The 115,343-nt window shown below is 55.8% G+C and carries 101 protein-coding genes and 1 tRNA gene (2 of these 102 only partly in view); 42 read left to right on the forward strand and 60 right to left on the reverse strand.

All coding sequences use genetic code 11. The features are described 5' to 3' along the window. The 6 genes from JYB84_RS15445 to JYB84_RS15470 all read left to right on the forward strand — a co-directional run. Positions 1 to 189: the final stretch of a c-type cytochrome gene (locus JYB84_RS15445; protein WP_207320905.1), read on the forward strand. Its footprint begins 885 nt before the window's first position; only the last 189 of its 1,074 coding nucleotides appear in the window; its start codon lies off the left edge, out of view; it ends in the stop codon at positions 187 to 189. A 363-nt stretch (positions 190 to 552) separates the two neighbouring features. Beyond that, positions 553 to 1,923, forward strand: coding sequence for an energy transducer TonB (locus JYB84_RS15450; RefSeq protein WP_207320906.1), 1,371 nt, complete (start codon positions 553 to 555; stop codon positions 1,921 to 1,923). 383 nt (positions 1,924 to 2,306) lie between these two features. Further along, positions 2,307 to 3,469, forward strand: a protein-coding gene (locus tag JYB84_RS15455) for an IS3 family transposase (protein ID WP_207320704.1) whose coding sequence is annotated in 2 segments (ribosomal slippage) — positions 2,307 to 2,562 and positions 2,562 to 3,469 — 1,164 coding nt in all. Because the reading frame shifts where the segments join, the coding sequence is not laid out codon by codon here. Positions 3,470 to 3,659: 190 nt separating this feature from the next. After that, positions 3,660 to 4,676 carry a hypothetical protein gene (locus tag JYB84_RS15460; RefSeq protein WP_207320907.1) on the forward strand — a complete coding sequence of 339 codons (1,017 nt, stop codon included), beginning with the start codon at positions 3,660 to 3,662 and terminating at the stop codon, positions 4,674 to 4,676. 208 nt (positions 4,677 to 4,884) lie between these two features. After that, complete coding sequence (locus tag JYB84_RS15465) at positions 4,885 to 5,886, forward strand: BsuBI/PstI family type II restriction endonuclease (protein WP_207320908.1); 1,002 nt, start codon at positions 4,885 to 4,887, stop codon at positions 5,884 to 5,886. 28 nt (positions 5,887 to 5,914) lie between these two features. Further along, positions 5,915 to 6,172 carry a hypothetical protein gene (locus JYB84_RS15470; RefSeq protein ID WP_207320909.1) on the forward strand — a complete coding sequence of 86 codons (258 nt, stop codon included), beginning with the start codon at positions 5,915 to 5,917 and terminating at the stop codon, positions 6,170 to 6,172. Positions 6,173 to 6,459: 287 nt separating this feature from the next. On the opposite strand, the gene JYB84_RS15475 is transcribed toward JYB84_RS15470, so the two are convergent. The 3 genes from JYB84_RS15475 to JYB84_RS15485 form a co-directional block, all read right to left on the reverse strand. Then, positions 6,460 to 8,007: an Eco57I restriction-modification methylase domain-containing protein gene (locus JYB84_RS15475; protein ID WP_207320910.1), complete on the reverse strand. Its 1,548-nt coding sequence runs from the start codon at positions 8,005 to 8,007 to the stop codon at positions 6,460 to 6,462. Between the two features lie 621 nt (positions 8,008 to 8,628). Continuing rightward, on the reverse strand, positions 8,629 to 10,269 hold the full coding sequence (gene groL, locus JYB84_RS15480; RefSeq protein WP_207320911.1) for a chaperonin GroEL: 1,641 nt from the start codon (positions 10,267 to 10,269) through the stop codon (positions 8,629 to 8,631). A 56-nt stretch (positions 10,270 to 10,325) separates the two neighbouring features. Beyond that, the gene (locus tag JYB84_RS15485) at positions 10,326 to 10,616 is read right to left on the reverse strand and encodes a co-chaperone GroES (RefSeq protein WP_207320912.1); all 291 of its coding nucleotides are present in this window, start codon (positions 10,614 to 10,616) and stop codon (positions 10,326 to 10,328) included. 274 nt (positions 10,617 to 10,890) lie between these two features. Here JYB84_RS15485 and JYB84_RS15490 point away from each other — a divergent pair, with 274 nt between their 5' ends. Continuing rightward, on the forward strand, positions 10,891 to 12,267 hold the full coding sequence (locus tag JYB84_RS15490; protein ID WP_207320913.1) for an MATE family efflux transporter: 1,377 nt from the start codon (positions 10,891 to 10,893) through the stop codon (positions 12,265 to 12,267). 34 nt (positions 12,268 to 12,301) lie between these two features. On the opposite strand, the gene JYB84_RS15495 is transcribed toward JYB84_RS15490, so the two are convergent. Continuing rightward, a complete protein-coding gene (locus JYB84_RS15495; RefSeq protein WP_207320914.1) occupies positions 12,302 to 13,240 on the reverse strand; it encodes a LysR family transcriptional regulator in 939 nt (312 codons plus the stop codon). A gap of 127 nt (positions 13,241 to 13,367) precedes the next feature. On the opposite strand from JYB84_RS15495, the gene JYB84_RS15500 reads away from it, so the two are divergent. Beyond that, positions 13,368 to 14,447 carry an efflux RND transporter periplasmic adaptor subunit gene (locus JYB84_RS15500; RefSeq protein ID WP_207320915.1) on the forward strand — a complete coding sequence of 360 codons (1,080 nt, stop codon included), beginning with the start codon at positions 13,368 to 13,370 and terminating at the stop codon, positions 14,445 to 14,447. Position 14,448: 1 nt separating this feature from the next. Then, complete coding sequence (locus JYB84_RS15505; protein ID WP_207320916.1) at positions 14,449 to 17,529, forward strand: efflux RND transporter permease subunit; 3,081 nt, start codon at positions 14,449 to 14,451, stop codon at positions 17,527 to 17,529. A gap of 321 nt (positions 17,530 to 17,850) precedes the next feature. Here the strand turns inward: JYB84_RS15505 and JYB84_RS15510 are convergent, their stop codons facing one another. The 4 genes from JYB84_RS15510 to JYB84_RS15525 form a co-directional block, all read right to left on the reverse strand. Beyond that, positions 17,851 to 18,396 carry a hypothetical protein gene (locus tag JYB84_RS15510; protein WP_207320917.1) on the reverse strand — a complete coding sequence of 182 codons (546 nt, stop codon included), beginning with the start codon at positions 18,394 to 18,396 and terminating at the stop codon, positions 17,851 to 17,853. Positions 18,397 to 18,577: 181 nt separating this feature from the next. Next, positions 18,578 to 20,974 (reverse strand): zinc-dependent metalloprotease, encoded by a 2,397-nt coding sequence (locus JYB84_RS15515; RefSeq protein WP_207320918.1) that lies wholly within the window; start codon positions 20,972 to 20,974, stop codon positions 18,578 to 18,580. 255 nt (positions 20,975 to 21,229) lie between these two features. Then, positions 21,230 to 24,940, reverse strand: a complete 3,711-nt coding sequence (locus JYB84_RS15520) for a response regulator (protein WP_207320919.1) — start codon at positions 24,938 to 24,940, stop codon at positions 21,230 to 21,232. Positions 24,941 to 25,111: 171 nt separating this feature from the next. Next, a complete protein-coding gene (locus JYB84_RS15525; protein WP_207320920.1) occupies positions 25,112 to 26,506 on the reverse strand; it encodes a PhoH family protein in 1,395 nt (464 codons plus the stop codon). A 305-nt stretch (positions 26,507 to 26,811) separates the two neighbouring features. On the opposite strand from JYB84_RS15525, the gene rapA reads away from it, so the two are divergent. Next, positions 26,812 to 29,721 (forward strand): RNA polymerase-associated protein RapA, encoded by a 2,910-nt coding sequence (gene rapA, locus JYB84_RS15530; RefSeq protein ID WP_207320921.1) that lies wholly within the window; start codon positions 26,812 to 26,814, stop codon positions 29,719 to 29,721. Positions 29,722 to 29,813: 92 nt separating this feature from the next. Next, the gene (locus tag JYB84_RS15535) at positions 29,814 to 30,641 is read left to right on the forward strand and encodes a DUF3530 family protein (RefSeq protein ID WP_207320922.1); all 828 of its coding nucleotides are present in this window, start codon (positions 29,814 to 29,816) and stop codon (positions 30,639 to 30,641) included. A 13-nt stretch (positions 30,642 to 30,654) separates the two neighbouring features. On the opposite strand, the gene JYB84_RS15540 is transcribed toward JYB84_RS15535, so the two are convergent. After that, a complete protein-coding gene (locus tag JYB84_RS15540; protein WP_207320923.1) occupies positions 30,655 to 31,461 on the reverse strand; it encodes a crotonase/enoyl-CoA hydratase family protein in 807 nt (268 codons plus the stop codon). 240 nt (positions 31,462 to 31,701) lie between these two features. Here JYB84_RS15540 and JYB84_RS15545 point away from each other — a divergent pair, with 240 nt between their 5' ends. After that, positions 31,702 to 32,706: a response regulator gene (locus JYB84_RS15545; protein WP_207320924.1), complete on the forward strand. Its 1,005-nt coding sequence runs from the start codon at positions 31,702 to 31,704 to the stop codon at positions 32,704 to 32,706. Between the two features lie 11 nt (positions 32,707 to 32,717). Then, a complete protein-coding gene (locus JYB84_RS15550) occupies positions 32,718 to 33,677 on the forward strand; it encodes a GGDEF domain-containing protein (RefSeq protein WP_207320925.1) in 960 nt (319 codons plus the stop codon). A 107-nt stretch (positions 33,678 to 33,784) separates the two neighbouring features. Here JYB84_RS15550 and rraB read toward each other — a convergent pair whose 3' ends face one another. The 6 genes from rraB to JYB84_RS15580 form a co-directional block, all read right to left on the reverse strand. Further along, positions 33,785 to 34,201: a ribonuclease E inhibitor RraB gene (gene rraB / locus JYB84_RS15555; RefSeq protein ID WP_207320926.1), complete on the reverse strand. Its 417-nt coding sequence runs from the start codon at positions 34,199 to 34,201 to the stop codon at positions 33,785 to 33,787. Positions 34,202 to 34,275: 74 nt separating this feature from the next. Then, on the reverse strand, positions 34,276 to 35,001 hold the full coding sequence (locus tag JYB84_RS15560; protein WP_207320927.1) for a 1-acylglycerol-3-phosphate O-acyltransferase: 726 nt from the start codon (positions 34,999 to 35,001) through the stop codon (positions 34,276 to 34,278). Positions 35,002 to 35,118: 117 nt separating this feature from the next. Next, complete coding sequence (locus JYB84_RS15565) at positions 35,119 to 35,904, reverse strand: metal ABC transporter permease (protein WP_207320928.1); 786 nt, start codon at positions 35,902 to 35,904, stop codon at positions 35,119 to 35,121. Between the two features lies 1 nt (position 35,905). Beyond that, complete coding sequence (locus JYB84_RS15570) at positions 35,906 to 36,811, reverse strand: metal ABC transporter solute-binding protein, Zn/Mn family (RefSeq protein WP_207320929.1); 906 nt, start codon at positions 36,809 to 36,811, stop codon at positions 35,906 to 35,908. Further along, the gene (locus JYB84_RS15575; RefSeq protein WP_207320930.1) at positions 36,795 to 37,925 is read right to left on the reverse strand and encodes a hypothetical protein; all 1,131 of its coding nucleotides are present in this window, start codon (positions 37,923 to 37,925) and stop codon (positions 36,795 to 36,797) included. The genes JYB84_RS15570 and JYB84_RS15575 overlap by 17 nt, the downstream gene beginning before the upstream one ends. Before the next feature lie 71 nt (positions 37,926 to 37,996). Beyond that, positions 37,997 to 38,281 (reverse strand): hypothetical protein, encoded by a 285-nt coding sequence (locus JYB84_RS15580; RefSeq protein ID WP_207320931.1) that lies wholly within the window; start codon positions 38,279 to 38,281, stop codon positions 37,997 to 37,999. A 200-nt stretch (positions 38,282 to 38,481) separates the two neighbouring features. On the opposite strand from JYB84_RS15580, the gene JYB84_RS18480 reads away from it, so the two are divergent. Beyond that, positions 38,482 to 38,607 carry a hypothetical protein gene (locus tag JYB84_RS18480; RefSeq protein WP_266097105.1) on the forward strand — a complete coding sequence of 42 codons (126 nt, stop codon included), beginning with the start codon at positions 38,482 to 38,484 and terminating at the stop codon, positions 38,605 to 38,607. A gap of 36 nt (positions 38,608 to 38,643) precedes the next feature. On the opposite strand, the gene JYB84_RS15585 is transcribed toward JYB84_RS18480, so the two are convergent. After that, on the reverse strand, positions 38,644 to 38,976 hold the full coding sequence (locus tag JYB84_RS15585; RefSeq protein WP_207320932.1) for a hypothetical protein: 333 nt from the start codon (positions 38,974 to 38,976) through the stop codon (positions 38,644 to 38,646). Between the two features lie 157 nt (positions 38,977 to 39,133). Between JYB84_RS15585 and JYB84_RS15590 the strand changes: the two genes are divergently transcribed. Beyond that, entirely contained in the window at positions 39,134 to 40,732 is a 1,599-nt protein-coding gene (locus JYB84_RS15590) for a mechanosensitive ion channel family protein (RefSeq protein ID WP_207320933.1), read from the forward strand. A gap of 109 nt (positions 40,733 to 40,841) precedes the next feature. On the opposite strand, the gene JYB84_RS15595 is transcribed toward JYB84_RS15590, so the two are convergent. Next, positions 40,842 to 42,536, reverse strand: coding sequence for a formate--tetrahydrofolate ligase (locus JYB84_RS15595; protein WP_207320934.1), 1,695 nt, complete (start codon positions 42,534 to 42,536; stop codon positions 40,842 to 40,844). A 213-nt stretch (positions 42,537 to 42,749) separates the two neighbouring features. Here JYB84_RS15595 and JYB84_RS15600 point away from each other — a divergent pair, with 213 nt between their 5' ends. Next, positions 42,750 to 43,640: an aldo/keto reductase gene (locus JYB84_RS15600; RefSeq protein ID WP_207320935.1), complete on the forward strand. Its 891-nt coding sequence runs from the start codon at positions 42,750 to 42,752 to the stop codon at positions 43,638 to 43,640. A 127-nt stretch (positions 43,641 to 43,767) separates the two neighbouring features. Here the strand turns inward: JYB84_RS15600 and JYB84_RS15605 are convergent, their stop codons facing one another. After that, positions 43,768 to 44,604, reverse strand: a complete 837-nt coding sequence (locus JYB84_RS15605; RefSeq protein ID WP_407695900.1) for a MaoC family dehydratase — start codon at positions 44,602 to 44,604, stop codon at positions 43,768 to 43,770. A 288-nt stretch (positions 44,605 to 44,892) separates the two neighbouring features. On the opposite strand from JYB84_RS15605, the gene JYB84_RS15610 reads away from it, so the two are divergent. Further along, complete coding sequence (locus JYB84_RS15610; protein ID WP_207320937.1) at positions 44,893 to 45,666, forward strand: methyltransferase domain-containing protein; 774 nt, start codon at positions 44,893 to 44,895, stop codon at positions 45,664 to 45,666. Here the strand turns inward: JYB84_RS15610 and JYB84_RS15615 are convergent. Then, the gene (locus JYB84_RS15615) at positions 45,663 to 46,301 is read right to left on the reverse strand and encodes a chemoreceptor glutamine deamidase CheD (RefSeq protein WP_207320938.1); all 639 of its coding nucleotides are present in this window, start codon (positions 46,299 to 46,301) and stop codon (positions 45,663 to 45,665) included. The two genes, JYB84_RS15610 and JYB84_RS15615, sit on opposite strands and share 4 nt — an antisense overlap. Positions 46,302 to 46,343: 42 nt before the next feature. Beyond that, complete coding sequence (locus JYB84_RS15620) at positions 46,344 to 47,258, reverse strand: TraB/GumN family protein (RefSeq protein ID WP_207320939.1); 915 nt, start codon at positions 47,256 to 47,258, stop codon at positions 46,344 to 46,346. Between the two features lie 44 nt (positions 47,259 to 47,302). Between JYB84_RS15620 and JYB84_RS15625 the strand changes: the two genes are divergently transcribed. Beyond that, entirely contained in the window at positions 47,303 to 47,608 is a 306-nt protein-coding gene (locus tag JYB84_RS15625; RefSeq protein ID WP_207320940.1) for a prephenate dehydrogenase, read from the forward strand. 60 nt (positions 47,609 to 47,668) lie between these two features. Beyond that, positions 47,669 to 49,414: a bifunctional diguanylate cyclase/phosphodiesterase gene (locus JYB84_RS15630; RefSeq protein ID WP_207320941.1), complete on the forward strand. Its 1,746-nt coding sequence runs from the start codon at positions 47,669 to 47,671 to the stop codon at positions 49,412 to 49,414. A gap of 3 nt (positions 49,415 to 49,417) precedes the next feature. On the opposite strand, the gene JYB84_RS15635 is transcribed toward JYB84_RS15630, so the two are convergent. Together JYB84_RS15635 and JYB84_RS15640 are read right to left on the reverse strand one after the other, a co-directional pair. Next, positions 49,418 to 49,942: a DUF3016 domain-containing protein gene (locus JYB84_RS15635; RefSeq protein WP_207320942.1), complete on the reverse strand. Its 525-nt coding sequence runs from the start codon at positions 49,940 to 49,942 to the stop codon at positions 49,418 to 49,420. A gap of 189 nt (positions 49,943 to 50,131) precedes the next feature. Further along, positions 50,132 to 50,641 (reverse strand): DUF4240 domain-containing protein, encoded by a 510-nt coding sequence (locus JYB84_RS15640; RefSeq protein ID WP_207320943.1) that lies wholly within the window; start codon positions 50,639 to 50,641, stop codon positions 50,132 to 50,134. A gap of 100 nt (positions 50,642 to 50,741) precedes the next feature. Between JYB84_RS15640 and JYB84_RS15645 the strand changes: the two genes are divergently transcribed. The 4 genes from JYB84_RS15645 to JYB84_RS15660 all read left to right on the forward strand — a co-directional run bounded on the left by JYB84_RS15645 (position 50,742) and on the right by JYB84_RS15660 (position 53,374). Continuing rightward, a complete protein-coding gene (locus JYB84_RS15645; RefSeq protein WP_207320944.1) occupies positions 50,742 to 51,137 on the forward strand; it encodes a hypothetical protein in 396 nt (131 codons plus the stop codon). 72 nt (positions 51,138 to 51,209) lie between these two features. Next, positions 51,210 to 52,013, forward strand: a complete 804-nt coding sequence (locus JYB84_RS15650; RefSeq protein ID WP_207320945.1) for a response regulator — start codon at positions 51,210 to 51,212, stop codon at positions 52,011 to 52,013. Positions 52,014 to 52,142: 129 nt separating this feature from the next. After that, on the forward strand, positions 52,143 to 52,415 hold the full coding sequence (locus JYB84_RS15655) for an HU family DNA-binding protein (protein WP_207320946.1): 273 nt from the start codon (positions 52,143 to 52,145) through the stop codon (positions 52,413 to 52,415). 266 nt (positions 52,416 to 52,681) lie between these two features. Next, a complete protein-coding gene (locus JYB84_RS15660) occupies positions 52,682 to 53,374 on the forward strand; it encodes a TorF family putative porin (protein WP_207320947.1) in 693 nt (230 codons plus the stop codon). 53 nt (positions 53,375 to 53,427) lie between these two features. On the opposite strand, the gene rimK is transcribed toward JYB84_RS15660, so the two are convergent. From rimK to JYB84_RS15680, 4 genes are all read right to left on the reverse strand, one after another. Next, positions 53,428 to 54,333 carry a 30S ribosomal protein S6--L-glutamate ligase gene (gene rimK, locus JYB84_RS15665; RefSeq protein ID WP_207320948.1) on the reverse strand — a complete coding sequence of 302 codons (906 nt, stop codon included), beginning with the start codon at positions 54,331 to 54,333 and terminating at the stop codon, positions 53,428 to 53,430. 94 nt (positions 54,334 to 54,427) lie between these two features. Beyond that, positions 54,428 to 56,155 carry a putative bifunctional diguanylate cyclase/phosphodiesterase gene (locus JYB84_RS15670; RefSeq protein WP_207320949.1) on the reverse strand — a complete coding sequence of 576 codons (1,728 nt, stop codon included), beginning with the start codon at positions 56,153 to 56,155 and terminating at the stop codon, positions 54,428 to 54,430. Positions 56,156 to 56,167: 12 nt separating this feature from the next. Then, entirely contained in the window at positions 56,168 to 56,599 is a 432-nt protein-coding gene (locus tag JYB84_RS15675; RefSeq protein ID WP_207320950.1) for a response regulator, read from the reverse strand. Next, entirely contained in the window at positions 56,596 to 58,719 is a 2,124-nt protein-coding gene (locus JYB84_RS15680) for a sensor histidine kinase (protein WP_228290979.1), read from the reverse strand. Before JYB84_RS15680 ends, JYB84_RS15675 begins: the two co-directional genes overlap by 4 nt. A gap of 271 nt (positions 58,720 to 58,990) precedes the next feature. Here JYB84_RS15680 and JYB84_RS15685 point away from each other — a divergent pair, with 271 nt between their 5' ends. Further along, positions 58,991 to 59,173: a PA3496 family putative envelope integrity protein gene (locus JYB84_RS15685; RefSeq protein WP_207320951.1), complete on the forward strand. Its 183-nt coding sequence runs from the start codon at positions 58,991 to 58,993 to the stop codon at positions 59,171 to 59,173. A gap of 128 nt (positions 59,174 to 59,301) precedes the next feature. Then, a complete protein-coding gene (locus tag JYB84_RS15690) occupies positions 59,302 to 60,657 on the forward strand; it encodes a flavohemoglobin expression-modulating QEGLA motif protein (RefSeq protein WP_207320952.1) in 1,356 nt (451 codons plus the stop codon). A 43-nt stretch (positions 60,658 to 60,700) separates the two neighbouring features. On the opposite strand, the gene JYB84_RS15695 is transcribed toward JYB84_RS15690, so the two are convergent. Beyond that, positions 60,701 to 62,080, reverse strand: coding sequence for an alanine/glycine:cation symporter family protein (locus JYB84_RS15695; protein ID WP_207320953.1), 1,380 nt, complete (start codon positions 62,078 to 62,080; stop codon positions 60,701 to 60,703). A gap of 630 nt (positions 62,081 to 62,710) precedes the next feature. Here JYB84_RS15695 and JYB84_RS15700 point away from each other — a divergent pair. Further along, positions 62,711 to 64,351: an endonuclease gene (locus JYB84_RS15700; protein WP_207320954.1), complete on the forward strand. Its 1,641-nt coding sequence runs from the start codon at positions 62,711 to 62,713 to the stop codon at positions 64,349 to 64,351. A 53-nt stretch (positions 64,352 to 64,404) separates the two neighbouring features. Here the strand turns inward: JYB84_RS15700 and JYB84_RS15705 are convergent, their stop codons facing one another. The 6 genes from JYB84_RS15705 to metB all read right to left on the reverse strand — a co-directional run bounded on the left by JYB84_RS15705 (position 64,405) and on the right by metB (position 70,204). Beyond that, positions 64,405 to 64,938, reverse strand: a complete 534-nt coding sequence (locus JYB84_RS15705) for an SRPBCC family protein (protein WP_207320955.1) — start codon at positions 64,936 to 64,938, stop codon at positions 64,405 to 64,407. 96 nt (positions 64,939 to 65,034) lie between these two features. Further along, complete coding sequence (locus tag JYB84_RS15710; protein WP_207320956.1) at positions 65,035 to 65,235, reverse strand: cysteine-rich CWC family protein; 201 nt, start codon at positions 65,233 to 65,235, stop codon at positions 65,035 to 65,037. Further along, positions 65,235 to 65,450, reverse strand: coding sequence for a hypothetical protein (locus JYB84_RS15715; RefSeq protein ID WP_207320957.1), 216 nt, complete (start codon positions 65,448 to 65,450; stop codon positions 65,235 to 65,237). Before JYB84_RS15715 ends, JYB84_RS15710 begins: the two co-directional genes overlap by 1 nt. Positions 65,451 to 65,579: 129 nt before the next feature. Then, a complete protein-coding gene (metF, locus tag JYB84_RS15720; protein WP_207320958.1) occupies positions 65,580 to 66,473 on the reverse strand; it encodes a methylenetetrahydrofolate reductase in 894 nt (297 codons plus the stop codon). Positions 66,474 to 66,634: 161 nt separating this feature from the next. Then, positions 66,635 to 69,028, reverse strand: a complete 2,394-nt coding sequence (locus tag JYB84_RS15725; RefSeq protein WP_207320959.1) for a bifunctional aspartate kinase/homoserine dehydrogenase II — start codon at positions 69,026 to 69,028, stop codon at positions 66,635 to 66,637. A gap of 9 nt (positions 69,029 to 69,037) precedes the next feature. Further along, complete coding sequence (gene metB, locus JYB84_RS15730) at positions 69,038 to 70,204, reverse strand: cystathionine gamma-synthase (RefSeq protein WP_207320960.1); 1,167 nt, start codon at positions 70,202 to 70,204, stop codon at positions 69,038 to 69,040. A gap of 215 nt (positions 70,205 to 70,419) precedes the next feature. On the opposite strand from metB, the gene metJ reads away from it, so the two are divergent. After that, the gene (gene metJ, locus JYB84_RS15735; RefSeq protein ID WP_207320961.1) at positions 70,420 to 70,734 is read left to right on the forward strand and encodes a met regulon transcriptional regulator MetJ; all 315 of its coding nucleotides are present in this window, start codon (positions 70,420 to 70,422) and stop codon (positions 70,732 to 70,734) included. A 75-nt stretch (positions 70,735 to 70,809) separates the two neighbouring features. Next, entirely contained in the window at positions 70,810 to 71,538 is a 729-nt protein-coding gene (locus tag JYB84_RS15740) for a sulfite exporter TauE/SafE family protein (protein WP_207320962.1), read from the forward strand. Here JYB84_RS15740 and JYB84_RS15745 read toward each other — a convergent pair. Further along, positions 71,535 to 72,737 carry a conjugal transfer protein TraF gene (locus tag JYB84_RS15745; protein WP_207320963.1) on the reverse strand — a complete coding sequence of 401 codons (1,203 nt, stop codon included), beginning with the start codon at positions 72,735 to 72,737 and terminating at the stop codon, positions 71,535 to 71,537. The genes JYB84_RS15740 and JYB84_RS15745 overlap by 4 nt on opposite strands. Before the next feature lie 89 nt (positions 72,738 to 72,826). Next, entirely contained in the window at positions 72,827 to 73,642 is an 816-nt protein-coding gene (gene tcdA / locus JYB84_RS15750; RefSeq protein ID WP_228290803.1) for a tRNA cyclic N6-threonylcarbamoyladenosine(37) synthase TcdA, read from the reverse strand. A gap of 413 nt (positions 73,643 to 74,055) precedes the next feature. On the opposite strand from tcdA, the gene JYB84_RS15755 reads away from it, so the two are divergent. Both JYB84_RS15755 and JYB84_RS15760 read left to right on the forward strand, forming a co-directional pair. Further along, complete coding sequence (locus JYB84_RS15755) at positions 74,056 to 75,087, forward strand: porin (protein ID WP_207320964.1); 1,032 nt, start codon at positions 74,056 to 74,058, stop codon at positions 75,085 to 75,087. Positions 75,088 to 75,387: 300 nt separating this feature from the next. Further along, positions 75,388 to 76,419: a porin gene (locus JYB84_RS15760; RefSeq protein WP_207320965.1), complete on the forward strand. Its 1,032-nt coding sequence runs from the start codon at positions 75,388 to 75,390 to the stop codon at positions 76,417 to 76,419. Between the two features lie 52 nt (positions 76,420 to 76,471). Here JYB84_RS15760 and JYB84_RS15765 read toward each other — a convergent pair whose 3' ends face one another. Then, a complete protein-coding gene (locus JYB84_RS15765; RefSeq protein WP_207320966.1) occupies positions 76,472 to 77,128 on the reverse strand; it encodes a thiopurine S-methyltransferase in 657 nt (218 codons plus the stop codon). 74 nt (positions 77,129 to 77,202) lie between these two features. Next, positions 77,203 to 77,568 (reverse strand): hypothetical protein, encoded by a 366-nt coding sequence (locus tag JYB84_RS15770; RefSeq protein WP_207320967.1) that lies wholly within the window; start codon positions 77,566 to 77,568, stop codon positions 77,203 to 77,205. A 194-nt stretch (positions 77,569 to 77,762) separates the two neighbouring features. Between JYB84_RS15770 and JYB84_RS15775 the strand changes: the two genes are divergently transcribed. Beyond that, positions 77,763 to 79,580, forward strand: coding sequence for a protein kinase domain-containing protein (locus tag JYB84_RS15775; RefSeq protein ID WP_207323264.1), 1,818 nt, complete (start codon positions 77,763 to 77,765; stop codon positions 79,578 to 79,580). Here JYB84_RS15775 and JYB84_RS15780 read toward each other — a convergent pair. After that, positions 79,568 to 80,080, reverse strand: coding sequence for an FxsA family protein (locus JYB84_RS15780; protein WP_207320968.1), 513 nt, complete (start codon positions 80,078 to 80,080; stop codon positions 79,568 to 79,570). The two genes, JYB84_RS15775 and JYB84_RS15780, sit on opposite strands and share 13 nt — an antisense overlap. Positions 80,081 to 80,254: 174 nt before the next feature. Here JYB84_RS15780 and cutA point away from each other — a divergent pair, with 174 nt between their 5' ends. The 5 genes from cutA to JYB84_RS15805 all read left to right on the forward strand — a co-directional run bounded on the left by cutA (position 80,255) and on the right by JYB84_RS15805 (position 86,563). Then, the gene (cutA, locus tag JYB84_RS15785) at positions 80,255 to 80,581 is read left to right on the forward strand and encodes a divalent-cation tolerance protein CutA (RefSeq protein ID WP_207320969.1); all 327 of its coding nucleotides are present in this window, start codon (positions 80,255 to 80,257) and stop codon (positions 80,579 to 80,581) included. Next, positions 80,578 to 82,410 carry a protein-disulfide reductase DsbD gene (locus tag JYB84_RS15790; RefSeq protein ID WP_207320970.1) on the forward strand — a complete coding sequence of 611 codons (1,833 nt, stop codon included), beginning with the start codon at positions 80,578 to 80,580 and terminating at the stop codon, positions 82,408 to 82,410. Before cutA ends, JYB84_RS15790 begins: the two co-directional genes overlap by 4 nt. 145 nt (positions 82,411 to 82,555) lie before the next feature. After that, positions 82,556 to 84,181, forward strand: coding sequence for a cation:proton antiporter family protein (locus JYB84_RS15795; RefSeq protein ID WP_207320971.1), 1,626 nt, complete (start codon positions 82,556 to 82,558; stop codon positions 84,179 to 84,181). A 122-nt stretch (positions 84,182 to 84,303) separates the two neighbouring features. Next, positions 84,304 to 85,449 (forward strand): galactokinase, encoded by a 1,146-nt coding sequence (galK, locus tag JYB84_RS15800; protein ID WP_207320972.1) that lies wholly within the window; start codon positions 84,304 to 84,306, stop codon positions 85,447 to 85,449. A gap of 82 nt (positions 85,450 to 85,531) precedes the next feature. Beyond that, positions 85,532 to 86,563 carry an aldose epimerase family protein gene (locus JYB84_RS15805; RefSeq protein WP_207320973.1) on the forward strand — a complete coding sequence of 344 codons (1,032 nt, stop codon included), beginning with the start codon at positions 85,532 to 85,534 and terminating at the stop codon, positions 86,561 to 86,563. Positions 86,564 to 86,761: 198 nt separating this feature from the next. Here the strand turns inward: JYB84_RS15805 and JYB84_RS15810 are convergent, their stop codons facing one another. Then, positions 86,762 to 87,172: a hypothetical protein gene (locus JYB84_RS15810; RefSeq protein WP_207320974.1), complete on the reverse strand. Its 411-nt coding sequence runs from the start codon at positions 87,170 to 87,172 to the stop codon at positions 86,762 to 86,764. 256 nt (positions 87,173 to 87,428) lie between these two features. Continuing rightward, positions 87,429 to 88,418 carry an NAD(P)H-quinone oxidoreductase gene (locus JYB84_RS15815; RefSeq protein ID WP_207320975.1) on the reverse strand — a complete coding sequence of 330 codons (990 nt, stop codon included), beginning with the start codon at positions 88,416 to 88,418 and terminating at the stop codon, positions 87,429 to 87,431. A 159-nt stretch (positions 88,419 to 88,577) separates the two neighbouring features. On the opposite strand from JYB84_RS15815, the gene JYB84_RS15820 reads away from it, so the two are divergent. After that, positions 88,578 to 88,943, forward strand: coding sequence for a hypothetical protein (locus JYB84_RS15820; protein WP_207320976.1), 366 nt, complete (start codon positions 88,578 to 88,580; stop codon positions 88,941 to 88,943). Here the strand turns inward: JYB84_RS15820 and JYB84_RS15825 are convergent. From JYB84_RS15825 to JYB84_RS15850, 6 genes are all read right to left on the reverse strand, one after another. Then, positions 88,940 to 89,581: an HAD family hydrolase gene (locus JYB84_RS15825; protein WP_228290804.1), complete on the reverse strand. Its 642-nt coding sequence runs from the start codon at positions 89,579 to 89,581 to the stop codon at positions 88,940 to 88,942. The two genes, JYB84_RS15820 and JYB84_RS15825, sit on opposite strands and share 4 nt — an antisense overlap. Before the next feature lie 18 nt (positions 89,582 to 89,599). After that, on the reverse strand, positions 89,600 to 90,529 hold the full coding sequence (locus tag JYB84_RS15830) for a DMT family transporter (RefSeq protein ID WP_207320977.1): 930 nt from the start codon (positions 90,527 to 90,529) through the stop codon (positions 89,600 to 89,602). Between the two features lie 79 nt (positions 90,530 to 90,608). Then, positions 90,609 to 92,066 carry an MBL fold metallo-hydrolase RNA specificity domain-containing protein gene (locus tag JYB84_RS15835; RefSeq protein WP_207320978.1) on the reverse strand — a complete coding sequence of 486 codons (1,458 nt, stop codon included), beginning with the start codon at positions 92,064 to 92,066 and terminating at the stop codon, positions 90,609 to 90,611. 131 nt (positions 92,067 to 92,197) lie between these two features. Next, entirely contained in the window at positions 92,198 to 93,412 is a 1,215-nt protein-coding gene (gene arsJ, locus JYB84_RS15840; protein WP_207320979.1) for an organoarsenical effux MFS transporter ArsJ, read from the reverse strand. A gap of 2 nt (positions 93,413 to 93,414) precedes the next feature. After that, positions 93,415 to 94,428, reverse strand: coding sequence for an ArsJ-associated glyceraldehyde-3-phosphate dehydrogenase (locus JYB84_RS15845; RefSeq protein WP_207320980.1), 1,014 nt, complete (start codon positions 94,426 to 94,428; stop codon positions 93,415 to 93,417). Between the two features lie 31 nt (positions 94,429 to 94,459). Continuing rightward, a complete protein-coding gene (locus tag JYB84_RS15850) occupies positions 94,460 to 94,795 on the reverse strand; it encodes a metalloregulator ArsR/SmtB family transcription factor (protein WP_207320981.1) in 336 nt (111 codons plus the stop codon). Between the two features lie 649 nt (positions 94,796 to 95,444). Here JYB84_RS15850 and putP point away from each other — a divergent pair. From putP to JYB84_RS15865, 3 genes are all read left to right on the forward strand, one after another. Further along, positions 95,445 to 96,941: a sodium/proline symporter PutP gene (putP, locus tag JYB84_RS15855; RefSeq protein ID WP_207320982.1), complete on the forward strand. Its 1,497-nt coding sequence runs from the start codon at positions 95,445 to 95,447 to the stop codon at positions 96,939 to 96,941. A gap of 379 nt (positions 96,942 to 97,320) precedes the next feature. Next, positions 97,321 to 97,725: an ExbD/TolR family protein gene (locus tag JYB84_RS15860; protein WP_207320983.1), complete on the forward strand. Its 405-nt coding sequence runs from the start codon at positions 97,321 to 97,323 to the stop codon at positions 97,723 to 97,725. A gap of 357 nt (positions 97,726 to 98,082) precedes the next feature. Continuing rightward, complete coding sequence (locus JYB84_RS15865; RefSeq protein WP_207320984.1) at positions 98,083 to 99,186, forward strand: phosphoribosylaminoimidazolesuccinocarboxamide synthase; 1,104 nt, start codon at positions 98,083 to 98,085, stop codon at positions 99,184 to 99,186. 54 nt (positions 99,187 to 99,240) lie between these two features. Here JYB84_RS15865 and JYB84_RS15870 read toward each other — a convergent pair whose 3' ends face one another. The 3 genes from JYB84_RS15870 to JYB84_RS15880 form a co-directional block, all read right to left on the reverse strand. Continuing rightward, entirely contained in the window at positions 99,241 to 100,044 is an 804-nt protein-coding gene (locus tag JYB84_RS15870; protein WP_207320985.1) for a substrate-binding periplasmic protein, read from the reverse strand. 92 nt (positions 100,045 to 100,136) lie between these two features. Further along, the gene (locus JYB84_RS15875; protein ID WP_207320986.1) at positions 100,137 to 100,373 is read right to left on the reverse strand and encodes a DUF3624 domain-containing protein; all 237 of its coding nucleotides are present in this window, start codon (positions 100,371 to 100,373) and stop codon (positions 100,137 to 100,139) included. Positions 100,374 to 100,420: 47 nt separating this feature from the next. Then, on the reverse strand, positions 100,421 to 101,080 hold the full coding sequence (locus JYB84_RS15880; RefSeq protein WP_207320987.1) for a Bax inhibitor-1 family protein: 660 nt from the start codon (positions 101,078 to 101,080) through the stop codon (positions 100,421 to 100,423). A 475-nt stretch (positions 101,081 to 101,555) separates the two neighbouring features. Here JYB84_RS15880 and JYB84_RS15885 point away from each other — a divergent pair, with 475 nt between their 5' ends. Continuing rightward, complete coding sequence (locus JYB84_RS15885; protein WP_207320988.1) at positions 101,556 to 103,499, forward strand: methyl-accepting chemotaxis protein; 1,944 nt, start codon at positions 101,556 to 101,558, stop codon at positions 103,497 to 103,499. 142 nt (positions 103,500 to 103,641) lie between these two features. Continuing rightward, positions 103,642 to 103,728: transfer RNA gene (locus JYB84_RS15890), tRNA-Leu, on the forward strand. 386 nt (positions 103,729 to 104,114) lie between these two features. Here the strand turns inward: JYB84_RS15890 and JYB84_RS15895 are convergent. The 11 genes from JYB84_RS15895 to JYB84_RS15945 all read right to left on the reverse strand — a co-directional run. Further along, the gene (locus JYB84_RS15895) at positions 104,115 to 105,110 is read right to left on the reverse strand and encodes a tetratricopeptide repeat protein (protein ID WP_228290805.1); all 996 of its coding nucleotides are present in this window, start codon (positions 105,108 to 105,110) and stop codon (positions 104,115 to 104,117) included. Positions 105,111 to 105,209: 99 nt separating this feature from the next. After that, on the reverse strand, positions 105,210 to 106,178 hold the full coding sequence (locus tag JYB84_RS15900; RefSeq protein WP_207320990.1) for a type II secretion system F family protein: 969 nt from the start codon (positions 106,176 to 106,178) through the stop codon (positions 105,210 to 105,212). Position 106,179: 1 nt separating this feature from the next. Beyond that, a complete protein-coding gene (locus JYB84_RS15905) occupies positions 106,180 to 107,157 on the reverse strand; it encodes a type II secretion system F family protein (RefSeq protein WP_207320991.1) in 978 nt (325 codons plus the stop codon). Positions 107,158 to 107,168: 11 nt separating this feature from the next. Continuing rightward, entirely contained in the window at positions 107,169 to 108,485 is a 1,317-nt protein-coding gene (locus JYB84_RS15910) for a CpaF family protein (protein WP_207320992.1), read from the reverse strand. A gap of 18 nt (positions 108,486 to 108,503) precedes the next feature. Beyond that, positions 108,504 to 109,748 (reverse strand): AAA family ATPase, encoded by a 1,245-nt coding sequence (locus tag JYB84_RS15915; RefSeq protein WP_207320994.1) that lies wholly within the window; start codon positions 109,746 to 109,748, stop codon positions 108,504 to 108,506. A gap of 64 nt (positions 109,749 to 109,812) precedes the next feature. Then, positions 109,813 to 110,256 (reverse strand): TadE/TadG family type IV pilus assembly protein, encoded by a 444-nt coding sequence (locus JYB84_RS15920; protein ID WP_207320995.1) that lies wholly within the window; start codon positions 110,254 to 110,256, stop codon positions 109,813 to 109,815. After that, positions 110,253 to 110,726, reverse strand: a complete 474-nt coding sequence (locus JYB84_RS15925; RefSeq protein ID WP_207320996.1) for a TadE/TadG family type IV pilus assembly protein — start codon at positions 110,724 to 110,726, stop codon at positions 110,253 to 110,255. Before JYB84_RS15925 ends, JYB84_RS15920 begins: the two co-directional genes overlap by 4 nt. Before the next feature lie 8 nt (positions 110,727 to 110,734). Then, complete coding sequence (locus tag JYB84_RS15930; protein ID WP_228290806.1) at positions 110,735 to 112,069, reverse strand: TadE/TadG family type IV pilus assembly protein; 1,335 nt, start codon at positions 112,067 to 112,069, stop codon at positions 110,735 to 110,737. Positions 112,070 to 112,313: 244 nt separating this feature from the next. Beyond that, entirely contained in the window at positions 112,314 to 113,738 is a 1,425-nt protein-coding gene (locus tag JYB84_RS15935) for a type II and III secretion system protein family protein (protein WP_407696003.1), read from the reverse strand. Positions 113,739 to 113,864: 126 nt separating this feature from the next. After that, the gene (gene cpaB / locus JYB84_RS15940) at positions 113,865 to 114,668 is read right to left on the reverse strand and encodes a Flp pilus assembly protein CpaB (protein ID WP_207321000.1); all 804 of its coding nucleotides are present in this window, start codon (positions 114,666 to 114,668) and stop codon (positions 113,865 to 113,867) included. 45 nt (positions 114,669 to 114,713) lie between these two features. Next, a protein-coding gene (locus JYB84_RS15945; RefSeq protein WP_228290810.1) for a P-loop NTPase family protein crosses the window boundary here: on the reverse strand, positions 114,714 to 115,343 show its end. Its footprint extends 705 nt past the window's final position; 630 of the gene's 1,335 nt are visible here — the last part of the coding sequence; its start codon lies beyond the right edge, outside the window; it ends in the stop codon at positions 114,714 to 114,716.

Genomic DNA, 115,343 nt, shown 5'->3' on the forward strand with positions numbered 1-115,343 from the left:
AGCAACCAGCAGGCCTGGGACGTTGCCGCCTTTATCACCTCCAAGGAGCGCCCCCAGGATCCCCGCTTTGAGGGTAATTTGGAGCAAACCAAGGCCAGGTACCACAAACATGACTGCTACTACGGCACCACCCAGGACGACACACAGCTTGGCAAAGACGCCTTCCCCAACCTGCCGCCCAAGCCCTGAACCAGTGCCCTGAACCAAAACCCACAGCAAAGGGGAACCTCCGCCGCCACTGCGGAGGCCCCGCCTTTGCCATATAAAGCAGGGGTTGTGGTCAACAACTTACGCACCAGTCCGGGAATTAAAAGAGTGCGGGTTAGCAGAGCGCCGGGTAAATGTCATTAATTACGCAAATTGCAGTTTATTCAGTGAGCCAAATGCCTGTCTTCAGCAGTAAATCTGCCCAATCAACGACCTCGTATTCATATAACTCCAAACTGACTTAACACACTGATTTTTGTTATTTATATCTGGCGCCATTGGTGTAGTCTGATGGAGAAATGACTACAGGGCTACCCAAAGAACATAATTACAAGGATTTTACGGATGAAACTTTTTGCCAAGTCACTTATCCCGCTGAGTTTGTTTACGGTATTTACAGCACAGGCTACGTATTTGGAGGCACTGAATGCCTACCAAACTCAGCAATACCCGCAAGCACAACAGGAATTTGAACACTTGCGCGAGCTGGGTAACGCAAACGCCGCATTCAACCTTGGAGTGATGGCGTACCAAGGACAGGGGGAACCCGCAGATGCCGTGAAAGCCCTGGGTTATTTTCGTTATGCCCAAGTCCTGCAGCATTCGCGGGCCGGTGCCGCAGTTGCTGAGGTGAGCCAAGGCCTAACGCCACAACAACTTGAGCAAGCCAACGTCATTTTAGGGCAGCTACAACAGCAACAACAGATTATTGCCCAAGATGAGCAGATGGGTTCGGAAGCGGCTGACGCAGCCATCCTGCCATTGTTTCGTGTTGAACCACAGTACCCCATTGAGGCGGCCAGGGCTGGGATAAGTGGTTTTACGCGCATGCAATTTATTGTCTCACCCGAAGGAGAGCCGATATTTGTGCAAGTGGTTGTAAGCCGTCCGAGTAAAGTCTTTGATAAGGAAAGCCTCAAAGCCATTAAAAAATGGCGATATAGCAAATCTGAGCGGCCGCAGCTGCTGTCGGTCCAATTGGACTTTAAAGTAGAGTCCAAGGGTTCAGACAGTCAAATCATCAAAAAAATGTATAAATATGCTGAGGAAAATAAGTTGTGGCTGGGCGCCAATGCCGACTACGACCAACATCAACTGGCATTGGCGGAATGGTTCTCTTTGGCACAAGGTAAACTGGCTGTTCATCTGCAAGAAGACAAACAATTGCCCTTAGCCGAGGATTTACCGAGTCAATCGCTCTTTGGCAAAGTCAGCTCCGCAACCTTATTGACGCCCTTGGGTGAATCCATGCCGCTGTTAGTGGAGTTATCTGCCGGCAAAGTGGTTAAAGCCGAATACGGTGGTAACAAACACGACTTAAATGCCAAGCCGGTTGGACAGTATGTGAAGCTTGGTGAGCCACTATTCAAACAATCCTTTGCAGACGGACAGTATCGTTTTTGGGCTATGGCCGATAAAGCTGAGGTTCGCCTTTTTCCCGTTAAATCCTTGCCGAGCAATTTGTTTGAAAAATATTGGCTCGAGCAAGCGGCACTAAACGGCAATCTTGAGGCCCAGCGTCAATTGGCTGTAGATAATCCCCAATGGCGCCAATATTTAACTTCCGTTGGTGATGACAATGCCTTGGCATGGTCGGCGTTGGAGTTTGCTGCTGCGGGTGATGCAGTGCAGGCTAAACAGCTATTGCAGCAAATTAAAAATGCCAATGCGGAATCGGTCTCCGAAGTCGTTGAATATACCAAGTCGCTGCTGTGAATTTTGGCTGCAACACCCAATGGGTCGGCACATGGGGGCAGGTAACAGTCCCCCAAGGACAAGTGCTTGTGTCGCTTTTCAAGCGACTAAAAATCGCGGCCTTCCAGCCCGCCTCCGGGCAAGGGGCTTTGCTCGTCCAAAGCCCCTTGCAACCCAAAGGACGCCCGCGACGAAGCGGAAAGCCCCTTCGGTCTTATGGTGAAAATTGGCTAACGCGCCAGACGCTCATCCATGATTCGACTGACGCGGCTTCGGCATCCATGCCTCGCCACGCCATTTTCACCAACGCCCTCGGCCGCTTCAAGCGGGTTACGGTTGTAGTGGTCTAATAATTCCGGACACCCATTAAGGTGGTAAAATTGCCACACTAAAAGAGGTGTTCAATGACCAGAAATCGTCGTACTTATTCGCCAGAGTTCAAGCATGAGGCTGCTTGCCTGGTACTCGACCAGAATTATTCAGTTCCGGAAGCCTGCCGTGCAGTTGATGTGGGTGAAACCGCCATGCGCCGCTGGGTTGAGCAGTTGAGAGCGGAGCGTGGCGGGCTGACGCCAAGTTCCAAAGCGCTGACACCGGAGCAGCAGAAAATTCAGGAATTGGAGGCCCGGATTAACCGCCTTGAGCGAGAAAAGGCAATTTTAAAAAAGGCCACAGCTCTCTTAATGTCGGACGAACTCGAACGTACGCGCTGATAGACCAGTTGAGGGAGCATGGTGCAGTCGAATTGGTCTGTTCAGTGTTCGATATCGCTCTATCCAGTTACTACGAATACAGGCAACGGCAACAAGGCCCTGACCCTGAGCGCATGGCGCTGCGCAGCGACATCAAGCGGCTGTTCCGGCTCAGCCGCGGTGCTGCCGGCAGCCGTACCCTGGTCCGGATGATGCGGGAGCTGGGGTATCGTATCGGTCGCTTCAAGATCAGAAGATTGATGCAGGAAGCCCAGTTGATAAGCAAGCAGCCCGGAGCTCACGCCTACAGACAGGCCACGGTTGAACGACTCGATATCCCAAATCGCCTGAGCCGTCAGTTCAAGGTGAGTGGCCCCAATCACGTCTGGTGTGGGGATATCACCTACATCTGGGCGGGCAGTTGCTGGTGCTATCTGGCGGTCGTGCTCGACCTGTACCGGCGTCGCGTGGTCGGCTGGGCGCTGTCGGATAAACCCGATGCGACATTGGCAACCAAAGCGCTGACCATGGCGTATGAACAACGGGGACGACCACAGGGTGTAATGTTCCACTCCGATCAGGGCAGCCAATACACCAGCCGCCAGTTTCGGCAACATCTGTGGCGTTATCGTATGACCCAAAGCATGAGTCGCCGCGGCAACTGCTGGGACAATGCACCGATGGAGCGCTTGTTCCGCAGTTTGAAAACCGAGTGGGTACCCGTGACCGGATATAGCTCCAGGGGAGAAGCAATGAAAGATATCAGTTTTTACCTGATGGACTACTACAACCGGCGACGGCCCCACAGCTACAACGCTTGGTTGCCCCCTGCGCGAGCAGAAAATCAACCTAACTTACAGTCCGGAAATTGTTGACCACTACAGGTGCACCCTGTAGGTTTGGCGCAATAGGGTAGAAAACCTCTTTTTTTGTCAGTAGGTAAAACGGCGCAAGGCCTTTTATTGTCATTAGTCTCAATAGTTTGCTAATGTTTTACCCCGCCCGGATATGGCGGGCAGGATTGCCGGGTAGGCAGATGGAATTCACAGGCTGTGGGGATTAGGGATGAGGTTAGCGGTAAAAGCATTGGTTATTTGCGGTTGTTTCCTGGTTCATGGCCTGCAACAGGCTCAAGCCGAGGAAATTGGCCAGTGGCATGAAATTCACTTCAACAGTAACCCGGCGGTCAACTTCCACCATTTCCTGTTTGAAATGGCCCGAACCGGGGAAGACCTCAAGACCCAGGGATGGAAGCGAGATCTCTCCAAAGACGAATTGGACCGGCTCAGCAGCATAGTTGCTTATTATAAAGAGCACCTGATCACCCGAGGCCGTTCGGCGATGCGAACAGATCCCGAGTCATTGGCCATCTCCCGCGAGCTGACGCAATACACCCCAGGCCGCACACTGCGATTTGAAAATCCTGATTACCAAGCGTTATTTGAGAAATCCTTCCCCATCTATGCAGACTTGCTCTGGCAACGGGATGACGCAAGTAACAAGCTGTGGCTGAGCAACCTGCTCCCCCTGCTGGAAAAATATGGCAACTCAATTCAAGCCAGGGTAGAAGCCAAGCTGGAACACCCGCTGTTTTCAGCCAAGCAACACAAGGTCGATATCGTTTACCGTCCTGGCCATAAAAATGGTGCCTTCACCCTGGAAATCCCCTATACGGCAATCAACAGTTTTCGCAGCGACTACAGCGGCCTCGCCTCCCTTGAAATGATATTTCATGAAGTGTCCCACTCATCGGCCACAGACACCCTGTTCGATAAAGTCATGGCGACCTTCAAGCAAGAGGGCGTGGAAAATTCGACCGCCATCTGGCACCCAATCATGTTTTATACCGTGGGCACCATAGTCGAGCAGACGCTGGCACAGGACCATATCCAGTACATTCAGTACGGCTCGAAACAGGGAATATTTACCGAGGGATATTTCAGCTCTTCCACTCCTTACATAGAGAAATACTGGGCCCCTCATATGGACAACAACGAGCGCATGGATGCCACTATAGCCAGCATTGCCAAAGAGATGCACTTAGCTGCTGATAAGACGGCTAAAACGACAGAACAGAACTGAAGCCGTGCTTGGCTAACGTCGTGGGATCAGGGCTTGGAGCACTGGGGCAGAATGTTGATAACCTTCGTTTTTGTCAGTAAATAAAACGGCTCTGGCCCCTTTAATTTTTCTGTTTTGGATTCATAAATACGCTAAGCCGCTAATTTATTGATAAAATTCCTACCTATGATTAACATGCTGTTACCAGAAGCTGAATAGGGAAGTGTTCATGGGTGTTGTAGATGACGCGATTAATAGACGTAATCAATGCATGAAAGCTGGTGAGCCAATTCTACCTGACAACTATAACGGCGTAACCGTCGATAGAATTAGACAAGTCCTGACTCAGATTGATAGATGTACGAACAGCATGGTAGAGGGCGTTTTTGCTCTTTTGTCCACTGAAGCCAACTGGTTCAACAAAGCAGCAACAAATGGATTGCAATTCAGACACGGAGCAACAACTGCTCATGTCGGAACTCACGTGGGTATCCTTCAGCGCGGTAACCGTGACAAACTTGATAGAGAGGGACGCGACTACTGGCTAAAGCCATTGTGGGAAATCGGTGCTATTGAAAAAGTCTATTTCGACTCAGACTCTACTGTGTTCTTACCTGGTCATCCTATAGCCAAATCACCTAATTCTGCTTATCGCCTAGAACAGAGGTTTATTGACATTCTCGAAGCCGAAGAAGGCGAATGGCAATGCATGGCTACTAATTGGATTCAGGAAGATGTTTTACGAGAAAGACTGTCTTTGCAAGCCTCGCAAGCAGAGGAAACAAGTCAATTGATAAAGAGTGGTCACAGTCGTTTAATTCGCGCCTCGCATGAGATCTATGCACCTCGCTTTCTAGAAGGCTATCACGTTGTATATATTGATGATGGTGATGGGGAAAGAACCACTGATGAGCAACGAGCCGTATTAGCAGAGGCTGGACTTACAATTGACTTGTCTGACTCGATGCCTGATGTTCTGTTGTGGAATCCTAAAATTGATATGCTTTGGGTTATTGAAGCCGTAATAAGCGATGGTGAAGTAGATACGCATAAAAAGAATAGTTTAACTGAGTTTGCTAATCGACACGGGAAAGCAGGTATCGGATTTACTACTACGTACCCTACGTGGAAGAAAGCTGCTGAGCGTCAGTCTCAGTTCAAGAACTTGGCTGATGATACTTACATGTGGATTCAGGAAGATGCATCGCGAAGCATTCACATCAAACAATGAGTAATAATTAAATCACAAGGTCGTATTAATGGATAAAGAAGCGTGGAAAAAAGCTGCCTTTGAAACGGTAGTTAAAGTCGCGGAGTCGAAAGAGGAATTTACGCCAGACGACATTTGGGATGCTGGATTGCCAAAGCCTCTGGAAGCGCGTTGGTTGGGACCTGTTATGAATGCTGTAAAGCGTGAGGGCATTATCGAAAAGACTGGGCGTGTCCAACCAACGAGGCAAAAAGAAAGCCACGGTTGTGACGTAACCATCTGGAAATCTAACATCTATACAGCTTAAAACAAAAGGAAATGACTCTAACCAACTGATCCTAATGGTTCTACATTTTGCCGCAAGCCTTGCCGTTTAAGACATTTCAACCATTAATGGCAAAGTCTGCTGTGACAATGCCCAGATCAAGATGCGTGCTCAATATCTCATGTAGAGGTAACGATAGCGCAGCGACCTAAAATACGGAATTACTATTTAGACTTTGAACATCCTCCTATGTACTGTTTCAAACCAGACTTGGCAGTTACTCAATTTGGTAGGCGCCTGCCAGATTGGGGCCAATTAAGCCTCTTAAGCTAGCTCGCATAGTGGTCATCAATTAGCACCTGAATAAGCTCATCAATGTGTTTTTGGTCATAGCTTTGAACAGCTTGCCCTAACCTCACAAGCGTCAAGGTATTTGGATAACGTAAGACTCTTAAATCTGCCGCATTAACTTGAGTATGTCCGTTGAACTGACGGAAATACTGGTCAACTAAAGTACTATTAAGATAAGCGCATAACCCTTTAGCAAAATAAGGCTCTAAAGGTCCGCCGTTAGCATGAAAATAGTTGGTCTTATTCTCAAAGCCAACCATTTCTACGTCAGCAATATCGGGGGTATACATGGAAGCGACAATACGACGATTCTCTTCTTTAGCTGATAAACGCTTCGTTAGGACATAATGGCCGTTTGGCACTAGCTGTTTTTCAGTATCTCTATTCCTAGCTAAAGCGTTTGGCTTCTTGATACCTTTTTGCGGCCAATCAATTGAGCCATTGTCAAAATGAACCGGAAATATTAGAGGGACAGAATTTTCATCAGGATCCTGACGTAGATTTTCACGTGTTCTGAAATCAACAACCTTGCCTGTGCTCGTGTTAATACCTAAATCGTCCAATGAACAAGGCAAACCACCAATACGCTTTGCTATCTGCGCTTCAAAGTCATTAGTCACTACATGAATGAATCTGTCAGGGTTGCTAGGACTAACTACCTCATTGAACGGCGCAATTCTAATCTGTGGTTCAGGGTCATCCGCACATGTACTAGAAGTAATTTCGACATCACCTTGAGATCTCCCTTTAACTACATGAAAAATTATATTTTCTTGTAGTACTTTATCCCCCTTGAAAGCGCGGGTTCGACTTTCGAATACATGGAGCTTACACAAAGCGTTTTGATCAAGCAGAACTCTTCTGAAATCGTTAAAGTAAGGACCGTTACAGAAACTTCTTGGTGTGATTGCAACCAGCTCCCCTCCATCTTCCAACAGCATTAGAGCCAGCGCAACAAAACACGAATAAAGATTTCCGGTTTCAACCCCAACATTACGCAATAGATTACGCTCTCTCCCTGATGCCGCAATTTTCAGATAAGGAGGATTCAAAATCGCTTTGTTGAAAATGACCGTTTGCTCACCTCGTTGTCTTGCTTGTAACAGCTCCACTGCTGAGGAAATAAAGTCTTCGGGATGTACATTTGATTCAAACTGGATCTGTTCTTGCTCGCACAATGTTTGATTCAAGGCTAAAGATTGACCAAGATAATCAAGTAGAACAGGCTCAAGCTCCCAAGTGTTAGCGGTAACACTGATTGGACTAAATTCGGCAATACTTCTAGCAATCAAAGCAGTGGTGAGGGAGCCAATGCCAGCACCAGCATCAAGTATCGATAGTTCCCCAGAGAGATTATCAAACTGACCAGCCAATAACTTAGCTACTGAGCTAGGAGTCATAAATTGTCCCTTGCTACCTCTAGTACTTTCATCAAGTAGAGTGTTAGCGTGTTCTCTGATTGCATCTACTTGCTGCTGAAGCTGTTCGGATGCACTCGGTATGATTTCTTGTGCTGTGCTGGTCATAACAATAACTGGTTTTTTGTACAGTATATAGATTGTGGCACAATTTGGCAGATTCTCAAAGAGTTCACTCCTAATGAATACGCGCACAACTTAAGACTTTATAAAATTCATTAGTAACAAAAACATGAATAAAACCCCCTTTGGATTCAAGGCGTATTTAACCCTATGAACAACAGAGAACAGAGCATTTTAAATGCTCTCCATAAGTATCTGGATACTCAATAAAGACCTGCACACAGCACCCCAAGGCCAAAGAGGGACACCCACTCCCAGCACAGGCGCACCAGTGACCATCGGCGACAGGACGTCGCCGTTGAGCGTACAGGGACGTATTCACAGCGTGTCACTGGGGTGCCTGTGCGAAGGCCTGCGGCAGGCAATTAGCCACACCATCCCCCGGCAGCCATGCCAATCACATTTAACAACTCCCGCCCCCGGCAGATACCCCTTAAATGGAAAAGGCCCGCGTTCGATGCGCGGGCCTTTTCCTACACGGTAAATAAACTCCCCCTCAATTACCATCCATGGCAATCGGGGATAATTACATCCATGTAAAGAAAAACCCAGCCGAAGCTGGGTTTTTCTTTGAGCCGTTAGGCGTCGGTCAAATGATGTGAGTTATCACATCATTCCTCCCATACCACCCATACCACCCATGCCGCCCATATCTGGACCGGCTTCAGGCTTTGGCAGCTCGGCTACCATGGCTTCTGTGGTGATCATCAGACCGGCCACGGAAGAAGCGAACTGCAGTGCAGAGCGGGTTACCTTGGTTGGGTCCAGGATACCCATTTCCAGCATGTCGCCGTAGGTGTCGTTACCGGCGTTGTAACCGTAGTTACCAGAGCCGTTCTTGACGTTGTTGGCAACCACAGAGGCCTCTTCGCCGGCGTTGGTAGCGATTTGACGCAGTGGCGCTTCCATGGCGCGCAGGGCGATAACCACACCGTGCTTCTGATCTTCGTTGGCCACTTCAACGTTGGCAATCTTGGAAGCAACGCGCACCAGGGCCACACCGCCGCCTGGTACCACACCTTCCTCAACGGCGGCGCGGGTAGCGTGCAGGGCGTCTTCAACGCGGGCTTTCTTCTCTTTCATTTCCACTTCGGTGGCAGCGCCAACCTTGATCACGGCAACACCGCCGGCCAGCTTGGCCATACGCTCTTGCAGTTTTTCCTTGTCGTAGTCGGAAGTGGTTTCTTCGATCTGTTGCTTGATCTGACCCACGCGAGCCTTGATCTGCTCTTGCTCGCCGTTACCATCTATGATGGTGGTGTTGTCCTTGGTGATGACCACACGCTTGGCGGTACCCAGGTCTTCCAGGGTGGCTTTTTCCAGTTCCAGACCGATTTCCTCGGCGATCACAGTACCACCGGTGAGGATAGCGATATCCTGCAGCATGGCCTTGCGACGGTCACCGAAGCCAGGGGCCTTAACGGCGGCAACTTTCACTATACCGCGCATGTTGTTCACAACCAGAGTCGCCAGGGCTTCGCCTTCCACGTCTTCGGCCACGATCAGCAGCGGCTTGCCGGTTTTGGCCAGACCTTCGAGGATAGGCAGCAGTTCGCGGATGTTGGAGATCTTCTTGTCCACCAGCAGCACGAAGGGGTGGTCCAGTTCCACTGAGCCGGTTTCTGGCTTGTTGATGAAGTAAGGAGACAGGTAGCCACGGTCGAACTGCATACCTTCAACCACGTCCAGTTCGTTTTCCAGCGCCTGACCTTCTTCAACGGTAATCACGCCTTCCTTGCCCACTTTTTCCATGGCGGTGGCGATGATCTGACCGATGGACTCGTCAGAGTTGGCGGAGATGGTACCTACCTGGGCAATGGCCTTGGAGTCGGCACATTCCTGGGACAGGGCTTTGAGTTCTTCCACGGCGGCGATAACGGCTTTGTCGATACCGCGCTTCAGATCCATTGGGTTCATGCCGGCGGCAACGGCCTTCAGACCTTCGTTAACAATGGCTTGAGCCAGTACGGTCGCAGTGGTGGTACCGTCACCGGCGGCGTCGTTGGCCTTGGAAGCCACTTCCTTCACCATCTGGGCGCCCATGTTCTCGAACTTGTCTTCCAGTTCGATTTCCTTGGCCACGGATACACCGTCTTTGGTGATCAGCGGCGCGCCGAAGCTCTTTTCCAGCACCACGTTGCGGCCCTTGGGACCCAGGGTCACTTTTACCGCGTTGGCCAGTACGTTCACACCGGCGAGCATTTTCACGCGAGCGTCATTGCCAAATTTAACTTCTTTAGCTGCCATGTTTAATTTCCTTTAAATTCTTTGCGTTAAACTGAAATGTCACTATGGAGAGGGGATTATTCCACCACAGCCATCAGGTCAGATTCGGAGAGGATCAACACTTCCTGACCGTCGATTTTTTCTTTCTTGACGCCGTAACCTTCGTTGAAGATCACCTTGTCACCGACCTTCACGTCCAGCGGACGTACTGTGCCGTTTTCCAGGATCCGACCATTGCCCACGGCCAGAACCTCACCACGGGTAGATTTTTCGGCCGCGCTGCCGGTCAGGACGATGCCACCGGCAGAAGTGGATTCCACTTCGAGACGTTTAACTATGACGCGGTCATGTAATGGACGAATATTCATCTATGGAGTCTCCTAATGATTTTTGCCCAATATCAAGGCGGTTATGTTTACATGTGCAGCCAGGCTGCAGGATGGAAACTATATGGGGATGGCTGCTTTGGGATACAAGTCCGGGGACCAAAAAATTTTTGGATTTTTTTGCGGTGAATTTTTTATTGCCTGCCATTCCTGTTAAGATCGGCGCGCGAATTGCGCTGCCACGCGATGAAAGCGCCAAGTCGCGCCAGCCACACCATGCCAGACACTTCCAGGTGATAAGAGACACATCCAGGCCATGAGAGACAAGCACGGGCTGCTGCACGCACCCATTGCCGCAGTATTGTTGAAAATGACCCTGCCGAACCTGGTGGGGATTTTGACGATTCTGGGATTCAGCCTGGTGGATACCTTCTTTGTCAGCCAGCTCGGCACCGAGGCGCTGGCGGCCATCAGTTTTACCTTTCCCGTCACCCTGGTGGTGTCCAGCATAGCCGTCGGCATAGGCGCCGGGGTCTCGACCCTGCTGGGGCGCCTGATTGGCGGCGGCCACAGCGGCGAGGCCAAGGTATTCCTGCACGACACCCTGCTGCTGACCTTTGCCCTGGTGAGCCTGATCTGCGCCCTCGGCAGCCTGTTTACTGGCCCGCTGTTCAGCCTGCTCGGCGCCCGTGGCGAAAGCCTGAGCCTGGTGCACGACTATATGTTTGTCTGGTTTCTCGGCGCACCGCTCTTGGTGATGGTGATGGTGGGCAACCAGGGGCTGCGCTCCACCGGTGATACCCACTCACCGGCCAAGATCATGGCCCTGGCGGCGGTGATTAATCTGATTTTGGATCCCTTGCTGATCTTCGGCATAGGTCCCTTCCCGCGGCTGGAAATCCAGGGGGCAGCAATCGCCTCGCTGCTGTCCTGGTTGCTGGCGGCATTTCTGTCGGGCTACCTGCTGATAGTCAAACGCAACATGATAGTGTTCGCCGACGCCGATTGGTCCAGGCTCAAAGACAACTGGCGCCGCCTGGCGCGCATCGCCCAACCGGCGGCGCTGATGAATCTGATGAATCCCATTGCCAATGCGGTGATCATGGCCATGCTGGCCCGGGTCGATCACGGCGCCGTGGCGGCCTTTGGCGCCGGTACCCGCATCGAATCCGTGCTCTTGATGGTGGTGATGGCGCTCTCTTCCAGCCTTATGCCCTTTATCGCCCAGAACCTGGGGGCGGGTCAGCCGGCGCGGGCCCGCGAAGCCTTGATGCTGGCGCTCAAGTTTGTGTTATTTTTCCAGACCCTGCTGTACCTGCCGCTGTTGCTGCTGGCGGACCCCATTGCCGCCCTGTTCAGCAGCGATCCCAAGGTGGTGGACTGGCTCAGCTTTTACCTTATCGCCCTGCCCGCCGCCTACGGCCCACTTGGGGTGGTGATTATCGTCGCCACCTCGCTCAACGCCTACCACAGGTCCATGGCGTCCTTGGTGATCAACGTCTGCCGCCTGTTCCTGCTGATGCTGCCGCTGGCGGCGCTGGGCTCCTACCTTTACGGGGTGCAGGGCCTGATGCTGGCGCTGCCGCTGACCAATGCCCTGATGGGCCTGGCCTGCTTTATTTTGGCCGGCAGGGTGAGCGAGCCCGGCGCGGCCATAAGTGCGGGACAACTGAGCGGCAGTGCCCAGGACTAGGGCTGCTCAGCCCTGGATGCTCTTAGGCACAGGTTTAAATCGGCTCGGCACCTGTGGCCACTCGCATTGGCAGGGGTTTGCCGTCCGGGGTCAGTTCCTGCAGGATAAAGTCGACGAAGCGGCGACAGGCCAGACTGACGAACCGCCGGGACGGGTACACCAGAAAACACTCGCCCTTATGGGACTGGTAACCGGTTAACAGCTGCCGCAACTGGCCACTGACCAGATAGGTATCGCACATCTCCGTCGGCAGATAGGTTATGCCCTTGCCCTGCAGAGCAAACTCCCGCGCCATGATCAGGTTGTTGGTACAGAAGTTACCCTGGACCCTGACCTTGAGGGTATCGGGCCCTGTGCCCACCTCCACCTCGTTGAATACCTTGCCGTTGATAAGGCGATACAGGGCGACATTGTGAGCGGCGATATCCTCCAGGGTGCGGGGCTCGTCGTGGTGTGCCAGGTAGTCCGGGCTGGCGAAAAAACCCAGCTCTGTGGTCAGCACCGGCTTGGCCACCACGTCCTGCCCCTCTATGGATTGCTCGATCAGAAAGGCCACGTCGAGATTATGTTTCACCATGTCGACCACTTCGGTGCTGTCTATCACCTCCACGGTCAATTTGGGATGCAGGGCCATAAAGCGGAAGATCAAGCGGTTCAGCACCACGGTTTCCGGCAGCGGAAACATCTGGATCCTTAAGTGACCGCTGAGCTCGGCATCGTCCCCTGTCATCTCAATCAGGGTCTCATCCAGCTGTGACAATATTCCCAGTGACCGCTGGTAGAACAGGCTGCCGGCCGCGGTCAGGCTGATGGCCCGGCTCTGGCGGTGGAACAGCTTGACGTTCAGCTCCTCCTCCAGGCTTTGCAGGCGGCGGCTCACGGTTGACTTGGGCAGGTTGAGCAAGTCTGCGGCTGTCACCAGACTGCCGCTCTCAACTATGCGGTGGAACAGGGCCAGATCTTCGGTTTTCATTATCCATGTCAGCGATAGTCTCAAATTATGAAACCTATAGTTCCAAACAATCCCGTTTAGTGCAACCTCCTAAACTGCTATCTTCGCGCCTGTTGAATTTTCCCGCCACAACCCAGGAACAGCGCCGATGAAATCTGCCTTGATACTGCCACTCGCACTCACAGTGCCCCTGCTCATCTCCGGCTGCACGCCGGCCGAGAGCGCCATGCAAGCACCTGTGATCCGCCCGGTGAAACTCTTCACCATTGAGGATCTCGCCGCCCAAAGCCAACGCAGCTTTCCCGCCCGGGTGACGGCCAACAGCCGTGCCGATCTGTCGTTTCGGATCTCCGGCCAGCTGACCGAGCTGGCCCTGGTGGAAGGCCAAAGCGTCACCGAGGGTAGCCTGCTGGCCAGGCTCGATGACAGGGATGCCCGCAATAACCTGATGACCCGCGAGGCCGAGCACGAGCTGCTGTCCGCCGACCATCAGCGCAAGGCGGCGCTGCTGGAACAAAAGCTGATTTCCCAGGCCGACTTTGATGCCACCCAGGCCCAGTTGAAATCCGCCACCGCGGCGCTGGCGGCGGCCAAAGATCAGCTGAGCTACACCCGCCTGACCGCACCCTTTTCAGGCACTGTCGCCAAGCGCCTGGTGGACAACCACCAGCAAGTGCAGCCCAACCAGACTGTGCTGACGCTGCAGAACAACCGCCTGCTGGATGTGAGCATTCAGGTGCCCGAATCCCTGCTGGCGACGCTGAAACAGGCGAGCGGGCTCAAGGAGCTCGATGCCAGCGTCAGCTTCAGCGCCTTCCCCGGCCACAGCTTCAAGGCCAGGTTCAAGGAGTATTCCACCCAGATAACCCCGGGCACCCAGGCCTATGAGCTGGTGTTCTCCCTGCCCCAGCCCGAGGCCGTGCAATTGCTGCCGGGCATGAGCGCCGAACTGAGCCTGCGCTTGGGTGATGGCAAGACCCAACCTCTGGCCATAGTGCCCGTGTCGGCTCTGGACAAGAGTGACAGCGATGGTTTGGTGCAGGTGTGGCGCTATCAGGCCAATTCCGGCCTGGTGGCCCCGGTACCCGTCACCCTGGGGCGGGTCAGCAGCCAGGGCATAGAGATCCTCGCCGGCCTGAAGCCCGGGGATCAAATCGTCAGCGCCGGCGTGGCCCAACTCAGCGTCGGCATGAAGGTCAAGCCATTGCACTGGCAGCGTGGGGTTTAAGATGAATCTTGCTGAATATTCGATTCGCCACAGGGTCATCAGCTGGATGTTTGCCCTGCTGTTGCTGCTCGGCGGCAGCCTGGCCTTCTTTGGCCTGGGCCAGCTGGAGTTTCCCGAGTTCACCATCAAGGAAGCCCTGGTGATCACCGCCTACCCCGGTGCCTCACCGGAGCAGGTGGAAGAGGAAGTGACACTGCCGCTGGAAGATGCCTTGCAGCAGCTCGACGGCATCAAGCACATCACCTCGATCAACAGCGCCGGTCTGTCGCAGATCCGCATAGAGATCAAAGACAAGTACGACAAACACAGCCTGCCCCAGGTGTGGGACGAGGTGCGCCGCAAGGTCAATGACACAGCCGGGCAATTGCCGCCGGGCACAGGCACCCCCAAGGTGATGGACGACTTCGGCGACGTCTTCGGCATACTGCTGAACCTGTCCGGGGCGGACTACAGCAGCCGTGAACTGAACAACTATGCCGATCTGCTGCGCCGGGAACTGGTGCTGGTTCCCGGGGTGAAAAAGGTCTCAGTGGCCGGTGCCGTGACCGAGCAGGTGGTAATTGAGATCTCCCAGCAAAAGCTGTCGGCCCTGGGACTGGACCAGAGCTATATCTATGGCCTTATCAAGAATCAAAACGTGGTGTCCAACGCCGGCAGCCTGCTGCTGGGCGATAACCGCATCCGCATCCATCCCACCGGCGAGTTCGCCAGCGTGCAGGATCTGGCGCGGTTGATTGTCAGCCCGCCGGGCAGCACTGAGCTTATTCATCTGGGGGACATAGCCACAATTGACAGGGTCTTTGACGAGACACCCACCCTGCTGTACCACAACCAGGGGCAAACGGCGCTGTCACTGGGCATTGCCTTCTCCAGTGGCGTCAACGTGGTGGAAGTGGGCAGCAGGATAACCCGGCGACTGGCGGAGCTGGAGTCCGAGCAGCCCCTGGGCATGACGTTGGACACAGTCTACAACCAAAGCCTGGCGGTCGACGACACTGTCAGCGGCTTCCTGCTCAACGTGCTCGAGTCCATCGCCATAGTCATAGCCGTATTGCTGCTGTTCATGGGACTGAGATCCGGCCTGCTGATGGGGCTTATACTGCTGCTGACCATTTTGGGCACCTTTATCGTGATGAAGCTGCTCAACATCGACCTGCAGCTGATTTCCCTTGGGGCGCTGATCATCGCCCTCGGCATGCTGGTGGATAACGCCATTGTGGTCACCGAGGGCATCATCATAGGCCTGCGCCGCGGCAAGAGCCGGCTTGAGGCCGCCAGCCAGATAGTGACCCAGACCCAGTGGCCGCTGCTGGGGGCGACCGTTATCGCCATTATCGCCTTTGCCCCCATAGGCCTGTCCCAAAACGCCGCCGGCGAGTTCTGCCGCTCCCTGTTCCAGGTGCTGCTGATCTCCCTGTTTATCAGCTGGATAACGGCCATCACCCTCACGCCCTTCTTCTGCCATCTGCTGTTCAGGGATGGGACAAGCCTGGAGGATGAGGCCGCCGATCCCTACCGGGGCTGGTTCTTTACCCTGTACCGCGCCGCGCTGAACTTCACCCTGCGCTTTCGCCTGCCGAGCCTCTTGTTGGTGTTCGCCATGCTGGTGTCGGCCGTGATGGGCTTTGGCCACATCAAGAATGTGTTCTTCCCGGCCTCGAACACGCCTATCTTCTTCGTCGATGTCTGGCTGCCGGAGGGCACGGATATCAAGGCCACCGAGCGCTTTACCGCCGACATAGAGGCGGCGCTGCTGAGCGGCGGCGACAGTCGGGACATGGGCCTTGAGCGGATCACCACGGTAATAGGCCAGGGGGCACAGCGCTTCGTGCTGCCCTACCAGCCGGAGGAGGCCTATCCTGCCTATGCCCAACTGATAGTGGAGATGCGGGATCTGGAGTCGCTCGAGGCCTATATGCCCAAGCTGCAGCAATGGCTGAACCAGGAGTTTCCCCAGGCCAGGTACAGGCTCAAGAACCTGGAAAACGGCCCCTCACCCGCCGCCAAGATAGAGGCCCGCTTCTACGGTGACGACCCCGGGGTGCTGCGCAACCTGGCGGCCCAGGCGCAAGCCATCTTTGCCGCCGAACCGACCATGGATGATGTACACCACAACTGGCGCAACCAGGTGACGCTGATCCGGCCCCAGCTGCAAAACGCCCGGGCGCGGGAGAGCGGCCTCAGCAAGCAGGATCTCGACGATGCCCTGCTGCTGAACTTCAGCGGCAAGCAGATAGGCCTGTACCGGGAGGCGAGCCACTCGCTGCCCATCATAGCCAGGGCACCGGCGGACGAACGGCTGCAGGCCGACAACCTGTGGAAGCTGCAGATCTGGAGCTCTGAGTACAACAGCTTTGTGCCCGTGTCCCAGCTGGTGAGCGAGTTTGCGACCGAGTGGGAAAATCCGCTGGTGATGCGCCGCGACCGCAAGCGGGTGCTGACAGTTATGGCCGATCCTAAATTGGGCTCGAACGAAACAGCAGACTCGGTGCTGCGCAAGGTCAAGGCCAAGGTGGAGGCCATACCCTTGCCGGCGGGCTACAGCCTGGAATGGGGCGGCGAGTTCGAGGCCTCGGGCGAGGCCCAGGCCGCGGTGTTCAGCTCCATCCCCATGGGCTATTTGGTGATGTTCCTGATCACTGTGTTCCTGTTCAACTCGGTGCGCCAGCCGCTGGTGATCTGGCTGACAGTGCCGCTGGCCCTGATTGGGGTCACCGCGGGCCTGTTGCTGTTCGATGCGCCCTTCAGCTTTATGGCGCTGCTGGGGCTGCTGAGCCTGTCGGGTATGGTGATTAAGAACGGTATAGTGCTGGTGGATCAGATAAACCTGGAACTGAGCCAAGGCAAGCCCGCCTACGCCGCCCTGGTGGACTCCTGTGTCAGCCGGGTCAGGCCGGTCATGATGGCGGCCATCACCACAATGCTGGGGATGCTGCCGCTGATTTCCGACGCCTTCTTCGGCTCCATGGCGATCACCATCATCTTTGGTCTGGGGTTCGCCTCACTGCTGACCCTGATAGTGCTGCCGTTGATCTACAGCCTGTTCTTCAGGGTCGTCCCGGGAGGTGAACCACAGACATAACCCGGCTTTAAGGTCGCGGGCCTTGGTCCGCGGCATGAAAAAACGCTTCCCGGCGCGACCGAACGGACACAAGCGTTCGGTCATTTCTTTTTTGGGCCGCTAAAGCGCTCGGCGATAAAGAGTATTAGAGGAATTCCAGCGAAGCAAAGAAGTTTTCCACCCTGGCTTCCTGTTCGGGTTGAAAGAGTGCCGAGGGCTCATGAACCCATTGAGTGGTTCAAAGGAATTCCAGCGAGGCAAAGAAGTTTTCTACCCTGGCTTCCTGTTCGGGTTGAAACAGTGCCGAGGGCTCATGGCTCCCAAAGGGAGCGTTCGAATAAGTTAGAGGAATTCCAACGAAGCAAAGAAGTTTTCCACCGTGGCTTCGCGCTGGGCCGAGGGCTCATAGCTGGCGATCAGCATCAACATATGGTTGTCGTGGGTAAAGACCCGCTGGATCATCTGCTCCTTGCCACTGTCCTTATTCAGTTCATACACCACCTCATAGCCCTTGTGGCCCTGATAGTCGATAAAACCACGACGCACCACGCGGGCTTTATTGCGGCTGGCCTGGCCAATGATGGCGCCCAACTTGTCCATGTCTTCCAGCGCCAGTTCCAGGATATCCTGCTCATCATAGGTATCGAAGGCGGTGCTGAGGCTGATGGCGGTGAGCACCAGGGGGTCCTTGCTGTTTTTCTGGGTGGTCACTTCTTCCAGGCTGATTTGATCCGAGCCTTCGGATCTGACCTTGGGGTCCGGCAGCAGCTTGAGCTTGACCGGCACAGTGGCCATAAAGTGGCTTTGCAGCGGCAGGGGTGAGTAATAATGGCGGTAGCCGAAGATGGCCCCGGCGAGGGCGCCGAGCAGCACTATTATCCTTAACATAGCAGTCCCTTTTATCCTTTTATGTGTTGGCCATTGCTGTCCTGCAATGTCTGTTTCAGTCATGGCTGTGGTGTTGCATAAGCTACTGGTCACAGGCTATTGCGAACAGCAGTCGAAAGACTGACTTTGGCCGCTGAAGTGAATCAAAAAGGCGCCCGTAGGCGCCTTTTAATTCAAATGCTTAAATGGGCGAACCCGGCGGCATGGCCATGGGATTGGGGATCAGACGATACTGGCTGTCGTCCATGCCCTTGCCAATCGCGCCAGCGAGGAAGTTGTAATGGGCGGCGAGATCCGCGCTGCCCCTACTGGCGCGGCGCTTGAGCTGCTGTTGCAGATCATCAAGACGTGCCGCCAACTGCGCCCGAACCTCTGTGCTGCAATCGGGGCTGTGCAGTGCCTGCAACAGTTCATCCACCACCACGGCATTGACCCTGAGCCAGGGGCCGCGCTCCGGCCCTGTGGGGTTATCCAGATACAGGGTCTTGGCCAGCAGGCTGTCCACCAGCTCGGCTATACCCAACTGCTCGCGATCATTAAGCGCCGCCTCCGCCACCCGGTTCAGGCGCCTTGGCCACAGCAGGCTGTGGACGCTGTGGCGCCCCAGCACCTCGGCCATGGCCAGAGGGTCGCTGATGACCCCGGTACCACGGGCGAAGCTTTCCCTGGTATCGCCGTAACTGCCGGCCTTGGGCACCAGCAGTTCGGTCAGTTCCCGTGGCAGGGTCAAAGACTCGGGTGCCAGGGTGGCCAGTACGGCACTGAGGGCCTGGCGTTGCAGCTCGGGGGCTATGTATTGCCAACTGCCATTGCGGTCCTGGTAGCTGTAGTCTGTGCCGCCGATAAACTTGGCCGCGGCCTCTATCTGATAGCGGCTAAGCAGGTACAAAGGCACCAGGGCATCAGCCAGCTCGCCCTGGGGGTCGCCGGGCAGCAGGGCCTCGGGGCCGAACTTGTCCAGCGCCAAACGGCGCACCTGTTGCAGGCGGTTGAGTTCGGCCACGGGATCGCTGCCGTTATCCCACAAACTGGCGTAGGCGTGGCTGGCATCGGCACGACGGGAGTCGGCCTCACCTATGTATCTGAGTCCCTGGCTTTGGGCCTGACGCACCAGTTCGGCCAGGGCCTGACGCCCGGCCTCACCCTTGCCGAAATCGCCGTAACCGTAGGCGATGGCAAACTTGTCCCAGGCGCCGACACCCGTGCCATAGGCCTGGCTTATGTCTATCTGTCCCGCCTGGATGCCGATTTGCGGATGGGGATAGTCCATCACAGAGCTGTTGTCATTGCTGGAGGCGGCAAAGTTGTGCTCCAGCCCCAGGGTATGGCCTATCTCGTGGGCCGCCAGCTGGCGGATACGGGCGAGGGACAAGCCCATGGCCGCATCGGCGGCGGCCTGTCTGTCATCCCAGCCGGCGGTGAGGCCGCGGGCTATCAGATGATCCTGCCTGACCCTCAGGCTGCCCAGAGTCACATGGCCCTTGATGATCTCGCCGGTGCGCGGATCGGCCACCGCCGAGCCATAGGACCAGCCGCGGCTGGCCCTGTGCACCCACTGGACCACGTTGTAGCGCACATCCTGGGGATCGGCGTCCTCCGGCAGCAGTTCCATTTTGAAGCCGCCGATAAAACCTGCGGCATCAAAGGCTTCACTCCACCAGCGGCCACCGTCCAGCAGTGCGCTGCGGATAGGCTCGGGCACACCGGGATCCAGATAATAGACTATGGGCTTGACCACCTCAGAGGGGGCGGGGCCCGGAACCTTTTTCTGCAGCCGGTGACGCAATATGTGGCGGCGCACCACGCTCTGGTCCACGGCGGTGCCATAGTCCAGGTATTCATCCATCAGGTAACCGCTGTAGGCCAGATAGTCCCTGGGTTCATAACCCGCCTCAGGCAGGGCGATAAAGGACACCCGGGTACGGATTGACACGGACTTGGGATCCGGCGTCACCTGGGCCACATAGGCGCCGGGCTTGGCGGAGGAAAAGGTCAGCAGCACATCCACATCGCTGTTGCGCTCAAAGGATTTAACCCCTTCAGGGATAATCAGCGAGCGCTGTTTATCGAGCTGGAATTCGCCCTGACCTGCGGCCTTGAGGCTGTCGGCCACCCCGTGCAAGTCCTGGATCAAGAGTTCGTTCAGTGGCACCAGCGGCTGTTTGCCGGGCACCAGGGCGGCACGCCAGAGCACGGATTCGGCAAAGGCCTCCCGCACGGCGCGGCGTTCGGGGGCCGAATCGCTGTCGGCGCGGTAACGGCTGTTGAGTTCCCGCAATATGATGTCGGGCCCCAGGCGTTCAAACTGCACCAGACGGGTGCGGCCCAGCTGGCCACGGTCGAGACCTATGTCATTGGAGCCCACACCCTGGGGCAGGCTGGTCAGCAGCAGAAAGGGTTTCTTGAGCCGGGTCGGACTCAGGTATAGCTGGCCGTCGTTGTGGTAATAGAAATCGAGGAAACCGGCGGCCTTTTTGCTTTGTTGGCTGATAACAGTGGCATCTGGGGCGGCCTGGGATTGGGGCGCGGCGGCGCCGAGGGCCAGCAACAACGCCAGGGCGAGGCTGTAGGGACGCATGCAAACTCCTTGTTATGCTTGTTCTGGTTGCAGTTTGCCATCCAGACTACCCCATCCCCGGCCACAGGCAAGCGCAAATAGCTCAAGTTATTCCCATACTTGACTGATTTTGCGCTTTTACCACTTTCTGCTGCCCCGTCAGGCTTTACTGTGCTTTTCCTTGTAGCCAATCCAGTGGCTCAGGATGTTGATCAAGGTGTCGGCCATAATGCCGGTCAGCACCCATGTTAAAACCTGATTCAGTTAAAACCTGACTCAAGCTTTGTTGTGCTTTTCCTTGTAGCCAATCCAGTGACTTAAGGTATCGAACAGCTCAGTCAAGACTATGGGCTTGGTGATATGGGCGTTCATGCCCGCCGCCAGGCTCTTTTCCCGGTCGCCGGACATGGCGTGGGCCGTCATGGCGATGATCGGCAGCGCTTCGCTGCTGTATCGCTTGCGCAGCTCACCGGCGGCGGTGAGCCCGTCCATCACCGGCATCTGAATGTCCATCAGCACGGCGTCGTAGGCACGCTTGTCCACCATGTCCAGCGCCACCTGGCCGTTGTCGGCCACGTCCACCTCGTAACCTGCGCTCTTGAGCAGCTCGGTGGCCACCTGCTGGTTGATAAAGTTGTCTTCCACCAGCAGCACCAGGCCCTTGTGTTCACCCTCTTCCTCGGCCTTTTCTTCCGGCGGCAACACCGCCGGCTTGGGACCGGCGAAGGCGGCGATGATCTGATCGAACAGCGCCGAGGCCTTGAAGGGCTTCTGCAACAGGGCAAACACCCGCTCGCCGTCGATGTCGCTTTGCAGCGGCTCGGCGGCATAGGCCGTCATCATGATGATCACCGGCCGCACCGCGAGGCGTCCGTCTGCGACCATTTCATCTATGGCATCGAGCACGTGCTGGCCGTCCATCTCAGGCATCATCCAGTCCAGCAGCAAGAGATCCACAGGATTCTGCTCCAGCTTGAACAGGGCCTCGGCACCCGTGGTGGCCGTGTCCACCACAAAGTGGAAGTCCTTGAGCAGGGAGGAATAAATCTGCAGCGCCGTGGGGTTATCGTCCACCACCAGGGTGCGCAGGCTGTTGAGCCGCTCCGGCACCACCAGGGGCGTGACCTTGGCCTCGGCGGCAATCTCGAAGCTCAGGGTAAAGCTGAAGGTACTGCCGACACCGGGCTCGCTGTGGACCTGCATCTTGCCGCCCATCATGGACACCAGATGTTTGCTGATGGACAGCCCCAGGCCGGTACCGCCGTACTTGCGGGTGGTGGAACCATCGGCCTGGGCGAAGGCGTCGAACAGCTTGTCCTGCTGATCGCGGCTGATACCTATGCCGGTGTCGCGGACCCAGAATTTGAGGGTGATGCGGTGATCGCGCTCGCCCACGTCCTCGCAGCCCAGCTCGATTTCACCGCTCTGGGTAAACTTGACCGCGTTCGACAGCAGGTTGATCAGCACCTGTCCCAGACGCAGGGGGTCGCCCTGCAACATCAAGCCGGCGGTGACCGGCGCATACAGCAGCAACTCGACGCCCTTCTCCTGGGCCTTGAGGGCGTTGAGGTCAAGGGCATGGTCGAGCACCTTGTCCAGCGGGAAGGCAACCCGTTCCAGCTCCAGCTTACCGGCCTCAATCTTGGAGAAGTCGAGGATGTCATTGATGATCCGCAGCAGCGACTGGGCCGAGAAACCGGCCTTGTCGAGGTAGTCCCGCTGCTGCTCGGTCAGGGCGGTGCGGCCCGCCAGCTGCAACATACCGATAATGGCGTTCATCGGGGTGCGGATTTCATGGCTCATGTTGGCCAGGAATTCACTCTTGTACAGGTTGGCCAGTTCCGCGTCCTGCTTGGCTTCCAACAGCGCCACTTCGTTGCTCTTGGAGCGGGTGATGTCCTTGTGGGTACCCACCATACGCTTGGGTTGGCCGTCCTGGGTAAATTCCACCAGCCGGCCCCGGCTCAGCACCCAGAGGTAGTCGCCGCCGGCAGCGCGCATACGGAATTCAATTTCATAGGTGCTGACGGGATCCTTGAGGTATTGCTCGCGGTATTCCTGCACCCGGATACGATCGTCAGGGTGAATAAGCTCGTCTATGGTGCTCAGCAGCGCCGGGAATTCATCGGCCTTGTAGCCCAGCATGGAGAAGTAAGCGGCGTTGCAGATGATCTGCTCCGAATCCAGATACCAGTCCCACAGGCCGTCTTCCACCGCGTCCATGGCCAGGTGATAGCGTTCCTCCGACAGCCGCAGCTGCTCGGCGGACTCGAATTCGCGGGTCACGTCACGCCACACGGCAATCAGGCCCTGCAGTTCGCCGCGGCGGTTATAGAAGGGCAACTTGAGGGTGTCCAGCAGCACGGGCTTGCCGGCCAGCTCCACCTTTTCCTGATAGCGCAGCGGCGCGCGCTCGCTCAGCACCCGCTCGTCCTCGGCGCGGATACGGCGGCCCTGCTCCGGACTGGTGAGTTCCTCCGGCGACAGGCCTATCATCTCGCTTTCGGTGTAACCCAACATGCGCTCGGCCGCCTTGTTACAGCCCAGGTAGTGGCCTTCCTTGTCCTTGAACACAATGGCCTCGGGGATGGAGTCCAAAAGCGATCGCAGCAGGGCGTATTCCCGCTCGCGCCGCTCTGTAGCTTCCCGCAGACGTTCGGTACGGCGGCCCACCAGTTTGTCGAGGCGCTTGTTCTGCTCCGCCAGGTGACGGGTATATTGCTGGTTTTCTTCAAAAATACGGCTGACAAGTTGGAACCATGGCTCCCAGCCGGGGGTGATCTTCTGCGGCACCTTGCGCGGCTGCACCGAGCAGCCTTCCAGGTGCGACAGCAGCCGCGAGGCTGGATTCACGAAGGAGCGGCGGGTCTGCCAGTGCACTATGGTCACCAGCACAGACAGGGCCAGCACCACCAAAATAAAGGTCATCTGCAGCTTTTCCCAGGAGTCCTGGAACAGCTCGTCCACATCCTGGATATACAGCAACCGCCAGGGGGCGTTGTGCAGCGCCACCGAGTGGATGTAGTAGCCGTTGCGGATCATGCCGTCGTGGGCATCGAACAGCTCGGATTCCGGCAGGGAATGCAGCTCAGAGGGAATACGCTGGCTGATGTGGTACACCCGGTTGATGTCATCGCCCTCTATATCCGAGTGCGACAGGATATTGTTGGTCTGGTCCAGCAGGATAACAGTGCCCGGCATCTTGAAATAAAGGCGGATTTGCTTGGCCAGGGACGCCAGGGTCATGTCCAGGTTGATGGAGCCGATGAACTCATCCCCAAGGTAGATGGGCACACCGAGCGTGGTCAGCAGGCCCTTGTCGCTGGAGTCCACATAGGCTTCACTCCAGAACACGCTGCGCTGGGGGTTCATGGCCGGGGTGGCGTACTGGAACTGTTTTTTGTTCAGCAATTCATCGCGGAATCGCTGCTCGTCGGAGGGCCATGGATAATAGGACATCATCCGCCGCTTGGAGACGTAGTAGATGGCCGAGGCCTTGGGCGCCGCCTCCTTGGCCACCGGGAAGGCCAGAGACAGCTCAAACAGCATCTCCAGCTCCTGGTAAAACTTGTCGCTGCGGCCTTCCAGTGAACCTGTGCCCGTGATCCGCCCCATGTTGGTGAAGGGTTTGCCGTTCTCGGCATATGTGGGTTCCAGCGTAAAGTACTGGCCGCTTTCATTGAATTTGCCGTACCTGGGCAGGCGCTGCTTGAGCACGGACTCCCCCAGACGCAAATGGTCCACGGCCACGTCGCGCATACTCTTGACCGCACGGATGCTGGATTCCAGCAGCAGGTCGATTTGCAGCACATGGCGGGCAATCTGCTCTTCGCGCTGTTCCATCAGCTGGGTCTTCTGCCTGTCGAAGAATACCCAGGCGGTCAGGCAGGCGAGCACTATCACCCCTATGTAGGTGTAGAACACAGCCCTGTTGTAGTTGCGCTGGATGGGTGATTTCAGCTGGAGATCCGGCTCGCTCGATTTCATGGGGTACCTTTGCAGCGACCCTGGGCCGCCCGGGTCTTGTCCGATGGGATATAGTAGCAGGAAGCAGGCCACTGTCCCAAAATTTTATTCGGCGGGCAGCCTTTTCATTAGCGCTTTAAATACATGCACTTGGCAATAAAAAACGGCCCCACGGGGCCGTTTTCTCAGGGGTCAGAGGTGTTCCTCGGCGAACTCCGCCAGGCGCGAACGCACCACGCCGTTGAGGTAAACGTTGGCACTGCCCTCGAAGTTTTTGAAGCGCTCCACTATGTAGGTCAGGCCCGAGGTCACGGCCGTCAGGTAGTTGGAGTCTATCTGCGACAGGTTGCCGCTGCAGATAAGCTTGGTGCCCTCGCCCATGCGGGTGATCATGGTTTTGATCTGCGAGGCGGTGAGGTTTTGACATTCATCCAGCAGCACCACGGCATTCTGGATGGAACGGCCACGCATAAAGTTGATGGATTTGAACTGGATATTGGCCTTTTCCATGATGTAATTCATGGAGCCGTGTGGGTTGACGTCATTCTTGTGCAGCACCTCCAGAGTATCGGTAACCGCAGCCAACCAGGGTGCCATCTTTTCTTCCTCTGTGCCGGGCAAAAAGCCGATGGATTCGGCAATTTCCGGGGTGTTGCGGGTGACGATAATCTTGTCGTACTGGTTGCGCTCCACCACCAGCTCCAGCGCCGCCGCCATCGCCAGCAGGGTCTTACCGCAACCGGCTGGGCCGGTCAGTATCACCATGTCGATTTCCGGATCCAGCAGCGCCTGCAGCGCCATGCCCTGGTAGATGTTCTTCGGCCTGATGCCCCAGGCCTCCTGGTTCAGCAGCCGGGCACGGCCGAGGTCGAGGATATGCAGGTGGGAATCGTCCCGGGCCGATACCCGGCCACAGAAGTCCGACTCTTCGTCTATCAGGTATTGGTTGATGTACAAGTGGTCGCTTTCCAGATCCTTGAGCGGCACTTCGTGCACAGTATTGCGACCGTGGCGGGTGGTGGACACCTTGTTCAGGTGTTCCCAGAAGTTGCCGTCAAACTGATGGAATCCCTTGGTCAAAAAGCGAATATCGTCGATCAGCTGGTCGGTGCGATAGTCCTCCACTATCTTGATGCCTGCGCCCTTGGCCTTGAGACGCATATTGATGTCCTTGGTAACCAGCACCACGGTTCTGGGGGCATGGAGTTTTTGCAGGTGCAGCGCGGTATTGATAATGCGGTTGTCGTTGTGATCGCCGGGCAGGTTCTCCGTGCTGAATTCCAGCTGGTGGTCGGGGAATATGGCCAGGGTGCCTGTGGCATCGCCGTGACCTTCGCGGGCCGGGAGGGGTACGCCCTTGACTATCTCTTCCGGGGTGGTCTTGCCACCGAGGGTGTCTTCCAGGGCGCGGATGGCGACTCTGGCGTCGCGGCTGACATCGCGTTTTCTGTCCTTAATCTGGTCCAGTTCTTCCAGTACCGTCATAGGTACTACGACATCGTGTTCTTTAAAGGAATATATGGCTAAGGGTTCGTGCAATAAGACATTGGTATCCAATACAAACAACTTTCTGTCGTCTTGTTCCATGGCGCCTCCGGGGTTGCGTGACATAGGGTGTATGGTTACGTCTGAGGGCTCCTTTTCAGTGGCGGGTGAGGGACATGAAAGTTATTTCAAGCCCTGTCTTTAACTTAATACAGGCCACAGGCGGAAGTAAATAACCCCAAGCCAGTGTAATGCGCCTTTTATGACGCCCGGGTGACAGCGCCTCCCCCCTGGTCAATTTGTATTCTATCCCGGCTCAGACTAGGCTCAGGGATGATTTAAATCTCCCGGCGCTTGGTATAACATACGCGCCCTTTGAGCATACCCCCATAGTTGAGAGTGTTAAGATGTCGTTCGCATTAGGGCAACGCTGGATCAGTGACAGCGAGTCGGAATTAGGTTTGGGAACCGTTGTACAGGTGGAAGGTCGCATGGTGGGCCTGCTGTTTCCTGCCACCGGCGAAAACCGTATGTTTGCCCAGGCCGATGCGCCCCTTACCCGGGTGATCTTCAATCCCGGAGACGTCATCACCAGTGCCGATGGCTGGAGCCTCAAGGTCAGCCATGTGGAAGAAAAAAATGGCCTGGTGATCTACCACGGCGAGCACTGCGACACAGGGGAAATCACCAGCCTGCGGGAAACCCTGCTGGAGCACAATATTCGCTTCAACAAGCCCCAGGACAGGCTGTTTGCCGGCCAAATCGACAGGCTCGACCGCTTCGGGGTGCGCTATAAGAGCCAACTGCTGCGCCACCAACTGGCCAGCTCGGATCTGCTGGGCCTGCAGGGCCCCAGGGTGGGCCTGATTGCCCATCAGTTGTGGATTGCCCACGAGGTGGGTCGCCGTCACGCGCCGAGGGTATTGCTGGCGGACGAGGTGGGCCTGGGTAAAACCATTGAGGCCGGTCTGATTATCCATCAACAGCTGCAAACCGGCCGCGCCGAGCGGGTACTGGTGATAGTGCCCGACACCCTGAGGCACCAATGGCTGGTGGAAATGCTGCGCCGCTTTAACCTGCGCTTCTCTGTCTTTGACGAGGACCGCTGTGTTGAGGCCTTTGCCGATCACGATAACCCCTTCTACACGGAACAGCTGGTGATCTGCTCCCTGGAGCTGCTGCGCAAGAAGCGCCGCCTCGACCAGGCCCTCGACGCCGACTGGGATCTGCTGGTGGTGGACGAAGCCCATCACCTGGAGTGGAGCGAAGACGAACCGAGCCGCGCCTACCAGGTGGTTGAAGCCCTGGCGGCCGTGGTGCCCGGTGTGCTGCTGCTGACCGCTACCCCAGACCAGCTGGGTCACCAGAGCCACTTCGCCCGTCTGCGCCTGCTGGATCCCGACCGTTTCTTTGATTACGACGCCTTCATCCAGGAAGAGGCCGGCTACCGCGCCGTGGCCGAGGCTGCCGAGGCCCTGGCCGGTGACAAGCCATTAAGCGATGCCGCCATCAACAGCCTGACCGAACTGCTGTCGGAGAAAGACATAGCGCCGGCCATACGCCAGATCCAGGCCCCCAACCTGGACGATGAACTGCACGTCGCCGCCCGCGAAGAACTGCTGCAGGAGCTGCTGGACCGCCACGGCACCGGCCGGGTGTTGTTCCGCAACAGCCGCGCCTCGGTCAAGGGCTTCCCCAAGCGTATCTTCCACAGCTACGGCTACCCCATGCCGGAGCAATACGCCACCGCCAGCCGGGTCAACGCCATGATGGGCGGCGCCCGCACCCTGGAGGCCAAGGCGGCCCAGGCCCTGAGCCCGGAAAAGCTGTACCAGGAATTCGATGACAACAACGCCAGCTGGTGGAAGTTTGACCCCAGGGTCAACTGGTTGCTGGATTTCCTCAAGAACCACCGCAGCAAGAAGGTGCTGGTGATCGCCAGCCGTGCCGAAACGGCGCTGGCATTGGAAGAAGCGCTGCGCACCCGCGAAGGTATAGCCGCCACGGTGTTCCACGAGGGCATGTCTATCATTGAACGGGACAAGGCCGGGGCTTACTTTGCCCAGGAAGAGGGCGGTGCCCAGGCGCTGATCTGCTCCGAAATCGGCTCAGAGGGCCGTAACTTCCAGTTCGCCAGCCATCTGGTGCTGTTCGATCTGCCGCTGAACCCGGACCTGCTGGAACAGCGCATCGGCCGTCTCGACCGTATCGGCCAGAAGCACGATGTACAAATTCACCTACCCTTCCTTGAGGACACGGCCCAGGAAAAACTGCTGCACTGGTACCATGAGGGCCTGAACGCCTTCGAACTCACCTGCCCCGGCGGCCACATACTGTTCGGTGAATTCCGCGAAGCCCTGCTGCAGGTGCTGGCCGGCGATGCCGACGAGGACGATGCGGCGCACCTGCTGTCGGCCACCCGTGCCCGTTACAAGGAACTCAAGGATGCCATGGAGCACGGCCGCGACAAGCTGCTGGAGCTCAACAGCCATGGCGGCAGCAAGGCCAATGCCCTGGTGGCGCGCCTGGCGGCCGCAGACGGTGACACTGCGCTGATTGCCGCCGTGATCCGCCTGTGGGACATCATAGGTCTCGATCAGGAAGACAGGGGCGAGAACTGCATAGTGCTGCGCCCCAGCGAGCACATGATGTTCCCCACCTATCCAGGTCTCAGCGAAGATGGGGTGACCGTCACTTTCGACCGGGATACCGCCCTGTCACGGGACGATATTGCCCTGATCACCCTGGAGCACCCCTTGGTGCAGACGGGCCTGGATCTGATCACAGGTTCTGACACCGGCAGCACCAGCGTGGCCGTGCTCAAGAACAAGGCTCTGCCGGCGGGCACCCTGTTCCTGGAGCTGATCTATATGGCCGAAACCACGGCGCCCAAGTCGAGCCAGCTATACCGCTATCTGCCCCCGACACCTATCCGGGTGCTGATGGACAAGGGCGGCAACAACCTGTCGGCCAAGGTGGATTACGAGAGCTTCGACAAGCAGTTGAGTGCGGTGAACCGCCATATCGCCAGCAAGCTGGTGAACGCTTCCCAAACCCTGCTGCATCCGCTGTTTGCCAAGGGCGAGGCCATGGCCGCCGAGGCTCTGGCCGACCTGGTAAAGCAGGCAGGACAGAGGATGGATCAGCAACTGGGCGGCGAACTGGCCCGTCTGGAAGCCCTCAAGGCGGTCAACCCCAATATCCGTGACGAGGAACTGAGCTTTATCCGCAACCAGATGCAGGAGTTGTCCGGCTACCTCGGCGACACCCAGTTGCAGCTCGATGCCATTCGTCTGGTGCTGGTGAGTCACGCCTGAGCCGTTAATTGAACCTGATCCGGGTTTTGAGCGACAAGCCCAGGGTGGCCGTGCATTGGCAGCCACCCTGGGTTAAGCTTGGGCCATAGCCCATGACTCCCGTGCCATCCATGCGCCCCCTACTGCCGATACTCCTTACCTCGCTGCTGTCACCGCTCGCTTTGGCGGAAACCGACCAACAGGTGCTGAACAACCCCGCCCCCAAACCGCCCCTGGTGCAAGCCTGGGAAGGCAAACAGCGCCACGGCGCTGTGATCCTGGTGGCCGACACCGGGCAGCAGGCGGACAGCCAGGGACTGATAGCCTACCTGCACAGTGAGTTGGCCCCCTTGGGCTGGGCCAGCATCAGCGTCACTCCGCCGGGCAATCCCCCCTACCCCAACTTTGCCACGGATCCGGCCGAGATAGCCCAGGCCGGTGACGGTGAAACCCGGCTGCCAAGGGACAAGGCCACGGAAAAATACACCGAGCAGCAGCTTGAGGCCCAGCTCGGGGCGCAGCTGAGCTGGCTTGAGGGAGAACTGACCGCCCTCGACGGTATAGGCAGTGATTTTCCCGGCAAGCGGGTGTTGCTGGCTCAAAACAGGAGTGCGGCATTGGTGATCAAACTGCTGGCGGACAACAAGCTGTCACCGCCGGATCTGCTGGTGGTGATCAATCCCTACAGCGATGCGGCGCCGCTGCATGTGCAGCTGCCGCCCATGCTGGCGGGCCTGAGTGTGCCTGTGCTGGATCTGGTGTCACCGGACGCCCATGCTGCGGCCCAGAAGGCCGCCGAGGCCAGGCGTTCGGCTTCGGCAGCCAAGTCGGGGCTGGAATATCGCCAGCAATTACTGGCACTGGATCTGCACAGCCCCAGCGCCTGGGCCGATGCCTTGCAGGAGATCAGGGGTTTTGCCTGGCGCCTGAGCCAGCCCTAGCTTTTCATCCGGGCTACCAAAACCTCTGCCTTGGCCGGTAGGGCGCATCGGCATCCTTGAGCTGGCGCTTGGCGGCGATTTTGGCATTGGCACCGAGCAGCAATCTTATCTGATAGCGACTTTCCCGCGACAACAGGGATCTTAAGCCCGCGCTCCAGCTGCGATTGGTGCTGAGCTTGATGGCCGCCAATGCGTCCGGCGACCGCTCACACAGGCGCTCTGCCAGGGCCAGGGCCGCCGCCAAGGGTTCGGCCTCCACCCGGGTCACCAACCCCAATTCAGCCGCTTTGGCCGCAGGCAGGCATTCTGCGGTCATGGTCAATTCCATGGCCTTGTCCTTGGGCAGAATTTGCCGCAGGGCCACCAATCCGGCCATGTCCGGTACCAGACCCCATTTGGCCTCCATAATGGACAGTTCCGCATCCGGTGCCGCCAGGCGGAAATCCGCCCCCAGGGCTATCTGCATGCCGGCACCGTAACAACGCCCCTCAAGCACGGCAATCACAGGGACGGGCAAGCGCTGCCAGCCCAATGACACCCGCTGTGCCAGGTTGGCATTGCCGGGTAAGCCCTTGAACAGCAAGCGCACAGCCTGCCAGGGCGAGGCCATCACGCTTTTGACGTCGAGACCGGAACTGAAGCTGCCACCGGCCCCCTTCAGCACCACGGCCCTCAGGCTGCTGTCGCGGCCAAGCTGCTTGATTAACTTATCAAGCTCTTGAAACATTTGAAAATTAACTGCGTTTAGCTTCTCCGGTCTATTGAGGCTGACCAGGGCCAGGGGGCCGCGGCGCTCTACGCTGAGGGTATGCCAATCCATGAAATCATTCCTTACTGGTCTGTCCAGATTAAATGTTAACACATTTGGCATATTCACCTAATAGGGCTAACATACGCGGAAGTTTTGACGTCCGACATTTTATTGACGCCAAACACCTTTGACCTTGGCCCCATGCCACGACATTACCGGGCTAAACCGCTGACCAACACCATTTTTCCGCGCCCCAGAATTTTTGGTGTTATCTTCAATAATAAGAATAAGTGAGGATCCCGACCCCCTATGGCGCTTCCGGTACTGATTTGCGACGATTCGGCCATGGCCAGAAAGCAGATGGCCCGCACCCTGCCCAAGGACTGGGATGTGGAGATAACCTATGCTGCCAACGGCGCCGAGGGCCTGGAAGCGATCCGTGCCGGCAAGGGCGAGGTGGTGTTTCTCGACCTCAATATGCCGGTAATGGACGGTTATGAGGTGCTGCAAACCATACAGCAGCAGGATCTGCCGGCACTGGTAATAGTGGTGTCGGGCGATATTCAGATTAAGGCACACGAGCGGGTTAAGGCCCTGGGGGCGCTGGACTTTATCCAAAAGCCCGTCAGTGCCGATGCCATTGCCGCCATTTTGCAGGACTACGGTATTCTCAGCGAATTGGGCACACAGGATCCTGCCTTGCAAAGTGACATGGTCAAGGTGGACCTGCGCGATGCCTGCCAGGAAATCGCCAACGTGGCCATGGGCCGAGCGGCGGATCTGCTGGCCAAGCTGCTGGATGTGTTCGTGTTGTTGCCAATCCCCAACGTCAATGTGCTGGAAGTCAGCGAGCTGACCATGGCCCTCAAGGCCACCGAGTCGTCGAAGAAGATCTCCGCTCTGTGCCAGGGCTTTATCGGCGCCGGGATTGCCGGCGAGGCCCTGCTGCTGTTCCATGACTCCAGCTTCGCCGACATGGCCAAGCTCATGGGGCTCAACAACCCCGACGATGCCAATACCGAGGTCGAAATGTTAATCGACACAGGCAATGTGCTGATTGGCGCCTTCCTCAACGGTATTTCCGAGCAGCTGGACATGCAGTTCAGCCAGGGCCACCCAGTGGTGCTCGGGCGCCACTGCACTGTCAATGATCTGATCCACGACAATGCCGAAAAATGGCAACGCACCCTGGCGATGGAGATCAACTATCGCATCGAAGATCACAACATTGAGTGCGATCTGCTGCTGTTGTTTACCGAAGACTCGCTGCCCACCCTGAGCTATAAGCTCGGTTACCTTCTGGATCCGGAGTAGAAATCCCAGCCATGGCGCAAAATGCAGATGCAATGAACGAACTTCACTGGCTCATCGATATGGTGCAAACCATAGAGGTGGGGCTGGTGGTGCTGGACAGAAATTTCAATATCCAGCTGTGGAACGGTTTTATGGAAAACCACAGTGGCATCTCCCCCAATGCCATCAAGGGTTGCAACCTGTTCGAACAATTTCCCAATCTGCCCGCCAACTGGCTGAAGCAGAAGATGGAGTCTGTGTTCCTGCTGAAAAACCGCGCCTTTATCAGCTGGGAGCAAAGGCCCTTTGTGTTCAAGTTCAAAAACTATCGCCCCATCACAGGTCGGGCCGAGTTCATGTACCAGAACGTTACCCTGTTGCCGCTGGCATCGCTGACGGGTCAAGTGACTCACCTGAGCATGATTGTTTATGACGTGACCGACATCGCCATCAACAAGCTGCAACTCAAGGCCGCCAACACCCAACTGGAACACCTGAGTCAGACCGACGGCCTGACCCAGCTGTTTAACCGGCGCCACTGGCAGCAGTGCATGAACCACGAGTATGAGCGCTTCTCCCGCTACGGCGATTCCGCCAGTCTGGTGATGTTCGACATAGATCATTTCAAGCGGGTCAATGACACCTATGGCCATATGGCCGGTGACAAGGTCATCCAGCACATAGCCCATATCCTCAGCCAGTCGCTGCGGGAAACCGATTGCGCCGGCCGTTATGGCGGCGAAGAATTTGCGGTGGTGATGTCCAACACCCGCGCCCGGGATGCCTGGCATTTCACCGAGCGGCTGCGGACCCGCATCGCCGCCAGCCCCATCCAGTTCGAAGGCCAGAGCATACAGGTCACCATCAGCCTGGGCATAGCCGAGGTGGGGGATCCCGTGGAGAGTGCCTCCATGTGGCTGTCCAATGCCGACCATGCCCTGTACCAGGCCAAGCAGGAAGGGCGTAACCGCTCTATCATCTTTGAGGAATAGCAGCTTTGAGGAATAGCAGCTTTGAGGAATAGCCGGCTGACGGCCAGCTGCGAAGAACCATAAAAAAAGCCCATCAAAGATGGGCTTTTTTTATTGAATTTTGTCTATCAGTCGCGGGGGAAACCGTCGTCGTCCAGATCATCCTCGTCTTCTTCATCGAGGTCATCTTCGTCACCCATAAAATAGGTGCCCCAACCATCGTATTCCACCTTTTGCTTATCGGCCAACTGCAGCAATTGCTCGCTGGCCTTGTCCAGCAGCGCCAGGTCCAGCTTGTGGCTGGCGATGGCATCGAAGCAGAAGATGGTCATGCCGTCATCCAGCTCCATTTCTTCGGCATCGTTCACCTCGAAGCCCAGTTTGAAGGCATCCACGGCGGCCTTTTCCAGGCGGTCAAAATTGGTGCTGGAAAAATGATGTTCAATCACATACTCGGCGTCTGGATCGGAACCATCATCGAGCAGCGCTTTGACTATCTCGCGATTCTCTTCCAACTGCTCCTTTAACTGACGTTCAATCGACATTGGCTGTCTCCACCTTGGCTGGGCTTACGGGCACAGTGCTGCCCCTGATAGTGCGCGAGTATAACATGCCCTTTTCAGGCGCGCTGCATCAGGCTGGCCGCCTCCTGATTGAGTGCTTCCAGTTTGGCCGCCATGGCCGCATGGATGCGCTCCGACAGCGCCTTCACATGGGAACGGTCGAGTCCCTGGGTCTCAATGGGGTCCATCATTTCGATGATGACCACGCCATTATCCCAACGATTGAGATTTATATGGCACTGATTGGAGGCCAGCACCGGCACCATGGGCACACCGGCGGCGATGGCCGTGTGGAAAGCGCCGGCCTTGAAGGGCAGCAAACCGCGGCCGCGGGAGCGGGTACCCTCGGGGAAAATCCACACCGACAGGCATTTGTCTTTTATCTTGCGTACCGTGTTGGCCATGGTCTCGAAAGCCCGGCTACGGTTGTTGCGCTCAATCAGAATATTGCCGGACAGCCAATAGATTTGGCCAAACAGCGGCATCCAGGCCAGGCTCTTCTTGCCCAGACTCACAGTGCCACGGGGCACGGCGGCGGTATGGGTAAAAATATCGTAATTATTCTGATGGTTGGCGAGATAGATGCAGGGTTCGCTGCCAGCAGCCGTTGAACGGCGAACAATAAGTTTCACCCCCAATATCGGCGCCGCGGCGGAGAACCACCTGGCGAACATATGTACATTGTCACGGTGACGGGGGCGCAGTAAACAGGCGAGGCTGCCGACCACAAAAACCAACAGCAACAACAGGGCCAACAACAGGGATCTGGCGATTAACAGCACGACGCACTCCGGTGAAAATAACGGCGACAGTATAGCTACAGCGCTGCTGCAGCTCAAACACTATGTTTACACTTGTACGCCGTAATTTTTAATCCATCTATCTATCAACAACTTGTCCTAGTCGATGATATTTTCAGTGCCGGGGGAGCCCCGCCTGCCATGGCTGGCGATGCGGAAAACGAAGGCACACAGGGCCAAGGTCGCCACTATGGCAGCACCGCTGGGCAGATCCAAACTGGCAGACAACACCAGCCCCAACAGGTAACCCGCCAGGCCGACACCATAGGCCAGCGCCAGGGCATAGCGCCCCTGGTAACGGTTAAGGGCCAGGGCCGGCAGTATCAGGGTGCTGAACACCAGATATACCCCCACCAGCTCCACCGACAGGGTAATCACCAGGGCAAACAGCAGGTAGAAGGCTGCGCCATCGAGCACCCTGGGTTTGGCAGCAATCAGCGCCAGCACCAGCACAGACACCAGCGCCGGCAGCAACAACTGCTCCCAGCTGACCCAGAGAATTTGCCCGGACATCAGCTGCTTGAGCAACTCGGCGCCGTGGGGATCGTTGGACAGCAGCAACATGGCCGCCACCGCCGCCAACACGTAAAAGCAACCTATCATGGCCTCAAGCTCACCCACCAGGCGTTTCGACAGCCAGGCTATCAGCCCGGCGCCGGCCAGGGCAAACAGCGCCGGCATCCACATGTGGACAAAGGGTAAGTGTTCCAGATCTTCATTGAGATGGGCCACTATGGCGCCAAGGGCCGCCACCTGGGCTATGGCCAGATCGATAAAGATGATGCCGCGCTTGAGCACCTGCTTGCCGAGCACCACGTGGGTGGAGATAACCAACACCCCCGCCGCCAGTGCCGGCAACAATATGCCGAGCAATTCCATATCCATGTCACTTGCCTCCCAGCAGTTGCGCCAGGACGTTGTCGTAGAGACCGAAAAGGTCCTGACTCTGGTCGTTGGCGCCCACAGACGCGGGCAAGATCAACACAGGCACACCTGTTTTGTCGGACAACCAGCGGGCACCGCGCTCGTCCTGATAGGAAGCCACCACTATGGCCAGGATGTCACCGGCCTTGGCCCGCTCCACCAGGCTTGCCAGGTGACCACTTGTGGGAGGCAATCCGGGCTTGGGCTCCAGATCGGCCTCCTGGCTTATACCCAGCCAGTTGAACAGGTAGCGAAAGGTGGTGTGGTAGGCGATCACCTTCTTGCCCTTGAGCGGCTCGGCCTGGGCCTGCCAGCGCGTGGTGGCGGCCTGCCAGCGGGCGGCGAAGTCGGCATGGGCGGCCTCGTAGTCGGCGGCCGCTTCCGGGTCGAGCTGCTTGAGCCTGTCACTGAAGGCACGCGCCACCCTCAACATACGCTCGGGATCGAATTGCAGGTGAGGATTGCCCTTGGCATGGACGTCGCCCATGCTGCGGTCGACACTGGCCAGCTTGTCCAGGGGCTCCACCTGATCGGCACCGAAGAACAGACCATCGCTACCTTCGCGCACCGCGGCATTGGCGGATTTCATCTGCAACATGGGCAGCCAGCCAATTTCCAGATCGGCACCGGCACAGGCAACCAGATCCGCCTGGCGCATCTTGGCAATCAGGCTGGGACGTGCCTGCACCTGATGGGGATCCTGCATCGCTGTGGTGGCGGTATAGATCTTGGCGCCGGGCGCCAGCTCCTTGGCCAGGGCTCCATACTCGGGTTCACAGGCAAAGATATTCAGGGCGGCCATCGCCATTGAGCTGTGGCCGAATGACAGGGCCAGCAGGGCCCCAAGCAGTTTAGAATTGATGCGCACCGTGGGCCCCCAGAGACATAACATATTGCAAAGTGAGAATATTATCGTCGCTTAACGCGTCGAAGTGGGTTCCTTGCTGATGGGTGTATTGCAACCTCACAGTGGAGAAATGGCTGTGGTGCCAGGCCAGGCTCAGCTCGGTTTCCTTGAGCTTTTGCAACTGCTCCGCCTCCAGATCCACCGCATCCAGCTCGCCATAACGGGCCGCCACTGACCAGCTTGGACTCAACTGGTAGGCACCGCTCAGATACCAGCCCTGATGGTAGTCCCTGAGATCCGGCTCTGCATCCTGAATACCGCTGACGCGGAAGTATTCACCGCTCAGGGTCAGATGGCGGTACTTGTAGTTCCCTTGGGGAGCCCACTTGTAAACAAAGGCGGCACTCAGGGTATTTTCCCCTGTGTAACCGGCATTGTGCTGATGGCCGCCATGGTCATCTTCGGCGACGGCCTCTTCTTGGTGTGGTCCGGCGCTGCCATTGCGGTTATGCAGATAGCTCAGCCCCAGCAGCCAGGAGCTGGATTCGTCAAAGTCGCCCCCCAGCTTGGTGAACGCGGTCAACACCCCCAGCTCATCAAATTCCCGCAGACCGGTTTCATCTTCCGCCCTCAGGCTCTCACCCTTGAAGGCCTCCAGGCCCATGCTCCAGTAAAGTTCGGTTGGCGCCAGATAATCCAGACGCACACCGTCATCAAAATAGTGACCGCCGAGGAAGGCACGATAGGCCACGGGTCTGTCGCTGAAGCTGTCCGTGTGCAGATGCTGGTTGTTCAGATAGCCAATGTCCGACATGAAACGACCGGCACGGACCGAAAAGCCCTCGGGCAGTGCCAGGGTCTGGATAAAGGCTTCTTCCAGGTTAACCTCACCGTCTTCAAACACGGCGGTGGCCTTGCCATAGAACATGTCATCTATGCTGGCACTTATTGCCAACTCGGTTTCGCCCAGACCAAAACCCTCAGCGCGCTCGGCCATGGGGCGCTCGGCGGTCTGATAATAGCCGTCGAGTACCAGGCTCAGTGCCGGGTTGGATAAAGAAGGATCCGCCGCCAATGCGGCCGAAGAGATAACACCTGTGGTTAACAGCCCCGCGTGGGCAATAGCAAAACGCATACAAACTCCTGAATGCTGTCGCGCCGGCTGCAAAAGTGCATCCGGCAGAAAATCATGATGAATTCAAGCTTTCAGGCGTGTCGCGGTGGCCCCTGGCCAAAGTTGAAGTAACCTGGGACGGCATGCAATCCCGGGGTAAGGCAGCTGTGGCGCACGGGAACAAAATGGCTTACCGGCAGTTCGGGGAACTTGCCAGGCAAGAGTTTATTCAGCTGCTGCTGGTGAACACACAAGGTACAGTGGTTGTTGATACCACCGTCCATATGTTGCAGGCTGTGAACGGCGGCAAAAACGGACAACAGCGCCAATGTGACTGCCAGCCACAACGCTATTAATCTGTTGTTTTTAAGTGCCATGTTCACCCAAGGAACTCCCGTAATCCGTCCCGTACTGCGGAAAATCGCCTAGAGTGTAAGGCAGCATGGCGTCGCAGACAACCGGGCAATTACCTCGGCTTTGGTTACAGAATGTGATTAGCGGGGTTAATCTTGCCTTAAGGCCTTCGACTTAGGATAGGGTCATAACCAAGGGGCACTTTGCCATAGGAGCATCAAGAATGGGGCAATTTATTAAAAACAATCTGGGGCTGATCCTGGTGACCGCGCTGATTTTCGGCGGGATCTGCGGTGGCATCTGGTATGTGGAGCACAGCCTGGAGTCCCAGGAAAGGGTGCTGGATTAAAGCGCCCTTCCCTCTGCCGCGCCCCGGCCGTTGGCCCTAGCGGTATTTTTGCCGTTCGTGGCTGTCATCGGGCTTGGCGGGCGGCGCCTCCACCACCTTGAGTTGATCCATCAGGTGAACGCACAGCAGGGCTATCAGACACATTATCGCCAGCAATGTCCCCCCCTGACGCCAGGACTCCTGCCACCAGGCCACGGAGGCCGACAACAAGCCCAGATAGAAACTGCCCAGCTTCAGGCTGGCCATCACAGGACTGCGTCCCAGCCAGGCACCGCAGTGTGGGCATTGGATCTGGGCCTTGAGTCCCTTTCCGCGCTGATGACTGATGGCGCTGATGCGCAGGGCTTTATGGCAATGACTGCAGATCATTGAATCACTCTTGGGGCCGTAACGATAAAAGAGTGCCGATTCTAGGCCCATTCCCCTTTGGGCGCAAAAATTCCGCCCGATTTCTACCGCAAGTTTTACACAAGAGCAGATTGCGGCTTATGATCTGCTGACTACTTCATGGAGAAGATTATTGAAAATGAAGCGCATTTTGTCCTCTTTACTCCTGCTTGGCTTGAGCCTTGGCGCATTGGCCGACACCGCGGATAGCCAACAACAACTGCAAATCCTGCAAAGCGGCATAGAAACCGAACTGCAGGAGCTGAAACAGGCCAAAGGTGAGTTACTGGCCATAGGCGAATACCGGATATCCACCAAGACCCAGGCGCTGTTTGCCCAACTGGCCAGGGAGATGGAACAGGGTGCCGAAGAAAAGCCCTGGCTGTTGCCCCTTATCCGTCAACAGCTGGTATTGGCCAAGCGCAGCCAGGATTATTTGGACAGCCAAATAAAACAGCTGGGGCAAAACCTGGGAAAGGAACAGGGGGCTCAGGCCTTGCTGGCTATCGCCCGGCGTGAAAGCCAACGGGATGAACTGCTGCAGCGTGAGTGGCAGCTGCTGGGCTGGGGCAAACAGTTGGGCATGGACACCTCATCTCAAGTGGCGGAGCTGGGACAAAGGCTCAGCGATCGCGGCGACCGCTTGGACAGCCTGCTGAAATACACTCAGGAAGCCCTGCAGCAAGCCACGGCGGAAGCCCGGGCCGCCGGCAAGGATGTCAGTGCCGAACAAACGGCCAGACTGGCAGAATTGCGCCAGCGTCTGGCCGAAAACAGCGCCAGTCTCAATGCCACTGTGGCCCTGATTGATGAGTTGGGCATGGACAGTGCGGAGCTGAAGAAGACCCTGTTCAGTGTCTCCGGCGACATCACCCAGGATGTGCTCAATCTCGACGTGGCCTCGGGACTGGCCCGACAATGGCTTGGCAATGCCGAATCCCAACTGTTGGAAAACGGCCCCAGGCTGATGTTTAAGCTGTTTATCTTCGTGCTTATCCTGGCCATTGCCAGCCTCGCCGGCAAGCTGGTAAAACAGGCGGTGCGCCGCACCGTCAGTAATTCCAAGCTCAACTTCAGCCGCCTGTTGCAGGACTTCTTTACCTCCCTGTCGTCCAAGGCGGTATTTACCCTGGGTCTGCTGATCGCCCTGTCGCAGCTGGGTTTCGAACTGGGCCCCTTGCTGGCGGGTTTCGGGATCGCCGGTGTCATCATAGGTTTTGCACTGCAGGACACCCTGTCCAACTTCGCCTCGGGGATGATGATCCTGATTTACCGTCCCTATGATGTGGGCGACCTCATCACGGCCGCCGGTGTCACGGGCCGGGTCAGCCATATGAGCCTGGTGTCCACCACGGTCAAAACCCTCGACAACCAGCGACTGATCATCCCCAATAACAAGATTTGGGGTGACACCATCAACAACATCACCGCCGAGCAGCACCGCCGTATCGACATGACCTTTGGTATCAGCTACAGCGACAACATTGAACACGCCGAAACCATACTCAGCGACATAGTGCAGCACCATCCCAAGGTGCTGGACACCCCGGGACCCACGGTGCGGCTGCATCTGTTGGGTGAATCTTCTGTGGATTTCGTGGTGCGGCCATGGGTAAAACCGGACGATTACTGGGAGGTCTACTGGGACATTACCAAGGCGGTGAAGATGCGCTTCGACGCCGAGGGCATTACCATCCCCTTCCCCCAGCGCGATGTGCATTTTTACAGAAATAAATAGCATCGCAACAAATAGCATCGCAGCAAATAGCATCGCAGCGAAAAAACAGCAGCAAACAAGCTCGACGCTATTAAGCAACAAGGCACCCACAGGGTGCCTTGTTTTTTCCTCAGGCCAGACCCACTATCTGGCCGTCATCATCTATGTCTATGGCCAGGTAGCCGGGCTTGGGCCCCAGTCCCGGCATGGTCATGACGTTGCCGGTCAGCACAGTGATAAAGCCGGCACCGGCACTGACACGCAGCCTTCTCACCGGCAGCTCAAAACCGCGGGGAGCGCCCTTGAGCGCCGGGTCGTGGCTGATGGACAGGGGGGTCTTCGCCATGCACAGGGGTAATTTATCGAGTCCCAGACGAGTCAACTCGGCAAGATCCGCATCAGCCTCGGGAGACATGAGTACCCCGGCGGCCCCGTAGCGCTCGGCCAGGGTCATCAGCTTGGCACCGAAACTGTCATCGACGCTGTAAAGTTGCTTGAATTCAGACTGTTGCGCTGTGGCCTTGAGCACCACGGTAGCCAGGGCCGCGGCCCCTTCGGCGCCGAGGCTGAAGGCATCGCTGATTTCACAGCCGAAGGCGCCGGCCGCCAGGGCTTGCTCCTTGAGCCACAGCAGTTCTTGCTGGGCATCCTCGGCAAAATGGTTGATGGCCACCACAGCAGGAATGCCATAGCCCTGCACGTTACTGATGTGCCAAGCCAGATTGGCAAAACCGGCCTCAAGTTTTTCCTGGGATGAGGCCTCATCCCCCAGACCCGAGTTGGCCTTGAGCGCCCTCAAGGTCACCACCAGCACGGCAGCAGCGGGACGTTCGCCGGACTGGCGACACTTGATGTTGCAGAATTTTTCGAATCCCATGTCCGAGCCAAAGCCCCCCTCTGTAACCACAAAATCGGCGTGGGCCAGGGCGATGCGGTCGGCAATGATGGAGGAGTTACCATGGGCTATGTTGGCGAAGGGACCGGCATGGACCAGGCAGGGCGCGCCGCTGAGGGTTTGCATCAGGGTAGGTTCAATGGCATCACGCATGATGGCAGTCATGGCACCGGCGACGCCCAAATCCTCGGCGTTGACGGGCTTGCCGTCGACATCGAGCGACAGCAGCACCTGACCTATGCGCTTACGCATATCCTTGAGATCCCGGCACAGGGCCAGAATCGCCATCAGTTCGGAGGCCGCCGTGATATCAAAGCCGTTCTCGTGCTCCGGGCCGTTACCCTGCCCCAGGCCCACCTGAATTTGTCTGAGCGCCCTGTCGTTGTGATCCACCACCCGGCGCCACAGGATCCGCTCGGGGTCTATGTTCAGGCGCTTCAAACCGGTCTGACGTTCAAAGCGCTCGCCCATGCGGGTCTCGTGGTGCAGGCGGGCATCGATGGCCGCAGCCGCCAGGTTGTGGGCGCTGGTGACGGCATGGATATCCCCTGTCATGTGCAGGTTCAAATCCTCCATGGGCACCACCTGGGAGAAACCGCCACCGGCGGCACCGCCCTTGACCCCGAATACGGGCCCCAAGCTCGGCTGGCGGATGCAGGCGCACACTTTCTGTCCCAGGTGTTGCAGCCCCTGGGTCACACCTATGGTGGTGACCGTCTTGCCCTCACCAAAGGGCGTTGGCGTGACGGCGGTAACCACCACCAATTTGCCACGGGGGCGATCAGTCTGTTCTGGGATTGCGGATAGGGAAACTTTGGCTTTATGGCTACCATAGAGGCGCCACTGGTTTGGTGTCAGCCCCAGGCGGGCGGCAATATCGGCCAGGGGTTGCAGGCTTGCTGAGCGCGAAATATCCATGTCTGAGCGCATATCGGGATCTCCGGATTATTATTTTTTTGTATTGGGGTACAGCGATGCCTCATCCTAGGGGATCTCGGGAACCTGTGGCAGAGGGGGAAATGGCTTAAACAGCGTTTCCTGAATCCAGGTCAATTTCTCAGCAATTATTCTTGATAATTAAGTTCGGTGCTTGCACTTGGTCAGCAAGGGCAAAACCATGCCATCAACCAACAGGAGTCATCTATGTCACACACCTCTCTGAGCATGTCCGACTTTGCCGCCGGCTTTTGGCGCCTCGCCGATTGGGGCCTGGACAGGCAAGCCCGTCTGACCCTGATTGAGCAGTACCTGGAGCTGGGGGTGGTGACCATGGATCACGCCGACATCTATGGCAACTACAGCTGCGAGCGCCTGTTCGGTGAGGCCCTGGCCCTGGCACCGGGCCTGAGGAGCAAGCTGCAGCTGGTAAGCAAGTGTGGCATCAAACCGGCGCTGGCCGGCGACAGCAACCGCTATGTCAATCACTATGACACCTCAAAGGCACACATCATCGCCAGCGCCGAGCGCTCGCTGCAGTTGCTGGGAACCGATTGGCTGGATCTGTTGCTGATCCACAGACCCGATCCCCTGATGGATGCCGACGAGATGGCCGAGGCCTTTGTGCAGCTCAGGGACAGTGGCAAGGTGCGCCATTTCGGGGTATCCAACTTCACCCCGGCCCAGTTTGAGTTATTGCAATCGCGGCTGGCGTTCCCACTGCAGACCAACCAGGTGGAACTGTCGCCGCTGATGATGCATACCCTCTCCGACGGCACCCTGGATTTATGCCAGCAAAGACGCATTCGCCCCATGGCCTGGTCCTGCCTGGGTGGCGGCGCCCTGTTCAGCGGTGACAGCCCCAAGGCCGGACGCTTGCGGGTGGAGCTGCAGCGCCTGATGCAGGAAACCGGCGCCAGGGACATGGCCCAGCTCATCTATGCCTGGGTGCGCATGCACCCCAGCCGCCCCATCCCCATCATAGGCAGCGGCAATATTGAGCGGATCCGCTCGGCCCTGGCCTCAACGGCGATTCAGCTGGACCGCCAGCAGTGGTTCAGCATCTGGCAGGCGGCCATGGGCCACAAGGTACCTTAGAGCAAGAGCGCCTTAGGCCAAGTAAGATTGCCTTGGGTTAAATAAGAGTGCCTCAATGCCAATTTAGGCAAGGCATAAAAAAGCCGGCAATGATGCCGGCTTTTTTAATGCGGTCGCTAACTCCGGATTAATCGAGAAAGTGCAGCTCACCGCTCAGATGTGGCCTGCGGCCCTTCTGATCCCTGAGTTCAAACCTAACCCCTTCGGCCATGGGCTCGGCGGCAAAACTGACCTCGGCGGGCATAAACAGCGGCAGCTTGAAGCTCACATCCAATGTGCAGGGGCGCTGACCTATCTTGTCCATCAGGGCAGCGGTGCAGCGTGCCTTGGACCACATGCCGTGTGCCAGCACGCGATCGAAGCCGAAGCGCTTGGACAACAGCGGATGCAGGTGGATCAAGTTGTAATCGCCGGAAGCCTTGGCATAGCGACGACCGAGATCTTCGCCGAGCTGCCAGTGCTGGGGCTGATCCCAGGCCATGTCATTGCCCTTGGGCGGACGGGCGCGGCGACCGGCTGACTCCATGCGGTACAGGTATACCGAATGGGCTTCCCACACCAGCTCATCACCCACATAGGCCTTGGACACCAGCTCAAACTCCAGACCGGCATCGGTCAGCTCGCTGTGGGTCAGGGCACAGTCGAGACGATAGGCCTCGCTGATCTTCAAGGGGCGATAACGGCTGATGCGGTTTTTCAGGTGGATCATTCCCAGCAGCGGGAAGGTAATGGCCTGGTGGGTAAAGATCACCGCATGCAGACGGAAGGCCATCACATACAGGTAGGTGAGCGGCAGATGTTCACCATCAAATTCGAAACCGCAAACCTCGGCATACTGGGCCACCTTGTCGGCGGACAGGGTTTGGGGCGCACAGCTCACCTCAATCTGTGGCAGGCTTTGACCATCCCAGCCCGGCTTGCGGCCGAAAAAAATCTTGCGGTACAGAGAAAACAGCGATGGCATCGCTTTCAATTCCACACTGTGTTTCATAGCTTACCCATAGTTAAATAACACCTGTTAAACAGCATCCAAAAGTCACAAAGGCCCCGAAGGAAGCCGGGAATTATACCCTGATTCATGCGGCTTTGTATCCCCAGCCATTTTCATGTTGCACATGCTTGTTATCAAATGAATTTTTTAAATGCCTGCAGCCAATTACCCGCTCCCAATAGCCACTGATATCAGAGGCAGATGCCAAATTCGGGTACTTATGCCACACTAGCGCCCCAAACCTGGCTTTGCGTACTTTCAATGCAGGATAAAAACTTCGACTCACTGGCGGGCAAGTTCGCCAAAAACATTTACGGCACCCCCAAGGGGGAGATCCGCGCCGCCGTGTTGTGGCGTGACTTGCAAGCGGTGCTGACGCCCTATGGCGACCGCAAATTGCGGATACTCGATGCCGGCGGCGGCTTTGGCTTTTTCAGCCAAAAGCTGGCGGCTCAGGGCCATGAAGTGGTGCTGTGCGACATTTCCGCCGAGATGCTGGCAAGTGCCGAGGCGCAGATAGCCGCGAGTTCGGTGCCGCTCAACATACGTCTGGTTCACGGCCCATTGCAGGCCCTCAACCTGACGGATCACGGCCAGTTTGACCTCATTTTGTGCCACGCAGTGGTGGAGTGGTTGGCGGATGCCAAGAGCGCCCTTGAAGGCCTGCTGCAATTGCTGAAGCCGGCCGGGTTGCTGTCGCTGATGTTTTTCAATCTCGATGCCATGCGTTTCCATGCCCTGGTGTCCGGCAATTTCGATTATGTGCGGGCCGACTTCAAGATTAAGAAAAAAGTGCGCCTGACCCCCACCCATCCCCTGCCTGTGGCCCAAGTACGGGACTGGTTCAGCGAATGGCAGCTGCAAACCCAAAGCGAATCCGGGGTGCGGGTGATACATGATTATCTGAAGAAAAGCCTGCCGCCGGAGTTCAGCCAGCAGGACTTGCTGGAAATGGAACTGCGCTATTCCACCGAGCCACTCTATGTGCCACTCGGCCGTTACGTGCATTTCATCGGCCAAAAACCACAGGACTAATCGAACAGCTCCACGCTGTCCGGCGCCGGTTCGGCCGCCTTGCGGGTCACGCCGCGCAGGTATCTGGCTTCTTCGGTCTCGATTTGGCGGATACCTTCTATGGCCAAACGCTTGATCCTGACCTTGCCGCTTTGGGGATGCAGCAGCACCTTGCGCGGCCAGGGACCACCGAGATCTTCGGCCTGCACCTCGATTCCCTCCATGGCCAGATAATTGCGAACAAAATCGATGTTGGACTGGCCCACATTGAGCACTGACATGCGCCCCAGGCTGGCGCCACCGAAAATTTTGGCCTGCAAGCGACTCTTGAGGCCACCGACACTGAGTATGCTGTTGATCAGCTGCTCCATGGCCCAGTTGCCATAGCGACAGGAGTAACTGGTCAGCTGGTGCCAATCCTCATGCAGGGCGCGCTCGGGTAACAAAAAATGATTGAGGCCGCCTATGCCCATCAGCGGATCCCAGATACAGGCCGCCACACAGGAACCCAGGCGGGTATAGATGAGTTCATCCTGATTGCTGATGTAGTACTCCCCGGGATCGACCCGCGCCACCCAGGACTGCTGCTCATTGTCCCAATATCTGGGGGTGCGTTCAAAGCCGGGGTATGCCTGCTGTCGAGAATCCAGCACCATCCCGCCTCCTTGGCTGACTTGCTTCCCCCAGTATAGCCGGACCTATTGCAGCTGCATGGTACCCGGCATTATGCGGCAGGGGTTGGCGGCGCAGATATCGAAATGCCCCTCAAGTGCTATGCCCTGTCTGGCCAGCCAATAGGGCAGGCTCTCATCCCCCAACAAATGCGCGGCACCCACCACCACAAACAAATGCTCCGGGGTATCCTCCGCAGCTAGCATCCCCATCAGGGTGTCGGCCATGTTGCGATTGCGGTCGGTCAGCAGCAGCTGATGCAGCCTGGCGTCATCCGCGCCCATGCCCTCATCCAGCAGGGCTTGCAGGGTTTGGGTATCCCCCCGGCGCCAACTGGCAATCATGGTGCTGATTTGCTCATCCCCCATGGCCAGGGCCTCATCGACCATGGACCACTGGGTCTCCGGCGGCAGGCCATGCATCAGTTTGAACTGGAAGTCGATGCTTTCCAGCTCGAGGATTTGCTTGTCGCCGTGGCGCTCAAGCAGATACTGGTCGACACCATACTGGGCTTCCAGCCCCGCCGCCGCAAAACGCATCAGGGTGATCTGGGTTGCCTGCAACCAGGGACTCATGGCCGCCAGCTGACTGCACACCTGGGCCTTGTCCCGGCAGAATAACGCCAAGGCGGCATCGGTTGCCTTATCTGGAGGCGTCGGGTGCATGGCGTATTGACGCAGCAGCGCCGCCATTTCTGTCCGTGGATTGGTGATATCGGCTTCCACCACCAGGGCCCCGGCCTGCTCAAAGGCCAGCGACACAGCCTTGGGTAAGGGATAAAAATCCGCCTGGCCCACATGGATGGATCCGAGCAGGTGTACCGTCTTGCCCTGAAAGCTGAAACTGAAAAACGGCGGTTTGTCGTCGACGGCTGCCCACGCTGTGTGCCCCGTCAGCAACATCAAGACAAAACCCCAGACCAAGCGACTTGTTGCCATCATCCTTGCCTCTTATAATCCTGAAAAATTTTCATTGGATAGCCCTTATGCCATACACCAAGGTGATTGAGCAACTGACCGATAATCTGCAACTGGCTTATCGCCAGGCCATAGATGCAGACAATACTCTGGATGAGTTAAAGAAGGCCGGCCACGGCAAATTCTCCTATGTGTTTACCGCAGAGGAAGGCTTCAGCACCCGCAGCAACCGTTTTCAGCCCTATATCCAGGAACTGGCGGAAGAGCTGAATACCCTCAAGCAGGCCCCCACCCCGGAGCGACTGGAATCCATGGTGCGCAAGCTGGGACTGCTGCTGCAAACCCTGCAGGCCCTCAAAAGCCACAATAAGTAAGCGTCATATTAGTGTCATCGTTTCGCCATAGACTGCCCCAAACTTTCGTAGGAGCATTCCATGGCCGCAGCGGCACAACAGACAGCACTGGCGCAGATTGTCGAGCAACGCACTATCAATGCCTTGTTTCAGCCAATTTTCGATATTGCCGCCAACAAGGTGCACGGGTATGAAGCACTGACCCGCGGTCCCAGGGACTCCTGTCTGCACTCCCCGGTAGAGCTGTTTCGCACCGCAGAGCTGTGCGGTCGCCTCAGTGAACTGGAAACCCTGTGCCGGCAAATTTCGGTGGAACAGTTTGCCCGGCGCCAGTTGCCCGGCAAGCTGTTTATCAATATCTCACCCAAGGCGCTGCTGGATCCCGATCATCCCAAGGGCAAAACCCTGGCGCTGCTGCAGCAGCTGGGGATCCCGCCCTCAGAGGTGGTGATTGAATTATCGGAGCAACACCCAGCAGACGACATAGATCTGCTTAAGGCCTGCCTGCACAGGTACAGGGATCAGGGATTTCTGACCGCCATCGACGACCTGGGTGCCGGCTATTCCGGCCTCAGGCTCTGGTCCGAACTGGCGCCCGACTATGTCAAAATCGACCGCCACTTTATCCACGAAATAGATAAGTACCCGGTCAAACAGGAGTTTGTCCGCTCCATAGTCGAGCTGTGCCAGAGTCTGACCTGCAAGGTGATCGCCGAAGGCATAGAGACAGAGCAGGAACTGCTGATCCTCAAGCAACTGGGGATCATTTATTGCCAGGGCTTCCTGCTGGGCAAACCTGAACTGCACCCCAATCGCAGTTTGCAAAGCCGGCTGCTCCCCTCCCATCAACCTGCACCCCACAGGTACAGTGAAACCGCCGAGAGTTTGTGCTGCAACGCGGTCACTGTGAGCGCCGAAACCCGCCTCAAGCTTGTGGGTGAGCGTTTCAGCGCCGAACCGACACTGCAGGCCGTGGTGGTGCAGGCGCAGGATAAACCCGTAGGTATTATCAGCCGCGCCAGCCTGCTGGAGCTGTTCAGCACACCCTATGGCCGGGCGCTGCACGAAAACCACAGGGTGTCCGAAGTCATGGATACCCAGGTGCCGCGCATTGAAGCCGGCGCGCCACTGTCAATGGTCAGTCAATTGCTGACCGCCGACAGCGAATCCCAGATGGCCCAGCAATTTATCATCATGCGCCAGGGTGAGTTATTGGGTATAGGCCATACCAAGGATCTGCTGGCGAGGATCACCGAGTACCGCATCAAGATGGCCCGTCATGCCAACCCCCTGACCGATTTGCCCGGCAATGTACCCATTCAGGAGGAGTTGCAGCGCTTGCAACGGCAGCGCAGGCCTTTTTATCTGGGTTATTTCGACCTGAACCATTTCAAGCCCTACAACGATGTCTATGGTTTTTGCCGCGGCGATGAGGTGATTTGTGAGGTGGCCAGTCTGTTATCTCGTTTCCAGGGACCGGATTGTTTTATTGGCCATATTGGCGGCGATGACTTTGTGATGATAGCCACAGACCCGCGCATGCTCGACTGGTCGAGGGAAGTATTACTGGCGTTTAATGGCAGGCGGGAATCCTTCTACCAGGCGGAGCACTGGCATTCCCAGGCCATGCCAGGACAAGACAGGGATGGCACGCCGGGGCAACTGCCTTTGATCAGTCTCAGCGTTGGCATTCTCAGCCCCAGGCACAGCTTCAATGCCAGCGAGCACGAACTGTCGCTGCTGAGTGCCAGGGCAAAAAAACAGGCAAAACTCGCCAGGGACGGGTTTTGCCTGCTGGATGACAGACCGGCGCTGCTGAGTGCCTAACAGTTACTCGGGCAGAACCAGATCCTTGGAGACCCACTGGGTCAACAGCCGCACCTCATGCATGAAAGGCCGGTCGTTGTAATTGCGGATGTCATTCATGAAATTCATATTGGTGAGCTTTTCATCGCCGGCGGCGATCACCTGGTCCTTATCCAGCAAGCGGTAACTGAAGCTGATCCGCGGTGGATACACCTCTTTGACTATGCGCAAATCCGTGGTGGTGGCACCAAAGGTCGGGCGCATATCACCGGCCATGTCCACGTCAGTCACCGTCAGCTCCAGCTTCTGTTCCGGTTTGAAACGCTTCTGGGCACTCTTGTCCAATTCCTTGGTCAAGGTCTCGAACAGCCGCTGTTCAAAGCGGGACTGCAACTCACCACTGGACTCTATATCCCTGAATTTTTTGGGTTCCTGCCAGGTAATCTTGACCATTCCCTGTTCGGTGACCGGATTTTCCATCGCCTCATCGGCCGCCACAGCCGCGCCCGCAAGCATGCATCCAGCCACGAGTGTCATTAATTTACGCATCTCAGCCTCCTTGGGTACCAATATCTGCCTTCAACCCGGGTTATCCGGCAGTTCCCCTGCTTAACACCGGTTCAGCAATCATTCGCCACAGCAATTGCAACTTACTATTTTAGTTGATATTGAACGAAAATAGTTCAGCCGCCAATGGTGACAATTTGTATCACCCATCGCATTCGACGGGGGCGCCGGCTAGAAAGGAAACATGGCCGCCAGACGTGGATATTGCCGCCGCAAATCCTTGGGCCTGTTACTGAACTGCTTACCGGCGGGCTTGGCCTGGCCCGAGGGCACAAAGGGCAGCTCGTGACCGGTCCGCTCCTCATAGAGTTGACCGGCAATCAGATCATAATCTTCCACAAAGGGATAAGCGTATTCGTCCATCAAGGGCCAGGCCTCAAGCGCCGCCAGGGAGTCAGGATCGGCCAGGGCCGCCTCGAAACGCGCCTGCCCCAGGGAAATCAGAAAACAACGGAACTCGGCAAAGCCGTAGTCTGTGTCACAGCCGGTGATCACATAGGCGGCCCCCCACAGATCCCAGTGGTAGCAGCGCCGCATCTGCTGGCCGAACCATTTATCAAAGGCCGCCAACTCTTCATTACCCAAATCCTGCAATCGGGTCCGCAACTGTGCCGCCAGCGAGCCCTGGTCCTGCCCGGGCGTGGTCCGGGTTACCCACTGCCAATAAAGCTCTTCAGTCATACTTGTCACCTGTTATTAAACCGCGCCATTTTACACCGCTCTGGACTCAGCCCCAGGCTTTTTCTACACTTGGCCATCGCAAATTGACCGGAAGTGTCCCATGTTCAAGGCCCCGCTGCCATTACGCCTGTTAATCCTGTTGTATTTATTACTGAGCATAGCGGCCCTGGCCCGCAGCATCAGCACGGGAGCGCTGGACCTCTTCACCCTGGGGGTCATACCCGTAGTGGTCGGCTTATTGCTGCGCACCGCCTGGTCTGAGGTGGTGCTGAAGCTTTACATTGCCATCCAAACCCTGGGCTTTGCCGCCTTCGGCGTCACCGCCATCCTGGCACTGCAAATCACGCCACAGGATGTAAAAGTGGAGCTGCTGGGGTATCAACCGCCATTTGCCGCCGTCGTTCTCTGCGTTATCGGCTTGCTGGCCTACCAATATTGGGTCGCATTTTCGGCCTCAACCAAAGCCTATTTGCGCCGCGTTCCACAACAGGAATAGGCAGATTCTGTTGTCAAATTGTTATCTCTGGGGTAGTTTGCTGCCAGATACAGCAGACACAGAAGCAGTAGTATGAGCCACCTGTCCCCCAGTGAATTGTCCATCCTTTTGGTGGAACCTTCAGATACCCAACGTAAAATCATCATTTCCCGCCTGCAGCAGGAAGGGGTGCACGCCATCAGCACAGCGGCATCCCTGGCCGAAGCCAGGGAATCCCTGTTGCGCCACAAGCCGGATCTCGTTGCCAGTGCCATGCATTATGCCGATGGCGATGCTCTGGAACTGCTCGACTGGGTCAAGGGCAATCGTGAATATCAGGATGTGCAGTTTATGCTGGTGTCCAGCGAGTGGCGGCAGGAACAGCTGGAGATTTTCCGCCAGTCCGGTGTGGTCGCCATCCTGCCCAAGCCCTTCAGCAAGGACCACTTGGGCAAGGCCCTCAATGCCACCATAGATTTGCTCAGCCACGATGAACTGGACCTCAGCCACTATGACGTGCAGGACTTGCGGGTACTGGTGGTGGATGACAGCCGCATGGCCCGTAATCATATCCGTCGCACCATCAGCAATCTGGGCATGCGCCAGATAGTCGAAGCCGCAGACGGTGCCGAAGCCATAGCCCTGATGCAGGAGCAGATGTTTGATCTGGTGATTACCGACTACAACATGCCCAGCGTCGATGGTTTGGCCCTGACCCAATTTATCCGCAACCAGAGCCAACAGTCGCACATTCCCATCCTCATGGTGTCTTCCGAGGCCAACGAAGCCCATTTGAGCAACGTGGCCCAGGCCGGCGTCAACGCCCTGTGCGATAAGCCGTTTGAGCCCCAATGGGTGAAGAAAATCCTCTATACCCTGCTCGAAGATCAGCATTGAGGTCAAAAAAGTAAAAAATTTGCACCAATACCGGATTTTGACCGGTTTGAAAACTTCCCAAAAGCCAATCCCTGTGGCATGTTAGGCGGGTTTTACAACAATAAATCACGGAAAGAAGAGAACTGTCATATGAACAAAGCTGAACTGATCGCCAAGATTGCCGAGCAAGCAGAATTGAGCAAGGCCGACGCGGCACGTGCGCTGAAATCCTTTGAAGAAGCGGTAACCGAAGCCATGAAGAATGGCGACAAAATCTCCATCGTGGGTTTTGGTTCATTTGAAACCTCCACCCGCGCCGCCCGCACCGGTCGCAATCCTCAAACCGGCAAAGAGATCCAGATCCCAGCGGCAACCATTCCCAAGTTCAAGGCCGGCAAGGCTCTGCGCGACAGCGTGAACTAAGACTGAGTTCAGTTAAAAAAGCCTCCAACCGGAGGCTTTTTTATTGCTGCGACATCCAGTCTGGCTGCACAAAAAGCGTGCATCAGCTGCGTCATACTGGGGCAATATCCACAACCAGATCCAAAGCCAATATTGTAACATTCTGTATTAATGAGCTTTATTTAAATGGCACAAGATTGGCAATCGTAACTAAAGTAATAAACACCAAGTGCCGTCACCCAAAGAGGTGTGCAGTCCGGCCGCCAAAACAATTGAAGGGGATGAGAATGAAGAAACTGTTGAGCCAATTTGCCTTGCTGGGTCTGACCTCACTCGCCGTGGCACCAGCCATGGCCACATTTGAGGGCAACATAGGCGTCAGTTCCAATTACCTGTGGCGCGGCGTCACCCAAACCCAGGACGGCGTCGCCGTCGACGGTGGCGTGGATTACAGTCATGAGTCCGGCTTCTATGTTGGCTCTTGGGCTTCCAGTGTCGACTTTGGTGATGACACCAGCTTTGAGCTGGACCTTTATGGTGGCTATGCCGGCAGCTTTGCCGAGGACTTCAGCTACGATGTGGGCTACCTGCTGTACGCCTATCCCGATGCCGAGGGTGACATAGACTTCGGTGAACTCTACGCCTCTTTGGGTTGGAAGTGGTTCACCCTGAAATACGCCCAGTTTATCCACGCCGGTGACGATGTAACTCCCGATGAACTCGACAACACCGACATGAAATACCTGACCGCCGATGTCAGCATTCCCCTGAGCGACAGCCTGGCAGTGGGTGCCCATTACGGCTATGCGGATGGAGAAGTCAATCAGGCCTGGTACGCCGTATCCCACTACAGTGAGTATTCCCTGTCATTGAGCAAGGAAACCAACATAGGCACAGTGAGCTTTATCCTGGCGGACACAGATCTGCCCGGCGATGATGCCAAGCTGGTATTGAAATACTCTTACGGCTTCGAGCTGTAACGCCCCAGGACTCAAGCCGCCTGACCTACATAACCAAAAACCAGGCGGCAACCTCAGGCAACGTAACTTCGGCCGCCTTTACGGGCGGCCAACATTTTTTCTATGTATTCAACTATGGGCTCGGCCACCTGAATACCCGTTGTCTGCTCTATGCCCTCAATACCCGGTGCCGAGTTCACCTCCAGCACCAGGGGCCCACGGCTGGAACGCAGTATATCCACCCCGGCCACACACAGGCCCATGGCTTTTACCGCGGCCACTGCAGTCTTGCGCTCCAGTGGGGTAATCTTCACTTTCTGGGCACTGCCGCCCAGGTGCAGGTTGGAGCGAAAATCTCCCTCGGGGCCGGTGCGTTGCATGGCCGCCACCACCTTGTCGCCGACCACAAAGCAGCGGATATCGCTGCCATTGGCCTCCTTGATAAACTCCTGCACCATGATGTTGGCCTTGAGCCCCAAAAAGGCCTCGATCACGCTTTCGGCCGCCTTGCGGGTCTCGGCCAGCACCACCCCAATGCCCTGAGTGCCTTCGAGCAATTTAATCACCAGCGGCGTACCGCCCACCATGTTGATCAAGTCGGGAATATCATCGGGTTTGTTGGCAAAACCGGTCACAGGCATGCCTATGCCCTTGCGCGACAGCAACTGCAACGCCCTGAGTTTGTCGCGGGAGCGGGCGATGGAGATGGAGTCATTGGCGGCGAAGACCCCCATCATCTCAAACTGGCGCACCACGGCGCAGCCATAGAAGGTCACGCTGGCATGAATTCTGGGAATAATGGCATCCAGCCCCAGCACTTCCTGGCCTTCCAGGTGAATGCTGGGCTTGATTGAATTGATGTTCATGTAACAGTTGAGGGGATTGATCACCAGGGCCTCGTGGCCCCGGTTGTGACAGGCTTCCAGCAAGCGACGGGTGGAATACAACTCGGGAAACTGCGACAGCACGCCTATTTTCATCGTTTGGAGTACCAATAAAGGTTTGAAAAGCCTGACCCATTACGGGCACCAAACGCAAATTCTTGTCCATCGGCCCGAGTTTGGCAAGTGAAGTTCAGTGACGCGACTGTGACAGCAGGGGACGGATCAGATTTTGCTCAAACTCTTCCACCGTCAGCGGCTTGCTGTACAGATAGCCCTGCAACAGATCGCAGCCCCTGTCACGGCAGAATTTTGCCTGCTCTTCGGTTTCTATGCCTTCGGCCACGGCAATGACGTCAAAACCACGGGCAAAGTTGATAAGGGCCGACAATAAGCGACAGCCCTTGTCGTCCTTGCCGACTGTGGCAACGAAACTCTTGTCAATTTTAAGCACCTGAATCGGAAAATGCCGCAGATGCTCCAACGAAGAGAAGCCGGTGCCAAAGTCATCCAGGGCCAGAGTCACTCCCAGGGCGACCACCTGCTCCAGCTCCCTGGCCAATTGCTTGGGCTCTTCTATCAGGGCATTTTCGGTGATTTCCAACTCAAGCAGTTGTGGTGGCAGGCCACTTAAGTCCAAAGCCCCCTTGATTTTGTCACTCAGGGACTCACCGCCTATCTGGGATGCCGACAGGTTAATGGCCACGGGCAAGGCCTGGCCTGAATCAGCGAGCAACAACTGCCAGGTTCGGGTCTGTTTCAGCGCCGTGTACAGCACCCAGTTGCCTATGTCCTCCATCATGCCGATTTCCTCGGCAACCGGCAGAAAAGCATCGGGGCCCAGGAGGCCATCTTCGGGATGCATCCAGCGCAGCAGCGCCTCCATCCCCATCAAACGCCCGCTGACGGCATCAAACTTACCTTGGTAATACAGGCGCAATTCATTATTTTTTATTGCTTTTTTAAGCCCTTGCTCAATGCGGTTGCGCTGGCGCACCTCCCTGTCCAGCTCTTCAGAGTAAAATTGCGCCTGGTTGCGGCCCAGCTTTTTCGCTCTATACATGGCAATATCGGCGCACTTGAGCAGCTCAGATGCCGAATCTGCGGACTCCCCGTACATGGCGATCCCCAGGCTGGCGCTGATCATGATTTCGGTTTCGCCAATGTGGAAGGAATCTTCAAAAGCTTTCAGCAGGCGCTTGGCCAGACTGAGGGGAAAATAACGCCCCTCCTGCTCGGTTACCAGTACCACAAACTCATCACCACCAATGCGGGCAATAAGATCGCTTTCCCGTACCACCTTGCTGAGACGGCTGGCCACTTCCACCAACAATATGTCGCCCATCTGATGCCCCAGGGTGTCATTGATACCCTTAAAATCATCAAGATCGAGCAGGATTACCGCCAGCATATCTCTCTGACGTTTAACCTGGCTCAAGGCCCGGTTAAGACAAAGCTCAAAACCATAGCGGTTAACCAGCTTGGTCAGGGAGTCGTGCTCGGCCAGTTCCTTCAATTTTTCATGGCTGATGCGCAGCGCCTGGGCCATGGCACTGCGCTGTTTGGCATTGCGGATGGAGCGGGTAAGGCGGCCGGACGTCACTTCATCCTTGAGCAAAAAATCCTGGGCCCCCAATTCGATGCAACGCTCGGCCAGACGTTCGTCCTCATAACGGCTGATCATCACCACAGCGGTCTGATCGAGGGAGGTACGGTTAAGATGGGTCAACACCTCCAGACCATTGGCATCCGGCAGCAGGTAGTCCAGCAAAATCCCGTCGAAGTGACGTCGCGCGGCCATGTCCAGTCCTTCCTTGGCACAATTGGCCTCGGTCACGTGAAAACGATGCACAGATTGGCCCAGCGCCCTCACTATGGCTTCTCTATCGACCTCATCATCATCGATCAGCAAGAGTCTCATGGTCCTGCTCCTTCATAGCTCCGGCAATTCCACAATCCGCCAGTAACCATCCAGCATATTGAGAATATTCAGAAACCCATCCTTAATGTCACTTTTGACCATATAACCGGCTACGTTGTAACTGTAGGCCGCGACCTTATCCTCATCGGCACGGGAAGTGGTCAGCACAAATACCACGGCAGAGGCCAAATCTGGGGCATGACGCAGCTCCCGGAGAAATTCCAGGCCATTCATTCTCGGCATATTGAGATCCAGTAAAATGATAAACGCACCGGCAATCTCACCCCTGCGCAGCATCTCCAGGGCAGCAACACCATCCCTGGCCCGAACCAGGGGGTTAAGCAGTTTCAGCTGCCGCATCGCCCGCTCAACCGCCATATAGTCAACATCGTCATCATCAATCAGAAAGATAGTCACCTCGCGGTAACGTTTGGTTGGACTCATTCCGCCTCCTTAATCACCAGTGGCCAGGTGAAGAAAAAGCTTGAGCCTCGGCCTTCGGATTCGACCCACACCCGACCACCGTAATGTTCAACGGCTTTCTTCACCAGGGAGAGCCCCAGGCCACTGCCTTCCACTTCATCCCTGGGTTTAAGAGTTTGGAATATCGCAAAGACCTTGTCATGGTATTGCGGCTGGATCCCGGGGCCATCATCGGTCACACAAAAACGGATCATCTCGCCGTCCAGCGCCCAAGTCACATTGATGTGTCCCTGGGGCAAATCATGGTGTTTGATGGCATTGGCAAACAGGTTACGGAACACCATTTCCAGCGGCACCCGGGCGGTGATGAAATTCGGCACCATGCCCTCCAGTGTCAGAGAAAAGCCCTCCGGGGGCGCCACCAAATTGAAGGTTTCACTGATAAGGTCGGCGCAATTGACCTGATTAAGCTCAGCCTCTATCCGGCCAATGCGGGAAAAAGCCAGCAAACCATCAAGCAACATGGCCATGCGCTGGATGCGGCTCTTGATCAGCTTCAGGTACTTGCGGGCGTTTTCGCTGGCATTGTCCGCCAGGTCTTCATTCAACCATTCGGCCAGTTGTTCTATGCCCCGCAGGGGGGATTTGAGATCGTGTGAGGCTATGTAAGCGAAACTGTCGAGCTCCTTGTTTATCCGCTCCAACTCTCTGGTATGCTTGGCTTTTTGCTCTTCAATACGACGGCGTTCCGACACGTCATTGATGGTGGCCAGCACAGAAATGCCATTGGCAAAGTGGACAGGAGTCAAGCCAACTTCTATGGGCACCCGCCGACCATCCTTGGAACGGCCGAAGAGCTCATCCCGCAAAGACATCTTCTTCGCAATGGGATTGGCCAGGTAGCCACACATGTGCTCTTCATGTTGCTGCTGCAACACGTCCGGCAGCAGCACATTGACACTGCGCCCCAAAAGCTCATCCCGGGCATAACCGAACAACTGTTCCGTATGGGCATTCACCAGGGTGATCAGGCCGCGGGTATCGGTCATGATTAGTGCGCAGGGCGAGGCTTCAATCACCAGGCGAAAGCGTTTTTCATTGGACAAGATTTCGGTGGCAAACAGCGATTCCTGGTGCCGGGCCTTGGCGTTATTAAGCAGGAAATAGAGCAGCAAAAGTAAAAATATTGCCACTAAAAAGAGCATCAGCAGACTTTGGACATATTCCTGCTCGGACACAAAATCGGTACGACTACCGACCTGCAACAACCAGTTGTGCCCCCCAACGTTAATGGTTCTGAGCTGCCTGTAACTCAGAGGGTTATCCGGGTCGGGATCATTGGTAAACATCAGATTGGCTGCCGTCTGCTCTTCACCATCATAAATACTCAGCACCAGGCGTTCAAAATCCTCCCCTATGATGCCATTGATCAGATCCTGCATCCGAAACGCCGCATAAATCACGCCCTTGGCGCGACGTTCAACACTTGCCACATTGTCGTACAAAGGCAGATACATCAAAAAACCAGCCTGGGTATCCCGGGCGGTTTCCTGCACCAACACTATCTTGGCCGACACAGCGGAATTGCCCGTCAAAATGGCCCTGTCTATGGCTTCTTTACGTCTGGCCTCAGAATACATGTCATAACCAAAGGCCCTTTGATTACGCCAATCGAAGGGCTCAAGGTAAAGAATGGAATGGTAAATGGGCCTGTCACCCTCGGGGTACACCTTGAAATCGGGGAAACCTTCGGCCCGTACCGACTCAATAAAGTTAGTTAATTGGTCTTTGGTTAGAATAACGCTGTATCCCAGGCCCTGGATGCCGGGGTAATACTGCTGCAATCTGGCGTTCTGGACATAAATTCGCCATTCGTCCCTGGACACCTCATGGGATGACATAAACAAGCCTATGCCACTACGCAGAACCTGCTCATACACCAACATCCGACTGTCGATGGATCTGGCCAGGGATGCGACCTGGGCATGGAAACGTTCTTCGCCGCGTTCGTTGATATAACGATGAAACAGGTACCAGGCCGACACACAAAACAGCGCAGAGCCCAGCATGATTAACCACACCGAAGCGGGAGCCCGAAACGGGGTGAACTGGAGTCGTTGCGCTTGCCTGACATCATCCATAATGGCCAATCGCGTTTCCCTGCCCAAAGGTGAGAGTGCTGACAATAAGTTTTGGCAAGGGCAGAGGAAATTACAAGTTATAACCAAGCAAAATACTCAACTATGATGCTTTAGGAGGAGTCACAGCTCTGTCCGACATATTGCCTTCGTTCAGGATGCAAAGTTCTTGGAGCGTATTCAGAATTTTTTACTGCTAAAGGCAAAATTTTTTGCTTTTCCACGTTCAATTTATTGGCTAGAAATGCCATTAGGACAGCATGAGGAATTCGTTATGGCTCATATAGTAGAAGTCGTGCCCAACGATACTGAAATTGAAGAACTGACCTCCCCCAGAAATGCCCAGGCGGCCAAGGCACTCAAGCACAAACGCGAAGTGAAACGGCGCCTGGAGGATTACCTGGAGCGTGCCGAGTTGCGCAAAGCGCTGGGCACGGATGACGAGGATGATTTCTAACCCCTCGGAGCCGCTATTGCGGCTCCAATCCTATTCGCGTTAGCCCATTCCATTTCAGTGACTTAATAGCTTAGGTCCTGGTGACAGGCTATCATAAGCCTTCAGATGTTAAGACTTTCGGTGATCCCATGTCTGCCGCCAGACAACTCTACTGTCAGCAGTTACGCCAGTTTTCAGATACCCTGGTGCAATTGCAGACCCCCATTAAAATTCTCGATGCCATCAAATGGCCGAGGGAAATGGAGCAACGATTCCTTGCCACCGGTGGCAGCCAGCTGCCGGCCATAGACAAGGGATTTTACGACGCACTGCCCTTGCCTTTTGCCCCCCACCAGGTGCAACAGGAGCTAAAGCAGCTCAAGCAAAACATCCACAAGACCCTCGGCAAGCAGGATCCCTTGGGACGTCTGTTGGTGGCCAACGTCGAGCAATACCGCCAGGTCATAGACATGCTGACCCACAGGGGAACTCCAACCTTCGGTCGCCTGAGCCAGCAACTATACGGCAGCGCAGACAATAAACTGCATGGGGATCGCCATACCCTGAGGCAGCTGGGCGACCGGCTGTCCTACATTTTTTCCCTGCCCGCGGCATCCCACATGAACAAGCAGCATCCCAAAAATCTGGATGCGGCAACCGCAGTGACAGACTTAAGCCAAAGGCTTGGCCGCTATTTCCACAGCGACGAGATGCGGGTACGGTTGAGCGACGGCATAGTGTCCGATGCTGCTGTGGGTGGCGATACGGTCAAGATCAACAGCAAGGCCATGTTCAGCCAGGCCGATTTGAATGTGTACGAGGTCCACGAAGGTTGGGTACACGTGGGCACCACGCTCAATGGTCGGGCCCAACCCCATGCCACCTGGCTCAGCGTTGGCTCGCCCCGGGTGGCCGCCGCCCAGGAAGGACTGGCCGTGCTGTTGGAAATGTTGACCCTGAGCTCGACCCCGGGCCGTGCCAGGCGCATCAGCGACAGGGTCACTGCCGTCGATATGGCGGAAAAAGGGGCCGACTTTATCGAGGTGTTCCGTTATTTTCGCGAGCAGGATTTGAGCGAGAAAGACAGCTACCGGGTGACCCAAAGGGTGTTTCGCGGCGGTATGGTGGCCGGCGGCAGCTGCTTCACCAAGGACATCTCCTATGTACGCGGTTACGTGGAAAACGTTAACTTTATCCGCAGTGCCATCGCCTCCGGCTTACCGGAACTGATCCCCATGCTGTTCCTCGGCAAGCTGGCCATCGAGGACATACCCACCCTGTACCTGGCCTACCGGGACGGTATACTCACGGCGCCGCGCTACCTGCCGCCCATGTTCGAAGACTACAGTGGCCTCTATGCCTGGTTTGGCTTCGCCTCCGGACTTGGCAACATCAACCTCAAGGGGGTACAGCGTCACTTCCAGCGCCAGTTCAGGATCCTGCCCAATGTCGAGCCTCTGTATGCAGGGCAGGAAGAGACGGAATTCGACAGTACGGTCGAATAATAAAAAAGGATGCCATGGCATCCTTTTTTATTGGCAAACCGGCTTATTTGGCCGCTTGCGCCTGGGCCGCCAGTTGACGCTTCTGCACGAAGTACTCCCGGGTCAGTCCGAATACGACTGGGCTGAGCAGTGTCAGGGCAATCAGGTTGGGGATAGCCATCATGGCATTGAGCGTGTCCGCCAGCAACCAGATGAAGTCCAGAGAGCTGATGGCGCCCAGTGGCACCACCAGGGTCCAGAGCAGCCGGAATGGCTTGATGGCTTTCACGCCCAGCAGGTACTGGACACACTTCTCACTGTAAAAACTCCAACCAAGGATGGTGGTGAAGGCGAAGATAGCCAGCGCCACCGCCACTATGTAGTCACCAAATGGCAGTGCATGGGAGAAGGCGTAGGAAGTCAGCGCCGAACCGTTCTCGCCTGAGGTCCAGCTACCGGATACCACAATCGCCAGGCCGGTAATGGAGCAGACGATAATGGTATCGATAAAGGTCCCCAGCATGGCCACCAGGCCCTGAGCCACGGGATTCTTGGTTTGGGCCGCCGCATGGGCTATGGGGGCGCTGCCAAGACCAGCCTCATTGGAGAACACGCCACGTGCTACCCCAAAGCGGATCGCCGCCCATACAGCTGAACCGGCAAAGCCGCCCTGAGCCGCCACCGGGGTGAAGGCACTCTTGACTATCAACAGCAAGGCCGCAGGCAGTTGGTCTATGTACACAATCAGCACGGCCGCACCGGCAGTGATATAGAAAATGGTCATCAGGGGCACCAGCTTGCCCGCCACTTCGGCGATACGCTTGATCCCCCCCATCAGCACCAGGCCAACCAGGATCATCATCACCACGCCCGTTACCCAGGGCTGAACCCCAAAGTTAGTTTCCAAGGCGGCAGCGACCGAGTTGGCCTGCACAGTATTGCCGATCCCGAAACCGGCGAACGAGCCAAACAGGGCAAAGGCGGTACCGAGCCAGGCCCACTTACTGCCCAGACCGTTCTTGATGTAGTACATGGGGCCGCCAACGTGGTTGCCGTTATCGTCCACCTCGCGGTATTTGACCGCCAATACCGCCTCGGAAAACTTGGTGGCCATACCCACCAGCGCGGTACACCACATCCAGAACAGGGCGCCGGGGCCGCCGACAAAAATAGCGGTGGCCACACCGGCAATGTTCCCTGTACCTATGGTGGCCGAAAGAGAAGTCATCAGGGCGTTGAAGGGACTTATCTCACCTTGGGTTTCCCCCTCTTTGGAGGAAGTGCGACCGGACCAAAGCAGACGAAACCCTGTGCCCAGTTTAAGTATCGGCATTAGCCGCAGGCCAAGGGAGAGAAACAGACCAACGCCCAGGATCATGACCAGCATGGGTGTGCCCCACACCACACCATTGATCATATTTACAAATGCAGTTAAGGCTTCCATTCGCACCTCATGGTAATTATCGAATTTATTGTTATTGGCAAAGGCCATGTCTCTGGGAACAAGGCCATAAAGAGCCCCAGAGTACAACGAAAAGTTAACAATTGAAAACCAACTCTGCTCATGCAGATCCCTGGATAGTAAGTGAACACCCTGGCAGTTCAAAAAAGCAGCAATCGAATCGTGGCGCCACAGACGTATTTTTTCCACAGCCGCCCCTTGGCAGCCGAGACAGGATCAAGGGTGGGATTTTGCTTGTCTACGACCCAAAGCGCGGAATTTAAAACCAAAATAAATAGATTTTTATGCAGATAATGGATTACTGAATATCAGATGCGCCAATGAAAACATCAACCTTTATTTGGCTACCATGCTGTTTATGCAATCAAAAAGTCCGCAAGACTCGCCGCTGGAGCAAATAGAGACTCAAGTTGCATTCAATGGCTGAAAAATCGCCCATCCGATAATGAAAAACTCCGTTCTCATGGCAAATTTGAAATAAAAGTTTCAAATAAACAATGCATTAACACGTAATTTAATTGTGGCATACTCGCCGCCGCGAAAGCACCTCAAATGGACTTGCAGGAATTCAATACGCAGGATGCCAAAACTATAAGTGCGAGACCTACTAGGATGATTACAAAACCAACCCTGACCGCAGCCCTGTTGCTGGCCGGTCTCAGCGCCCATGCCCATGGTGCGCTGCTCATCAGCGAAGTCCTTTACGATGCGCCCAACAACGACAGCGTCGAGGAATTCATTGAACTCTATAATTCGGGCTGCGACCCTGTGGATCTGAGCCAATATCAGCTCAGTGACAACAGCAGCAGCCTCAACCTCAGTGGTACCCTGGCGCCGGGCAAGTATTACAGCCTGGCCATCAATGCCGCCGGTTTCAACAATCTGTTCGGCAAAGATCCCGACTTCGCTCCCCTGCCCTTCAGCCTCGGCAACTCGGGCGACTTCGTCAAACTCAGCCTCAATGGCCAACAGGTGGATCTGGTTGCCTGGGAAGGGGGCGTCAGCGGCTGGAACCTGAACGTGCGTGACGTGGCGCTGGAGCGCACCACCATAGTCAACACCCAAACGGAAGCCGACTGGACCGCGGCAGCCAGTGCCGGTACGCCGGGCACTGGCACACTCGCCGGTTGCAGCGCGCCGTTGCCGACCGAAAACCTCTTGTCCAAGGGCGAAGTCAGGACCAATCTCAGCGCGGCCCAGGGGCAGGCGCTGGACTTTGTCGCCGATATTCCGGCCGGCAGCAGCAATCTGGCTGTGACTCTGTCCGGTGGCAGTGGCGATGCCGACCTTTATGTGCGCTTTGGTAGCGAACCCAGTACCAGCCAATACGATTGCGCCCCCTATCTGAGCGGCAACAACGAGCAATGCCAGATTGCCACGGCCCAGGAAGGTCGTTGGTACATCAAACTGCAGGCCTATGAGGCCTTCAGCGGCGCCTCGCTGCAGCTCGACTATGACACGGATGCGGGCAGCGGCACTGGAACAGGCACTGGCACTGGAACAGGCGGTGGCACAGAACCGGATCCCGCCGGTTACAGCTATGACACCTACTACGCCCAGGCCATAGGCAAGAGCGGTATTGAACTCAAGACCAGCCTGAACCTTATCATCCGCGACCACACCCGCTACACCTACACCCAGGTGTGGGATGGTCTCAACTACACGGATGAAGATCCCGCCAATCCTGACAATGTGATCCTGCTGTACACCGGCCGCTCCGAACCCAAGACCAATCGTGCCGGCCTCAGCAGTTCACTGGATGCCTGGAACCGGGAGCACGTGTGGGCCAAGAGCCATGGCTTCCCCGACAGCAGCCAGTACGCCTATACGGATCTCAATCACCTGCGCCCGGCGGACGTAACGGTCAACAGCACCCGTGGCAACAAGGACTTCGCCATGGGAGGGACACCTCTGTCTGAAGCACCGGAAAATAAAACCGACGCCGACAGCTTCGAACCTGCGGATGCGGTCAAGGGCGATGTGGCGCGTATGGTGCTGTACATGGATGTCCGCTATCAGGGCGGCGACAGCAGCAACACGCCGGATCTGATCGCGGTCCAAGGCACCACTGGTACCAACGAGCCAAAACTCGGTGACCTCTGCACCCTGCTCAGCTGGCACAACCAGGATCCCGTCAGCGATTGGGAGCGGCGCCGCAATAACCGGGTTTATGAGTGGCAGCACAACCGCAACCCCTTTATCGACAATCCGGCCTGGGCCAATGCCATCTTCGGCAGCGGCTGCGGTCAGTAACTGCAGTTGACAATAAAAAAGGCCCCGACCGGGGCCTTTTTCATGGAAAGCGCCTATTGCTCCAGCAGGGTTTTGAGGTTGCCAAGTCCTGTGTTGAGATCGTCGGCAATCATGGTTTCAAAATCCATCAGCACCAACATCAGGTTCATCGGATAATCCATGTGGCCGCGAAAGCCCCAACTCACCAGAGTCTTGCCTTCGGCCGTTGCATCAGTGGTCATAAAGGCCAGATCTGTGGCTTCAAAGGGGGTTAAGAATCTCAGCTCATAGTCGATGCGTTTGTTCGGCACCATGGCCGTAATTTCCTGCTCACCGCGGCCCACATCCGGGTTGTCGCTGTCCCAGGCCGAGACAAAGCCCACAGTGCCATCCGTGCCGCGAAAACTCAGTCTCGCCTTGGGATCCATCTTGGCCCACTTGCTATAGTTGTTCTGATTTTTCAGATACTTGACATAGTCATAAACTTCGGCAACCGGCTTGTCTATGACGATGGACGTGGTCACTGCATACTCTTTTCTGACAAAGAGGGCCGCCACCAGGGGGATGGCGCACAGCAGCAGTAAAAACAGCAGGATTTTTTTCAGCATAGGATCTCCATGATCGGTTGCCGATTGCCAAGGTGGTTGCGGCCACGGAATTGGATTTTGCTGAAAAAGTATAGCCAGTTTTCAAGCAGTTACCAATTAAGCATCCAGGCGTTTGATCCCCAGGGTCTCTTCCTCGGCCAGGCGTTGCAGGCAGGCCTGGCACAAACAGGCATCCCGGCGCTTTGGCAGCGCCCTGGGCACCTTGGCGTTCAGGCACCAACATTGGTCAATGCTTTGGCCTTGGGTCAGGGCACAGAGGTTGGATTGACCACACAAGGGGCAAAGGGTTTCGCGCATCAGGATCGGCCCATGCACCAGAGGCGCCACAACAGGCCGAACAGCGACAGCAGGCCATAACAGCCGCAACTGATCCAGAGGAACAGGCCCGTCAGGGTTTCTGTGGTGAAAGACATCAGATAGAGGCTGGACATTAACATCAGCGACAGGAGTAACTTACTGATGTCCAGCGGTAATTTTTCCATATGAAATTCGTGTATGCTTTGCTCATCCATGGCTTGGCTTCCTTTTTGATCCGGCATTCCCCCCACGGTCGGAATCAAACCTGACTGTCGGGGGCCGTTACACAGCCTAGCCCATGGTCGCCAAAAACAAAAGGCCCCAGTATCGGAGCCTTACCGCTGTTACTCGCTCTGGGGCCTGACCCCCAGGGTATGGCAGATGGCGTAGGTGAGTTCGGCACGGTTAAGGGTGTAAAAGTGGAAGTCCTTAACCCCTTCCCGTGACAGCACCTTGACCATGTCGATGGCCACGTTGGCCCCCACCAGCTGGCGGGTACCGGCGTCATCCTCCAGCCCCTCGAACTGCTTGTGCAACCAGGCGGGGATCGACACATTGGTCATGGCGGCGAAGCGTTTGAGCTGCACGAAGTTGGTCACCGGCAGTATTCCGGGCACTATTTCCACATCTATGCCGGCGGCGACGCAGCGGTCGCGGAATCTCAGGTAAGACTCCACATCGAAAAAGAATTGGGTGATGGCCCGGCTGGCACCGGCATCGATTTTGCGCTTGAGGTTGATCAGGTCCGCCTGGGCATTGGCGGCCTCGGGATGCACCTCGGGATAGGCGGCCACGGAAATATCGAAGTCGGCGACACTGCGCAGCAAACGCACCAGATCCGCGGCAAAGCGGGTTGGCCTGGGGCTGCCGGCGGGCAGATCGCCCCGCAGCGCCACTATGTTACGGATACCGCTGTTCCAATAGGTCTTGGCCAGCCCCAGCAGCTCCTCATCGCTGGCATCCACCAGGGTCAGGTGTGGTGCCGCCACCAGGTCCGTCTCACGCTGGATGCGCTCAATCACACCATGGGTGCGGTCACGGACCCCGGAATTGGCGCCATAGGTCACGGAAACAAACTTGGGCTTGAGCGGTTCCAAACGGCGAATGGAGCTCCACAGCAGCTTTTCCATTTCGGGGGTGGCAGGAGGAAAGAATTCGAATGACACATTAATCCCGCCATTGAGCTCAGCCAGACTCTGATTCAGGGAGTGAGAATGTTGTGCGTGATGAAAAGCCATTAAATATTCCTCGACTGCTAAAATGGACGTTCGGGCGTTTGGACGTCTATACGTCCACATACTAGAGCAATCTCAATTCAAGTCAAGCGTAAAAAACGCCAATTTGCCCATCCTAAAAACAAAAGGGACGCCAATGCGTCCCTTATCACCCACAGCCAAGCTTATTCCTGTAACAGCTCGTGGCAGATCTGCGCCAGATCGGACTGCACCGCGGCCGCTGTTACCTCACGGCCGGCGCCTGGGCCACGGATGATCAGCGGATTGCCCTGATAGAAGGCGCTGCGGATCACAAACACATTGTCACCCGGTGTCAGGTTGGCCCAGGGATGCTCCGGCTCAACCCAGCTCAGCCCCACCTTGGCACTCACGCGCCCGCCGGCCCTATCCAGCGCCGCCACATAGCGCAGCACCTTGCCATTGTCCCGGGCAGCGTTGAGGGCCGCCAACATGGGGGCATCCAGCTCGCTGATCCGCCCGAGGAAGTCGGACAGCGGCAGGGCGGCCAGCGCCTCTGGCACCGGCGATTCCACCTCTATATCGTCCAGCTCCAGCTCCAGGCCTATCTCGCGGGCCAGGATCAACAGCTTGCGCTGCATATCGCGGCCGGAGAGATCGTCCCTGGGATCGGGCTCGGTGATCCCGAGCGTCTTGGCCTCCAGTACCAATTCGGAGAAGGGTCGGCTGCCGTCATAATGTTCGAACAACCAGCACAGGGTGCCGGAGAACACACCGCCGACCGCCTCCACTGTGTCGCCACTGTTGTGCAGATCGTTGAGCGCATGCTGCACCGGCAATCCCGCACCACAGCTGGCGTTATAGCGCCAATACAACCTGCGGTTGCCGAGCTGTTGTTTCAGCTCGCGGTAGAAAGGCAGCGGGCCTGAGCCGGCCAGCTTGTTGGCGCTGACCAGATGAATGCCACGGGCAAACAGCTCGGGGTATTGCAGTGTCAGCGTGGCGCTGGCGCTGATATCCAGGGCCACCAGCTCGTCGCACTCCAGGGCCTCCAGCTGTTGGAACAGGCTTGGATAGTCCCAGTCGTGCGCTTCTACCGCGAAACGATCGCGCCAGTTGCCGGCATCTATGCCCTGACTATCAAGCAACGCCTTGCCGGAACTGACCAAACCCAGCAGCTCAATACTGGCCTCCAATTCCCGCCCCAAAGAAGTGGCGGCGCGGCGAAACAGATCCAGCCAGGCTTCGCCTATGTTGCCAACCCCAAGCAGCACCACGCCGATGCGTTTGCGCGGCCCGGCGCAGCGTCTGTGCACCTTCTGGGTCAACAGGGTCACCTGATTCTTGGGCACCAGGGTCACCAGGCTGAGACCGTCCTGATACAGGGGCCTGGCCTCACGACTGAGCAAACGGGCAAAGCCGCGGCGATATAAGTGGGCATCGGCGCTGACCAGGGCCACCAGTCCGAGATCCGTGGCGACGCTGATGTCACTGATCTCCAGCTCCGGCGCCAGGGCATTGAGCTGGTTCAGGGCCTGGCGTTGCAGCTCGGGCATATAGGCCAGTTCCAATCGGCCATTGGCTGCGGGCCACCAGGCCAGCGGAGCCACACCGGCTTCTGCCAGCTGGCTCAGCAGGGTGTCGCAGTCACCGCCCAGGGTCAGGCTGAAACAGGCCACCTCGTTAAGGTTGGTCACCACGGGGGCGCTGGCGCGGGAGCTTGAGGGCGCCACCAGGGTAAAGGCGGTGTGTGGCGCATAGCTGGAGCGCACCGCCATGCTGACCCGGGTGTCAAACAGGGGTTGCAGGGTACGGGAATGGAGCACGGGCGAACCCAGACGCGCCAGGCGGTCGGCCTCGGCCAGTGACATGCTGGCCAGCAACTTGGCGTCATTGATCTTGTTGGGATCGGCGTTAAACACCCCTTCCACATCGGTCCAGATAGTGACCCGGTCGATATCGGCCAGGCTGGCAATCAAGGTCGCGCTGAAATCCGATCCGTTGCGGCCCAGCAGCAGGGTATCGCCGCGGCTGTTGGCGCAGATAAAGCCGGTGATCACCAACCGCTCGTCCGGATGTTCGGCCAGCAGCGCCTGCACCTTGGCACGGGACTCGGCGGTGCGGATCTGCGGCACAGCGCCTTCATCGGCCACCAGTATGCTGCAGGCATCCACGTGGCTTGCCGCCACGCCGGATTCACGCAGCAGTGCAGCCATCAAACGAGCCGACCAGCGCTCACCGAAACTGACCACCTGATTCACCTGATAGTCGTTGCGTTCACCAAGGGCCAGCAGGGTCTGCAACTGGGCCTTGTCCGTGGCCAGGCGCTCACGCAGGTGGCGGGCCTGTTCGGCACTGAGCAACTGCTCAATCAGTTGTTGCTGATAAGCCATCAGCTGCTGCAACTCTTCCTGCCACAGGGCACCTTTGTCGCTCAGCTCCAGCAGACGATAGAGAAAATTGGTGCTCTTGCCGGCGGCCGACACCACCACCAGATCGTCGCTACGCCCCTGGGTCAGCAGTATATGGGCCACCCGGCGATAACAGTCCGCATCCGCCAGGCTGGAGCCACCGAATTTATGTAAATGACATCGTGCCACATCAGGCTCCTATTGCTTGCAGGCCGCAACGGCGGCGAGTCCGGCCTCTATGTCGGCCAGCAAATCTTCCACATCTTCAATCCCCACCGACAGACGCAGCAGAGTGTCACTGATCCCGGCCTCGGCGCGGGCATCGCTGTCCATGGCCCTGTGGGTCATGGTGGCGGGCACTGCCACCAGGCTCTCTACCCCACCGAGACTTTCGGCGATGCTGAAAAACTGCAGCGCCCCGAGAAAGGCCACCAGCTCTTCCTGGCCACCTTCAAGCTCAAAACTCAGCATAGCGCCAAAGCCCTGTTGTTGCCGGGCGGCAATCTCGTGCCCAGGGTGATCCTTGAGCCCGGGGTAATACACCTTGCGCACCAGCTCGCTGGCAGCCAAACGGGCCACTATACGCTCGGCGTTTGCCTGGTGCTGCCGCACCCGCACCGCCAGGGTGCGCACCCCGCGCAGGGTCAGGTAGCTGTCAAAGGCGCCGCCTGTGAGTCCCAGGGTATTGGACCACCAGTGCAGGCGTTCCCCCAGCTCGACATCACGGCACACCACGGCGCCACCGACCACATCGCTGTGGCCATTGATGTACTTGGTGGTGGAGTGCACCACTATGTCGGCCCCCAGCAACAGGGGTTGCTGCAATATGGGCGACAGGAAGGTGTTGTCCACCACCACCTTGGCGCCTACCTTGTGGGCGGCATAGGCAATGGCGGCTATGTCCACCACCCGCAGCAGGGGATTGGAGGGAGTCTCCAGCCATACCATGGCCGGTCCTTGAGCCAGGGCCGCATCCAGCGCCGCCGTATCAGATTGATCGACCACCAGCAGGCGGAACTGGCCTTTCTTCGCCAGGTTGGTGAACAGGCGATAGCTGCCGCCGTAACAATCGTGCGGCACCACCAATAAATCATCGGGTCCGAGCAGACTGGTCACCAGGGTGATGGCAGCCATACCGGTGCAGGTAATGATACCGCTGCAACCGTGTTCCAACTGGGCCAGGGCCTCGCCAAGTTGCGAGCGGGTGGGATTACCGGAACGGCTGTAGTCGAATGCCCGTGGCTGGGTGTGACCGTCAAAACTGTAATTGGTCGACAGGTAGATGGGCGGTACCACGGCACCATGCTGGCTGTCACTCTCAATGCCCTGACGTACTGCTATGGTTGCGGCTCGACGCTCTGTCATACTCGGATCCTCAAAATACGCTTGCGCATCACAATGGATGTCTGGACGTCTAAATTAACTCAGCAAATGTACCGAGGTCAATAGGCATCCAGACTTTTAGACGTCTATACTTGCTGGCAAGAGCCCACAGATGGGGCGTTTTAGCAGCAATTATTTGACTGTAGTTTGTAAGGGTTTAAAATCGGCACCGAATTTCGGATATCACAGGTGAGTCAATGACTGAATGGAATGGCGAATACATCAGCCCCTATGCTGAGCACGGAAAGAAGAATGAGCAGGTTAAAAAGATTACCGTTTCCATTCCTTTGAAAGTGTTGAAAGTATTGACCGATGAGCGCACCCGTCGCCAGGTCGGCAACCTGCGTCATGCAACCAACAGTGAATTGCTGTGTGAGGCCTTTTTGCACGCCTACACGGGCCAACCGCTGCCCAATGATGACGACCTGTCAAAAGACAAACCCGACAGCATCCCCGCCGAAGCCAAGCGCCTGATGGATGAGATGGGAATCGAATGGGAAGACATGGAGTAAACTCCTGTCAATGGAAGATAAACAGACAAGGATCGCTCGGCGATCCTTGTCTGTTTTTGGCCCCGGAGTACTTTGATGGATCCTGTTACCTGGTTGTTGGCCCTGCTGATCATCTTCAGTGGCGCCCTGATCCAAAGTCTGATTGGCTTTGGTCTGGCTGTAGTAGCCAGTCCGCTGTTGTATCTGCTGGAGCCGCGACTGGTGCCGGCCCCTGTGATAGTCATGGGCTTCTCCATTGCCCTGCTGACCTTGGTGCGGGAGCGCGGTCAACTGGAGTTCAAGGGTCTGCAATATGCCTTGCTGGGACGGGTTCCCGGCGGCCTGCTGGGTGCCACCCTGTTACTCCTGGCTCCACAGGATGTACTGGGGCTGGCCATAGCCGCTATTGTGGCCATCGCCGTATTGCTCAGCCTTAAACGCTTCGAACTGCCGGTGAACCGCCTGACCCTGTTCGCGGCCGGTACCCTGTCCGGGGTATTCGGCACCATAGCCGCCATTGGCGGCCCGCCGATGGCGTTGTTGCTGGCAGGCAAGGATCCCGGTAAATTCCGGGCGGCACTGTCGGCCTTTTTTATCTTCAGCTCCCTGATTGCTTTGGTGATTCTGGCCTTGGCGGGCTTGCTGAGCACTGAACACTTGTGGTGGTCGCTGCAACTGCTGCCCGGTGTCATTTTGGCCTACCTGCTGGCCGGGAAAATGATCCACAGGGTAGATAAAAATAAAACCAGGATCATGACCCTGGTTTTATGTTCCTTAAGCGCCCTGCTGCTGACCTTTAAGTCGCTGGCCAGCCTGCTTGGCTAAAAGTGATAGGAGGTTTGCAGTGCCGCGCCATAGGCATTGTCATTGCCGAACATACCGCTGAGATCCAGCTTAAAACTCTTGCCTATGACAAAGCCGGTGCCGAGGGAATAAAGGTTGGCGGTCACATCATTCAGATCATGGCGGTAGCCCAGCCGCAGCGCCAACCAGTCCATGGCCTGGTATTCACCGCCCACACGCCAATACTGGGTGCCCTCCAGGCCGACAAACTTTTCATTTTCAAGCAGATCCAAATCAGTGGTGACGGTAAAACCATCCCACTGATAGGCCACGCCGACGGTCACTGTTGGCCCCACTCTGTAGGTGGCCTGAATACCTTCTGACTCAACTGTGTCCAGCTCCCGCTTTATCAGGTTGCGGCCGGCAAGACCTATGACCATGCCATGCATGGGCTCAATGGCGATCCCCACATCCAGGTTAAAACCGGTTTCATCGTTGCTGTAGTCACTGCCATCGAAATCCCCTTCATCGAAATTGTTGGCACTGACGCCATAGTTGAAGCTGTCGAGGCGTTGGATTTTTGGGGTAACCCCCACTGTCACCGGCATATTGACAATCGACAGCGGCATACTGACCGCCACCCCGATATCGGAGATGGCGCCGGCGATAACCCGTCCCTGAGAAGTCAAATCCCCAATTTCCGGAGGATTGACGGGATCCAGGGTGCTGAGCAGCACTATATCCTCATCACTGATGTCGGCAATACCGAAACCGTCGATATAGGTCTTGTACAACAGGCCCCAACTCATACCCTTGGAGGGCATACTGATGCTTAAGCCAATACCGCCACTGAGATAGGCGTTGTTGTCCTGCAGTGAGACCAGATCACTCACCAGGGCATTACGATAGGTATCAACTGCGGTGGGATTGGCATTATCAATGGCCGTCTGCAAGGCATCGTAGTCATCCTGCAACAGATCTATCTTGTCTATCATGTCGTCCTTGTCAGCCGCATCAAGCCCCAGGGTCGGCAGTAACAAGGTGACCCCTTGATCACGCATGGATGGCAGGGACAACAGGGCCGGGTTGGCAAAGGCGGCCCCTTCTATATTGGAAGCAGCCACTCCTGTGCCCCCCATTGCATCGCTGCGTGCCTCGAAATAATCCTGGCCGGCGAACGCAAATTGACTGAGGAACACGGCACTTATGGCCGTAAAAAGCGCGGTCTTGTTCATCATCATTCATCCTCGGTTTTGTTATAAAAACAAGGATAGTTCAATCACCCGCTTGTCGATGAACAAAGCGTTATTTTTTATCCAGGCCCAACCATTCAGCCCTGGGCCTGCGCCTTTTGTTGCAACTTATAGAGGACCCGGCTGGCGGCCATAAAACCGAAGGTGCCCGTTACCATGGTCACGGCACCAAACCCGGAGGAACAGTCCATACGCATACTGCCGGGGGCCGCATCGGCCTTGATGGCACAAGCCTCCCCGTCGCTGCCGGGATAGGTCAGCGCCTCGGTGGAGAACACCGCCTCAATGGCAAATTTGCGTTCCAGATTACGGCTGAAGTTGTAATCCTTGCGCAGAATACCGCGCACCTTGGCCAGCAAGGGATCCTGTATGGTGCGCGACAAATCGCTTACCTGGATCTTTTGCGGATCGAGCTGACCACCGGCGCCGCCAACCGTCACTATTGGCAACTTATGGCGCTTGCACCAGGCAATGAGGGCGGCTTTGGGTTTAACCGCGTCAATGCAATCAACCACATAGTCTATGGCTGCATCCGGACCGAAATGCTGCCCCAGGTTATCAGGAGTAATAAAGTCTTCTATCTCGTTGACCCGGCATTCGGGATTGATGGCACGGATACGCTCGGCCATTACGGCCACCTTGGACTGACCTATGGCACCGGCGAGCGCGTGGATCTGTCTGTTGGTATTGGTGACGCAGATATCGTCCAGATCAATCAGGCTGATATTACCTATACCGCTGCGGGCCAAAGACTCGGCCACCCAGGTTCCAACTCCTCCAATCCCCACTATGACCACATGGGCGCGGCTGAAACTCAGCAGCGCCTTTTGGCCATAGAGTCTGCCTATGCCGGCGAAACGGTTCAGATAGGCTTCAGATAAGAGGTGAGTCACAACAGGGATCCTTAATATGAGGCAAAGAGCTGCATTTTACCCCAAAGGTCGATTCGCCGCAGCATTGCACAGCTGTCATCACGCTGTCATTGAGCCGCAATCTTGCCACTGCATTCGCATCTGCTAAATTTAATGCGGCTAAGTTAGGGTGCAACTACCTAAAATCAGGTAAAAATACCCGATCCTCAGCGATTCTTTTGCCACCGGGCGCCCAATTTGGGCTTAAGAGGCAGTAAAAATGTCGCTATTACCCGGCGGGGAAAGAAAAAACATGATCAATACCTCAATTCCAATGACATAAAACTGTAAGAATCAGCGACATCTCAATTGCCGGTCTCGCGCCGTCATTGACAAGGACATTGGTACATAAGCATAAAAATGGAATGAACTTCGGTTCACGGGAGCATGAAAACATGAAAAAGACCCTTATCTCTGCATCTGTTGCCTCAGTGCTGACCCTGGCCTCATTCGGCGCGCTGGCCGATGGACCTGATTTTTACGGTCGCCTGGAACTGGCGGTAACCAACACGGACGCCAGCTCAACCCTGCAAAGTGGCACCCACAACGCCACCGCCGGTGAAAGCGGCACCTTCCTGGAAAACAACTTCTCCAACGTCGGTGTCAAAGGCAGCGAAAAGATCGCTGACGGTATTGAAGCCCTGTACCAAATGGAGTTTCAGGTAGAAAACACCTCATCCAGCGGCGACACCTTCAAGGCCCGCAACACCTACCTGGGTTTCAAAACCGCCGCAGGTACGGTTCTGGTCGGCCGCAATGACACAGTCTTCAAGCAGTCCGAAGGTGGCGTCGATCTGTTCGGTAACACCAATGCGGATATCGACCGTCTGCTGGGCGGCCAAACCCGCAGTGCCGATGGTGTCTGGTATTACTCTCCCAAGATCGCCGATCTGTTCACCATCAACGCCACCTATCTGTTTGAAGACAACAATGGTGCCGATGACAATCAGTATGCCCTGAGTGTGACCGTCGGTGACAAGGCGCTGAAAAAAGACAACTTCTATGCCGCTGCGGCCTACAACAAGGGCATTTCCGGCTTAGACGCCTACCGGGGTGTAGCCCAGGTGAAGTTGGGTGAATTCAAACTCGGTGGTTTATATCAGCACACTGAAAAGGCAACCGACAGCAGCGTTGATGGCGACAGCTTCTTCATTAACCTGGTCTATGACCTCAACGGGGTTAACCTGAAAGCCGAATACGGTCAGGATGATGCCGGTTTTGGTAAGTACTTCAAGAGCCTGGGTGGTGTATCCGGTGCTGATGTCGACGTACAAAACATAGTTCTGGGTGCCGACTATCGCGTCTCCAAATCAACCCTGCTGTTTGGCCACTATGCCATGTATGAAGGCGAGTATGAGGTTGATGGCGCCAAGGTGGATCTGAAGGACGACAACGTCTTTACCGTCGGTGTACGCTACGACTTCTAATCTATGCTATTCATTCCAGGCGACCCCAGGGTCGCCTTTTTTATGGGCGACATGCCCCCAAACGCCCCGGGCGGATTCCCACCCAAACAATCTGCCCCTTTGGGTGGATATCCACCCGCCATCCTCCGGGCCAATTAAACATATTCTTAAATAACCAATAACTTAGTTAACACATACTTTGTGGCCCGCTAATTGCCTTAGCCTTAGCGTTCACCTGGCAAACATGTTCCCAACCCAAGCCATGAAGTGGGGTGAACACCAATAACAATGATCAATGGAACCCACTGCTAAGGAAAAAACATGAACAAGACCCTTACCTCTGCATCCGTCACCGCCGTGCTGGCTCTAGCCTCCTTCGGTGCGCTGGCCGATGGCCCCAACTTTTATGGCCGCCTGGAACTGGCCGTGACCAATACGGATGCCAGCTCAACGGTGCAGAGTGGCACCAATAACGCCAGCGTCGGAGACAGCGGCACCTATCTGGAGAATAACTTCTCCAACGTGGGCGTAAAAGGCAGCGAGAAACTCAGCGACGGCATCGAAGCCGTGTACCAAATGGAATTTCAGGTGGAAAACACCTCATCCAAGGGTGACACCTTTAAGCCCCGCAACACCTACCTGGGCCTGAAGTCAGCCGCAGGCACAGTCCTGGTGGGCCGTAATGACACGGTCTTCAAGCAGTCCGAAGGCGGTGTGGATCTGTTTGGCAACACTAACGGCGATATGGACAGGTTGCTCACCGGCCAAACCCGCAGCGCTGACGGTATCTGGTATTACTCACCCAAGATTGCCGATCTGCTTGCCATCAATGCCACTTACCTGTTTGACGACAACAATGGTACCGATGACAACCAATACGCCATCAGCATTACCATGGGTGACAAAGCGTTGAAACAACAGGCTTTCTATGCAGCGGCGGCCTATAACAAGGGTATTTCCGGCGTCGATGCCTACCGCGGTGTGGCCCAGGTGAAGCTGGGCGAGTTCAAACTTGGTGGCCTGTATCAGCACACAGAAAAGGCCACCGACAGCAGCGTCGACGGCGACAGCTTTATTGTCAACCTGGCTTACAATCTCAATGGGGTTAACCTCAAGGCCGAATACGGGCAGGATGACGCCGGTTTCGGTAAGTACTTCAAAAGCCTGGGTGGCGTTGCCGGGGCTGATGCCGAGGTGCAAAACATTATTTTGGGCGCCGACTACCGGGTATCCAAGTCCACCATGGTATTTGGTCACTACGCCATGTACGAAGGCGAATATCAGGTCGAAGGCGTCAAGGTCGATCTCAAGGACGAAAACGTCTTCACCGTTGGCGTGCGTTACGACTTTTAAGCCGTCATGCAATAAAAAAGGCGCCTGTGGCGCCTTTTTTATTGGGATATCTTTATTTACGTACCAGCAAATAGGCAGCTTCATTGAGCCAGGGCACCTGCTTTTTGACAAAGCGAGGGTTGTCCGCCAGCACGTCTTGGCATTCCAGGGGTTCAATGTCGAAGAAAGGTGACAGATAATCATTCACCCAGTCCGGTGACACGGCAAACGGTGGGCCAACCAGAGCCTCCTGAGGATAATCCAGGGTGATCAACAAACCGCGGGCGCCGGGGGCCAACAAAGCGGCCAACTGCTTGGCATAGTCATGGCGCATCTGCTCGGGCCAGGCAATCAGCGCAGCCCTGTCATAGAAGCCCTCACAGGCCTGACTCAGCTGAGCCGGGAAGGTGAAAAAATCCCCTTGCAACAAGCTGAAGGGACCACAGACATATTGCCTGTGCTCGGCGACGGTCTCTGTCGCTGCATCCATGCCATTCTCAGAAAAAAACTGCTCCACCGCCAGGCTGTTCAGCTCCGATCCCAGAACCTGCAGACCTTGCTCGGCCAAATACAGCATATCCAGCGACTTGCCGCAAAGGGGGACAAAGACCTTGCTGCCCTCGGTCAATCCCACACGGGACCAATACTTGACCAGCAGCGGATTAATCTCGCTCTGATGAAAACCAATTTGTTGTGAATGCCATTTATCGTGCCAAAATCCCGGTTCCATGCGCCGCCCTGAAGTCTTGTTCGGTGAAAAGTGGCCCTACTCTAGCGCCAAACGCCGGGCTATGCAAAATGCCACTAGAGGGCGCCATCGCTGGAGTTCAGATGGTCCAGCACCTCTATGACCTGTCTTTGCCAAACGCAATTTTCGCACTGGCACTGACGGCGGGACAGATGATGTGGTGTCAGACTGGACTCAACAAAGTCCAGCGCCACCAGCAGTTGTTGCTTGAGCTCGGCAATGGATTTTTGCTCCAGCGCCACCAGTTCATCATTGCGGTTCATCCACAAACATTCCATATCCTGATGGCAATACAGACAACGCTCATCGGTTGGATTGTAAAATCCTGCGTGGGGGCAATGACGCAATTCCATGGAAAGTATCACCCGCTTGCGGGCAAAGTTATATAACTCAATAAGTTGCTCTTTAATTGGGTCAGACATACCCCGCCTCCGGAACCGCCTGTGGCGGTACCATTCACTCTTGTCCGACAGCATAACGTCTAGCGATTGAACTTCACTTGATGCAGGTCAAAATGAATTAGGAAAAACTTGGGTAGGCAGACGCTGGTGACTTGCGCGGGAAGGCCCGGATGGATTTAAATGGGTACCTGTGCCGCCGTCAGGAACACAACAGAGTGCAAGTCCCCCAGCTGCAACATTTTTATATCTCGGAAGAGCAATCCATTTATCTGCTGAAAGCAGATGATGCCCGCAAGCACAAGGCCTGGGTGCGGCTGTGTAAACAGCAATTGAGCAAACTGGGCTACCGCGACATCGAATTTATCGGTAAGGGCGCCTATGGATTCGTGTTCGCCGGCATCAATAGCCAGGGGGATGCCCATGTGTTCAAGTTCTCCCGCATCACCCTGCCCCAGCATGTGCAGGACAGGCTGGAGGAAGAGGCCTTCATGCTGTCCAATGTCAACCATCCCAATGTGCCACCGGTGATCAAGTTTGACAGGGTCGGCAAGCAGGGCATATTGGTGATGGAGCGCGCCAAGGGCGAAGATCTGGAGCAGCTCTGTCGCCGCCTGGGCGCCCTGCCGGTATCCATGGTGATGAGCATTGCCAGGCAACTGGCGGATATACTCCTGTACCTGCGCCGGGGAAGACCACTGGTTCACGGCGATATCAAACCTTCCAATCTGGTCTATGACCTGGACAGTGGCCATTTGTCACTGATTGATTGGGGCTCCGCCGTGTTTGCCCAGCGCGATGAGCGGGGGCGTCCGGTGGAAGAACATGTGATGAGCCTGCTGTCGAGCGATCAACAGCTTACCAATGCCCGCATGGGCGATGTGTACTTTATCGGTGAGGAGCAACTGGGCGGCGCCCTGTCCAACCCCAGATTCGATGAACAGGGGGTGGCCGCAACCCTCTATACCCTGGCTTCGGGCCAGGCCAGCCGTTTTGGTCACAAGGTGATCCCCGCCACCAGCGTCGGCCTGCCGGTGGAACTGGCCCGCACCCTGGACGCCATGCTCAGTGACGATCCCGAGCTGCGCAACCGCGGCGGCGACTACTTCCTGCGCACCATGAGCCAAAGCCACAGATTGAAACTGGTGGATTTGCCAAGGCCGGAGCCCATTGCGGAGATCCCGGTCTGGCTCCAGAGTCGCGGCAAGGATGTGGAAACTGTGAGCTACAGTTCACGCAAGTCGTTTCTCAAGGAACACAACTACCACGAACCCATAGCCCATATGGACGATATCCAGCTGGATAAGTACTACCGTAACTTTCTGGCAGGCATGGGGGATACCGAAAAGGGCTTTATTGCCGCGGTCGGTCGTCTGGGTCACTATCCCATAGTGGGCGGCTTGGCGATCCACTGGCAGGAAGAGGGGGTTTTTATCGACTCCAACCTGGCTTTGCACGACCCCGGGCTCAAGTCGGCGCTAATCCAGGCGGTCAACAATATGGTGACCCTGGCCAGGGGCATACGCAAGGTGGGGGTGTTCAAGGCCTGTTTCTTCAATGCCCGCGACACCCTGCACATAGAGCGCAGCGGCCCGGGGGCCGCCTTTATCGCCGGGGCCGATCAACAGCTGCCTTTTGAAGTCGGGGATGTCCCCACATTGGAAGACAAATCCCGGCTGCATTCCTATTTTGAGGACGGCAAGGATCCCGATGAAAACCTGGAGCTGCCGGCCGAAATCATGACCGAACTGGGTTGGCTGAACCAAATTCACCACACGGGGTGCATTATTTTCGAAGCGGTGGACGACCACCTCAAGATCCACAGTTATTTAAAACTGCTCAATCCACGCAAACAGGCGGCCTTCCGGGCCAGCCTCGACCGGATTTTGCATCACGTGGACAAGATTTCCGGCAATGGGGTGTCGGGTTTTATGAAACTGCCCTACAAGAACACCCGTAGATTCAGCACGCTGGAAACCAGGGCCGATAACTTTTACCCCAAAGATCCGCGCCCGGCCGATTTTCAGTCATCCTGATCCTTGCGCTTGCTGTCATCGCCCAGGTGCCCCCTGGGCTCATCATGACGCTCAAAGTCGCCATCAAAGGTTTGGCCACCCTGATGATCTTTATGCTGGAAAGGCGGTTCACCGAAGTGAGGACCGGGGCCACCGTTGACCACGGTTAACTGAATGCGTTTCAGCAGCAGGGCCGCCAGGGGTTTACGGGTCAAAGGAGTCAACAACAGCAGACCGATAAAGTCGGTGATAAAGCCAGGAATGAGCAGCAGGACTCCGGCCATGGCGAGCATCATGCCCTGAACCAGTTCGCTGCCGGGCATTTCTCCCCGGGCCAGCTTTTGCTGTGCCGACATCAGGGTGCTGAGCCCCTGACTGCGCACCAGGGATACCCCCACCACGGCTGTCAGCAGCACCAGAGCCACGGTATTCCAGCTTCCAAGCACCTCACCCACGCGGATCAGCACGGACAGTTCCAGTACCGGCACCACAATGAACACAAGCAACAACAATAAAAACATACCGGCCTCTTTTTTCTCGCGCGTTGAACATTAAATGGGGTTGCGCGGGTCTGATTTCAAGGATGTGGGCTCATAAGCCGTACCTGCATCACTGTTTAACATCAATTATGGTGCACTGTGCGGGCAAAAAACGCTAAAGTGTGACCCCGGACACCGGAGCCGAATGAGACCCAGATGCAAGACCAATACGCTTTGCTGGTACTGACCACCTGCCCCGATAACGACACCGCAGTTAGCATTGCAGATGCGCTGGTGCAGGAGGGGTTGGCAGCCTGCGTTCAAATCAGCGCCCCGGTGCAATCTGTCTATCGCTGGCAGGGAAAGGTGTGCGTTGAGACCGAGGTGCAGTTGTTTATCAAATGCCATACCGAGGGCTATGACGCGTTACAACAACGGCTGTTGTCATTGCATCCTTATGAGTTGCCTGAGATTATTGCACTGAAATTGGATCGGGGCCTGCCCGGTTATTTGGATTGGATAAAAGAAACCACACACCCATGAACAAATTCACCACCCTGCTGTCTTCCCTGCTGCTGGTCTTGCTCAGTCATACAAGCCTCGCGGCAAATGGTTTTGACTTCCTCAAGGACGAACCCGAACTTATGCCCGTGGATCAGGCCTTTGTGTTCGATTTTGAACAACAGGGCTCGGTTCTGAAAATCTCCTGGGTCATAGCCGACGGCTACTACCTGTATCGGGACAAGCTCAAATTCAGCGCCGATCAAGCCACGCTCGGCGAGATAGGCCTGCCGACCGGCAAGCCCCATGTCGATGATTATTTTGGTGAGCAGCAGGTCTACTACAGCTATGTCGAAGTGCCCGTGGCCCTCAAGTCGGCTCTGGACACAGGCTCGGTTTCGGTGACCTTTATGGGTTGTGCCGAGGACAAGCTCTGTTACCCCCCCACCACCCGTACCGCGCTGCTGAGTGCAGTGGCAGATAACGACGGTCAGCTGCCAAAGTCCGACGTTCAGGGCAATGCCCAGGACAGCGGCACTACTGAAGCTGCAGTAACCAAGGCTCCCGTGACCGAGCAGGACAGACTCAGCCGCATGCTGGCGGGCAGCAATCTGCTGTGGACCCTGTTGATATTCTTTGGCCTTGGTGTTGGCCTGGCGCTGACTCCCTGCGTATTCCCCATGTACCCCATACTGTCCGGCATCATAGTGGGGCAGGGAAAACAACTTTCCACCGCCCGCGCCTTTAGCCTGTCGATGGTCTATGTCCAGGGTATGGCCATCACCTATTCCCTGCTTGGACTGGTGGTCGCCTCTGCCGGCATGAAGTATCAGGCAGCCTTGCAGCATCCCGCGGTATTGGTGGTTCTGGCGCTGCTGTTTGCCGTGCTCAGCCTGTCCATGTTTGGCCTGTATGAATTGCGCCTCCCCTCTGCCTGGCAACAGAAGCTCAACAGCGCCTCCAGCTCCCAGAAAGGTGGCAAGCTGACGGGTGTTTTCCTGATGGGGGTGATTTCCGGTCTGGTGGCGTCCCCCTGCACCACGGCCCCCCTGTCCGGTGCGCTGATTTACGTGGCCCAAAGTGGCGATTTACTGCTGGGTTTCCTGGCCCTCTATGTACTGAGCATGGGCATGGGCTTGCCACTGCTGCTGATTGGCACTTCCGGCGGCAAACTGCTGCCCAAGGCCGGCGCCTGGATGGATCTGATCAAGACCCTGTTTGGCTTCCTGCTGCTGGCAGTGTCCATCATTATGCTGGGCCGGATCTGGACCGGACTCCTGTCTGATTTGCTGTGGTCCATCTGGGGCATCAGCATGATCGCCTACCTGATGCACCAGAACAAACAGACCCAATTCAATTGGAAGCAAACGGTGCGCTCGGTGATCTTGCTGCTGGCGCTGCTGACCAGCTTTTCCTACGGTTTCCATGCGGTGATGGGCGCTCTGGGATTCAGCATGCCCAGAGCCGTCAGTCCGGTAAACGGCATATTGAACCAAGGCGAAGCCCATGAATTCAAACGCTTCAAGACCTTGGCGGAGCTCAATACCGAACTCGCCGCGGCCAAGGCAGCCGGCAAGCCTGTGATGGTGGATCTGTACGCCGACTGGTGTGTGGCCTGCAAGGAATTCGAGGCCATTACCTTCAAGGATGGGGCGGTCAAAGAGCGCATGAATACCATGGTGCTGTTGCAGGCCGATGTGACCCGCTCCGATGACGAAGATGTGGCCCTGTTGGAGGCCTATGACGTGCTGGGCCTGCCGACCCTGCTGATGTTTGACGCCAAGGGCGTGAGCCGGGATGACCTGCGGGTCACGGGTTTTATGGCGCCGGCGGAGTTTGCCGATCACCTGGACCTGCTGCTAAAGCAATAATCAGAGCAAGTCTCTCAATAAAAAGGCAAACTTTTGCAAGAAAGTTTGCCTTTTCCGTTTTCTGTTCCTTAAAGTTTTATACAATGGTCCCAATCAGCAGAGTCCCTACTGCGAAGCAATAGAAGCAATAACAGCAAGGAGTCCCATGGAGCCCGCCATACTTGTCATCACCTTAGTCTGTGGTTTATTGGTCAGCCGGGTGGGATTGCCACCGCTGATCGGCTATCTGGCGGCCGGATTTGTACTGTTTATGTTTGGCATCGAAGAAGACAGCCTGCCACTGCTCAGGCAACTGGCGGATCTCGGGGTCACCCTGCTGCTGTTCGCCATCGGCCTCAAGCTGGATATCCGCAGCCTGTTCAAGGCCGAGGTCTGGGCCGGGGCCAGCCTGCATCTGATGGGCTCAATGCTGTTTTTTGTGCCGGTACTCAAGTTGCTCGGACTCATAGGCCTGTCACAACTGTTACCCCTGGATTGGGGGCAACTGGCGCTGCTGGCCTTCGCCCTTAGCTTTTCCAGCACGGTATTTGCGGTCAAGGTGCTGGAAGACAAGGGGGACATTCAATCCCTCTATGGCCGGGTGGCCATTGGTATCCTCATTATGCAGGATATCTTTGCTGTCGCCTTCCTCACCATTTCCAAGGGTGAAATGCCCAGCATCTGGGCCCTGGCGCTGCTGTTGCTGCCTTTGGCGCGGCCATTGATTTACCGCGCCTTCGACCGGGTCGGTCACGGTGAATTGCTGGTGCTCTTTGGTCTGGTAATGGTGCTGGTGCTGGGCGCCTGGCTGTTCGAGGCCGTGGGCCTGAAGCCGGATCTCGGTGCCCTGGTGGTAGGTCTGTTGCTGGCGGGACACCGCAAGGCCAACGAACTCGCCAAGTCACTGTTTTACTTTAAAGAACTTTTCCTGGTGGCCTTCTTCCTCACCATAGGGCTCAATGGGCTGCCCGCCTGGGAAGACCTGACGCTGGCCGCCGTGCTGTTGCTGTTTATCCCGCTCAAGGTGGCGCTGTTCCTGCTGCTGCTGACCCGCTTCAGGCTAAGATCCCGCACCTCGCTGCTGGCGTCATTCAACCTGGCTAACTACAGCGAGTTCGGCCTGATTGTCGCCGCCGTGGCCGCCGCCAAGGGCTGGCTGCCCTCCCAATGGCTGGTGATCACCGCCATGGCCCTGAGCTTCAGTTTCCTGTTGGCGGCGCCGCTGAACAAGTTGGTAGGCAGTGTCTACCAAAGGCACCAAACCCGACTCAGACGTATGGAGCGCCACCCGCTGCATCCCGAAGACAGGCAAATCCCCCTTGGCAATCCCCGCTTCCTGATCCTGGGTATGGGCCGTATCGGCAGCGGGGCCTACGACGAGCTGAAACATAAGTTCGGTGGCGAGATCCTCGGCATTGAACACAAACAGGAGTTGGTGGACAAACACCGTCGCCTGGGGCGCAACGTGGTTCAGGGCGACGCCACCGACAGCGATTTCTGGGAAAAGGTGGAGCGCGCCCCTAACCTGGAGCTGGTATTGCTGGCCATGCCCCACCACGCAGGTAATCTGTTTGCGGTCAAACAGCTGAAAAAAATGGATTATCAGGGCAAGATCAGCGCCATAGTACAGTTCGGCGAAGATATTCAGTCACTGCGGGACAGCGGTGTTCACAGCGTCTACAACATGTATGAGGCCGCCGGGGCCGGTTTTGTCGACCATGTGAGTCAGGAGTTGCTCAGGCGTCAGCCGACAGCAACTGAAACCGCGGCCCCTGTGGCCCAGGCACGCTAAAAAATCTCAGTTTCCGCCCTTTCGCAGACATGGTATAACTCAAGGAAAACGCCCAGCGGCTGCCAGTTGGCGCCCGCTGGGACACAAGGCTGTTCCCTTGGCCACGGGAGAGTTTCCAGAGCATGTCCAACCCAGCGCAGCGCGCCACCAAGCTGTTTGTCAAAACCTTCGGCACCAAGGCCGACGCCTTGTTTCAAGCGCCCGGCAGGGTGATCCTGGTGGGCGAACACACTGACTATAACGAAGGTTTTGTACTGGCTGCTGCCATCAACAGCCACACTGTCATTGCCGCCAAGCGCCGGGACGATCTGCGCTTCCGGGCGGTATCCGAACGTTTTCCCGGGCAAATTATGGAGTGGCAATTCGGCACCGAGGGCGATCTCAATGCCGATGAGTGGGTTAACTATCTCAAGGGATTCACCCAGGCCATGGCGTTCTCAGGACTGCAAGCCAAGGGCCTGGATCTGGCCGTGGTCAGCAATGTGCCCATGGGGGCCGGTCTGTCCTCCTCGGCAGCGCTGGAAATTGCCTTTGGCACCGCGCTCAATGATACCAGCCAGTTGCACCTGTCCCCCATGGCCATAGCCCAGCTGGCCCAACGGGGCGAAAGCCGCATGCTTGGCTATCCCTGTGGCATCATGGACCAGATGGTGAGCGCCATGGGCGAAACCGATTGCGCTCTGGTGATAGATTGCCTGGATCTCGACAGCGAAGCCTTGCAAATCCCGGACTCCCTCAGTCTGATGATCATCTCCTCCCCCCTGGACCCCGGGGCAATGGCGACTGCCTACCGGCAGCGGCGGGAAGAATGCCAACAGGCCGCCGACTTCTTTGGTCTGGATTCACTCAGGCACCTGGAGCAGGCAGAGCTGGAATCGGCCAAGGCCAAACTCGATCCCACACTCCTGCGCCGCGCCCGCCATGTGGTAAGTGAAAACCAGCGCACCCAGAGTGCCGGCCGGGCGCTGGAGCGCGGTGACATCCGGCGCCTGGGCATGCTGATGAATCAATCCCATGCATCACTGCGGGACGACTTTGAACTGAGTCAGCCGGAGATTGAGTCCCTGGTGCAGGTGATGAGCGAGGTGATTGGCGAACGTGGCGGCGTCAGAATGACAGATGGTTGTTGCATAGTCGCCCTGGTGGAACATGAATTGACGGACGCCGTAGTGCAGGCGGTGGAGCAGCAATACCGGGCGCTGACAGGTGGCGAACCCCATATCTATATGTGTGCCGCGGCGACGGGCGCCGGCCGGATTGACGCCTGATCCATACGAATGCAAGGCCTTATCCTGGCGTGCGGCTTAGTTTATATTGCTTTGATTTTAATTTGGAAAAGGACAGCTTCCCATGGTGCGTTTTACCGTACTCGACCCCTGGCAGGATCCCCGCGGTGGGGAAATTGAACGCGTAAGACTGGACAATGGCATACTGGCCCTGGAAGTTCTGAGTCTGGGCGGGATCATTCGCTCCCTGTGGGCGCCGGACCGGCATGGCGAACGCGCCAACATAGTGCTGGGCGCCGAAGATGCCACAGCCTATCTGGAACAGCAGGCACATCTGGGTGCCATTGCAGGCCGCTATGCCAACCGCATCGCCGGTGGAAAACTGTCCCTCCAGGGTAAAAATATCCAACTGGACACCAACCTGGCGGGCAATTGTCTGCACGGCGGCTTTGAGGGCTTCAATCGCCGCCGCTGGCAGCTGGGTATGCTCAGCGATGGGGTGCGCCTGACCCTGGTGAGCCCAGATGGTGACGGCGGATTCCCCGGCGAGTGTCGGGTGCAACTGGATTATCGCCTCGCGGGCCACAACCTCTACGTGGAAATGCAGGCGGTGACCGACAGCGCTTGCCCAGTCAGCCTGACCCAGCACAGCTATTTCAACCTCGAAGGCAGCAAGGCGACCAATGCCGATCACAGGATCCAGATCCTGGCGGACAAGGTGCTAACCCTGGATGAGACCGGCATTCCCAATGGTATCCGGGATGTGACAGAGTCAGTATTCGATCTGCGCCAACCACAGCGGCTCGGCGACCATTTGTCCCACGAGGCCCTCGCTGCCACCAAGGGCTATGATCACCCCTTCTGGCTCGACAATGACGCCGCAGATCTGAAAAAGTGCGCCGTCCTCAGCAGCCCTGTCAGTGGAAGGCGCATGACCCTTTACAGCAACCAACCCACGGTACAGCTCTATTGCGCCAACTTCCTGGGCGGCACCCCAGGCCGTGCCGGGCAAAGTTACCGGGATTACCAGGCCGTATGCCTGGAACCGCAGCTGGCGCCGGATGCCCCCAACCAACCGGATCTGGGTCGGGGCTGGCTGCAAGCGGGTGAGGTATACCACCATATCAGCCGTTATCGATTCGACTGCACGGATTAAGGTGCCGGGTCCGGCAATCAATGAGAAAGTCACTTCGCCACGACGGCAACAAAGAGGGCTGATGTCACTGTCTGCATCGGCCTGATATCAGAATGGTTTGGGGAATGAATTAAAACGGCTTAAATGTGGGAAAATCGGCCCAGCCCCGAGAAATCAGGGCTGATGCTGAATTGGCTGAGTGGACTTGGTTCGAGCGGATTAATCGTCGAAATCGTCGCCCCAATCATCACTGAAGTCGTCGTCACCACCGCTGCCAACGGCTTCTTCTTCAGGCTCCACCTCAACCTTGGACTTACGTGCCGGGGCACTGTCCTTAACGTTGCTCAAATTGATCCTGGCCTGGTGCTTTTCCATAAAGTCAGCACGGGCCGCCTTCCAGGCACCGCCAAACTGAGCCTCGGCAGCCTTGACCGCGGCGTCATCCAGATCGTACAGATTGACTTTTACTATATCCTCAACGTATTCCACTATGGCTTTACGTTCTGTGTTGTACAGATAGATACGTCCTGGGGAGGCTTCGGGTAACTGATTGTCATGGACGACGATAGTGTTGCCCCGAGAAGTTCTCAGCTCGCCGTACCAAACCTGTTTCTTCGCCGTGTTATACATATATGCCAATACCCTTAAATCAACACATACACTAGGAGTTTGTCTTTACAACACAGCCGGAGGAGCAGTACTGATCCCCGCGGCTGCCCGTCTGATTATCTCGGACGTTTCACGATGGGTATTCTTGCAGAATCTTTCCCAGAATCAATGCCAAAAACCATGAATTTTTACCTCTTATGCCATTAATTCATCGTCTTTGGCAGCAAATTTCCATTTCACATGGACTGTAGCCCAAATTTCGCCCAGTGCAAACCTGTCATTCCAGTAACAAAATCACCTTGCCCCTGTGCTCCCCCACCTCCATCAGTCTGTGGGCCTCGGCGGCCTCGGCCAGCGGAAAACGGGCCGAAATCGGTGGTATGCAGTGTCCCTTGGCGAGCAGGGGCCAGACGTTTTGCTCCAGTTCGGAGGCGATAGCCGCCTTCGCCGCTATGCTCTGGGGTCTTAAGGTCGAACCGGTCCAGACAATGCGCTTGGCCATCAGGCGGAAAATATCCACTTCGGCCCTGGGCCCAGACTGCATGGCTACCGACACCATACGACCGTCCTCCGCCAGCAGCTTGAGGTTTTCGTTGATCATCTTGCCACCGGCCATGTCCAGCACCAGATTGACGCCGGCGGGGCACAGCGCCAACACCTGGGCCACCAACTCGGGATCCCGGTAATCAAACGCAGCATCGGCCCCCAGGGTCAGGCAATAGTGACGCTTCTCTTCGCTGCCACTGGTAACCAATACCCTGGCACCAAAGGCCTTGGCCAGCAGGATAGCGGTGGAACCTATGCCGCCCGAGCCCCCCTGGATAAGCACTGTCTCGCCGGCTTTCAGGCCGCCACGCATAAACAGATTACCCCAGACGGTGAAAAAGGTTTCCGGCAGTGCCGCCGTATCCGCCAGCGCCATGCCATTGGGGACGGGTAAGCAGTGACTGCCGTGGGTAAGCACATACTCACCATAGCCGCCGCCCGGCACCAGGGCGCAGACCTGATCCCCCAATTGCCAGCGCGGCGTGTCTTCCCCGAGGGCGCAGATCTCCCCCGCCACTTCCAGCCCCAGGATGGGTGACGCGCCCGCTGGTGGCGGATAGGCGCCTCGGCGCTGGGCCAGATCCGGACCATTGACGCCCGCGGCGCACACCCGGATCAACACCTGTCCGGCGCCGGGTTGCGGCAACGGCGACTGGCTCAGGCACAGAACCTCGGGTCCGCCGCTGTGTTCGAAGGCTATATGGCGATAAGACTGAGACATGGGAAAGGTCCTCAACTGAAATAATCCCTTAAAAATCAGGTTCCAGCATAACAGCTTGAAAAAATGCTGCCACAGCGCCGGACCTGGATTGTGCTTGGCGTTGACATTGGCCGCTCCCGGCCTCAGCCTGTAACCTGGATGCACAGTCACGAGAACAGCATGACACCAGCAATCAAGGCCGCCCTGATAGCCACCTTTGTGTTCCCCGGTGGCGGTCACCTGTACCTGAAGAAGACCTTGCGGGGAGCCTTACTGGCGGCCGTGGCATGCGCCTGCCTTTTGTTTCTGATGACCCTGGTCTATGACTCGGCCCAGACCATAGCAAGCGGGATCCTTGATGGCAGCATAGCCCCAAACACCACAGAGATTGCACAGGCCATGGATGCCAGTCAGGTGGAGCTGGAAGCAAAGGGTGGCAGCGTCAGCTGGATACTGCTGTGCACCTGGTTGCTGGGTATCATTGATGGCTACCGACTGGGCCGCAAAGCGCCTTCGCAAACCACAGACGGCACACGCCAGGCCTAATTACCGGGCCAGCAGGCTTTCAATCCGTGATAACAGGGCACCAGCATATCGGCCTGCGTCGCATAGCCGGGTAAAGGTGCCTCTCCCGGCCAATACAGCCCGGAGCGACAACCGGCATTGGTGGCGGTTTGCACATCAAACAGGTAATCCCCCAGGTACAGCACCCGGGCAGGCGCCAGCTGCCAGGCCTGGCAAATATGCCTTAATCCGGCGGGATCCGGTTTGGCCGGGGCATCTTCGCGGGTAAGTACCCACTCCAGGGATAACTCCAGTCGGCTCAGGGTTAACTGCGCCGCTTCGCGGATATTGCGGGTCAGGATCCCCAGCGGCAATCCCTGATGTTGCAGATGCAGCACCAGCTCCCTTGCGCCATCTATCCAACAGGCCTTGGCCGAGCTGTCCATTTCGTAACGATGCACTATGGCGCTCGCCGCCTCAAATTCGGGTTTCCCTTGCAGACTATGGAGGTGGGCCAGGATATCCGTGCCGGGCGGGATCCCGAGCTCGGCCCTCAATCCGGCAAAATCGGGATTCGAATGGGCCAGGGTGCCATCGAGATCGAACACCACGGCATCTATATCCGTCAGGGAAAAACCGCTTTGCAGTTCGGGAAATCGCATCTTGCTTGCCTCGCGCATTCAGCACTCACGCAGTCATCAGGCCGTGACCTGGCGCCGCTTCTGCCACAGGGGCAATAGCTGCAGTGTCATCACTGAGAGAATGATCAGCAGCATTCCCATCAGACTCAAGCCATCTATGCTGTCGCCCTTTATCACCTCGGGCCACCAGCCAAGGGCGACCACCAGGGCCGTCAGGCTGAAACTGACCACAGGGGTCAGGGCCAACATGGCGCTGACCTGGGCCGTGGGCCAGTATTTCATCGATTGCCCGAAACAACCGTAGGCCACCAGAGTATTGATGGCACAGAATCCGGCCACCAGCCAGTCACCCTTATCCATGGTATTGAAATGGCCGAAGTCACAAAAGGGGGCCATCAGTACAACACCAAGGCCGTAAATAAACAGCAGCACATTGGCCGGGCTCAGTCGACCGATAAGCGCTTTTTGCAGCAGGGCGTAACTGGTCCAACTGGCAGCAGAAAACTGCACCACCAAGACGCCCAGCATCACCTGTTTGTCGGCATGCCCACTGAAATCCAGTTGTGGATGGAAAAACAGCAACATACCCATGGCCAACCCGGCAAAACAGGCCAATTGTACCGGCTTCAGACGCTCGCCAAAAAAGAGCACACCACCGAAGGCCAGGAAGAAGGGGGCGGTTTGGAAATTCAGCTGGGCCACACCTGGGGCGAGAAAATCGAGCGAGAACACAAAGGAGACATAGTTAGCCATCAGCAGTACGCCTGCCGCCAACAAGCGCCACCAATCGCCGCCGCGCAGTGCCGCAAACTGCCGCAGACTGCCGGCAAGCCATTGCACCAGCACACTGACAATCAGGGCCACCAGGAAACGAAACCAGGTAAGGGTCACGGGATCGATAAAATCACCGGACAGCTTGAGGGCGATGGGCAACATGCCCCAGAAAAATACCGCAACGGCGACAAACAGCAAACCCAGGCGCAACATGACAAGGCCCACAAGGGAAACAGGCGTCTATCTTGCTATAAGGCGACTGCCGGCACCAGCACCCGGCAATAAAATAGCATCACTGGGCCTGCTTGCCCTGGTATAGCCAACGTAACTCGGGCAAAGCGGCAAGGTCCAGGCAATCCCCCAACTTGGCTGCGGCCATGGTCTGGGGCCGGAAATTGGGGTCTTCCTGCAGGCACTGCAGCAGTTCCTCCTGGGACTCGGTCTCACCATGGACCAGCACCAGGGGCGGATTATCGACAAAATGTCCGTACCAGCGCATCAGCTCGGCCTGATCTGCATGGGCAGACAAGCCCCCGACGGTATGGATGGTCGCCGCCACCTTGAGGGATTTGCCGTTGACCGTGAGTTCTTCAACCCCATCCACCAAGGCCCGCCCCGGCGTGCCCAGAGCCTGGAAGCCACAAATAATAATGTCGCATTCACTGCGCCACAAATTGTGCTCCAGATGGCTGCGAATGCGGCCGCCGGTACACATGCCGCTGCCGGCTATGATGATCAGTCCCTGATGTATGTCATTGAGGGCAATGGACTCATCTGTGCTCTGAATAAACTGCACATTGGCCATCAAGGGATGATTACCCGGATGCATACGGACAAAGCGCTTGAAATCCTCGTCCATCAGTGGGTAGTGGTGTATGTATACCTTGGTGGCTTCTATGGCCATGGGGCTGTCGAGACACACGGTCCAACGGGACAGATCCCAATCCTTGGCATACAGGTGAAACAGGTACAACAGCTCCTGGGCTCTTCCTACGGAAAAGGCCGGGATCAGAATATTGCCGCGGCTCTCACTGATGGCGCGGCCAAAAATCGCCTTGAGCTCCGCCAGGGTGTCCTCCCAACTGCGGTGCAAACGGTTGCCATAGGTGGACTCCATCAGCACCAGATCGGCCCGGTCGACAAATTCGGGATCCTTAAGGATCGGCATACCGGCACGCCCCAAGTCACCGGAAAACACCATTTTTTTGCGATGCTTGCCGTCATCGATGTCCAGCTCCAGCAGTGCCGATCCCAGAATATGGCCTGCATCCCGAAAGCGGACGTTAACCCCCTCCATGACCTGCAAATCGGTGCCGTACTCCAAAGGCACAAACAACTCCAACACCCGGTCAACATCTTCCTCGGTAAACAGCGGCTCTATGGGATCCAGCCCCTTGCGGGCGAGTTTGACATTTTGCCGCTCTGCGTCCCGCTGCTGCAGCATGGCCGCATCCCTGAGCATAATGGCGCACAGATCAGCCGTGGCCCTGTGGGTATATATGGGCCCCTTGAATCCCTGTTTGGCCAGCAGGGGTAAGCGCCCGGAATGATCTATATGGGCATGACTGAGCACCACAGCCACAATGGCCGGCGGCTCAAAGGCAAAGGGCAAGCGGTTGCGGGCCTCGTCCTGCTTGCCACCCTGGATCATGCCGCAATCGAGCAGCAGCTGTTTGCCGTTGACCTCCAGAAGGTGACAGGACCCCGTCACCTCACCTGTGGCTCCCCAAAAAGTGAGGGTCATGCTCATCTGTTGTGCCTCCTGCCCGGCTTTGTCTTTAGCCTGAGTGTAGGCCCAATTTCCCGCCCCTGCCTGTGACAAAGAGCACTAAACAGCGTGCGGGAACACTTGATGCAGCTTTTTGTCTTACAAGGCTTTTATCAAACCTGAACCCCATGTTCCCTGGGCAGGAACAGGGAAATTGCCGTGGTCAGCAGCAACAGCGCACTCGACAGCAACAGACAGGCGGCAAGGCCGTAGACCTGAAAGATCCAACCGGACAGCACGGTTCCCAGCAGGCGTCCCATGGCATTGGCCATGTAATAGAAGCCCACATCGAGAGACACCCCATCTTCCTTGGCATAACTGACAATCAGGAAACTGTGCAGCGATGAATTCACGGCAAACACCAGCCCAAACAGCAACAGGCCGCCAAGCAACCACAGAGATTGATGTGCCTGGTCCTGCAAGCCAAAGGCGATAGCGGCAGGCAGCAAGGCCAGCAATCCGGCCCACAGCAGCGCACTGCCGCGACCTGGGGTGCTGCCCATCAGCCTTGGCGCCAGGGTTTGCACCAGACCGTAACCTATGATCCAGCTGGCGAGAAAACCGCCCACCTGCCAATGATCCCAGCCAAACTGGCTCGCCAGGTACACTGGCAGGGCCACCACAAACCAGACATCGCGGGCGGCAAACAGGCACAGGCGCGCGGCCGAGAGAATATTGACCGCCCGGCTCTTGGAGAATATGTCTTTAAACTTGGGTTTGTTCTTGGCCTTGCCGAGCTCCCGGTTCAAGCCCTTGAGCGAATCGAGCCACACCAGCGCCAGCATTAACAACAGGATAAACACGGCGCCACGAAAGTCCGCCAGTGTCAGCAGGGCGCCACCGATGAAAAAGCCCACACCCTTAAGCGCGTTCTTGGAGCCGGTCAACAGCGCCACATACTTGAACAGACCCGCCTGCCCCGCTTCCTGCGGCACCAAGGTCTTGATGGCACTTTTGGCGCTCATCTTATTGAGATCTTTGGCTATCCCTGAAAGTGCCTGGGCGGCCATCACCCAGGGCACGGTCAGCCAGGCCACGGGCACCAGCAACATGCCCAAGGCCAAAATCTGCATGCCCATACCCAGGTTCATGGTGCGGTTGAGACCAATGCGGGCCCCGAGCCAGCCACCCACCAAATTGGTGACCACGCCGAAGAACTCATAGAAAAGGAACAGCATGGCAATGGCCAGCGCCCCATATCCCAGGCGATGAAAGTAAAGCACCACCAGCATCCGCAGGGCGCCGTCCGTGAGGGTAAAGGCCCAGTAATTGGCGGTGATCAGCAGGTACTGACGCTGGGCAGGGCTGAGCTGCCTGAGCCTGTCCATAATCAAAGTCCCAAATCGCGCCGGCCTACCATACGCGCCAGTTCGGCGGTGCGGTTGGCATAGCCCCATTCATTGTCATACCAGCAGTACAGCTTGAGCTGGGTGCCGTTAATCACCATGGTGGACAGGGCATCGATAACACTGGAGCGTGGATCGGTGCGATAGTCCACCGACACCAGGGGTCTTTCCTCAAAGCCGAGAATGCCCTTGAGTTCACCTTCGGCCGCCTGCTTCAGCAGGGCATTGACCTCGGCCTCGGTGACCGGACGCGCCAACTCAAACACACAGTCGGTGAGCGAGGCGTTGGCCAGGGGCACACGCACCGCATGACCATTAAGCTTGCCCTTGAGTTCCGGGAAGATATGGGTGATGGCGGTGGCACTGCCGGTGGTGGTGGGGATCAGACTCTGGCCGCAAGCCCGGGCCCGACGCAGATCGCTGTGGGGCGCATCCAGAATGGTCTGGGTATTGGTGATGTCATGAATTGTGGTCATTGAGCCGTGCTTGATGCCTATGGCCTCATGGATCACCTTGACCACGGGGGCCAGGCAGTTGGTGGTACAGGAGGCAGCGGTCACTATGGGATGCAGTGTGGGCTCGTACAGCTGTTGGTTGACGCCCATGACTATGTTGAGCACCCCCTCTTCCTTAACCGGCGCCGTGACCACCACCCGCTTCACCCCTTGATCCAGATAAGACTGCAGCAAGGCCTTGGTCTTCATCTTGCCCGACGCCTCGATCACCAGATCGCATCCGGACCAGTCGGTGGCGGCTATGGTGCTGTTGCGACTGGTACTGATGGCCTTGCCATCTATCAGTATCTGTTCGCCGTCAGTGGCAACCCCATGGCCCCAGCGGCCGTGGACAGAATCGAACTCCAACAGGTGTGCCAGGGTGGCGGCATCGCCCGCCGGGTCATTGATATGAACAAATTCCACATCGTCCCAGTCCCAGGCCGCCCGCAGCGCCAAACGTCCCATGCGACCAAATCCGTTGATACCTATCTTGATTTTCATTGTTGTCTCCAAAGACTTGTCTAACCTGCCATCAGCAACAGCGACCGGGGCGACAGCCCATGGTTGCCAGCTGCTGTGCATTGGCGTGGATAAAGTCGGGGGTGGCCTGCAGTTGTGCCTGCAGCTGCGCTTTGGCCCAGTCAGGCAGGGCTTCGTTGATGCGATAGAAGACCCATTGCCCCTGACGTCGATCGCTGAGCAAACCGGCCTCGCGCAATAATTTCAGGTGGCGGGATATTTTCGGCTGACTCAGGCCCAAGGCTTCGGTCAGCTCACAGACACACAGCTCACCCTCCTGACCTATCAGCATCAGGGTCCGCAGCCGGGTGTCATCGGCGAGCGACTTGTAAAAAACGACGGGATCCATGACTCCCTCATAGGATCAGCAGCACATATGCCAAAAAGCATATATGAAAAATCAGATATGTAAATGCCGTCCTGGGTCGCATCTTGCTCCCCAAACGGCCCGGTGGGATTCCAACATATCGGACCGTAGCAGCAGATTTTGCAGCTGAAATAATTCAGCCATAGCACCAGCCTTCAGATAAAAATATTCCTGCACGTCAGAAAAAATCCCAAAAAATATTATTTACCCATAAGCTACTGCTGTATGGGAAATTTCCATTAAACAGCAACAACAAAATAGCAGGTAATTTCGCAGCAGATATTCATCCAGCCTTGATATTCAAGGTTAAATTGACAATAATGGCCGGGTAAAAAGTCATTCGAACGCTAATTGAGCCTAGAAACAACCTATTGTTTCAGTTAGCTTTCAAATGATTTTAAGCCAAGTTTCAAGTCAATAACGACACAATTTGGAAAGGAAATCATTATGCCATCCTCCAGCTCTCAGGATCCGGATACGGGAACGTTTCTGGATGTCGAACTTATTAAAAATCGTCTTGTTTACGCTATGCAATTAGCCTGTTTCTGGCTGATTCTATCAACATATATATTCCCTTGGTGCTCATCCCGCATCCGAAATATGATTCCATCCACCAACAGGTAATTATTTCATGGAACATTCCAGCTATATTTCGCTGGCAATCTACTTTATTGCCATGCTGGCGATAGGCTTGTTTGCCTACCGCAATTCCACCGATGACTTGTCCGGCTACATGCTCGGCGGCCGTCAGGTCAGCCCCCAGGTGACCGCCCTTTCGGCCGGAGCGTCGGATATGAGTGGCTGGATGTTGATGGGCCTGCCCGGCGCCATGTTCACCATGGGTTTTGATGCCCTGTGGATTGCCCTGGGGTTGCTGCTGGGTGCCTTGCTGAATTACCTGTTGGTCGCCCCCAGGCTCAGGGTCTTTACCGAAGAAGCCGACGATGCCCTGACCCTGCCCGACTTTTTCAGCAAGCGCTTCAACAAGCAAAACGGTTCGGTACGCATGATTTCTGCGGCGGTGATTATCCTTTTCTTCACCCTGTACACCTCCGCCGGTCTGGTGGCCGGTGGCAAATTCTTTGAATCCGCCTTTGGTTTGGGCTATGAGACGGGTCTGTTGCTCACGGTTTCGGTGGTGGTGGCTTATACCCTGCTCGGTGGCTTCCTGGCGGTCAGCCTGACCGACTTCGTCCAGGGCTGCATCATGTTTATCGCCTTGGTGTTGGTGCCCGTGGTGGCCTTGCAACAGTTCAGCAGCGGTGAAGAGATGCTGGAACAGGCCGGCCGCAGCATAGCGCCCCTATCGGAGTCCTTCGAACACATGGGCTTGCTGGCCATTATCTCCAGTATGGCCTGGGGACTGGGTTACTTTGGCCAGCCCCACATCATAGTGCGCTTTATGGCCATACGTTCGGTGAAGGACATTAAGGTAGCGCGCCATATCGGCATGAGCTGGATGTTGGTCACCATCATTGGTGCGCTTGCGACCGGCCTTATCGGCGTGGCCTATGTGAATAAATTCGCCCCTGGTCTCAGCGACCCCGAGACCATCTTTATTCTGTTTGCCGAGATCCTGTTTCATCCCCTGATAAGCGGCTTTTTGCTGGCGGCCATTCTCGCGGCCATCATGAGCACCATATCCTCACAGCTGCTGGTGTCGTCCAGTTCACTGTCGGAGGATGTGTACCGCGCGGTATTCCACAAGGAGATGGCTCAGAAAACCATGGTCACGGCCGGCCGTATCGGCGTGCTGGCGGTGGCCACAGTGGCCACCCTGCTGGCGCTGGACAATAACGCCAGCATACTGTCCCTGGTAAGTAATGCCTGGGCGGGATTCGGCGCAGCCTTTGGCCCCTTGGTATTGCTGAGTTTGTTCTGGCCCAGAATGACTCATGCCGGGGCCGTGGCGGGTATCCTCAGCGGTGCCGTGACCGTACTGGTGTGGAGCCAACTGCCACTGCTGCCAAACGGCCAAACCTTATCCAGCCTGATGTATGAAATCGTCCCCGGCTTTATTGTCAGTACCATTGCCATAGTGCTGGTCAGTTATCTTGGAAAGGCCCCCTGCCAGATAACACAAGCCGCCTTCCTGGCCACAAAAGCAAAACTACAGCAAGCCAGCTGAACCTCGGGGCCCGAAGCTAAAATCGGGCCCCATGCTTTAAGCCGGTCAATTCACGGTTCAACTCACTCCGATATACCGGTTAGTCGCTATCAGCAGGCACATGGCGCTGTAGTCGCACAGGCTTTCGCATTAGCCACCAAAGCCGATATCAGCAAACGCCGCCAGGTACGCTCGAAGCCAACTGAAAGGCCTGAAAATCAATCACTCATGCAATCTATTCTGTGGACAGAACAGGAAACCGGTGTCAATAATGGAGCGTCACTGTGCATGGCCGCAGCAATCAAGAATCTCCAAGAACGATTATGACGGCTTGCGCCATAAAAGAACCAACCTTAAACAGTAGCGGGACAATTAATGCATCAATAGAGAGGGAATGACTATGACAGTTACCAAGCATGCAATGCCACACGATGAGGCACAGGTCGATATGACGCCCATGCTGGACATCGTTTTTATCATGTTGATTTTCTTTATTGTTACCACGTCTTTTGTCAAACCGTCCGGCTTGGACTACAACAAGCCTGCGTCCACAGTTAACACCACAGTCCAAAGCAACAACATTGCCATATTTGTCAGTAAAACAGGCCTGGTCACCATAGATAATCGTCAGGTCGATATTGAACGTGTCACTGCCAATATCGAACGCCTGCTTGCCGAGTCCCCCGAGGCAGCGGTACTGATCCAGGCGGACAAAGAAGTTCTGCATGGTTTGGTGGTCACGGTCATGGACAAAGTGAAAGTTGCCGGAGTTTCAAAGATCTCAGTTTCTGAATTGAAAGAGTGAGTTGAGAGAGTGACTTGAGGCCTGGAGAGCTAAAAACTCTCACTTGAGTGCGTAGCCGCCAGCCGTCCACATCGAGGGCCCCGACAGGGCCCTCTGTTTAAGACAACGAACAGTCTGTTGGCATTGGGATATGTTGCCGCAATGGCAAATTTTCCCAATCGTTGTAAAATAGCCCATCTTTTGCCAGCGGGCAGACACCAGTGAACCACTCCAGTCAGCTTCAGAACGCCAAGCGCGCTTCCCCGGAAGCCGACTGGTTCAGCCCGCAGCAACATCCTATTCCCCGGGAAACAGGCAAGTACCAAAATAAGCCTGCCGGACTTAACCTTGACCCCTACATTCAGAGGAATACTCGTCATGAGTCTTGCCGATTCCGTATTAGCCGTTAACAACGATCTGCCGATCCGTACCGACAAACCGGTGCACAGCGGCAAGGTACGCAGCGTTTACTGGCTGACCGAAGCCGACAGCGCCCGCCTGATCCGCGAAAAAGGCTACAATGTGCCCGCCGACACGCCACTGGCCATCATGGTCATCAGCGATCGCATTTCGGCCTTCGACTGCATCTTCCACGGTGAAGGCGATCTGCATGGCATTCCCGGCAAGGGCGCGGCCCTGAACGCCATCTCCAATCACTGGTTTGGTTTGTTCAAGGAAAATGGTCTGGCCGACAGCCACATTCTCGACATTCCCCATCCCTTCGTGTGGATAGTGCAAAAGGCCCGCCCCATCAAGGTTGAAGCCATTATTCGTCAGTACATCACAGGCTCCATGTGGCGCGCTTATCAAAAGGGCGAGCGGGTATTCTGTGGCATCACCCTGCCCGAGGGGCTGCAAAAGGATCAGAAGCTGCCGGAACTGCTACTCACCCCATCCACCAAGGGCATACTCACGGGCATTCCAGGTGTACCTGAGCAGGATGACGTCAATATCAGCCGTGCCGATATCGAAGCCAATTTCGAGGCCTTCGGCTTTGAAAAGCCGTCCGATATCGATCTGTATGAAAAGCTGCTCAAGGACGGATTCAAGGTCATATCCGACGCCCTCGCCAAACTGGATCAGGTGTTCGTCGATACCAAATTTGAGTTTGGCTATGTCAATGACAAGGATGGCAATTCCAAACTGATCTACATGGATGAAGTGGGCACCCCAGATTCATCCCGCATCTGGGACGGCGCCGCCTACCGCGACGGCAAAATTGTCGAAAACTCCAAGGAAGGCTTCCGTCAGTTCCTGCTGAATCACTTCCCGGATCCGGATATTCTGCTGAACAAGGACCGGATGCCCGAGCGTGAGGCCCTGGCCCGCGACAACGCCCTGCCGCTGGAGGCCATGATGAACGTGTCACGCACCTATACCGGAGTGGCTGAAAAGGTGACCGGCAAGAAGATAGAACTGTCCGGCAATCCCAAGGCGGAAATCATCGCCATACTGCGCGAGCAATACGATCTGATTGACTGAGCCTTGATGGATTAGATCATTGACTGCATTATCCCCGGTCCAGGCCGGGGATAATTATTTCTGGGAAGTGGATTCCTGAGGCGGCTGCTGTAGATATAGGTCGCGAATATTCTGCCATTCACTGTGCCCCAGGTCGTCCGTTTGCTTGAGAGCATCCAGTCCGGATTGCAATGACTGCAGCAGTGGCTGTGGCACATCCTTGCTGAAGGCATAATAGAGCTCCGATTGCTGAAGCAGGTAAACCACCTCAAAATCATCGAAATTCAATCCCTCACGCCGGGTAAACCAGCGGGCCACTGTGTCTTCATAGGCCCAGAGCTCCACCCTGCCCCGCTGCAGCATCCGCACCATGGAGGCCGTGCTGGTAATACGGTACAAATTGGACTCCATACCCATGGACTTGAGCAACACCTCACCAATGGCATCACGCATTACCCCTATGCTGTACTGCGCCAGCTCCCCGGGCTGGTTGATGACTATGGCATCCTTTTTTCTGGCCAGCAGCACCACCCGCACGGGAGAGATGGGGCCAACCCAATTAAACAGCTCCTCCCGCTCCGGAGTGCGCACTGTGGAAAACAGCACTGTATCCGGCCCTTGCATGGCCTGGTGATAGGCCCGGGTCCAGGGCATGATTTTAATCTGCCCCGGTGTAATGATGTAACCGCTCTTAGCCGCTGCGGCGATCAACATGTCGACACTGATCCCTTTCAGCTGACCATCTTCGGAATAATTAAACGGCGGATAATCTTCGGTCAGGTAGTTGAGACGCGCCAGATCTGCCTCAGCCATAGCGCAATGCATCTGCAGCAAGACTGCCATCAGCAGGGATATGCAGCGCAGCAGGAATGATTGCATTCCGGATCCTGATGAAAAAAGAGGGGATGACTGAAGTGTAGTTACTCTGATTGGCGCTGTAAAAACAGCAAGGCTTTTGGCTAACTTGCCGCTTATTCACCCCGCAGGAAACGATACCCCGCCACCAAAAGATGCAGCACCAACAGGCCACTGCAAGCGCCGGCAAAAAACAGCAGGGCAATGGCCGAAACAGTTGTGGGTTGATCCCGGAATCCTAAATACCACAGGGGCCAGGCGATCAGGCTCATGGCCGCCAGCATCAAGATACAGCGGCGACAGCGCCCCAGTTTTTGGCGCCAAATTGAATTATCACAATCACGGCAGCTCATGAGTATGCCCAATGATGCCCCTGGGATGAGCAGGGGCAGTTACAAAGCTAGTCACGGCGTCCCAGAATACGCAACAGGCGCAGGAACAGGTTGATGATATCCATGTAGAGTGCAGCGGCACTGTCGATGGCATTGTCCACGGTTTTGGGGATCTGATTGGCCCTGCCCCAGTCATAGCCAATGTAGCCGCAGAAGATGACCACAACCACCCAATCCAGGATGTCGTGGTGGATGCCGAAAATGAACAGCTCCACCAACTCAACAACAATCACCAGCAGTAATGCCATGGTCAGTGCACGGCCGATACCGGCAAAAAAGGCCGGGAACAGGGCTCCAAGGCACATCATGCCTACGGTAACCAAACCGGTCAGACGAATGGCTTCCAACACCAGAGTGGGATCATAACGGCTGACCACCAGATTGATAATCAAACCAAAGGGTACCACCACCAGGTTGTAGCCTATAAAGCTCACAATGGGTTTGTTTGAACTGCTGAACAGGTACACACCCAAAAAACAGGATGCAAAATAGCCGATGAAAAAGATCCAGGGATTCACACTGGCTATGGCTTGGGGGTCAATGTTTTCGACCATCAGCCAGTTAACGGCAAAACCCCAAATCAGGGTCAAACCAATAATCAAATTATACGCCGTAGCGCTGATGATGGGGTCGTCCGTGGTGACCCGGTCAAATACTTTCACTTCCATTGATAGCTCCCGCATTCTGATATCGCCCTTGGCGATTGATGGTGATTTTCCAAGTCCCAGCCTTAGCCGACAGGCATACCAACTTGAAAGATAACCAATTGTATTGAAATATATTTTAATTGAATACTAAAAAAACACCGGCCGACCAATCCGCCTGTACAATTTCGTACAGACAAGTGCTACAGAAAAGCCTGCGAGCGCTATAAGCTGAAAAATGTCGACTGCCTAAGCGCCTGTTAAATAAAGGTACTCCCATGCAAGGAAAAGTCTTTGTGCAGCCTTCTGCATCAATCTAACCCAACCGTTCCGTGTTCCTGGACAGGGAGTGGCTTGCTGCAGCTCGGCGCCACCAGCACGAGCCTAGACTTTCACTATACTTGACAGTGTCCCTGACAAAGGACTGGGGACATCGCGGCTAAAACATAATTAATCCAGCCACAGGGGACGAGATGGCACGGATTGCCCGGAGCTCCCCATGTTGCACCTGAACAGATTGAAGATTAAGACCGTAGTCGCGGCTGGTATGGCTGGAGCCCTGTTCCTAGCCATGTTGTTTTCAACCCTGATCTACATAGGGCAATTCTCCGGCATGTTTTATCGCGCCACCGAAGAAGGGCTGTTGCCGGCCCAGCTCGGCAAGGCCACCGCAGAGATAGATACCGAGCTCACCAAGTACCTCACCATGTCGGAAGACCTGGCCAAGGATCACTTTGTCCGCCAGTGGCAATTACAAGGGGAAGATGAGGCGCAACAGGCTGAAATAATCACCTTCCTCAAGGGCTTTATGGATCAACAGGGGGTGTTGGCCGCCTTCTGGATTTCGGTTAGCAGCGGTAAGTATTACACCAACGAAGGCGTAATAAAGACTCTGTCACGGCAGAACGAACGCGATAAGTGGTTCTACGACTTCCTTGCCCGCAACAATGACAGGGAGGCAGCCCTGGACACAGATGAATCCATTGGCAAGCTCACCGTCTATATCAATATCTCGGTTCGTGACAGCGCAGGACGGATCATCGCCATTGCAGGCCTCGGGGTGGATGCCACCAAGGTATCGGCAATAGTCAATCAGGCTAATATGGGCGAATTCGGTTACATGTTTATGCTTGATGAACAAGGAAAATTCGCCGCCCACAAGGATAGAACGCTGCTCAATCGTCCCATAGATAACATGGCCGATTTCAAGCCTGTACAAGCACTGTTGGCCAAGGGTCAGGGCGGGCAGAAAATCGTCTCTTCCGAACTGTTTGGCGACCCCGTCTATTTGGGTTCGGTCCAGTTGCCGCAGATGAATTGGACCCTGGTGGGTGTCATGCCCAAAGAGGAAATCAGCAGCCAGATTAACCGAGTGATATTCATCTCGGTCGGTGTCAGCCTGCTCATCGCCCTGTTCTTCATAGGCCTGTCTTTCCTGCTGGCAGGCAATGTCAGCAAAAGTATCCTCGCCGTCAGCAACAGCCTGCTGACCATGTCCAGCAAGGGGGGCAACCTGCAGCTCAGACTCGATGACAGCCTGAATAATGAAGTCGGGATGCTGGCCAAGGGGTTTAACGCCATCATGGGCAAGATAGCCAGCCTGGTGGATGAAATCAGGCAAGGGGGCCAAGCCATCAATACAAGCGTTGGCCTGCTTAACGACCTGTCACAACAGACGGTAGCCCATGCCACCACCCAAAGAGAACAAACAGAGCAGGTGGCCACCGCCATCAATCAAATGGGTCAGACCATAGCCGAGGTGTCCTCCGTGGCTCACCGGATTGCTGCCGACACAAGTTCCGCAGTAGGTGATGTTCACCGCACCAGTGATGTGATGTTGAATCTGGCCGGCACCATGGAGCAGCTGTCCACTTCGATGAATGGCACCCAGGAAACGGTAAACGAGCTGGCAATGCAGGCCGAAGCCATCAACTCTGTGGTGGAGGTCATCAGCAGTATTTCGGAGCAAACCAACCTGTTGGCCCTCAATGCGGCCATCGAAGCTGCCCGGGCAGGAGAAATGGGGCGTGGATTTGCTGTCGTCGCCGATGAGGTCAGGACCCTGGCCAGCCGAACCCAGGATTCCACCTCGGAAATCCGGGGGCAAATAGAAAAACTGCAACAGGCTGTGGGTCAGACACGTCGTGCCATTGGCGATGCCGCCCAACAAAGCGCTGTGCTGGCGGGAGAAGCCATTACCGCCACCAACTCGCTGAAGTCCGTCCAGGAAAAATTTGACGACATCAACCAGGGCAATCATCAGGTTGCCGCTGCTACCGAAGAACAGGCCAGCGTGGTGGAACATGTCAATGAATCGGCCCATGTCATTGCCGACACCGCCGGACAGATCAATGACAGCGCCCAGCAATGCTTCGAGGAAATCAACCATCTGCAAAAACAAGCCGACCGCATGTCTGGCCTGGTGAAACAATTTGAGCGTTGATACAGGACCACTGTTGGAGTGATTTTTGCGCAGTCGCACTCACGCCACGCTATTCGCTGGTTAAAAGGCTTGCCAAGGCTCAAGCTGTGGGTATAATCCATCGTCATTGTCGGGCTAAAAGCATGACAATCGGAAAATTTGTGCCAGAGTGGTGAAATTGGTAGACACAGGGGATTCAAAATCCCCCGCCCTTAAAAGCGTGTCGGTTCGAGTCCGACCTCTGGTACCAACTTAAAAGTCAGCCTTGAGCTGGCTTTTTTGTTTTGGGATCTCAGACAAACGAACCAACACGCCGCGTGTCGGCTGGATGGCCAGCCCCGTCGGTCCGAATTCTGGTATCAACTTAAGGTACCAACTTAAAAGTCAGCCTTGAGCTGGCTTTTTTGTTTTTGGCCCTTAGGTAAACGCACACACACCCCGCGTGTCGGCTGGATTGCCAGCCCCGTCGGTCCGAATTCTGGTAGCAACTTAAAAGTCATCCTTGAGCTGGCTTTTTTGTTTTTGGCCCTTAGGTAAACGCACACACACCCCGCGTGTCGGCTGGATTGCCAGCCCCATCGGTCCGACCGCTGGTATCAATTAACTCAGTCAGGCTGGGGTCAATTCGTTTTTTTGCTACTGTATTGTATGGCTGGCCAGCGGTGCTGAATGCAGTTGCAGCTCAGACTCGGCGATTTTCAGGTTTTTCTGAGCCTGCTCAAAGTAACTTGGTGAGGCATCTATAGCCTGTTTGAACAGGGTGATGGCGCGGTCGTATTTGCCGTCCAACATTAAAAAGTAGCCCAGGTCATTGAGCGCGTCGGCCTTACTCATATTCTGCTCAAAGGTGGAAAGCGCCTTGGAATATTGTCCAGTTCTGATATATACCAATCCCAAATTGGACCAGGCCCGCTCATAACTGGAATCATACTGAATGGCTTGTTTCAAATAGCGCTCAGCCATGCTCAGTTCACCGCCCAGGTAATAGGAATAGCCCAGATTAGTGGCTATCACTGCGGAATAGGGCTGATAGTCCAATGCCAGCCAAAAATAACTCCTGGCCTTGTCATGGTGATTTTCCAGATCTTCCAATATGCCAAGCGCATTGTAGACCCGCAGTGGTGACTGTTGGTCCAGCGGCATCATGGTTTGATTGTCCGCCAGTCCCCGCTGCTCTTTCAGTCTTTGTTGATCCAGGCTAACGGCTTTTTCCAGATGCAATCGCGCCTGGCTATATTCGCGCTGGCCCATTTTGATAATACCGAATTCGGCTTGGGCAGGCATGTAGTTGGGGTCCACTGTCAGCGCCTCATTATAGGCACGATAAGCTATATCATCCCGACCTCTGAGGGTATGAATATGGGCTATTTTGTAAAAAGTTTCGGCATTGACGGGATTGAAATCCAAGGCTTGAATATACAGATACAGCGCCTTGTCCAAACGCCCTGCCTGCTCTTCCTTGACCGCCAGCTCCAATGCCTGCTGCTCACTTGGGGGGCGGGTTTGCGACTGTCCGACCAAGAGTGACTGGCCATCAAACAGATCTTGCCGCTGAGGTAACTGAGCCTTGTCCCCGGGCTCGGGCTTACTCGCACAACCCGAAAACACCAGGACACAGCTGAGGATAAGCACTCCCTTCAGCTTAATCTTAAATTTGCGTGAGGAAAGTTTCGGCCCACATCCCATAGTGTTCGCTCCATGCCATTGACGCAGTATACAAGTACCCCAGGATTAAAATGCCTGTCCCCACACCTTCATCACCTTGAGCACCGCAGGTCCAACCGCCACGATGAAAAATGAAGGCCAGATACAGAACATCATGGGAAAGATCATTTTGACCGCCAGTTTGGCTGCCTTTTCTTCGGCTTCCTGCAGTCGCTTATTACGGTACTCATCGGAAAATACCCGCAGCGTTTCCGCAATGCCGGTCCCCAATCTGATGCTCTGGGAAATGGCCGAGTTCAAGCCTTTAATGTCTTCAAGCCCGGTGCGATCGGTAAATTCCTGCAGCGCCACCTTGATGGTCAAACCGGCCCGGACCTTGGAACACACCAACTCCAATTCGCCGGCCAGGCTGGGATGACTGAATTCAAGTTCCGTCGCTACCCGTCGCAATGCCGCGAGCAGCCCCAGCCCCGCCTCGCAGCAAACCACCAGCAAATCCAGGGCGTCGGGGAAACCGACCCTCAATGCCCGCATCCGCCGCTTGGCCAAAGTTTCCAACACCAGAGAAGGCGCCAGATAAGCCACACCAACAATCAGACACACCACATAAAAAGCCACTACGCCCGAAAGCTCCGGAAACAACTTTAAAGTGATAATAGACACAGCCGCACTGAGCAACAGCAATAGCAGGCGGATAGCATTGAATACCGCCAAAGCGCTCTCGGAATGCAAACCGGCATGGATTAACAGGCGTCTGGTTTCATTATTGCTGACGTTGAGAAAAGGCCTGCTGCCCAGCTTGCTGATCCCATGCTCCAGTGTGCCGGTCACTTCCTGAGAGTCCTTGATATCCAGGGAGGTGTCTTGGGATAAGCCCTGCATTCTTTTTCGGACAGGAGAATAAATACCGGTAATTAATAAGGAGATGGACATTGCCAAGGTCACCCCGGCAATGGCGGCGAGCCCGTAAATAGCCCATTCCACATACAGGGGATTGTCGAATATCGCACTGAATAAACCTTTTAAGTAGTCCATATCACATGTCTATCCGAATGAGTTTCCCAATCCACAGGCCACCAATTGTCATACCTATGGCCCCCCATATCAGCAGCTTCCTGCCATCCTCGGTACCGGTCAACTCGGCAACATATCCGGGTGTCTGCAGATAGATGACCGCAAAAAGCACAAAGGGCAACAAAATCAATATCCATGCCGATAAGCGGCCTTCCGCAGACAAGGTCCTGACCCTGCGCCTGAAGGTAAATCTCTGCCGTATTACCCGGGACAAGTTATCAATATTTTCTGCCAGGTTGCCGCCGGTGACTTTTTGCACCTTCACTGCGCTGACAAAGGCCATGGCAGAGACGCTCGGCACCCGTTCGATAAAGTTCAGCAAGGCACGGTTGGTATCCTTGCTGTAGTTGATATTGGCAAACATCAAGCTGAATTCTTTTGCCAAGGGTCCTTCCATCTCCTCGGTGACCAATTTCACGGCATCCGAGAATGAATAGCCTGCTTGCAGGGCTCGGCGCAGCACATCGAGCGCATCGGGAAAACTCGCCTCTATGGCATCCATGCGCTTGGTGGTGTCCCGGTTGAGCTTGAAGCGAAATAACAGCAAGGTCATCAGCAAAATAAACACGCCCAGCAAGGGTTCGCGGGACCAGAGCCAACTGCCAACGCCGAGCACAAGCGCGGTACTGACGGATAAAAGCAGGTACTGATGTCCCAGCATCCGGTAGTCGGCCAACTCAAGCCGGTCGCTGAGGCTTTCGATATAACCGATGTTTTCTAAGGCCCGCCCCAAGGCACCGATTTTACTGAGGCGATTTTTGCGTAACAGTGATGTTTCAAAGGTGCTTTCGCCGGACTCCTGTGACAGTTTTTTTAACCGCTTTCGCACCAGTGCCGTATTCGCCCGCTGTGGACTGTAAACAGGCAAAAACAGCGCTTGAGACAGGAAAATTACCGCGACAAATATCAATCCCAGAAAAATCACCTCGTTGGAAAACATAGGGAATACTCCTAGAAATTCGCAAACTGGTCATCACAGTTAAACAGGTGATAAGGCAAGTCTATGCCGTATTGCTTGAGTCTCCGATGGAAACCGGGAATAACCCCAGTGGCCTCAAATGAACCCTTAATCATGCCATCTGCATCGACGCCATTGCGAACAAAGTGAAACAGCTCCGACATGGTAATGACATCACCTTCCATGCCGTTGATCTCCTGAATACTGGTCACCCTGCGGCGACCATCTTCCTGGCGTTCCAACTGCACGACCAAGTCAATTGCCGAAGCAATTTGAGTGCGTATATTGCTGACCGGCATTTCAAATCCTGCCATGCACACCATGTACTCCAGTCTTCCGAGCGCGTCTCTGGGACTGTTGGCGTGTAGTGTGGTCAATGACCCCTCGTGGCCCGTGTTCATGGCGGTAAGCATGTCCAGCGCCTCACCGCCGCGGACCTCACCTATGACAATGCGGTCAGGCCGCATACGCAGGCAGTTTTTAACCAGATCTCTTTGGGTAACCTCACCACGTCCCTCAATGTTCTGCGGCCGGGTCTCCAGGCGCACTGTATGGGGTTGCTGCAATTGCAACTCGGCGGAGTCTTCTATGGTGACAATACGTTCATCGGCCGGAATATAGCCGGATAGCATGTTCAGCAGGGTCGTTTTTCCGCTGCCGGTCCCGCCCGACACCAGGACATTGAGCTTTCCTTTCACCGCGCCCCGCAGTAATTCGACCATGGGCTCGGTAATTGAGCCGTAATCTATCAACTCCTTGGCGGTCAGCTTACTGACTGCAAACCGCCGGATTGACAGTGCCGGGCCATCCAGGGCCAACGGCGGGATGATGGCATTGACCCTGGAACCATCGGCCAATCTGGCATCAACCATAGGTGAGGATTCATCGATGCGGCGACCGACACTGGAAACAATGCGATCAATAATATTGAGCAGGTGAGCATTGCTGTGAAACTTGATATTCACCTCTTCGAGCTTACCGCGGCGCTCAACGTAAACCCGGTCGAAGGAGTTAACCAGAATGTCTGAAATGGTGGGATCCGCCAGCAAGGTTTCCAAGGGCCCCAGCCCCAATACCTCATCGATAATCAGCTTTATTAACCGCTGTCTCGACACCATGTTGATGGGCAGGTGCATGTCATTGATAAGACGTTCGCATATATCGCTGATTTGCTGTCTTGCCTGGGTTTTGGAAATGGTTTCAATCAAAGACAGGTCCATGACATTGAGCAGTCTGTCGTAAAGCTGAACCTTAATTTCCTGCTCCTCATCACTGAGGGGTTGATATGGCGCAGTTGTAGTTGTTTCCATCGTTGGCGTCCCTGTGGCTTAATTCCATAAACGGGCCCAGAAGCTCACCTTGTGATCTTGCTGTGCATCTTTTGTCGGGATCAGCTTATTGGTCAAAGCCTGCAAATCGCCGAGTATCCGTTGGCGACGGGCAACCTGGGTAATGGGTCTGCCGAGATCGACACACTCACTGGCAACCTTGAAGTCGTTCGCCACCACAGACATGGAGTCAATGCCCAAGGCATTCTTGATGTCCGCCAACTTAATGATGGTATTGGATTTGTCATAGCGATTAACCAACAGGTGGATCCTGTCTTTGCTGATCCCCATGTTATTGACCAGTTGCTGTATCAATGCCTTGGTTTCGCGGATAATCATCAGGTTCTGCTGAGTGACCACCAGCAATTCGGCGTTATGCAGCAAATCTCCGTTCCAACCTTCCAAGCCGCGGGAAAAATCTATGATGACCTGGGAATAGTGCTGCCGACATTTCCAGATCAGGTCGTGGATCTTGTTCAATTTGATCTCTTCATGGGTGTTCAGCAGGGTAAAGGGGGCGGCGGCCAGAAGATGTAAACGCTCTCTGCTGGTCATGGCGCTTTTCAAGGCAACCTCGTCCATTTCATCCAGTGCCTGCAGCGCATCGGAAAGAAAATAGCTGGGTTCAACCCCCAGTATGTGTGCCAGGGAGCCGTAATGCAGATCCGTGTCCAACAACGCCAGGTCACAGCGCTCCCTTTGGGCTGCAATCACCGCAAGACACGCTGCCACAAAACTGGCGCCAGAGCCTCCTTTGCCGTTGATAACCGCCAGCACAGGAGCTAACTCAGCGGCATCACTTAACTGCACCGATATCTTTTTCAGTGCCAGGTACAACTCGTCAGGACTGGCGTCGAGGGGAATGAAATCGCTGACACCATGTTGAAATGCCACCCTCAATACCGATTGAGGCGTATCCTGCCCAAGTATGATGATATCGGCGTTATAAGCGGCGGCACACTGGAGTGCCGATTTGGCTTGTTGAGTATCATCGGGCAATACTAAAAGGATGAGATTGAAGGCTTTTCCAGACTCGCCTTTGTTCTTGATATGGTTAAAATCAGAGGTCTTTTCCCAGGTGAGGTTGATACAGCGATCCAGATTCCGTTCCAATTGGAGTAAAAGCTTTTTTTGGCTATCCAACAACAGGGCATTAATAGGATAAGGCATGGTAAATGTAGCCCTGTCCATGGGAGACTTAGCCTCGTTGGCATCCGAAATCAGTAATTCCAACGGCTTATCCATTATGACCCTCTTCGCTTAGACACCCTATGTTTAATATAGTAGGAAATCCGCAGTTAATTGGTTTTTATTGGCAGTCGGTGATCCCTCCGGGATAGACCCCCAAACTCTCCCTTGGCAGGGTGGAGGAAAAGACGGGAGAGTTCAGCGTTCGATATAAGCCCGGTACTAAAAATTGATGCCGATAGTCGCGAATTTCTGCCTTCACCAAATCAATGTCTGATCCATCCGGTGCTGTGGCTGCAGTGCCATCTTTTTTCAGGTAAAGAAAATACAAATTGCTGGCACTGAGGTTGGGGATCAAATTGGCACCGTTGAAGAGCGCCAGTTGGTCAATATCCGTGGTGGGGTAACAAACCGTTGCCAATCTGGCGGCTCTTCGAGACGCTTCCTGCAACACACTGTAAGTGTAAAACAGGCGACCGATTTCCAGAGCGCTGAACAACAACACAAAAAACACGCCGCCCACAATGGCAAATTCCACCACATAGATCCCACGTTGCTTCTTCATAACGCCGTCACCGCGTAACTGGTATTAAGGTTGAAGCCGAGATCTATGCTGCCTCCCAAACCAAAGGTTGACAGACTGTCGCCGAACAAAGGTTGCCAACTATAACTGGCCGAGACCAGTAATCTGCGGGTCCCCGAAGGTGACACGGCTATGCTGACATTGCTGGTAGAAAGCCCATAAAGCAAAGGGGAACCGCTGCCGTTGACATTGCCATACACCAATAAATTCTTGGTCTCAGTAATACAGTTTCCACAGTTGGCATCGCTCAGCGGATCGGGAAGATTAGTGGTAACCCGGATATCTGCGGTGTTGGCAAGGTAACGGGCAGCATCCCTGACCAGTTTGGTCAGGGTGTTGTATTGATAAATCGCCCTTCCCAGCTCGGCCGTGGCAAAAATAGTCAATAACAAGAAAGGCAGCATGATGGTAAATTCAACCGCCGCAACCCCTTGCTGATTCGACTTGTGCATGTTGCCCCCTAGGAATCTGGACTGTCCGGATCCCGGTACAATACTATGGTGGAGACATTGCTGGTTGCATTGGGGTCCAGGGAGCTGTTACCGGCGCCGGCACACTCAGTAACAAACTCACCAATAACGTACGAATTAACCCCTTTCTGTACAACCTCCTGAATCAGGAAAAAACAGCCGGTCGTCAACACCTCAATCTCATTGCGGCCGTTAGCCAACCCGTCACAAAGTCCTATCACGATTGGTAAATTACGCCTGCCAGCAGACGCAGGGGACGTCTTATCAATGCAGCTGGCTATGTCATCTTCGGCCACGTATTGAGAGAAGGAATAAAAAGACTCACCAGGGGCCAAAGGGATAATATTACCTTCATCATCAATATCCACCCTGTCGCCTTGGCAGATATTGAAATCTCGCGGATGATCAGTCGGATTCAACCCGCCACCAGACCAATCACCAAAACGAGTGTTGAGTCCTTGGGCTACTGGCCCCACCTTGCCACCCGGCTCTGTGGGTACAATATCGCCGGGTCCAATACATGAATTGGGGGCATATTCACCAGCCAGGGCTTCACGAATAACGTCCCCCCCAGTTCCGTCCATTGCGAGTAGCTGAAAATTCCCGGGGCCAATGGGACTGTCCTGTTTTGAGCTGGTCTTCATGGCATACAATGCATTGACCTCTATGCCATAGGGGCCGGCTGGATCGTTGGGGTCATCGTTAACGGCACAAACCAGCATGGGCACGATGCGGTTATTGCAAATAATATTGGTACTGCGGCCGGCAACTGCTGAGGCCCTGACCCTTTTGTTGAAGTTAAATAACTGAGCCAGGTAATTCCCCAGCTGCACGTCCTCCACCCGTACCCGCACATACTCACTGCCTTCCACCAGAATTGGCGTAAAGGGATCCGGCAATACCGAAAACTCAATTGCCACATTGGCTGTCACTTGAGTGCTGTTGTAGTCCGGTGAGTCAAGAGAGATATTGGCTTCCAGGGCATGGTTTTCATCATAGCCAAGATTTTGGGCCAGAATTGTGATTGCTGCCTGGCGCGCCTCAGCCAGTGTCGAGCCATCCTGCAGTGATTTGGCGGCATGCAGAGCCGCCGAATCCACAGCATTTTGCAGCCGCCCCTTACTCAGCAGCATGTCGCTGCCATCCAAAGCCAAAGCCACCATCGCAATGATGGCAAACAGGCCTATGGTGAACATCACCAGAATCGTGCCCTGCTGCCGCGATTTCGGGGATGCAGACACATTCTTCATGTCAGCCTCCAACCCGCATGGGCTATTTCGAAATAATGGATGTACCCATAGTGACTGCCGAAGCAGGCGCCACACTGCTTTCCCGGTAAGTCACCATTACCTTGCGACCGTAATTACCTTCCAGACTGAGAATAAGCCCGTCATTTCGCTCCGCGGCCTCGGGGTCCAATATCTGCACCCGTTTAACCTGGTGATAACTGTCATTCATCGAAAAGTCATGCACATTGGCACATGCAGACAGCATCAGAACAGGCAGGACAATCAGGCTTCGATAACTTTGCAATAGCGTTTTGGATAAACACATGATGCCAATCTCCTTCTATAGGGCATGCCCATATTTTTGCTGGGTGCCGCTGTCTTCCAGCTTGATATCGGGTTGTGGCGGAATAAAAGCCGTACTCTGACTTTGCTCCTGTTGCTGAGACTGTGATTCTTTTCTGGACATTTGACCAAGCAAGTAAAACTGCACATCGGACGGTGCGACAAAGCCATCCGTAGGCAAACTCACATCCTTGCGATTAAAGGGCCTCACCAACCTTGGGGTCACCAATATCACCAGTTCACTTTGGCCACTGCGGAAACTCCTGCTGGAAAAGAGTTGCCCCAACACTGGGACATCACCCAGCCCGGGGATCTTGTCGGCATTCTCTCTCAAGGTGTCACTGATAAGACCGCTGATGGCGATAGTCTGTCCATCCGCCAGTTCGACCGTAGTGGAGGTATGCCGCTTCACCAGGGATGGCACCACTAATACCGCTGTGGTGGTGCTGGCCGACAGGGTAAGGGCATTGGAATTGCTGATTTCACTGACCACCACATTAAGATTCAAGTTGATTTGTCCTGAGTCCAACACAGTGGGCACAAACTTGACGCCCACACCAAAATCCCGGTATTGAATCGTGGTGTTGCCGTTATTGCCTGGCACCGGAATAGGGAATTCTCCCCCCGATAAAAACTCTGCGGCTTGACCGCTCATCGCAGTCACATTGGGTTCTGCCAATACCTTGGCCAAGCCATTTTGCTTCGCCACATCCAAAGCAAAATTAATCAGCAGTTCCTTGTTGATATACTGGGCAAAGAATCCCTTACTTGTTACACCACCGATGGTGTTCTCAAGGAATCCGCCCCCGCCGCCAACAACACCACCTGCAAGGCGTGACCCTTCGTTATAAATCAAAAATTTGGAATCAAACTGACGGGCAACCTCGCGTTGAACTTCGGCCACCACCACTTCCAGCATCACCTGGTGATCGCCTCCGACCGTCATCATGTTCAGCACCCGGCTCTCGGTTTTACCCACAGATGCGGCATCAACATAGGCCTGGGCCAGTTCAACTGCTGTGTTCATTTTTTGCAAATTGGACGCTTGGCCACTGAGCAACAACTGTCCCTGGGATGTTTGTACCCCCAGATTTTCACCGGGTAAAAATTGATGCAGTCTTTGCTTCAGGCCATTGAGATCATGGGTGACCTCAATATCCATTACGCTGATAAGAGCATCGTTTTCATTCCAAATCATCACGTTGGTACTACCCAGGCGGTTGCCCAATATATACAGTTCATTGTTGGGCAAGAGCTTGATATCGGCGATATCGGGGTTACCCACTGAAACCCTGTTGACCGCTTTGGGTAACTTCAGTGTCCGTGACTTGAATATGGGGATCAGCTTGATGTCACTGTTGGCCCCAACCGGACCGCCCGCTTGCACCGGCATCCCCAAAAACAGGGACGCAACAACCAACAAACTGCATCCCCTCCTGATCAGCGTATAAATTGAATGCGACATGGTGCACTCCCGTATAACTTATCGTTATTAAATTCCAACCCAACAATTCCTTGCGGCCTGCCGTCACGGCAGATTCGGTAAGGGTTAATTGTCCACCTTCACTTCCTGCTCTTTTGTGCCTTTCAATAAATAGACTTTTTCCCGTGACTTGGGCGCTGGGATATAAACCACCCGCTCAACAGGCTTGGATTCTGCCACCGTTTTTTCAACAACTTCTGGCTTCTTAATGTCGGCGATGTCTACCTGGGCCTCATCGTTGGGGTTTCTCAGGGCCAGTTGCAGCGAACCGCGCCCTTCGGCAATCATCAATATTTCTGCCTGCTCAAGGCTCAGCTCAAGGGTCACGGCACGCACCAACACGGGTTTGTTTTCATCGTTGGATGCGCGCTGATCAATGGCCAATATCTTCACATTGGACAGCACAACGTCAGTCCTAAAACCATCGCTCTTATACAGGTTGATCACATCGACACGGTTACCCGGCAACAAGAATCCTGCAACCCCAACCACGTCATTGACGCGTATGGTCACGGCACGCATTTGCGGTTGGATCAAACTCGCCAGGGTACTGCCTTCCCCTTTCTTGGTCAGGCGTTCGGTTCGCAACACCTCACCTTCATACAGCTTTTGATTCACCACCTTGCCTTCGGCATCCTCTATGGTTCTCACAGCACCATTGGGTATCACAGATTCAGGCACCGCAGCCAAGGCCAAATGTTTGCGTTCCAGAATGGTCCCCATGGGAACCTGTGCCGTCAGGGTCACCACGGTTTGGGTCTCTGCCGCAGCCACGGGCGTATTGGTGTTTAACCAAGACTTAGCCAGGTATACGGCCAAAACACCGAACACCAGTGACAGGACGATAAACAGCACATTTTTGTTGTTCATAATGAGCTCCCTTTGTCTAACCGCATGCGCATGGGCTGCACCGAATCAAACAAAATAAATTGACCAAGCCGAGTCAATGAGAGACTGGGTTACAACCGGTTCCAGTTTCATAAAATGCACTTGGTCAGAGATGATGCCCAGCAAGTCCCTTGGATAGCAGGGGATCAACGGCTTATTGCAACCTTGATGGTATTCACGCAACAAATATCTGAATACTTCCTCTGTACAGCTAAGCTTGAGTTCGTCACACACCCGAAACCAAATTTGTCGATAAAGATCTTCATCCAAAGCATCGAAATGAATTTTGTAGCCCAGACGCCTGAGAAAGGCTTCATCCACCAGTTCCCTGGGATCCAAGTTAGTAGAAAAAAGCAGAATCAGCTCAAAGGGGATCTCAAAATGTTCACCCGATTGCAGTCCCAAAAAATCACGCCGTTCTTCCATTGGAATAATCCAACGGTTGAACAACTGCTTGGTACTGATACGCTGGCGTCCAAGGTCATCGAGTAACAGAATGCCGTTATTGGCCTTCAACTGCAGCGGTGCCATGTAGGTTCGGCTGTGGTTATCAAAACGAACCTCCAGCATTTCTGCAGTCAACTCACCACCGGTTATCCGCAGCGGCCTGTGACATCGAATCCACCTGGGGTCGTGGCCCTGAGCCAAGTCGAGGGG

This window comes from Shewanella cyperi (assembly GCF_017354985.1).
In the GTDB taxonomy this organism is placed as follows: domain Bacteria; phylum Pseudomonadota; class Gammaproteobacteria; order Enterobacterales; family Shewanellaceae; genus Shewanella; species Shewanella cyperi.

What these genes read in the sequence shown, in the direction of transcription:
- JYB84_RS15450 (WP_207320906.1), top strand. Translation starts at nt 553, where the DNA reads ATGAAACTTTTTGCCAAGTCACTTATCCCGCTGAGTTTGTTTACGGTA.
- JYB84_RS15460 (WP_207320907.1), top strand. Translation starts at nt 3,660, where the DNA reads ATGAGGTTAGCGGTAAAAGCATTGGTTATTTGCGGTTGTTTCCTGGTT.
- JYB84_RS15465 (WP_207320908.1), top strand. Translation starts at nt 4,885, where the DNA reads ATGGGTGTTGTAGATGACGCGATTAATAGACGTAATCAATGCATGAAA.
- JYB84_RS15470 (WP_207320909.1), top strand. Translation starts at nt 5,915, where the DNA reads ATGGATAAAGAAGCGTGGAAAAAAGCTGCCTTTGAAACGGTAGTTAAA.
- JYB84_RS15475 (WP_207320910.1), bottom strand. Translation starts at nt 8,007, where the DNA reads ATGACCAGCACAGCACAAGAAATCATACCGAGTGCATCCGAACAGCTT.
- groL (WP_207320911.1), bottom strand. Translation starts at nt 10,269, where the DNA reads ATGGCAGCTAAAGAAGTTAAATTTGGCAATGACGCTCGCGTGAAAATG.
- JYB84_RS15485 (WP_207320912.1), bottom strand. Translation starts at nt 10,616, where the DNA reads ATGAATATTCGTCCATTACATGACCGCGTCATAGTTAAACGTCTCGAA.
- JYB84_RS15490 (WP_207320913.1), top strand. Translation starts at nt 10,891, where the DNA reads ATGAGAGACAAGCACGGGCTGCTGCACGCACCCATTGCCGCAGTATTG.
- JYB84_RS15495 (WP_207320914.1), bottom strand. Translation starts at nt 13,240, where the DNA reads ATGAAAACCGAAGATCTGGCCCTGTTCCACCGCATAGTTGAGAGCGGC.
- JYB84_RS15500 (WP_207320915.1), top strand. Translation starts at nt 13,368, where the DNA reads ATGAAATCTGCCTTGATACTGCCACTCGCACTCACAGTGCCCCTGCTC.
- JYB84_RS15505 (WP_207320916.1), top strand. Translation starts at nt 14,449, where the DNA reads ATGAATCTTGCTGAATATTCGATTCGCCACAGGGTCATCAGCTGGATG.
- JYB84_RS15510 (WP_207320917.1), bottom strand. Translation starts at nt 18,396, where the DNA reads ATGTTAAGGATAATAGTGCTGCTCGGCGCCCTCGCCGGGGCCATCTTC.
- JYB84_RS15515 (WP_207320918.1), bottom strand. Translation starts at nt 20,974, where the DNA reads ATGCGTCCCTACAGCCTCGCCCTGGCGTTGTTGCTGGCCCTCGGCGCC.
- JYB84_RS15520 (WP_207320919.1), bottom strand. Translation starts at nt 24,940, where the DNA reads ATGAAATCGAGCGAGCCGGATCTCCAGCTGAAATCACCCATCCAGCGC.
- JYB84_RS15525 (WP_207320920.1), bottom strand. Translation starts at nt 26,506, where the DNA reads ATGGAACAAGACGACAGAAAGTTGTTTGTATTGGATACCAATGTCTTA.
- rapA (WP_207320921.1), top strand. Translation starts at nt 26,812, where the DNA reads ATGTCGTTCGCATTAGGGCAACGCTGGATCAGTGACAGCGAGTCGGAA.
- JYB84_RS15535 (WP_207320922.1), top strand. Translation starts at nt 29,814, where the DNA reads ATGACTCCCGTGCCATCCATGCGCCCCCTACTGCCGATACTCCTTACC.
- JYB84_RS15540 (WP_207320923.1), bottom strand. Translation starts at nt 31,461, where the DNA reads ATGGATTGGCATACCCTCAGCGTAGAGCGCCGCGGCCCCCTGGCCCTG.
- JYB84_RS15545 (WP_207320924.1), top strand. Translation starts at nt 31,702, where the DNA reads ATGGCGCTTCCGGTACTGATTTGCGACGATTCGGCCATGGCCAGAAAG.
- JYB84_RS15550 (WP_207320925.1), top strand. Translation starts at nt 32,718, where the DNA reads ATGGCGCAAAATGCAGATGCAATGAACGAACTTCACTGGCTCATCGAT.
- rraB (WP_207320926.1), bottom strand. Translation starts at nt 34,201, where the DNA reads ATGTCGATTGAACGTCAGTTAAAGGAGCAGTTGGAAGAGAATCGCGAG.
- JYB84_RS15565 (WP_207320928.1), bottom strand. Translation starts at nt 35,904, where the DNA reads ATGGATATGGAATTGCTCGGCATATTGTTGCCGGCACTGGCGGCGGGG.
- JYB84_RS15575 (WP_207320930.1), bottom strand. Translation starts at nt 37,925, where the DNA reads ATGCGTTTTGCTATTGCCCACGCGGGGCTGTTAACCACAGGTGTTATC.
- JYB84_RS15580 (WP_207320931.1), bottom strand. Translation starts at nt 38,281, where the DNA reads ATGGCACTTAAAAACAACAGATTAATAGCGTTGTGGCTGGCAGTCACA.
- JYB84_RS18480 (WP_266097105.1), top strand. Translation starts at nt 38,482, where the DNA reads ATGGGGCAATTTATTAAAAACAATCTGGGGCTGATCCTGGTGACCGCG.
- JYB84_RS15585 (WP_207320932.1), bottom strand. Translation starts at nt 38,976, where the DNA reads ATGATCTGCAGTCATTGCCATAAAGCCCTGCGCATCAGCGCCATCAGT.
- JYB84_RS15590 (WP_207320933.1), top strand. Translation starts at nt 39,134, where the DNA reads ATGAAGCGCATTTTGTCCTCTTTACTCCTGCTTGGCTTGAGCCTTGGC.
- JYB84_RS15595 (WP_207320934.1), bottom strand. Translation starts at nt 42,536, where the DNA reads ATGCGCTCAGACATGGATATTTCGCGCTCAGCAAGCCTGCAACCCCTG.
- JYB84_RS15600 (WP_207320935.1), top strand. Translation starts at nt 42,750, where the DNA reads ATGTCACACACCTCTCTGAGCATGTCCGACTTTGCCGCCGGCTTTTGG.
- JYB84_RS15605 (WP_407695900.1), bottom strand. Translation starts at nt 44,604, where the DNA reads ATGCCATCGCTGTTTTCTCTGTACCGCAAGATTTTTTTCGGCCGCAAG.
- JYB84_RS15610 (WP_207320937.1), top strand. Translation starts at nt 44,893, where the DNA reads ATGCAGGATAAAAACTTCGACTCACTGGCGGGCAAGTTCGCCAAAAAC.
- JYB84_RS15615 (WP_207320938.1), bottom strand. Translation starts at nt 46,301, where the DNA reads ATGGTGCTGGATTCTCGACAGCAGGCATACCCCGGCTTTGAACGCACC.
- JYB84_RS15620 (WP_207320939.1), bottom strand. Translation starts at nt 47,258, where the DNA reads ATGATGGCAACAAGTCGCTTGGTCTGGGGTTTTGTCTTGATGTTGCTG.
- JYB84_RS15625 (WP_207320940.1), top strand. Translation starts at nt 47,303, where the DNA reads ATGCCATACACCAAGGTGATTGAGCAACTGACCGATAATCTGCAACTG.
- JYB84_RS15630 (WP_207320941.1), top strand. Translation starts at nt 47,669, where the DNA reads ATGGCCGCAGCGGCACAACAGACAGCACTGGCGCAGATTGTCGAGCAA.
- JYB84_RS15635 (WP_207320942.1), bottom strand. Translation starts at nt 49,942, where the DNA reads ATGCGTAAATTAATGACACTCGTGGCTGGATGCATGCTTGCGGGCGCG.
- JYB84_RS15640 (WP_207320943.1), bottom strand. Translation starts at nt 50,641, where the DNA reads ATGACTGAAGAGCTTTATTGGCAGTGGGTAACCCGGACCACGCCCGGG.
- JYB84_RS15645 (WP_207320944.1), top strand. Translation starts at nt 50,742, where the DNA reads ATGTTCAAGGCCCCGCTGCCATTACGCCTGTTAATCCTGTTGTATTTA.
- JYB84_RS15650 (WP_207320945.1), top strand. Translation starts at nt 51,210, where the DNA reads ATGAGCCACCTGTCCCCCAGTGAATTGTCCATCCTTTTGGTGGAACCT.
- JYB84_RS15655 (WP_207320946.1), top strand. Translation starts at nt 52,143, where the DNA reads ATGAACAAAGCTGAACTGATCGCCAAGATTGCCGAGCAAGCAGAATTG.
- JYB84_RS15660 (WP_207320947.1), top strand. Translation starts at nt 52,682, where the DNA reads ATGAAGAAACTGTTGAGCCAATTTGCCTTGCTGGGTCTGACCTCACTC.
- rimK (WP_207320948.1), bottom strand. Translation starts at nt 54,333, where the DNA reads ATGAAAATAGGCGTGCTGTCGCAGTTTCCCGAGTTGTATTCCACCCGT.
- JYB84_RS15670 (WP_207320949.1), bottom strand. Translation starts at nt 56,155, where the DNA reads ATGAGACTCTTGCTGATCGATGATGATGAGGTCGATAGAGAAGCCATA.
- JYB84_RS15675 (WP_207320950.1), bottom strand. Translation starts at nt 56,599, where the DNA reads ATGAGTCCAACCAAACGTTACCGCGAGGTGACTATCTTTCTGATTGAT.
- JYB84_RS15680 (WP_228290979.1), bottom strand. Translation starts at nt 58,719, where the DNA reads ATGGATGATGTCAGGCAAGCGCAACGACTCCAGTTCACCCCGTTTCGG.
- JYB84_RS15685 (WP_207320951.1), top strand. Translation starts at nt 58,991, where the DNA reads ATGGCTCATATAGTAGAAGTCGTGCCCAACGATACTGAAATTGAAGAA.
- JYB84_RS15690 (WP_207320952.1), top strand. Translation starts at nt 59,302, where the DNA reads ATGTCTGCCGCCAGACAACTCTACTGTCAGCAGTTACGCCAGTTTTCA.
- JYB84_RS15695 (WP_207320953.1), bottom strand. Translation starts at nt 62,080, where the DNA reads ATGGAAGCCTTAACTGCATTTGTAAATATGATCAATGGTGTGGTGTGG.
- JYB84_RS15700 (WP_207320954.1), top strand. Translation starts at nt 62,711, where the DNA reads ATGATTACAAAACCAACCCTGACCGCAGCCCTGTTGCTGGCCGGTCTC.
- JYB84_RS15705 (WP_207320955.1), bottom strand. Translation starts at nt 64,938, where the DNA reads ATGCTGAAAAAAATCCTGCTGTTTTTACTGCTGCTGTGCGCCATCCCC.
- JYB84_RS15710 (WP_207320956.1), bottom strand. Translation starts at nt 65,235, where the DNA reads ATGCGCGAAACCCTTTGCCCCTTGTGTGGTCAATCCAACCTCTGTGCC.
- JYB84_RS15715 (WP_207320957.1), bottom strand. Translation starts at nt 65,450, where the DNA reads ATGGATGAGCAAAGCATACACGAATTTCATATGGAAAAATTACCGCTG.
- metF (WP_207320958.1), bottom strand. Translation starts at nt 66,473, where the DNA reads ATGGCTTTTCATCACGCACAACATTCTCACTCCCTGAATCAGAGTCTG.
- metB (WP_207320960.1), bottom strand. Translation starts at nt 70,204, where the DNA reads ATGACAGAGCGTCGAGCCGCAACCATAGCAGTACGTCAGGGCATTGAG.
- metJ (WP_207320961.1), top strand. Translation starts at nt 70,420, where the DNA reads ATGACTGAATGGAATGGCGAATACATCAGCCCCTATGCTGAGCACGGA.
- JYB84_RS15740 (WP_207320962.1), top strand. Translation starts at nt 70,810, where the DNA reads ATGGATCCTGTTACCTGGTTGTTGGCCCTGCTGATCATCTTCAGTGGC.
- JYB84_RS15745 (WP_207320963.1), bottom strand. Translation starts at nt 72,737, where the DNA reads ATGATGATGAACAAGACCGCGCTTTTTACGGCCATAAGTGCCGTGTTC.
- JYB84_RS15755 (WP_207320964.1), top strand. Translation starts at nt 74,056, where the DNA reads ATGAAAAAGACCCTTATCTCTGCATCTGTTGCCTCAGTGCTGACCCTG.
- JYB84_RS15760 (WP_207320965.1), top strand. Translation starts at nt 75,388, where the DNA reads ATGAACAAGACCCTTACCTCTGCATCCGTCACCGCCGTGCTGGCTCTA.
- JYB84_RS15765 (WP_207320966.1), bottom strand. Translation starts at nt 77,128, where the DNA reads ATGGAACCGGGATTTTGGCACGATAAATGGCATTCACAACAAATTGGT.
- JYB84_RS15770 (WP_207320967.1), bottom strand. Translation starts at nt 77,568, where the DNA reads ATGTCTGACCCAATTAAAGAGCAACTTATTGAGTTATATAACTTTGCC.
- JYB84_RS15780 (WP_207320968.1), bottom strand. Translation starts at nt 80,080, where the DNA reads ATGTTTTTATTGTTGTTGCTTGTGTTCATTGTGGTGCCGGTACTGGAA.
- cutA (WP_207320969.1), top strand. Translation starts at nt 80,255, where the DNA reads ATGCAAGACCAATACGCTTTGCTGGTACTGACCACCTGCCCCGATAAC.
- JYB84_RS15790 (WP_207320970.1), top strand. Translation starts at nt 80,578, where the DNA reads ATGAACAAATTCACCACCCTGCTGTCTTCCCTGCTGCTGGTCTTGCTC.
- JYB84_RS15795 (WP_207320971.1), top strand. Translation starts at nt 82,556, where the DNA reads ATGGAGCCCGCCATACTTGTCATCACCTTAGTCTGTGGTTTATTGGTC.
- galK (WP_207320972.1), top strand. Translation starts at nt 84,304, where the DNA reads ATGTCCAACCCAGCGCAGCGCGCCACCAAGCTGTTTGTCAAAACCTTC.
- JYB84_RS15805 (WP_207320973.1), top strand. Translation starts at nt 85,532, where the DNA reads ATGGTGCGTTTTACCGTACTCGACCCCTGGCAGGATCCCCGCGGTGGG.
- JYB84_RS15810 (WP_207320974.1), bottom strand. Translation starts at nt 87,172, where the DNA reads ATGTATAACACGGCGAAGAAACAGGTTTGGTACGGCGAGCTGAGAACT.
- JYB84_RS15815 (WP_207320975.1), bottom strand. Translation starts at nt 88,418, where the DNA reads ATGTCTCAGTCTTATCGCCATATAGCCTTCGAACACAGCGGCGGACCC.
- JYB84_RS15820 (WP_207320976.1), top strand. Translation starts at nt 88,578, where the DNA reads ATGACACCAGCAATCAAGGCCGCCCTGATAGCCACCTTTGTGTTCCCC.
- JYB84_RS15825 (WP_228290804.1), bottom strand. Translation starts at nt 89,581, where the DNA reads ATGCGCGAGGCAAGCAAGATGCGATTTCCCGAACTGCAAAGCGGTTTT.
- JYB84_RS15830 (WP_207320977.1), bottom strand. Translation starts at nt 90,529, where the DNA reads ATGTTGCGCCTGGGTTTGCTGTTTGTCGCCGTTGCGGTATTTTTCTGG.
- JYB84_RS15835 (WP_207320978.1), bottom strand. Translation starts at nt 92,066, where the DNA reads ATGAGCATGACCCTCACTTTTTGGGGAGCCACAGGTGAGGTGACGGGG.
- arsJ (WP_207320979.1), bottom strand. Translation starts at nt 93,412, where the DNA reads ATGGACAGGCTCAGGCAGCTCAGCCCTGCCCAGCGTCAGTACCTGCTG.
- JYB84_RS15845 (WP_207320980.1), bottom strand. Translation starts at nt 94,428, where the DNA reads ATGAAAATCAAGATAGGTATCAACGGATTTGGTCGCATGGGACGTTTG.
- JYB84_RS15850 (WP_207320981.1), bottom strand. Translation starts at nt 94,795, where the DNA reads ATGGATCCCGTCGTTTTTTACAAGTCGCTCGCCGATGACACCCGGCTG.
- putP (WP_207320982.1), top strand. Translation starts at nt 95,445, where the DNA reads ATGGAACATTCCAGCTATATTTCGCTGGCAATCTACTTTATTGCCATG.
- JYB84_RS15860 (WP_207320983.1), top strand. Translation starts at nt 97,321, where the DNA reads ATGACAGTTACCAAGCATGCAATGCCACACGATGAGGCACAGGTCGAT.
- JYB84_RS15865 (WP_207320984.1), top strand. Translation starts at nt 98,083, where the DNA reads ATGAGTCTTGCCGATTCCGTATTAGCCGTTAACAACGATCTGCCGATC.
- JYB84_RS15870 (WP_207320985.1), bottom strand. Translation starts at nt 100,044, where the DNA reads ATGCAATCATTCCTGCTGCGCTGCATATCCCTGCTGATGGCAGTCTTG.
- JYB84_RS15875 (WP_207320986.1), bottom strand. Translation starts at nt 100,373, where the DNA reads ATGAGCTGCCGTGATTGTGATAATTCAATTTGGCGCCAAAAACTGGGG.
- JYB84_RS15880 (WP_207320987.1), bottom strand. Translation starts at nt 101,080, where the DNA reads ATGGAAGTGAAAGTATTTGACCGGGTCACCACGGACGACCCCATCATC.
- JYB84_RS15885 (WP_207320988.1), top strand. Translation starts at nt 101,556, where the DNA reads ATGTTGCACCTGAACAGATTGAAGATTAAGACCGTAGTCGCGGCTGGT.
- JYB84_RS15900 (WP_207320990.1), bottom strand. Translation starts at nt 106,178, where the DNA reads ATGGACTACTTAAAAGGTTTATTCAGTGCGATATTCGACAATCCCCTG.
- JYB84_RS15905 (WP_207320991.1), bottom strand. Translation starts at nt 107,157, where the DNA reads ATGTTTTCCAACGAGGTGATTTTTCTGGGATTGATATTTGTCGCGGTA.
- JYB84_RS15910 (WP_207320992.1), bottom strand. Translation starts at nt 108,485, where the DNA reads ATGGAAACAACTACAACTGCGCCATATCAACCCCTCAGTGATGAGGAG.
- JYB84_RS15915 (WP_207320994.1), bottom strand. Translation starts at nt 109,748, where the DNA reads ATGGATAAGCCGTTGGAATTACTGATTTCGGATGCCAACGAGGCTAAG.
- JYB84_RS15920 (WP_207320995.1), bottom strand. Translation starts at nt 110,256, where the DNA reads ATGAAGAAGCAACGTGGGATCTATGTGGTGGAATTTGCCATTGTGGGC.
- JYB84_RS15925 (WP_207320996.1), bottom strand. Translation starts at nt 110,726, where the DNA reads ATGCACAAGTCGAATCAGCAAGGGGTTGCGGCGGTTGAATTTACCATC.
- cpaB (WP_207321000.1), bottom strand. Translation starts at nt 114,668, where the DNA reads ATGAACAACAAAAATGTGCTGTTTATCGTCCTGTCACTGGTGTTCGGT.